Origin of the sequence: Nitrospira sp. (assembly GCA_029194665.1) — a bacterium.
In the GTDB taxonomy this organism is placed as follows: Bacteria; Nitrospirota; Nitrospiria; order Nitrospirales; family Nitrospiraceae; genus Nitrospira_D.
Genome location: JARFXO010000002.1, coordinates 173015 through 288357, shown reverse-complemented (window position 1 = coordinate 288357; position 115343 = coordinate 173015). Strand labels below are relative to the sequence as shown.

The 115343-nt window shown below is 57.0% G+C and carries 104 protein-coding genes and 3 pseudogenes (2 of these 107 running past the window's edge); 72 read left to right on the top strand and 35 right to left on the bottom strand.

Features of this window, described 5'->3' with window-relative positions; genetic code table 11:
• From P0119_07010 to P0119_06990, 5 genes are all read left to right on the top strand, one after another.
• Positions 1–1178, top strand: the 3' portion of a protein-coding gene (locus tag P0119_07010) for an autotransporter outer membrane beta-barrel domain-containing protein (protein ID MDF0665811.1). The gene continues 172 nt to the left of window position 1, outside the view; the window shows 1178 of its 1350 coding nt (coding positions 173–1350); its start codon lies beyond the left edge, outside the window; it ends in the stop codon at positions 1176–1178.
• A gap of 44 nt (positions 1179–1222) precedes the next feature.
• Positions 1223–3406 (top strand): PKD domain-containing protein, encoded by a 2184-nt coding sequence (locus tag P0119_07005; protein MDF0665810.1) that lies wholly within the window; start codon positions 1223–1225, stop codon positions 3404–3406.
• A gap of 76 nt (positions 3407–3482) precedes the next feature.
• Complete coding sequence (locus tag P0119_07000) at positions 3483–5936, top strand: hypothetical protein (GenBank protein MDF0665809.1); 2454 nt, start codon at positions 3483–3485, stop codon at positions 5934–5936.
• Positions 5937–6715: 779 nt separating this feature from the next.
• Complete coding sequence (locus tag P0119_06995) at positions 6716–7420, top strand: toll/interleukin-1 receptor domain-containing protein (GenBank protein MDF0665808.1); 705 nt, start codon at positions 6716–6718, stop codon at positions 7418–7420.
• A gap of 14 nt (positions 7421–7434) precedes the next feature.
• Entirely contained in the window at positions 7435–8457 is a 1023-nt protein-coding gene (locus tag P0119_06990) for a hypothetical protein (GenBank protein MDF0665807.1), read from the top strand.
• An 84-nt stretch (positions 8458–8541) separates the two neighbouring features.
• On the opposite strand, the gene P0119_06985 is transcribed toward P0119_06990, so the two are convergent.
• Together P0119_06985 and P0119_06980 are read right to left on the bottom strand one after the other, a co-directional pair.
• Positions 8542–8850 (bottom strand): hypothetical protein, encoded by a 309-nt coding sequence (locus P0119_06985; GenBank protein ID MDF0665806.1) that lies wholly within the window; start codon positions 8848–8850, stop codon positions 8542–8544.
• Positions 8851–9177: 327 nt separating this feature from the next.
• On the bottom strand, positions 9178–9633 hold the full coding sequence (locus P0119_06980; GenBank protein ID MDF0665805.1) for a DUF1284 domain-containing protein: 456 nt from the start codon (positions 9631–9633) through the stop codon (positions 9178–9180).
• A gap of 627 nt (positions 9634–10260) precedes the next feature.
• Between P0119_06980 and P0119_06975 the strand changes: the two genes are divergently transcribed.
• Together P0119_06975 and P0119_06970 are read left to right on the top strand one after the other, a co-directional pair.
• A complete protein-coding gene (locus tag P0119_06975) occupies positions 10261–11253 on the top strand; it encodes an SIR2 family protein (GenBank protein ID MDF0665804.1) in 993 nt (330 codons plus the stop codon).
• Positions 11250–14093 carry a hypothetical protein gene (locus tag P0119_06970; GenBank protein ID MDF0665803.1) on the top strand — a complete coding sequence of 948 codons (2844 nt, stop codon included), beginning with the start codon at positions 11250–11252 and terminating at the stop codon, positions 14091–14093. Before P0119_06975 ends, P0119_06970 begins: the two co-directional genes overlap by 4 nt.
• Positions 14094–14410: 317 nt before the next feature.
• Here the strand turns inward: P0119_06970 and P0119_06965 are convergent, their stop codons facing one another.
• Positions 14411–14533, bottom strand: coding sequence for a hypothetical protein (locus tag P0119_06965; protein ID MDF0665802.1), 123 nt, complete (start codon positions 14531–14533; stop codon positions 14411–14413).
• 310 nt (positions 14534–14843) lie between these two features.
• Between P0119_06965 and P0119_06960 the strand changes: the two genes are divergently transcribed.
• The gene (locus P0119_06960; protein ID MDF0665801.1) at positions 14844–15080 is read left to right on the top strand and encodes a hypothetical protein; all 237 of its coding nucleotides are present in this window, start codon (positions 14844–14846) and stop codon (positions 15078–15080) included.
• On the top strand, positions 15074–15418 hold the full coding sequence (locus P0119_06955; GenBank protein ID MDF0665800.1) for a type II toxin-antitoxin system PemK/MazF family toxin: 345 nt from the start codon (positions 15074–15076) through the stop codon (positions 15416–15418). The genes P0119_06960 and P0119_06955 overlap by 7 nt, the downstream gene beginning before the upstream one ends.
• Before the next feature lie 412 nt (positions 15419–15830).
• On the opposite strand, the gene P0119_06950 is transcribed toward P0119_06955, so the two are convergent.
• Genes P0119_06950 through P0119_06925 form a run of 6 tightly spaced genes read right to left on the bottom strand, consistent with a single transcriptional unit; the run spans position 15831 to position 25265 of the window.
• Positions 15831–17069 carry a catalase family protein gene (locus P0119_06950; GenBank protein ID MDF0665799.1) on the bottom strand — a complete coding sequence of 413 codons (1239 nt, stop codon included), beginning with the start codon at positions 17067–17069 and terminating at the stop codon, positions 15831–15833.
• Positions 17069–18592 carry a hypothetical protein gene (locus tag P0119_06945; protein ID MDF0665798.1) on the bottom strand — a complete coding sequence of 508 codons (1524 nt, stop codon included), beginning with the start codon at positions 18590–18592 and terminating at the stop codon, positions 17069–17071. The genes P0119_06950 and P0119_06945 overlap by 1 nt, the downstream gene beginning before the upstream one ends.
• Positions 18589–19890 (bottom strand): hypothetical protein, encoded by a 1302-nt coding sequence (locus P0119_06940; protein ID MDF0665797.1) that lies wholly within the window; start codon positions 19888–19890, stop codon positions 18589–18591. Before P0119_06940 ends, P0119_06945 begins: the two co-directional genes overlap by 4 nt.
• 24 nt (positions 19891–19914) lie before the next feature.
• On the bottom strand, positions 19915–21825 hold the full coding sequence (locus P0119_06935; GenBank protein ID MDF0665796.1) for a hypothetical protein: 1911 nt from the start codon (positions 21823–21825) through the stop codon (positions 19915–19917).
• A 56-nt stretch (positions 21826–21881) separates the two neighbouring features.
• On the bottom strand, positions 21882–22802 hold the full coding sequence (locus P0119_06930; protein ID MDF0665795.1) for a hypothetical protein: 921 nt from the start codon (positions 22800–22802) through the stop codon (positions 21882–21884).
• 30 nt (positions 22803–22832) lie between these two features.
• Positions 22833–25265 carry a hypothetical protein gene (locus tag P0119_06925; protein ID MDF0665794.1) on the bottom strand — a complete coding sequence of 811 codons (2433 nt, stop codon included), beginning with the start codon at positions 25263–25265 and terminating at the stop codon, positions 22833–22835.
• A 436-nt stretch (positions 25266–25701) separates the two neighbouring features.
• Here P0119_06925 and P0119_06920 point away from each other — a divergent pair, with 436 nt between their 5' ends.
• The 10 genes from P0119_06920 to P0119_06875 all read left to right on the top strand — a co-directional run bounded on the left by P0119_06920 (position 25702) and on the right by P0119_06875 (position 37834).
• Positions 25702–26595: a glycine--tRNA ligase subunit alpha gene (locus P0119_06920; protein MDF0665793.1), complete on the top strand. Its 894-nt coding sequence runs from the start codon at positions 25702–25704 to the stop codon at positions 26593–26595.
• Positions 26592–28754, top strand: a complete 2163-nt coding sequence (gene glyS, locus P0119_06915; protein MDF0665792.1) for a glycine--tRNA ligase subunit beta — start codon at positions 26592–26594, stop codon at positions 28752–28754. Before P0119_06920 ends, glyS begins: the two co-directional genes overlap by 4 nt.
• A gap of 62 nt (positions 28755–28816) precedes the next feature.
• Positions 28817–29308: a hypothetical protein gene (locus P0119_06910; protein ID MDF0665791.1), complete on the top strand. Its 492-nt coding sequence runs from the start codon at positions 28817–28819 to the stop codon at positions 29306–29308.
• A 29-nt stretch (positions 29309–29337) separates the two neighbouring features.
• Positions 29338–32106, top strand: coding sequence for a pyruvate, phosphate dikinase (gene ppdK, locus P0119_06905; GenBank protein ID MDF0665790.1), 2769 nt, complete (start codon positions 29338–29340; stop codon positions 32104–32106).
• Positions 32103–33221: a bifunctional diaminohydroxyphosphoribosylaminopyrimidine deaminase/5-amino-6-(5-phosphoribosylamino)uracil reductase RibD gene (gene ribD, locus P0119_06900; protein MDF0665789.1), complete on the top strand. Its 1119-nt coding sequence runs from the start codon at positions 32103–32105 to the stop codon at positions 33219–33221. The genes ppdK and ribD overlap by 4 nt, the downstream gene beginning before the upstream one ends.
• Entirely contained in the window at positions 33218–34507 is a 1290-nt protein-coding gene (locus tag P0119_06895; protein MDF0665788.1) for a hypothetical protein, read from the top strand. Before ribD ends, P0119_06895 begins: the two co-directional genes overlap by 4 nt.
• Before the next feature lie 245 nt (positions 34508–34752).
• Positions 34753–35463 (top strand): hypothetical protein, encoded by a 711-nt coding sequence (locus P0119_06890; GenBank protein MDF0665787.1) that lies wholly within the window; start codon positions 34753–34755, stop codon positions 35461–35463.
• Positions 35464–35501: 38 nt separating this feature from the next.
• Positions 35502–36671 carry an MFS transporter gene (locus P0119_06885; protein ID MDF0665786.1) on the top strand — a complete coding sequence of 390 codons (1170 nt, stop codon included), beginning with the start codon at positions 35502–35504 and terminating at the stop codon, positions 36669–36671.
• A gap of 75 nt (positions 36672–36746) precedes the next feature.
• Entirely contained in the window at positions 36747–37400 is a 654-nt protein-coding gene (locus tag P0119_06880; GenBank protein ID MDF0665785.1) for a riboflavin synthase, read from the top strand.
• A gap of 200 nt (positions 37401–37600) precedes the next feature.
• Positions 37601–37834, top strand: coding sequence for an addiction module protein (locus P0119_06875; GenBank protein MDF0665784.1), 234 nt, complete (start codon positions 37601–37603; stop codon positions 37832–37834).
• Positions 37835–38463: 629 nt separating this feature from the next.
• Here the strand turns inward: P0119_06875 and P0119_06870 are convergent.
• A complete protein-coding gene (locus P0119_06870) occupies positions 38464–38604 on the bottom strand; it encodes a hypothetical protein (GenBank protein MDF0665783.1) in 141 nt (46 codons plus the stop codon).
• Between the two features lie 460 nt (positions 38605–39064).
• Between P0119_06870 and P0119_06865 the strand changes: the two genes are divergently transcribed.
• The 9 genes from P0119_06865 to P0119_06825 all read left to right on the top strand — a co-directional run bounded on the left by P0119_06865 (position 39065) and on the right by P0119_06825 (position 45672).
• Positions 39065–40024 carry an integron integrase gene (locus P0119_06865; protein MDF0665782.1) on the top strand — a complete coding sequence of 320 codons (960 nt, stop codon included), beginning with the start codon at positions 39065–39067 and terminating at the stop codon, positions 40022–40024.
• Positions 40025–40244: 220 nt separating this feature from the next.
• Positions 40245–41018, top strand: coding sequence for a toll/interleukin-1 receptor domain-containing protein (locus P0119_06860; protein MDF0665781.1), 774 nt, complete (start codon positions 40245–40247; stop codon positions 41016–41018).
• Between the two features lie 146 nt (positions 41019–41164).
• Entirely contained in the window at positions 41165–42814 is a 1650-nt protein-coding gene (locus tag P0119_06855; GenBank protein ID MDF0665780.1) for a fibronectin type III domain-containing protein, read from the top strand.
• A 298-nt stretch (positions 42815–43112) separates the two neighbouring features.
• Complete coding sequence (locus tag P0119_06850; GenBank protein ID MDF0665779.1) at positions 43113–43487, top strand: hypothetical protein; 375 nt, start codon at positions 43113–43115, stop codon at positions 43485–43487.
• A 288-nt stretch (positions 43488–43775) separates the two neighbouring features.
• Positions 43776–44015 carry a hypothetical protein gene (locus P0119_06845; protein MDF0665778.1) on the top strand — a complete coding sequence of 80 codons (240 nt, stop codon included), beginning with the start codon at positions 43776–43778 and terminating at the stop codon, positions 44013–44015.
• A complete protein-coding gene (locus tag P0119_06840) occupies positions 44008–44364 on the top strand; it encodes a type II toxin-antitoxin system PemK/MazF family toxin (GenBank protein ID MDF0665777.1) in 357 nt (118 codons plus the stop codon). Before P0119_06845 ends, P0119_06840 begins: the two co-directional genes overlap by 8 nt.
• Positions 44365–44433: 69 nt before the next feature.
• On the top strand, positions 44434–44682 hold the full coding sequence (locus tag P0119_06835; GenBank protein ID MDF0665776.1) for a transposase: 249 nt from the start codon (positions 44434–44436) through the stop codon (positions 44680–44682).
• Between the two features lie 93 nt (positions 44683–44775).
• Positions 44776–44952, top strand: a complete 177-nt coding sequence (locus P0119_06830; protein ID MDF0665775.1) for a hypothetical protein — start codon at positions 44776–44778, stop codon at positions 44950–44952.
• Positions 44953–45270: 318 nt separating this feature from the next.
• Entirely contained in the window at positions 45271–45672 is a 402-nt protein-coding gene (locus P0119_06825) for a hypothetical protein (protein MDF0665774.1), read from the top strand.
• Between the two features lie 112 nt (positions 45673–45784).
• Here P0119_06825 and P0119_06820 read toward each other — a convergent pair whose 3' ends face one another.
• From P0119_06820 to acs, 3 genes are all read right to left on the bottom strand, one after another.
• Positions 45785–45958, bottom strand: coding sequence for a hypothetical protein (locus P0119_06820; protein MDF0665773.1), 174 nt, complete (start codon positions 45956–45958; stop codon positions 45785–45787).
• Between the two features lie 73 nt (positions 45959–46031).
• Positions 46032–46574, bottom strand: a complete 543-nt coding sequence (locus P0119_06815) for a hypothetical protein (GenBank protein MDF0665772.1) — start codon at positions 46572–46574, stop codon at positions 46032–46034.
• Positions 46575–46627: 53 nt separating this feature from the next.
• Entirely contained in the window at positions 46628–48517 is a 1890-nt protein-coding gene (gene acs, locus P0119_06810) for an acetate--CoA ligase (protein ID MDF0665771.1), read from the bottom strand.
• Between the two features lie 181 nt (positions 48518–48698).
• Here acs and P0119_06805 point away from each other — a divergent pair, with 181 nt between their 5' ends.
• Positions 48699–49622, top strand: a complete 924-nt coding sequence (locus P0119_06805; GenBank protein MDF0665770.1) for a caspase family protein — start codon at positions 48699–48701, stop codon at positions 49620–49622.
• Positions 49623–49694: 72 nt separating this feature from the next.
• Here P0119_06805 and P0119_06800 read toward each other — a convergent pair whose 3' ends face one another.
• The gene (locus tag P0119_06800) at positions 49695–49865 is read right to left on the bottom strand and encodes a hypothetical protein (protein MDF0665769.1); all 171 of its coding nucleotides are present in this window, start codon (positions 49863–49865) and stop codon (positions 49695–49697) included.
• 146 nt (positions 49866–50011) lie between these two features.
• Here P0119_06800 and P0119_06795 point away from each other — a divergent pair, with 146 nt between their 5' ends.
• From P0119_06795 to P0119_06770, 6 genes are read left to right on the top strand one after another with little or no spacing between them, the layout of a single operon-like run.
• Positions 50012–50578, top strand: a complete 567-nt coding sequence (locus tag P0119_06795) for a hypothetical protein (protein ID MDF0665768.1) — start codon at positions 50012–50014, stop codon at positions 50576–50578.
• Between the two features lie 40 nt (positions 50579–50618).
• Positions 50619–51233, top strand: coding sequence for a penicillin-binding protein activator LpoB (locus tag P0119_06790; GenBank protein MDF0665767.1), 615 nt, complete (start codon positions 50619–50621; stop codon positions 51231–51233).
• 15 nt (positions 51234–51248) lie between these two features.
• Entirely contained in the window at positions 51249–52709 is a 1461-nt protein-coding gene (locus tag P0119_06785) for a hypothetical protein (GenBank protein MDF0665766.1), read from the top strand.
• 59 nt (positions 52710–52768) lie between these two features.
• Positions 52769–53845, top strand: a complete 1077-nt coding sequence (locus tag P0119_06780) for an LPP20 family lipoprotein (GenBank protein MDF0665765.1) — start codon at positions 52769–52771, stop codon at positions 53843–53845.
• Positions 53846–53876: 31 nt separating this feature from the next.
• Positions 53877–54146, top strand: a complete 270-nt coding sequence (locus tag P0119_06775) for a hypothetical protein (protein ID MDF0665764.1) — start codon at positions 53877–53879, stop codon at positions 54144–54146.
• Positions 54147–54150: 4 nt separating this feature from the next.
• The gene (locus tag P0119_06770) at positions 54151–54594 is read left to right on the top strand and encodes a type II toxin-antitoxin system VapC family toxin (GenBank protein MDF0665763.1); all 444 of its coding nucleotides are present in this window, start codon (positions 54151–54153) and stop codon (positions 54592–54594) included.
• 25 nt (positions 54595–54619) lie between these two features.
• Here the strand turns inward: P0119_06770 and P0119_06765 are convergent, their stop codons facing one another.
• From P0119_06765 to P0119_06730, 8 genes are all read right to left on the bottom strand, one after another.
• Positions 54620–55495, bottom strand: a complete 876-nt coding sequence (locus P0119_06765) for an HAD-IIB family hydrolase (protein ID MDF0665762.1) — start codon at positions 55493–55495, stop codon at positions 54620–54622.
• A 4-nt stretch (positions 55496–55499) separates the two neighbouring features.
• Entirely contained in the window at positions 55500–55829 is a 330-nt protein-coding gene (locus P0119_06760) for a hypothetical protein (protein MDF0665761.1), read from the bottom strand.
• On the bottom strand, positions 55826–56209 hold the full coding sequence (locus tag P0119_06755; protein MDF0665760.1) for a hypothetical protein: 384 nt from the start codon (positions 56207–56209) through the stop codon (positions 55826–55828). Before P0119_06755 ends, P0119_06760 begins: the two co-directional genes overlap by 4 nt.
• A complete protein-coding gene (locus P0119_06750; GenBank protein ID MDF0665759.1) occupies positions 56206–57423 on the bottom strand; it encodes a glycosyl transferase family 2 in 1218 nt (405 codons plus the stop codon). The genes P0119_06755 and P0119_06750 overlap by 4 nt, the downstream gene beginning before the upstream one ends.
• Positions 57351–57530, bottom strand: coding sequence for a hypothetical protein (locus tag P0119_06745; protein ID MDF0665758.1), 180 nt, complete (start codon positions 57528–57530; stop codon positions 57351–57353). The genes P0119_06750 and P0119_06745 overlap by 73 nt, the downstream gene beginning before the upstream one ends.
• Positions 57527–58000 carry a hypothetical protein gene (locus P0119_06740; protein MDF0665757.1) on the bottom strand — a complete coding sequence of 158 codons (474 nt, stop codon included), beginning with the start codon at positions 57998–58000 and terminating at the stop codon, positions 57527–57529. Before P0119_06740 ends, P0119_06745 begins: the two co-directional genes overlap by 4 nt.
• Entirely contained in the window at positions 57957–58769 is an 813-nt protein-coding gene (locus P0119_06735) for a hypothetical protein (protein ID MDF0665756.1), read from the bottom strand. Before P0119_06735 ends, P0119_06740 begins: the two co-directional genes overlap by 44 nt.
• A 251-nt stretch (positions 58770–59020) precedes the next feature.
• Positions 59021–60682 (bottom strand): thiamine pyrophosphate-binding protein, encoded by a 1662-nt coding sequence (locus P0119_06730; GenBank protein MDF0665755.1) that lies wholly within the window; start codon positions 60680–60682, stop codon positions 59021–59023.
• Between the two features lie 166 nt (positions 60683–60848).
• Here P0119_06730 and P0119_06725 point away from each other — a divergent pair, with 166 nt between their 5' ends.
• Positions 60849–62024 (top strand): class I SAM-dependent rRNA methyltransferase, encoded by a 1176-nt coding sequence (locus P0119_06725; GenBank protein MDF0665754.1) that lies wholly within the window; start codon positions 60849–60851, stop codon positions 62022–62024.
• Between the two features lie 178 nt (positions 62025–62202).
• Here P0119_06725 and P0119_06720 read toward each other — a convergent pair whose 3' ends face one another.
• On the bottom strand, positions 62203–63354 hold the full coding sequence (locus P0119_06720) for a CsgG/HfaB family protein (GenBank protein ID MDF0665753.1): 1152 nt from the start codon (positions 63352–63354) through the stop codon (positions 62203–62205).
• Between the two features lie 195 nt (positions 63355–63549).
• Here P0119_06720 and P0119_06715 point away from each other — a divergent pair, with 195 nt between their 5' ends.
• Both P0119_06715 and cynS (P0119_06710) read left to right on the top strand, forming a co-directional pair.
• The gene (locus P0119_06715; protein ID MDF0665752.1) at positions 63550–63885 is read left to right on the top strand and encodes a hypothetical protein; all 336 of its coding nucleotides are present in this window, start codon (positions 63550–63552) and stop codon (positions 63883–63885) included.
• A 186-nt stretch (positions 63886–64071) separates the two neighbouring features.
• Positions 64072–64572, top strand: coding sequence for a cyanase (gene cynS, locus P0119_06710; GenBank protein ID MDF0665751.1), 501 nt, complete (start codon positions 64072–64074; stop codon positions 64570–64572).
• Here cynS (P0119_06710) and P0119_06705 read toward each other — a convergent pair.
• From P0119_06705 to P0119_06695, 3 genes are all read right to left on the bottom strand, one after another.
• A protein-coding gene (locus P0119_06705; GenBank protein MDF0665750.1) for an IS5 family transposase occupies positions 64565–65322 on the bottom strand; the annotation gives its coding sequence in 2 pieces (ribosomal slippage) (positions 64565–64987 and positions 64990–65322; 756 coding nt in all). The genes cynS (P0119_06710) and P0119_06705 overlap by 8 nt on opposite strands.
• Before the next feature lie 152 nt (positions 65323–65474).
• Positions 65475–65948 (bottom strand): IS630 family transposase, encoded by a 474-nt coding sequence (locus tag P0119_06700; protein MDF0665749.1) that lies wholly within the window; start codon positions 65946–65948, stop codon positions 65475–65477.
• Entirely contained in the window at positions 65899–66303 is a 405-nt protein-coding gene (locus tag P0119_06695) for an IS630 transposase-related protein (GenBank protein MDF0665748.1), read from the bottom strand. Before P0119_06695 ends, P0119_06700 begins: the two co-directional genes overlap by 50 nt.
• Before the next feature lie 313 nt (positions 66304–66616).
• On the opposite strand from P0119_06695, the gene asnB reads away from it, so the two are divergent.
• The 4 genes and pseudogenes from asnB to cynS (P0119_06675) all read left to right on the top strand — a co-directional run bounded on the left by asnB (position 66617) and on the right by cynS (P0119_06675) (position 71158).
• Positions 66617–68575 carry an asparagine synthase (glutamine-hydrolyzing) gene (gene asnB / locus P0119_06690; GenBank protein ID MDF0665747.1) on the top strand — a complete coding sequence of 653 codons (1959 nt, stop codon included), beginning with the start codon at positions 66617–66619 and terminating at the stop codon, positions 68573–68575.
• A gap of 205 nt (positions 68576–68780) precedes the next feature.
• A pseudogene (locus tag P0119_06685) lies at positions 68781–69321 on the top strand (IS5 family transposase).
• A 98-nt stretch (positions 69322–69419) separates the two neighbouring features.
• A protein-coding gene (locus P0119_06680; GenBank protein ID MDF0665746.1) for an IS630 family transposase occupies positions 69420–70368 on the top strand; the annotation gives its coding sequence in 2 pieces (ribosomal slippage) (positions 69420–69761 and positions 69763–70368; 948 coding nt in all).
• Between the two features lie 349 nt (positions 70369–70717).
• Entirely contained in the window at positions 70718–71158 is a 441-nt protein-coding gene (cynS, locus tag P0119_06675) for a cyanase (protein MDF0665745.1), read from the top strand.
• 47 nt (positions 71159–71205) lie between these two features.
• On the opposite strand, the gene P0119_06670 is transcribed toward cynS (P0119_06675), so the two are convergent.
• Entirely contained in the window at positions 71206–71613 is a 408-nt protein-coding gene (locus tag P0119_06670; GenBank protein ID MDF0665744.1) for a type II toxin-antitoxin system VapC family toxin, read from the bottom strand.
• On the bottom strand, positions 71588–71839 hold the full coding sequence (locus tag P0119_06665) for an AbrB/MazE/SpoVT family DNA-binding domain-containing protein (GenBank protein ID MDF0665743.1): 252 nt from the start codon (positions 71837–71839) through the stop codon (positions 71588–71590). The genes P0119_06670 and P0119_06665 overlap by 26 nt, the downstream gene beginning before the upstream one ends.
• Positions 71840–71922: 83 nt before the next feature.
• Between P0119_06665 and P0119_06660 the strand changes: the two genes are divergently transcribed.
• From P0119_06660 to P0119_06620, 9 genes and pseudogenes are all read left to right on the top strand, one after another.
• A complete protein-coding gene (locus tag P0119_06660) occupies positions 71923–72075 on the top strand; it encodes a hypothetical protein (GenBank protein MDF0665742.1) in 153 nt (50 codons plus the stop codon).
• Positions 72076–72330: 255 nt separating this feature from the next.
• A pseudogene (locus tag P0119_06655) lies at positions 72331–72540 on the top strand (type II toxin-antitoxin system RelE/ParE family toxin).
• A 4-nt stretch (positions 72541–72544) separates the two neighbouring features.
• Positions 72545–72745: a type II toxin-antitoxin system Phd/YefM family antitoxin gene (locus P0119_06650; protein ID MDF0665741.1), complete on the top strand. Its 201-nt coding sequence runs from the start codon at positions 72545–72547 to the stop codon at positions 72743–72745.
• 48 nt (positions 72746–72793) lie between these two features.
• Positions 72794–72955, top strand: a complete 162-nt coding sequence (locus tag P0119_06645) for a hypothetical protein (protein ID MDF0665740.1) — start codon at positions 72794–72796, stop codon at positions 72953–72955.
• A gap of 198 nt (positions 72956–73153) precedes the next feature.
• On the top strand, positions 73154–73777 hold the full coding sequence (locus tag P0119_06640; protein ID MDF0665739.1) for a toll/interleukin-1 receptor domain-containing protein: 624 nt from the start codon (positions 73154–73156) through the stop codon (positions 73775–73777).
• Positions 73720–74349, top strand: coding sequence for an NACHT domain-containing protein (locus P0119_06635; GenBank protein MDF0665738.1), 630 nt, complete (start codon positions 73720–73722; stop codon positions 74347–74349). Before P0119_06640 ends, P0119_06635 begins: the two co-directional genes overlap by 58 nt.
• Positions 74346–75671, top strand: coding sequence for a hypothetical protein (locus P0119_06630; protein MDF0665737.1), 1326 nt, complete (start codon positions 74346–74348; stop codon positions 75669–75671). The genes P0119_06635 and P0119_06630 overlap by 4 nt, the downstream gene beginning before the upstream one ends.
• A gap of 312 nt (positions 75672–75983) precedes the next feature.
• Positions 75984–76316: a hypothetical protein gene (locus tag P0119_06625; protein ID MDF0665736.1), complete on the top strand. Its 333-nt coding sequence runs from the start codon at positions 75984–75986 to the stop codon at positions 76314–76316.
• Positions 76317–76331: 15 nt separating this feature from the next.
• Positions 76332–76541: a DUF4926 domain-containing protein gene (locus P0119_06620; protein ID MDF0665735.1), complete on the top strand. Its 210-nt coding sequence runs from the start codon at positions 76332–76334 to the stop codon at positions 76539–76541.
• Between the two features lie 83 nt (positions 76542–76624).
• On the opposite strand, the gene P0119_06615 is transcribed toward P0119_06620, so the two are convergent.
• A complete protein-coding gene (locus tag P0119_06615; protein ID MDF0665734.1) occupies positions 76625–77293 on the bottom strand; it encodes a hypothetical protein in 669 nt (222 codons plus the stop codon).
• A 348-nt stretch (positions 77294–77641) separates the two neighbouring features.
• Here P0119_06615 and P0119_06610 point away from each other — a divergent pair, with 348 nt between their 5' ends.
• The 7 genes from P0119_06610 to P0119_06580 all read left to right on the top strand — a co-directional run bounded on the left by P0119_06610 (position 77642) and on the right by P0119_06580 (position 94276).
• Positions 77642–80509: a hypothetical protein gene (locus tag P0119_06610; GenBank protein ID MDF0665733.1), complete on the top strand. Its 2868-nt coding sequence runs from the start codon at positions 77642–77644 to the stop codon at positions 80507–80509.
• Positions 80506–84138: a hypothetical protein gene (locus P0119_06605; GenBank protein ID MDF0665732.1), complete on the top strand. Its 3633-nt coding sequence runs from the start codon at positions 80506–80508 to the stop codon at positions 84136–84138. The genes P0119_06610 and P0119_06605 overlap by 4 nt, the downstream gene beginning before the upstream one ends.
• A gap of 63 nt (positions 84139–84201) precedes the next feature.
• Positions 84202–87030, top strand: a complete 2829-nt coding sequence (locus P0119_06600) for a hypothetical protein (protein ID MDF0665731.1) — start codon at positions 84202–84204, stop codon at positions 87028–87030.
• A 9-nt stretch (positions 87031–87039) separates the two neighbouring features.
• A complete protein-coding gene (locus P0119_06595; protein MDF0665730.1) occupies positions 87040–91305 on the top strand; it encodes a hypothetical protein in 4266 nt (1421 codons plus the stop codon).
• 4 nt (positions 91306–91309) lie between these two features.
• The gene (locus tag P0119_06590) at positions 91310–93040 is read left to right on the top strand and encodes a hypothetical protein (protein MDF0665729.1); all 1731 of its coding nucleotides are present in this window, start codon (positions 91310–91312) and stop codon (positions 93038–93040) included.
• A 179-nt stretch (positions 93041–93219) separates the two neighbouring features.
• Positions 93220–93978, top strand: a complete 759-nt coding sequence (locus P0119_06585; protein ID MDF0665728.1) for a UPF0149 family protein — start codon at positions 93220–93222, stop codon at positions 93976–93978.
• Positions 93979–94027: 49 nt separating this feature from the next.
• Complete coding sequence (locus P0119_06580; protein MDF0665727.1) at positions 94028–94276, top strand: hypothetical protein; 249 nt, start codon at positions 94028–94030, stop codon at positions 94274–94276.
• Positions 94277–94306: 30 nt separating this feature from the next.
• On the opposite strand, the gene P0119_06575 is transcribed toward P0119_06580, so the two are convergent.
• The 3 genes from P0119_06575 to sthA all read right to left on the bottom strand — a co-directional run bounded on the left by P0119_06575 (position 94307) and on the right by sthA (position 97716).
• Positions 94307–95323: a TIM44-like domain-containing protein gene (locus P0119_06575; protein MDF0665726.1), complete on the bottom strand. Its 1017-nt coding sequence runs from the start codon at positions 95321–95323 to the stop codon at positions 94307–94309.
• A gap of 219 nt (positions 95324–95542) precedes the next feature.
• A complete protein-coding gene (locus P0119_06570) occupies positions 95543–96025 on the bottom strand; it encodes a YbaK/EbsC family protein (GenBank protein MDF0665725.1) in 483 nt (160 codons plus the stop codon).
• Between the two features lie 287 nt (positions 96026–96312).
• Positions 96313–97716, bottom strand: a complete 1404-nt coding sequence (sthA, locus tag P0119_06565; GenBank protein MDF0665724.1) for a Si-specific NAD(P)(+) transhydrogenase — start codon at positions 97714–97716, stop codon at positions 96313–96315.
• A gap of 237 nt (positions 97717–97953) precedes the next feature.
• Between sthA and P0119_06560 the strand changes: the two genes are divergently transcribed.
• Together P0119_06560 and P0119_06555 are read left to right on the top strand one after the other, a co-directional pair.
• Entirely contained in the window at positions 97954–98376 is a 423-nt protein-coding gene (locus P0119_06560; protein ID MDF0665723.1) for a hypothetical protein, read from the top strand.
• A gap of 91 nt (positions 98377–98467) precedes the next feature.
• On the top strand, positions 98468–98614 hold the full coding sequence (locus P0119_06555; GenBank protein MDF0665722.1) for a hypothetical protein: 147 nt from the start codon (positions 98468–98470) through the stop codon (positions 98612–98614).
• A gap of 66 nt (positions 98615–98680) precedes the next feature.
• Here the strand turns inward: P0119_06555 and P0119_06550 are convergent, their stop codons facing one another.
• On the bottom strand, positions 98681–99097 hold the full coding sequence (locus tag P0119_06550; GenBank protein ID MDF0665721.1) for a hypothetical protein: 417 nt from the start codon (positions 99095–99097) through the stop codon (positions 98681–98683).
• 505 nt (positions 99098–99602) lie between these two features.
• Between P0119_06550 and P0119_06545 the strand changes: the two genes are divergently transcribed.
• From P0119_06545 to P0119_06535, 3 genes are all read left to right on the top strand, one after another.
• Entirely contained in the window at positions 99603–100886 is a 1284-nt protein-coding gene (locus tag P0119_06545) for a class I SAM-dependent DNA methyltransferase (GenBank protein MDF0665720.1), read from the top strand.
• Positions 100883–101986, top strand: coding sequence for a restriction endonuclease subunit S (locus P0119_06540; protein MDF0665719.1), 1104 nt, complete (start codon positions 100883–100885; stop codon positions 101984–101986). Before P0119_06545 ends, P0119_06540 begins: the two co-directional genes overlap by 4 nt.
• A gap of 127 nt (positions 101987–102113) precedes the next feature.
• Entirely contained in the window at positions 102114–102482 is a 369-nt protein-coding gene (locus tag P0119_06535; protein MDF0665718.1) for a Fic/DOC family N-terminal domain-containing protein, read from the top strand.
• On the opposite strand, the gene istB is transcribed toward P0119_06535, so the two are convergent.
• Both istB and istA read right to left on the bottom strand, forming a co-directional pair.
• Positions 102436–103218: an IS21-like element helper ATPase IstB gene (gene istB, locus P0119_06530; protein MDF0665717.1), complete on the bottom strand. Its 783-nt coding sequence runs from the start codon at positions 103216–103218 to the stop codon at positions 102436–102438. The genes P0119_06535 and istB overlap by 47 nt on opposite strands.
• Positions 103215–104483, bottom strand: coding sequence for an IS21 family transposase (gene istA / locus P0119_06525; GenBank protein MDF0665716.1), 1269 nt, complete (start codon positions 104481–104483; stop codon positions 103215–103217). The genes istB and istA overlap by 4 nt, the downstream gene beginning before the upstream one ends.
• 155 nt (positions 104484–104638) lie before the next feature.
• On the opposite strand from istA, the gene P0119_06520 reads away from it, so the two are divergent.
• From P0119_06520 to P0119_06480, 9 genes and pseudogenes are all read left to right on the top strand, one after another.
• Entirely contained in the window at positions 104639–105532 is an 894-nt protein-coding gene (locus tag P0119_06520) for a Fic family protein (protein ID MDF0665715.1), read from the top strand.
• 75 nt (positions 105533–105607) lie between these two features.
• Positions 105608–105838, top strand: a pseudogene (locus P0119_06515) (DUF4145 domain-containing protein).
• 393 nt (positions 105839–106231) lie between these two features.
• Positions 106232–107470 (top strand): DEAD/DEAH box helicase family protein, encoded by a 1239-nt coding sequence (locus P0119_06510; GenBank protein ID MDF0665714.1) that lies wholly within the window; start codon positions 106232–106234, stop codon positions 107468–107470.
• Positions 107467–108255 carry a helicase-related protein gene (locus P0119_06505; protein MDF0665713.1) on the top strand — a complete coding sequence of 263 codons (789 nt, stop codon included), beginning with the start codon at positions 107467–107469 and terminating at the stop codon, positions 108253–108255. The genes P0119_06510 and P0119_06505 overlap by 4 nt, the downstream gene beginning before the upstream one ends.
• Positions 108256–108286: 31 nt before the next feature.
• Positions 108287–109243, top strand: a complete 957-nt coding sequence (locus P0119_06500) for an IS1595 family transposase (protein ID MDF0665712.1) — start codon at positions 108287–108289, stop codon at positions 109241–109243.
• A 21-nt stretch (positions 109244–109264) separates the two neighbouring features.
• Positions 109265–109951 carry a type I restriction-modification enzyme R subunit C-terminal domain-containing protein gene (locus P0119_06495; protein MDF0665711.1) on the top strand — a complete coding sequence of 229 codons (687 nt, stop codon included), beginning with the start codon at positions 109265–109267 and terminating at the stop codon, positions 109949–109951.
• A 220-nt stretch (positions 109952–110171) separates the two neighbouring features.
• Complete coding sequence (locus P0119_06490; protein MDF0665710.1) at positions 110172–110498, top strand: hypothetical protein; 327 nt, start codon at positions 110172–110174, stop codon at positions 110496–110498.
• 51 nt (positions 110499–110549) lie between these two features.
• Positions 110550–111743 carry a hypothetical protein gene (locus P0119_06485; protein MDF0665709.1) on the top strand — a complete coding sequence of 398 codons (1194 nt, stop codon included), beginning with the start codon at positions 110550–110552 and terminating at the stop codon, positions 111741–111743.
• A protein-coding gene (locus P0119_06480) for a calcium-binding protein (protein ID MDF0665708.1) crosses the window boundary here: on the top strand, positions 111740–115343 show its 5' portion. 6839 nt of this gene lie beyond the right edge of the window; only the first 3604 of its 10443 coding nucleotides appear in the window; the start codon lies at positions 111740–111742; its stop codon lies off the right edge, out of view. The genes P0119_06485 and P0119_06480 overlap by 4 nt, the downstream gene beginning before the upstream one ends.

The window sequence follows — 115343 nt, the reverse complement described above, 5'->3', positions numbered from 1 at the left end:
ACCTGGCAGCCCTCTGCGATGTACCGCAGACAACTGGCGTCGTTTCGACGGGTGGTGGTGCGGCATCAGTCCAAGGGGCTCCCGCTTCGATCTTGAACCGGACGTTGTTTGGCCGGTTTGAGGATTTGAAACAGGAAGGGAAGGACGGCACCGGCCGACCAACCGCCATGTTGTTCAATCCATTGGGCCTGATGTCGCTCGGCACCCTGCGCGACGTCAGCATCGCCTCCCCGTTCTATGCGGCCACGAACGCGAATGCAGGGTCGCCGCTAAGCTTCATGACCGGCAGTCCTGGCCGATGGAATGGGCTTGGCCTGTTTGCCTCGGGACTGGCCGAGTCACTGAATCGGGATGTCACCACCTTTCAAGACGGATTCAAATCTCGGATCCTGGGTTTCTCCGCCGGACTGGATTACCGGTTCAGCAAGAAGCTTGTGAGCGGGCTCGTCGGGAGTTTTTCCAATACCGATGGAGACTTCCAAGGGGGCGGGACGTTCAACACGAATTCTTACGGGGTCTTGGGATTCGTCCAACTGATCCCCACCGACCGGACATTCATTCAAGGTACAGCCGGCTACACCCGCAACGATTATTCGATAGATCGACTGGCGACCGCGCAAGTGAGCTCCGTGGCTGTCGGCGCCGATCGCTTCGTCAACTCCATCGCAGCGAGTGATTCCAACAGCAACGTCCTGAACCTCGGTGCGCTGGCGGGATATGACCATCCGATCGGCCGATTTGTCGTTGGCCCGCGAGTCGGCGTCAACTACAGCCAGACCCATATCGGCGCCTATGCCGAAACCGGCGGGGGCGGAATCGGCCTCCAGTACAACGACCAGCTGATCCACTCATTGCAGAGCACCGTGGGCATTCAAGGATCGACAATTTATTCCGTACCGTTCGGCGTTCTCGTTCACCAAGTCAACGCCGACTACTTTCATGAATTCGCCAATTCCCAACGGTTGATCGACGTGCAATTCACGGAAGATCTTCGCGCCACGCCGACCAGATTCGCGTTTCAGAACGACGTGCCCGTTCGCAACTACGGCTATGTGGGAACCGGACTGGTCGCCGTGCTGCGCAATGGCTGGCAGCCGTTTGTCAATTTCCGGGCCATGGTGGGTAACGGCCAGTTCGACAACTACATCGGCACGTTTGGGGTGCGGATCGAACTGTAACGACGAAGGCGTGTAACACGCATTCCACAGAAAGGGGTGCCGCCATGAGCGTTACCCATTCGACCCTCCCTACCTGTCTCTTCATCTGTTTCATGATCCTGTCTGCCTGCGGCGTCGGCGAAAATCAGCCGCCGGTCACGACATCGTCAAGCACCACACCTATCGTCGTCGCACACGCGGAGCCGCATCAGAGTGTCTACATTGGCACCTTTGTCAGACTCGACGGCAGCAAGAGCACCAATGCCAATCAGACAGGCCTGACCTACTCCTGGACACTGGAAAAACCGGCAAACAGCAAAGCGACCTTGAGCGACCCAAACATCGTCAATCCGACCTTGACCGTCGATGTCGAGGGGACATACGAAGCCACGCTCATCGTCAGTGATGCGCAAAACGCGAGCTTGGTAAGCGCACCGGCTGCCGTGCTTGTCATCGCGTCCGGAACGAACCCTCCTCCCGTCGCAAACGCGGGGGCGGAACGATCTGCATTTGTTGGACTACCCGTGGTGTTGAATGGAAGCGGAAGCCGCGATCCCGACAATAACTCATTAACCTTCAATTGGAGCTTCTCTGGTGTGCCGGGCGGTAGCAAGGCAGCGCTTTTGGACCATACGACTGTCGCGCCTTCATTTACCCCTGACGTGGACGGAACCTACGAGATCAGATTAGTAGTCAACGATGGCACCAACGACAGCACGCCTGCTGCTATGATAGTCACCGCCTCAAACAAGCCCTCCCCGACTGCAGTGGCAAGCACGACATCTTCTGTGTTGTATTTTCCGCTCAATACGGAAACTATCTTTCTCGATGGCAGTCATAGCCATACGAACCCATCAGGTGGCGAATTAGCTTATGCATGGACGTTCAATTCCCCAAATACTGGCACTCCAGCCTTGCGCAATCCGGATAAGCCTAAAAGTTCTTTTTCGCCATCAATGAACGTTGCAGCAACTTATGTGGCTCAACTCACGGTAACAGAAACCAACCACCCTGGGCCTCAGCCAAATTTTCATAGCGATACAGTCTCAATAATTCTTGGTCCATTGGCAGCGATCAAAGCCTCACTTTTGACTAACCCTCCCACCTCCTTATTCACCTGCACATTGGACCCTTGCGACACAGCAACAATTCCAGTGAACACGCCTATTCAATTGGATGGGGGTGGCAGCGGCGTTAAACCTCTGGACTATCGCTGGAGGATTACCAATCCTTCAACTGGAGCCGTGCTCAACAACCCTACGGATGAGATGGCTACATTCAAGGCTGATACCGCAGAACCCGGTGGCACAACCTACAGTCTTGAACTTGAAGTAACTGATCAATCGCCGGCAAAGAATAAGAGCGTCCGACCCTTTAACATCACTGTAAAAGAAGGCCGCACGATCGCAATCGACCCAGATCCATCAAAACCTGGAGTGCCTACTACAGTGAAAGTATCGTTGTCGCCCAGCAGCACCGACGCAGCGCTTCGATATACCTGGGAACTCACTAGTAAGCCCAGTGGAAGCCATTCGGTTCTTAAAGATCCGTCGCCTGACAGCACTAACCAAAGTAACGAATTCACGACGGATAAGTCGGGGAACTATATCGTCAAGCTGACCGTGAGAGACACCTCCACCACGCCAAACACGATCAGTTCTGCTACTACAACAATCACGGCCAATAATAAACCGACTGCAAGGATTAAGGTATCACCCGATCCACCGAATGTTTGCAGCACTGTCGAGCTGAGGGGAACATCAAGCGAAGACTCTGACGGCACTGTGGCTTCTTACTCATGGACACTCACACGACCGGATGGGAGCAATTCTGTCTTAGCCAGAACTGATTCTTCTACGACCTCATTCAAGGCTGATAAACCGCACGAGTATAAAGTGACGTTGGTCGTCACGGATAACTTCGGGTCAACCGACACGAAAAAAATACAGTTTACGCCCGAGCCCAATCGCACTGGCGAAACAATTTTTAATGAGTCTGGGTTGGAAGGCATGCCCGCAAAAACATTTCTAGGTAACACAGGGCCCAAGTGCACGGCTTGTCACGGCCCGGGCAATAATGCATCGGGCCATGACCTTAGCAAGACGGACTATGATGAACGAAGGATCAAGAACCGAGTAATTGATCTTAACCATACAGGTGGGAAGACAACCTTAACTGATCCCGGCTTAACAAGCCAAATCAGCGCGCTGCGACAATTTCTGAATTCAAAGCTCCCAAATTGTCCTTAATCTATCTCCGCTGGGAGTGAGCATCGGTCTTTCGGCCTAACTGTGGTTTACAAAGTTTGTTGGAGGGGAGAAATCAATGAAGAACGGGAGCGCAAGTATCAAATCTGTTACGCGACTTTTTCTTACCGCTTTCGTTATGACTTCTTGTGGCTCCGGTAATTCCGAAAACTCACCCACCTCTTCTGGCAATCCTCCCACACCAATCGGCACAACCGTGCAGGTCTCCGTTGAAGCGACTGATCCAGATCGCGATCAACTCCATTACCGCTGGGCGGCGACGGAAGGCACGATCAATAACGTCGATGCCCCCAATACCACGTGGGTGGTGCCGCGAGGATCGGGGCTGCAGTTTGCCTATGTCTTAGTCTCGGACGATAAGGGTGGCTATACTGAGAGTCGCGCTGCAGCCTTAACCTTTGCGGATGTGGCATCAGAAACACCTTTCAACTTTACGCCTCCCACGAACATCCCCCCCACCACTGGATTCGCATGGGGCACCTTGTACTATCATCGCACCGCAACCTCACGCAATGTATACCTACCAGGAGTGTCAATTTCAGTTGCAGGGAATAGCACGAGCGTTACAGCCACCACGGATCTGAAGGGGGAGTTTTTCATTCCAAATCTTCCCTTTGGTTCATACAGTGCCACCTATTCACTCCCTGGAGGAATACAGGGGACATTCCCATTTTCAGTGACACGGAACTCTTTGCCGACTAGTCCCAGTGCCGAATCCTACGTCAGAGTTGTTGTCCCTGGTGGTGCGCTTCGTATTGCTGGTCACGTCTCGCTTGCCGATGGGTCGCTATGTGGTATTAGAAACGAGTTCTTTACCAACTCAACTCAGCCAAACTCGCTAACGGGACCACGGTCTGCAACAGTGGAACTGTTAAACACATCCAACCAATCCTTGAGTGAAGTTGTCCCTGTGAACCATTATGGAGACTTTTTCATCACTCGAAGTCAGGGTCAGTTTGAAGGGTTCCCCAATGCCCGACTACTCGTGCGCTGCGAACAGGCGCCTGACAAGATCGTGAATCTGACCGTCCCTGTTTCTGGAGATATAATTACGCTCCCAATTATCATCGATGCCTCATCCGATCCGGCCACACCCAATAACAGACCCATTATTTCGAAAATGACTGTCGCGCTAGGCGGCGCAGATAAGAGTCGCCCCGATCTTCCCAAACCTACAACCCTACTCCCAGAAATGGACCTCGCACCAGGCGATGATGTGTTTCTAACCTACAAGGGCATTGATACCCGCAAAGGGGCCTGTGCCTACTATCACAAGATTGGAGCTGTACAAGGTTGCGACGAGGATGGCTTTCCCACCAGTGAACAACTCACGTTGGATCAATGGAAGAAGACGGTTAATCTCTCTCCCTTTCACAACGGAAATCCGGCAGAGCCAGAATTCAAAGCTATCTACGTTAATAAGCAGGATCTCAATCTGACGAGAGACATGCAAGGCATTAAACTTCAGGATGGTACATTGGCCTACAATGTCTGCAATTATCCAGGCCCCCAGAATGTGAACGATCCACTCGGAGCTCCTACGCGCATCGGTGATGAAACTCAACCGGATATCAACCTTGCGATCGATAATGCTCGCCGCGGAATCGGCAAGGTTGTCTGTGTAGCCATGGACTATTCAGAAGCAAGAGGGGTGCGGTTTTATACATTTGGGCCCTCAGGGAAGCTGCTGCTGTCGGTCAGTCTTGACGGTCGGCGAGAGAAATTTATGCCAGGCACTTGCGTCGCCTGCCACGGCGGTGACAATTATGGCGGGAAATTTCCTGATGATTACAGCCCAACGAATCCGACTGGGTCAGGCCATGCCAACCTCGGCTCCTACTTCCTCCCATTCGACGTGGCAAATTTCTATTTTTCTACTAGCGATTCTTCTCTGTCGCGCAAGGCGCTACTCAGCCCCCTTCGGCGGATGAATGAGCTGCTTGCTTCAGTGCCTGACAATGCAGCAACGAAGCCAATCGTTGCCGATCTCAAGTCTCTCATAACAACACGGTGGTATCCGTCAACAAACACGAATAACGAGCAAACGAATCCTGCTCCCTCTGTTTATTCGACTCAACCGACTAGCCTTAATGGTGTAACTTGTGCTAGTTGCCATAGTTCTGGTACGCCTGGAACTTCCGTCCCTGGACCTTATCAGGCAGAAGAAAAACACGCTGCCGCGATTGCACCAAGCTGTCAAGTTTGCCACACATCCAACTACCAAGTAGCGGATCCAATAGGAACTGGATCACCACGCATTTCGTTCTTAGAGCGACCTCCAGCTCACTATCTGAGGGGGAGCAATTCTGCACCTCGCGGACCACACTCTGTTTGCGGAGGAAGTTCGGATTTAAAAATGAACCACGCGATGCCCAATGCTCTCAGTGCTTTTGAGCGATTCTGGCTGAAGAAGGGCACCGATCAACCAACGGCATTGTTCTCAATCCCCTCCCCGGGGACCGGCCAACAACTTGGGTTCTGCTCAACTCCTTCTCGACACCCAGAGCTGTAATGACTCATATCTTGGGTGAGCGAATTATTGCTCACACAGGTTTTTCAGATAGGACGTTGGTCAAGTGCCCGATGGGCGATGGACTAATCCCGAATTCCGCAGTTGATCTGAATTGAGGTAGAATCGGCGGCCACATTGTCTTGTTCGCCAGGAGGGTTGGCATGCGCACTCTTCCGGTTCCGGCCTCACGTGACCTCGGTCGTCAATAGTGGACGCCATGAATCGCAGCCTCGCGCCGCCACGCATGCCCCCGTGCCAACCGTCAGGTCGGCGCTCCCGAGAACCGGGGCTTCACCCTAACTCATCTCTACTGTAGAATCCGGGATCAATGGAGGATCACCCGTGAAGGCGCTTGCACGTGCAGCTCGATCGAGAGTCTCGCAATGTGCGGCTAGGGCTGCTGGAAGGGGCTCGGTTTTTTTGCCACCGGTCGAGTCGAGTCTCTGAATCGTGACATCACCACATTCCAAGATGGCTACAAATCGACCATTCTGGGACTTTGGGCCGGCATGGACTATCGATTCAGTAAGAACGTGGTCGCCGGAATGTTGGGGAACTATGCGAACGCAGACGGTGATTTTAGCAACCGTTTGTGAATTTTCGGGCCATAGCTGGCAACGATCAGCTTAACAATTACGCCGGTACCTTGGGGGTACGGGTGCAATTGTAAGACCGCGTCTGCTGCATGACAGCTGTATCCGTTCTAGGACGCATCCGACCATGAGTGCGCAGGGAGAAACTCAGCTGCGTTGCAGTTCAGACCGGGAAGTGTACAGGGTATGGCGGGAATCTTCATCAGTTATCGGCAGGATGATACTGAAGCCTGGGCGATTTTGTTATGCGAGAGTCTTGCGAAGGTATTCGGCGAAAAACAGGTTTTCCTCGATAAGGATACATTGCGTGCAGGGAACTGGCGAGACCAGATCAATCAGGCGCTTGATCGCTGCGCTGTCGTGTTGATCGTGATCGGTCCTCGATGGCTTACCGTTGTGGACGAGCAGAACCGGCCACGCATCAGTCTTCCAGACGATGTCCATCACCAGGAGGTTGCTCTGGCGTTGAGCCGGCCTGATGTCACCGTGATTCCCGTGCTGGTCGATGAGGCGCCCATGCCTCGAACTGATCAGTTGCCCACGGATCTGCGCCGGTTGTGTGATCAACAAGCGTATAAAATTGGGGACACTCAAGCCCGGCGCAAGGTGGATATGGAGGTCTTGATTCAGAACATCCAGAGGGTCAGTGGCTTTGATGTCCGTGCAGAGGAGGGCACTAAGAGCGTCGGCGACCCGTCACTCAAATCGTTCTCGTGGTTCAGGCCGGATCCTGTGGCACTTGGCAGTGCGGCCGCCTTGACGGTCGTTTCCGCCGTCCTGGCCTTTCTCTCCAACACACCGTTTACCAACGGGGAACCGGTTGTTTTGCTCCCGCTGTTCTACGGGCTGGTACTTGGCGCTAAATACTTGTGGCACCGACGTGCCAAGTGAGGAAATGAGACGATATGAGGCGAGTCGGATATTGGTGTGCTGTTGTCGCGCTGTGGTTGATGGCACTCCTGTCTGATTTCCAAAGTGCCTACGCTGCGGCAGATGCCGGTTTCAATGAAACCAACGGTCTGGAGGTGATTTGTCTTACTGAGCGATCTGTCATCGTCCAGGGAGAAAACGTTCGATTGCATGTATGGGTGAGTACATCAGATGGTCAATCAATAGCGCAGCCGCTCACCGTTCAGTGGCAGGTCACTGAAGGTCATATCCAGGGCACGGGGAACGAAGTGCGCTGGGACCTGAGCGCAGTGACTATCGAGCCGAGTGAACCCTATAAGAACGTTGTCGCCACTGTCACGGCCGATGCGCCGAGTGTGGGCAAGGGACGGTGTTTGGTGCGGGTCACTATCACGGAACCTGTTCAAACGCGTGGGCCTCTGATTTCGGCTCGCGGATTTCTCAAGCCCAGGATAAGGGAAAAACAGGGTTATGGGCTCTACAGCTACCTCCTCTTTAGTGCACCGCCGCAACATGAAGGAGAGAAGGCACGCTATCTCAAAGTCCTTGAGGCCTGTTTGAGCATCATGCGTGAGAGCGATGAGTTCCTTGATCGACAGCTGGATTCCGAGCTGAACGCCACGTACATTCCAGTGAAGAAGACCCCTATGCCTGGTAGGTCGGATTCAGAGTGGGCGGAGAAGGTGCTGGCCGTCTATGATTATGCGGCGGCACAAATTCTGTTGAGCAAGCTCGATTCGATGTATCAACAGGGGCCATATCTGATTTCTACCCTGAAGCCATTGTTCATGTCTGACAGCCATCAGCCCTTGCACCTGTTTCAAGACTTGACAGGCCTTGTTCCGGATCAGGCATCGAACTGGGTGAAGCACTTCACCTATCTCGCGGCGCAACAACGGACTTGGCAAGATCAATCTCTGCGGCAATTCCACCTCAAAATGCGCAATCTTCTGGCCGTGGCAGGCATCGTCACTCCTGAGGTGGTGAAGGCGGTCAAAACTTTGGTTCAGATGAGGTAGAGAAAGGGGGAGATGCCGTACAGATAGGAACCGGCTTTGGCAAACTAAGATGAGCCACCTTCCGAATCCGCAGAGGAGTGTTTCTCAAGACAAGTGGTACTTCGTCATGCGGTATCGCATGGGTGTTTCAAGTGCATCCTTCTCCGGAAATTCGATCCCATGCGCATAGTCCTGATTGCCGCTGGCCCGCTCACTCACGTCGAACCTGGTTTCGATTCGTTCCACATCTTCGCGTAATTTTTCCCGTTCGTGGTTGTCCGTAAGGCCGATCGTATTGGCCTCTCGCTTGGTTGTTCCGAAGCCAACTTTGATCGGGTTATAGACGTCGTAGCCGCGGCAAAATATTTTGGACCGTTTGTCAACTGGCTCCAAAAGATCGCACAACGTCGGCACGGTGACAACGTCGGAATGAACGCGTCATCTCTCGCCGCTCTCGGTGAAACGAAGATCTATCAGGCTGCGGAAAAACCGTTCGGTCCTCCTTCGAGAGCATCAGGACGAACGGTGTGACCATTGAACTTAGTGAGATTTTCCGTTCGTGCTGAGCCCTTCGGTTGACTCAGGGCGGGCTTGTCCAAGCACACAAATCGGGTTTTTCGCAGCCTGCTAAAGATGCGGGCTGGGTAGATCTGAAGGAGCTTTCTGACAAGACAGGATTCGGTCGGATGTGAGTCACACCGCCACGGCTCACCTGGGCTCTATGGGGTGGGGTTTTCGTGTTCAGATGGAACTGCGCAGCTGATCGATCCCCTCATGGCAATAGCCGAGCGGCAACCACCGGCAACGGCCGCAGATGGAAGGCAGGTCGTCGCCGCTCATCGATGTGCTGATCCGCGCGAGAATCTCTTGCCAAGCAAGCTGCTCCCCCGCTTTTAGACCAAGCCTCTCAAGGACGACCCGATCCTGGTCAATCATGGCCGCCTCCGACGGCTCGCCGTTGAGCGTACAACCGGAGGACTCTTGTTGATGCGGGCAGGCGGCACACACTGCATCGGGAGATGCCACGACTTGGACAGTGGTCTCGGGCTGATCACACAAAGTCTGATGAATCGCCGCCATGTTGGCAACAAAACTAGGGCTGTAGCCTTCCCCACGAAACCCTTGCAGACAGAGGAGGGTATGGCCCCGGAGACGGATTGGAGTGGAGGACCAGGCGTATAGTTTCAGATCGGCCATCGCGGGAGTTCCGTCACCATTGTGTCACCGCCTAGCCAGACGATGCAAATACAGGCCGCCAGCAGGAACAGCAAAAAGGAACGGGAATTCGTATCAAGTCTTGTTCTGTGCATATGTTCCTCGCCAGCTGATGGCTTATAGCCCCTGCGGATGCTGGCGCAGAGGGAGAAACTGGAGGGCGTAGCGGCTGCTGGCAAATGTCGGACGAAAAAGCTGAATCAGTACTCCTGTGCCAATGCACGATTCAAGATCCGACCCCAGATGCATTTTTTATTCGATTCCGCTCGTTCGTCGGCTCGAGCTGTAGCTTTGATTTTCCTCAGCCGTTATCTTTCAGCGGTCAGTCATCAGCCCTTCCGATCACCATCAGCTTTTAAGGGCACCCGGTACTCTTTTCTTCACAGTCTCTTCGCGGAGCTGATTTATAGATGGGAACGAGGTAAGCTTGTTCGCTAATTGACCTGCAATCCTGAGTGACTTGAGTCTTTGCTGAAACGTCAGGAGTGCGTTGGAGTACCACGCCTGAACAAGCGGCTTTAGTCGCCGGTACATCTGTAAGATTTGCCAAATCACGTGCAAACGTTATGAGCTATGCATCCGTAGAAATCTTTTGGATGAGGTATATAAGTGATCGAGAAGATTGAGCCGATTCCAAAGATTCCCGAGGCGCTCCGCCTTGCGGCTCTCCAGAGAAAGCTTATTCCATTCATTGGTGCAGGTGTTTCGCAACTGGGAGGCTGCCCCGGTTGGGATCAGTTTGCAAATGCGGCTCTCCAATTCTTCGTTAGTAAAGGCAAGCTCAGTCATGCGCAATTGGACCAGATTCGTTCCCTCTCATCTCGAGTCAAGCTCTCTGTGGCTTTGGAATTGGAAGCGCAGCACAGCTTTCCCATCGAATTCAAGGAATTGCTGACTCCCTCTGACAAGCAAAAAGAAGATATGGGGGACGGGGTATACCGTGATCTCTCAAGGCTTGCGACTACGTTTGTCACGACGAACTACGACGACTGGCTGGATCGAATACCCCCTCCCGTCGTCCTGCCGTCAGAGCAGTCCCCATCTGCGCAGCAGCTACCAACAACCACTCGCCGTCGCTTCTACAAGCATAGCGAGATAACGGTAGAGAACTTAGACATTCCTCATGCTGTGTTTCACATCCACGGTTCGGTCCATGAGCGAGACAGCATGGTGCTTACAACTGTTGACTATTTGGTACGCTATTCAAGCCATCGCATCGACGGGACGGCAGACCGGGAGAACCCATTACTCACGTTTCTTCAAACACTCTTTCAGCTCAAGAATGTTCTCTTCATCGGCTATAGCCTTGGCGAATTGGAGGTCCTCGAATACATAGTTCAAAAGGGTATTGAGAAAGCGGCAGTTACCGCTGAAGCGCCCCGGCACTATGTTCTCCAAGGCTTTTTCTCTCATGAGATCGAATTGGCACGTAGCCTGGAGAGCTATTTTCGCCAATTCGGGATCGGTCTATTGGCATTCTCACGAGATGAGCGCGATTGGACTCAACTCGCTGAGGTCATTAAACACTTTGCAACGGAGATTCCTCCTGGGCCAGCCCTGGCGTTGCCTGCACGGTTAGAAATGGAGGGACTCCTCCCATGACTTTGGAGCTTACGACAAAACTCAAGTTGTTTATTCAACGCATGAAAGAAGGCGAGGAGCAGGCTCAGTGGGGCTATGAATTATTGCTGAAGCGCTCAGACTTCGACGAGTTCTTTGATCACCTGAAGAATGCCGGTCTGTTCGGGGCGGAACATAACCGTGGACCTCTTCCGGCTGATCAGCCCGGATACGTCCACATTCCTTACTGGCATGGGCTGGACTATCTGGAGGCTGTCGCCAAGCGGGCTGGTGAGACGAATAATTTTCAACTCGCAGAGAAGGTAATGGGTGTTGTTCGCGCCGTCAGCCAGGCTCGCGAACCGGACGGGATGATCCCCGACAACTACCATACATATCGGAAATTCGCCGAGATTCTGGGTTTGGTTCCGACTGCCGCTGTGGTTCTAGCCGACCTTGATCTTATTCCAGGCTGGATTCAGGGGAAATTTAATCGAGGAGGAGTGTGCCACGCACTCGATAAGGGTGCGATGCGTCGGCTGTTGGCAAGTGAGTCTCTCGACGACTGGGATAAAGCCATTTCCATTCTGCGCCACTGTACGGCCATTATTTGGGTTGAGGAACAGTCGCTCGGTGAGTCTCGTAGGAAGCCAGTAACCATCGTAGAGGATCACTGGCTCGCAAAACTTATCAAGAATCACGCGCCAGGCTTGGGCAAAAGGGCTGGCCAAAAGGCTGCAGAAGTCCTTGTTGTGCGCCTCCGTGAGACATATGACCGAGCCAGGCGAGATCTTCCGAGCTGGTTACACCGCCCCGCCATAGAAGATCATGCACAAAACCATGAGTGGCTTGGGCCAGAGAATCGATTTGTGGAGGGGCTCCGTGATGTGCTTGTGAGTTGGGTTGACCATAATAGAGCCACAGCAAAACCGTTTGTCGAAACACTAATCGGCGACGACGCCGAAATACTTCGACGGATCGGTATTCATGTGCTGGACAGACGCTGGGAGAAGTTGAAGGAAGTCTTCTCCTCAATTATTGGGTTGCGGTTACTCGACGATGAGTCACTCCATGAAGTCTATGGTCTACTCCAGCATCACTTTGAGACTTTTGATGATGCTGAGAAAGCTGCACTGGTGGAGGCAATTAGGCAATTAGGTGAGCCGTCAGATGATGAAGAGGAGAAGCGCAGGCTTCAGCGTAAGCAGCGAAAGTGGCTTTCTACTATTGCTGGTAAAGGTTATGCGCCAGCTGATACCTGGTTTAATTCACTAGATGCAGATCAGTTGCTAGGTGACCTATCAGATCACCCGGACTTCCATTCCTACATGGAGTCGTGGAGCGGGCATGGACCAGCTGCATACCAACCTCAAGAGATCATCGTATTTGCTGAAACTGGAAGTCTTATACAAAGATTGAATGACTTTCAGGAACAAGATTCATGGCGCGGTCCTACGACACGAGCACTTGTAGACTCGTTGGAAGCAGCTGTTGCACTTGCCCCGACTACATTCCTTGGACTCCTCCAGGATTTCATAAATGCGAAACGGCCGTTCCAGTATGGAGTGATCAGCGGATTTGAGCAGGTCTGGAGCAAGCCACCGCAAGATGGGCAGGAACTTGACTGGGGCAAAGCATGGCCGCAATTAGTCTTGTTTTTGGAACGGCTGATTGGGCCCATAGAATTCTGGACCGAACAAACTTTGCAAGATCAGAATCATACGCCCAATAGAGACTGGATTCCGCCGATCATCGCCCAGTTGTTCAGATCCGGCACACAGGACGACGAAAAGGCTTATTCACCAGACCTTCTGCCCAGAACATGGAGGCTGCTGGTGATATTGCTCAAGAATCTGGATTGGCGAGATGAACCTCCAAAGTCCGATTCCATGACACAGGCTATTAATTCATCTCGCGGCAAGGCAATTGAAGCCATATTTTCTCATGCGCTGAGAGCTTGTCGACTTGCCGATAGAGAGCGACAGCAACATGCCGATGTATGGGCCTCAATGAAAGGCGTATTCGAGGATGAACTTGCCAAGTGTCAGAATGGCAATTTCGACTTTTCAACGCTGGCCGGAGCGTACATTACCCAGCTTGATTACATTGATAGGGACTGGCTGAAGACGAAGATCGGGGAAATATTTCCAAATGATTTTCAGGCTAATTTTAACTGTGCGCTCGGTGGGTTAGCCTATGCAAACATAACGCGCGAAGTTTATGGTCTTTTAGTTGAGAACGGGATAATCGACCGTGCCTTCCGCTTACAGATGAATGACCTGATGGTCATTCAAAGACTTGTGGAACATGTGTCGCTTGCCTACTTGTGGAATGATGAAACGCTGGACTCCTCTAGATTCGCCTACATATTTGAGTCCGGCCAAATAGAAGCGATCGACGATGCCGTCGGTTGGTTTTGGAGTATTAGAAAAGAGCAACTATCCACTGAGCAAGTTGAGCGGATAATTAAGTTTTGGGAGCGATGTATATTGTGGAGTCGTACTCTTGCAGAAACACCCGCAAAGCTCCTATCCAGCTTGAGCCGATTAGCTTGCTACATTCGGTCAATCAGCGACCGGGAGCTCGATTTACTACTTGCTGTGGCGCCTCATGTTCATGTGGCCCACCACGATGATTTCTTTTATGAGGAACTGGATCGGTTGGCAGACACCAATGCCGAGGCAGTAGCAGTTATCCTGAAGGCGTCTCTTGATACACATGTGCCCTCTATCGACTTTGAGGATAGGCTTGAATCAATTCTTGGCAAGCTTGCCGCAAGCGGGAAGCGAGACGAAGCCCTAGTCTTAGCAGACCGACTCAAACAGATTCCTGGAATGGCTCAGATCTTTAGAGATTTACAGGGTAGGCATGACCATGCTTGAACTATAATTTGGCTGGTCAAGGGAACAGAGAATTACTTATAGGTAAACAGATGGCGGATGTTAAGCGGTTGGATACCTTTGTCTTCATCACCGTCAATTCCGAAGATAGCTAGATAGGGTCAGGTTGTGTTTCTTACATCAAGGCCTATTTGCTATTCGGCTCACTGTCGCGTAGGGCAGTCCTAGCCCACATCATTCATGAACACTTCTCCTGCAATTGTGGATTCGCCGCTGCGACAACCTTGGCTGCGAAATTCTCGCTCCCAAGTGTTCGTTCGGAAGGGGACAGACACCACGCGGAGACGCGGAGAAGGGTGTCAGTCCCCAAGCTTCGCTTGCCCGTCCCGCTTGGCGTCTTCGGGAACCCGTTGCTCCTCCGATACAACGGGTGGAACGTCACGAACCGTCATGAACAATGTGGGCTCATCAAAACGTTTCATCCCCAGTCGGCTCGTAGTGCGGCTCAGCGTTCATGTCGTGTCGCAACTTCGATAACTGGAAATACATGCGGCGCCCACCCGGAAGACGGGGTCAGTTCTTGATCTTGCACCCATGGCTTATCAGCCTCTTCCCTCCATAAGACATGCGAGTTCCTCCTGGCTGAAGAGGTAACGCCGGCCGCCGAACTCACACCTCCCATCGGCCCTGGCCTGCTTCTCCATGGTCCTGCCAGTTCCTCCCGGCCAAGGACGATATGACGCTCGGTCAAGCAGCGTTGCGGGGTTGTCATGATTGGGTTATACTTCGGGTATGAAAACAGCCATCTCCATCCCGGACGATGTGTTCGCTGATGCCGAACGATTGGCCCGAGTGCTCAAGAAGTCTCGCAGCCAGCTCTATAGCCGCGCGCTGAGGGAGTACGTGGCCCGACATGCCGCAGATCAGATCACGGAGACGCTCGACCGGGTCTGCGGAGACGGCCCGCCGGCGGATAACGACTTCGCTCAAGCGGCGGCGCGGCGAACGCTTCGGCGTTTGCAATGGTGATCTCGCAGGGGGAGGTCTGGTGGGCGGACTTGCCTGAGCCCTCGGGCTCGGAACCTGGGTTCCGGCGCCCAGTCGTCGTTGTGCAAGGTGAGGCCTTCAATCGAAGTCAAATCTCCACGGTCGTTTGCGTACCGCTGCCCAGCGATCTTCGCTGGGCAGAAGCCCCGGGCAATGTGCTCCTCGCCTCAAAGGTGACGGGATTGTCCCAAGACTCTGTTGCCAACGTCTCGCAGCTCGTCACGTTGGACAAATCTTCCCTCACCGACCGGATCGGCAAGTTGTCGAAGGCGAAGCTGGATCTGGTGCTCTTCGGAATCGATGTCGTGCTCGGTCGTTGAGTTTGCCGTCGAACAAGCCGCTGCAGCGGCCTGGGTTATCGCGTTGCTCGCATGCTAACCTAGCTTCTGCAGTTTGGTCACCGCGGAGTCTTTCTTCGCCCGCCGCGAGAAGCAAGGTCCTGTCTCTTGCATCAAGGCCTATTCGGCTCACTGTCGCGTAGGGCAGTCCCAGCCCACATCATTCATGAACACTTTTGCTGCAATTGTGGATTCGCCGCTGCGACAACCTTGGCTGCGAAATTCTCGCTCCCAAGTGTTCGTTCGGAAGGGGACAGACACCACGCGGAGACGCGGGGAAGGGTGTCAGTCCCCAAGCTTCGCTTGCCCGTCCCGCTTGGCGTCTTCGGGAACCCGTTGCTCCTCCGATACAACGGGTGGAACGTCAGGAACTGTCATGAACAATGTGGGCTCATCAAAACGTTTCATCCCCAGTCGGCTCGTAGTGCGGCACAGCGTTCATGTCGTGTCGCAACTTCGATAACTCGAAATACATGCGGCGCCGCGCCCGGCTTTGATTGCCGAGCGGGCGGTGCTCGGCGATGCAGTGCCACGGATTGTAGGATAGGCGTCGCGCGAAGGCGATCTGCGCCGGTGAGTCGAACTTCTGCTGTGGGATGCGCAAGGTGGCCACCGAGACGCGGGGCGACAGTCGCTCCGGCCAGAGCACCGCATTGTTTTCGAGCGGCATCAGATGAGGATCGGTCTGCAACTGCAGGCGAATGTCCAGCTCGACATCGTGCTGATTGAGCGCGGCGACCATGGCTTGACGCAGGTAGTCATCCGGCGGCCGCAGCGGAAGGCGTGGGATCGGGGTTTTCTGGTTTGATTTCGGCCACACCGAATATTGCATCGCCTGCCCTTCACCCAACAGATAGGGCACACAACTGAAGTACGGCGCCTCGAACGGACTGCTCTGCGTCTTGATCCACAGGCCCTGCATGATGAAGTCCAATAGGTGGGGACGGCGAAGATTGAAAAAGTAGTACATCTGCGCATTCTTCAGGCTCTCAAGCTGCAACTGAGCGTTCGCGCGCGTGTCCGGCGTGACAAAGGTCGGCGTGGATACGCCGAACATGTCCTGCGTGAATTTCTCTTCGTCCATCAATTTGGGACCGGGAACTCCCATCAGCTTGATGCTGATGCTCATGAACCCCACATCGTCGATGTCCGGCGTCACGTAGGGGCCAGGTCCGGAAAAGCGGACCCATGCGCGATAGGTTTTTGGGTTCGCGTAGATACCATGTCGGAACTGCGGCGGCAGGCCTTCGTGGACGATGAACTCCGCGCGCACGATGCCGTGGGTCTTGGTATTTCCGCCTCGTTCGAATCCGCCCGGCTTCCACAGCCCGCGCATCTGCTTCTGGAAGCTATCGATGATCGATTGGAGCGAGGCCTCTTCGTCCGGTTGCACCCGTTCCTCGGCGATCTTCAGTCTTTCGTTCGGCCGGAGCAAGTTGATCAGCGTGGTGGTCAGGCGCGCGACCGGGTCGCGCAGCACCGCGTCGAAGGGCGGACGCATCCAGGGGTCGATGCGTCGCTGCAGTTGCACCAGCCGCAGTGATGTATCACTGATCCAATTCAGGACTGCCGAACCGGTATCGGCAGGCGGCACCGGGCGGCTCGTCATGGAGCCCAACACGTTCCGTTGCATCACGACCCCTCTGAGTGTGGCGTTGCGAGGTAACGCAAGGCGCAAATACCGGGCAGAAAAAAATAGGCGCCGCCCACAACGGTGACGAACTGCGGCAGGCCGGTCAGCCGTCGATCCGGACCATCGGCTTGCGGAATCGAGAATCCGTCCGTGGAAAACTCTCCGGGGTCCGGCAATCGGTTGCCGAGCAACGGATCGCTTTCGCCGTGGAGACCGGCAAATTTACTCCCCATCACCCACGCGCTTTGCACAAACTCGAACTGCCGCTTGATATTGGCCACAAGGCAGATGAAATGGAGCCCGGTCTCCGTGCCGGGCGAGGATTGCGTCGCGGACAACGCAGGCGCCACACCTGCACCGAATGTTCGTCCACGGCGAAGCAGGCGATGAAAGCGTGTCGATGCGACCAGATCTTGATGTCGTGCCGCTGTGTTGAATCCTAACATGCGCCACAGACGCGAGAGGATTCCCGGAGGACCGGGTGGCAAATCCGCATTGCGCGGATTCATGCGTCGGATGTGCGCGCCCAACGGGCAGCGCAGCCCTCGTGGATCGGCTTCGTACGTGAAGTCGTTCAGTCTTGATTGCTGGGCGGGAGAGTTGCCGGCGACTGAGTCCTCGTGCGGCGCTACCAAAGGTTCGCCATTTTTCTTTCGGCCAACCATCGCCTCGGCAAGTCGCTCGCGCAGGTCCGTATTGCCTGCTGCTTGCCGGTCCAGTTCGCTCCAGAAGGCTTGCACGTCCTGGTGAAGTTGGCGCAACACGAGATAGCAGCCGTTGCGTCCGAGGTCGGCTTGGTCCGGCGCGTCTTCGGCTCTCGGCAGCAGAGCATCGGGGTCACGCTGTGGGGTAAGCAGCGGACGCGGCGTGTAGAGCCCGTATTCGTTGGGATAGCCGAGCAGGAACTCGCCGAGACAATTCACGTTGCTGTACTCGAGCTGGTCCTGGTCGCGCACCGGCCGCGTTCGCTCCCAATCGATTTGCGGTTGCGAAATGCCGTCGACGAATCCAAACGGCTCCATGCCATGTAAATCGGATGTCGACAGGCGTTCGATGCGCACGAATCCGGCTCCGCATTGCGCTTCGATCTCCTGTTCCCATGCCGCCAGTCGCCCGGAACGGGCATACAGAAGCACGGCGACGTGCGGCACCCGCTCGCCGGTGCCCCATTTCCAACCGCTTGGCTCATTGGCGCCGATATCTCCTAGACGGCGCGCGCGCGCGGCGTCACTCGCCATGCCGGCGACAAATTCGGCTGAAAACTGCGCGAGCAGGTCGGGGGCGACCTCCAATGCACACAGGCCCTCGCTCGTGAATGCGATGTGGAGCGCAGTCTCGGGCAGTGGATCGGCCTTGACGGCGCTCGTGACCGGCGCCTGCGACAGCCACGCGCGCGCAGCGGCCGGATCCTTGACGCGCAGTAGGAGAAAACAAGCTTCCGTCAAGTGCTTGTACCCGAACCGCACCAGGCCCTGCACGTCGTCCAGTTCCACCGACCGGTCCTGACTCAGGTTTGTGCTCATAGCAGCTGTAACCAGGCCTGAGCCTGCGCGTCACTCACGCTCGCGAGCTCCAGCCCTTCCCTGATGCGTTGATTTCGCTTGAGGTCGACCAAGGCCAGGCCTGGGTAGGCCCTGTACCAGACCTCTGTCGGCAACTGATGACGCCGCTGGTAGTTCTTGAACTTGTTTTCAATGCGTGCGCCGCGCGCGACCAGCCAACGAGTGCGTGGCCAGCCCACGCCGTGGCTAAAAGCGAGATTCAGGCCCCACGCCACCTTGTTGATGAAGTCGTCCATGTAGGCCTCGTGGCCGCCGTCATAGTTGCTGGTGAAGACGAGCCGGCGCTTGTCATCGAGAAAGGCCCAGAACGCAAAGTGAATCGTCTGCACGCGTGCGAGAAAACCGCGCGTGAAGACATGGCGACAGGTATAGTCGATCAGCACCAACACCACCGTCACGAGCCAGCGGCGAAACAGTCCCGGCTTGACCGAGCCGAATGCCGTGTACTGGTTGGTCACGTCGTAGTCTTCCAGCTGTTGCAATTCCAGCAGCGCCGCGCCGTCCGGGGGCGGGAAGATTTCGGCATCGGTGCTCTCTTTCGTGCGCAAGATGACGATCAAGAGCGGCGACAGGACAATCAGAAACGGTAATAGGATTAGGCCCGCCAGGGGAATCGCAACGAGATGGAGGAGCTTTGCGAGTTGCCAGCGCAGTGGGGTCGGCTCCCGCGGCGTCATGCCAAGCCTTCCGGCGCTGACTTCAGCATCGACGAAGTCGATCAACTCGCGCCGGAGTTGCTGCGCTTGCCTGGCCGATGCGAGCGGCGCGCGCGGCACTCTCGCGGCGAGAGCACGTTGTAGCGCGCTTTCCTCCTTGACTTGCCGTACCGTGCGACCGACCCAGTTGATGTAGTTGGCAGCGAGTCGATGTTGATGCGCTTGCATCCAGGGTAGTAGATCATCATCCGCGTTGAAGCCGTCGCAATGCATAAAGATTCGGCGCAGGCCCGTAGCTGCGCGCCGTGCCAGATCCGCGATGCACTCGCCTGCGGATCCGTCACAGCTGCCGATAAACGCAAGGTAGACAGGCAGGCTTGGGCGTGGGATACCGATGTCGCCGAGCGTGGGATCGTCCAGCACCACCAGCCGCGCAAAATGCAGACGTTCGAACTGCCCGAATGGCAAGACCGCGTTCGTCGGGTCGGCCATACCCGGCTTGGAATTCATCGTCTTCAGCAGTTCCCGCAGACCGTGTTCCCGGCCTGGCGTGACCTGTGCCACCAGCATGAATTGGGATTGAGGAGTCAGGGCAGCACCCATCTCGTGGCACTTTTGGCCATCGAGCTATCCATGATGCGCTCCCATGGCTTCAGTCGGCTCAGGACTCGATGGTAAGCAAGCGGGTAGGGTGTCATAGTCCTGCCGAAGCAAGTTTTCCAGGAGGAATGTTACGCCACGTTTTTGCTGAATCGCAACCACTGCTGCCTTACGAAGCGCCTGCAAATCAGGATGACGTTTCCACTCGTCCAGACTGATTCGGTGATGCAACACATGCATGGCCGGCGGCATCGGCGCTTCCAGCTGTTCGGGGGCGGCAATGTCCCACATGCTTAACCGCACGAAGATCCGATCGGCACATTGCGTTAAATTGGCCTCGACCTTGGTAGGAGACCCATGCAGAAAGTTCGGGGGGAAGCCGTCCGTTCCATGATGACAAGCACCACAGTACCTGTGTAACAGGTTGTGTTCGCCGGTCAGCGAGGCCTCCTGCGCTGCACCTGTTGAGTGATGGGAGGCCACCTCGTCATCCACCGGCGGCGGCATACCGCGGTCATCCAGACAGCAACGAGGGGTTACGGTGGCCCCCAATTGCCGATCAAGCGCAGCCAAAAATGTCACACGGCGGAACGGCTGCTTAGCGAATGCATCGGTTCGGCCCATCAAGGTCTCTTGTGCCACGGTACGTACCATCTGTCCGAGCCGTTCAGGCTGTCGATGCACCATGCGGTTCAGTCGATGGAGATCAGCTTTGCTGAAGAACTGCGCACAGGCGGCCAGTACTCGCTCGAGTGTCTGTGGAGTATCAGGGACGGTCCATACCTCAAGCGGTTCGCGAGGCAACGTCGGTTCGTGCGGTCCCCGAAACAGGGACCGTGGTTCTCTTCCCTCAAGAGCAGTCGCTTCCACCTCACTGAGACCGGGGAACTCACTCACCGCGACATAGCGAAAGGGATTGCGATTGGGAATATCAGGATTGGGAATGGCCAATCCATGCGGCCAGCGTGCACGCCATGCGGCAAGAAAGGAGGGTGGCTCGACAGGGGCCTCGCCTGTCCGCCAATCCTGGGGCAAGCTTTTCGACAGCGCATATCGGAGCACCCACTCGATCAGTTCGGCTCGACAGCTGATCGACTGCTCCGGTTGACCGGCCTGTTCACATCCCTCACGCCAGAGCAGCTGGACCAGCGAAATCTCATTGGCTCGATCAGTGGCATCATCGAAGGCTTGAAGCACTCCCACTCCTTGTCGAATGGGAAAGCCGTGGTACGGGCGACGTTGATGGACAAGCAGGGCGGCGATTTTTGGATTCACGTTGGTTTCGTCCCACATGGGGCGGGAAAAGATGGGGCTCTGATTTTGATGACAGGCGGTGCAGAGCACACGATTGGCGTACCGCACGGTCGGCGTTCCACCGGCACGATAGTCATCGACAATCTGGAACTCGAACCGTGCCGCTGCCTCGTTATAACTGATGATCTCCAATACGGCGGTCTTTTCGTGATACCCGATGAAGAGCCGATCTTTGAGATGCATGCCGGATGGACCCAAAGCCGAATCCGCTTCTGTATCGACGGCGAGCACGGCTCGCGGATAGGTAAAGTACGCTCCGTCGCCGGCTCGTCGTTGCAGCGAGCGATTGACGGGAATCAGCAATCGCTTAAGGGCCGTCGTTGTACGTTCGGAGTGGAGTTGCGATTCGATTCGATCTGCCAGGGCGGGAAATGGAAAGGGGATATCGTAGACCTTTTTCCCGCTCACGTTCTTTGTAATAAGGAAATCAAACAGGGATCGTCCAATCGGCGGGAGGTTCGTCCCTGATTCGGTCGGATCAACAACCCATGGAGGTCCTCCCGAATCACGAGATACCAGGGGGGCGGGTTGCGCATAGGGAGCAGCCGCATCGCTGTAGGACCCCTCCGTATCCTGGCGGCCACATCCTGAAACACATACAGTCGTCAGGAGCAGGCATCCCATGGCAGTTACCCACCGTCTCGCCATTCGTGGCATGTAGTGACCGATCAGATCTTCATTCAACGAGTTTCCGTTAACCGGGCATGTTGGTTGCCCGCCTTGTTGGCCATCGCCGTCATGCGCTGATTGCCGATCCAACAGTCCTCGTTGACTGTCCCGGAACCGACAAACGACGCAGATTCCTTCTCCGCCACCGCCTTGCTGTAGAGGGTGAAGTTCAAGGCAAAGACTTTCTTGATGTAGGCCCGCCCAAGATAAAATCCAGGACGAATCATCCGAATTTCGTCTCGTATCTCCAATCCTTCCCGACCGGCCAGCACATCCGGCATCTCGCGGTAGCCAGGTAGGTCGTCCGTAAAGGCATAGTCGATGATGACAGATTCTCGGCGTCCATCCAGCAGGCTCTGGCCGCAATAGAGCTTCGCGGGGAACAGCAACCAGGCATCCTTGCCGTCCACATCGAGCTTTTTGATTTTCTCAACGTCAGGACCGACGATCGGCTTCAGAGCAAGCAGATCCTCAATACGATTTCGGAGCACCCCTTCGTTGCGATAGAAGACCTTTCCTTTCCAGATGAACTCACCGATGTGCTCGAGCTTGGCGGCCTTGAGATCGACGAAGAACCCTTTGATGCCTCCTCCGACGATTTCGGCGACGCGGGCTCGTTCGCTCGACCCCTTCGGGAAAAACATTTGCCCATCGTAGACTCCGTCCGGAATCGGGCCGGCGGTCAAGCGGGCGTAGATCTGATCGACCTGTTCCTGCGTGGCGCCCTTGAGATTATCCGGCGTGATCTTCATGAGATCGGTCGGCGCGAGGGGTGACTCGTGCTCCAGGCGAGCCAAGTCGACCTTGTCTGAATAGCGCTCCCCGCTTTGTGCATAGGGAACGGGTGGCGGAGGCTCATCTTTGAGGTATTCCCAAAGGGCATATGCGCACACCGCCAACCCCAGCACTATTAACCATCGTAAGTGTCTCATGGTGAATACCTCTTTTCAGGATTCATGTCGTCACAGCGTCGCTAGGAACGCGGTCAGCGCATCCTTCTCTTTATCCGAGAGATCCTCGCCGAATCGGTGCCCGTCGTTTTCGATGACGGCGAGACTGTTGCTGTAGACCTCGCGCAATTCCGCTCCAGCCTCAAGTATCGATCCCGGTTTCGCGAGCAGCTCCGTTCCCTTTTCTTGGATCGTTTTGGCGATCTGTTCACCCTTTCCCGATCCGTAGCGACCGACATACTTGGCCTTCAACTTGTCAAAGTCCACCCGCGCCGTGACGAGATCTTCCACCAGCTCCTTGTGACGAAAGTTTCCGATGCGCGCGGCCGGCGTGCCGAGCGGGAAGCGAATGGCCGTGTCGACGTAACGCTCCAGTTTGCCGTCACCCAGCTTGGGGAACAGCCGAATGGTCACCTCGTGATTGAATCCTGTCACCTTTGGAATTCGTTGAGAAGGGTTGAGTAACTCTTTCATCGACGCTTTGTAGAGCTTGAATCGTCCTTCCACGCTGGGGTCGAATATCCAACAGGGTGGAGGGGAGGCCACCGGTTTTCCATCTTTATCGACATAGGATGAGTAGTAGTGCTCGTCCAATGGACCACCGCAGACTTCGGGGCCCACGGCGTTGTTGTGCATGAAGGGAGCGTAGGCCCAGAGGCTGAGCAGCGAGATATTTCGGTAGTAGCCCCGTCCTCCGTCTGAGGGTTCCTTGAGCTGCGGATCGCCTGGCTTCGCCCGCAAGGTTTCAGAGCCGTACTCTTCCCAGACGCGGCCCTGCATGTGATTGGAATGGAGGGATCGCGAGCGGTTCGTCCCGACTTCACTCACGGGGATGAGCTTGTCGTTGCCGAGCCAATCGATGCGAATACCATTATTTTTGGGATCTGTGGAGACCGTTCGAAAATCTCGATTCTCGAACGGTGGGCTCTGGCTGGAATGGCACGTGGCGCATTTGCTCGCGAAAATCACGCGACCCTGCTCAACTGCGCCCTTCCCGAATTCCTTATTGAGCTGTTCGACGAGCGCATCGTTGTTCTTCAACCCACGGGCTTGGTACAGGTCGGCCGGGGCTCCGGTCAGCAAGAACTGAAGAATTTCCCCTAAACGGTCTTCGATCGCACGGAATTGCGGACAGTCCCGGCGCACCTGTCCGATGTCGAACGGCGTCTGGCCGAATCCACGTATCGTGGGATCGAGCTGCCGCATATCGGTGAGATGATTGACCCACCCTTCCTCCGAGCAACTGCCGATGTTGAAGTACACCCGCTGAATCGCTTCGAGCGCGCCGATGCTGTCTTCTCCCCCTTTCAGGATGTGATGGACCAATTCTTTCTTGCGGCCCCGCTCCCAACACTTGCCGTCCTTGCCCGGCTCGCACCAACAGGTCCGCTCGTCGCCGCCGGCCGGACACTGATTGGTCTTGCGCCACTTGATGATGTCTTCTTCGAACGTCGGTCGCTTGACCAGGTTGATGATGGCGTTCATGGTACCGGCGTTGTTGACCTGATCGTTGGGAATCGCGGAGGTATCGACGGCACCAGGGCGCGAATGCCCGTAGATTTGGTACTCAATGGTGTTCGGCGCCATTCCCGATCCCAAGATCTGCGCGAATCGCCCGTACTGATTGCCGACTGTGCCGGAGAGATTCTCCCATTTCGGATGGACCGGATCTTTGGGAGGGCGAATCGGATCGAAGGCAATATGACAGGCACCACAGGACATGCCGATACGATAGGGCGGCTCGATCGAGCCGTCGACCAGGTGACTCTTGGCGGGCGCTTCACGGTCCTTGCGCGGCACCACTTTGGCCGTATAGCCGTCCCACGAGTCCAGATGTCCGCCGTTAATTTTGAGCCATTTCACCTTGTCGAACTTCGGATTTGGAAATTTGCGTAACCCAAGTGCTCCGGTCGACGTCCCGAATTCAAGGTCGCAGGCCGACTGCCGCAGATCTTTTTGACCGTGCGGGTCACCCTTGGCGACCGGCACGTCCTCCAGGTCGCAGGCAGGATCGCGGTAACCGGTCTTCCCGACATGCTTGAGCAGTTCATCGTCACCCGGACAAAAGTCGAAACCATAGGTCTCGTCATAGCTCTTGGCCGGACAGTGAGGATCGCCCGGCTTACAACAATCCGGATCGTTGATCAGACCCCACCGATGGAAACGCGCGTCTCGTGCGTCACTTCGCAACACCCGATACCAATCGATCATGACGCCGAGCCGTTGTTGATAGACGTAGGTAAAGAAGCGAGCGTTGCCGGCTGTGGCATTGAACCAAATCTCCGCTCCGACCAACTCGGCATCCGTCAGCTGTTTGCCATAGTGAAATGCTGAAGCGGTGGGCTTGCCGCCGCTGGCGATAGCCTGCGCATCCCTCAGGACCGAATACCCCAAGAATAAGGCAAGGGCAAGAACGAGCGTGATGACAGTCTGTATCGATCGCATAACCATATCCTCCTGCGTCCTTATGAGCATCGTTCAAGCGCTGACGCTGCTCAACTAACGAAGCCTTCAGCCCCAGGCGAGTTCTTGAGTGCGAGAGTACCGACGCATGTACGTAGAGTCAACGAGCAAGTAGCTTGCCTAGGAGCGTATCGTAGACAGTCCTCAAATCTGTGAAGATTATGAGTGAATGCCCGCAGCAAACGCCGAAGTAGTATCTGATTGGATACCGAGGTGGATCAGAAAGGATACAGTTGATAGGTCTTTGGCTCGTGAGATGATGCCTATCACAGTGGTTAGCCCACAAGAGAAACGATTTTCAGACTCCAAGCCATTGATCTAGAGGGCTTGTTTCTTGACAGGGGAAAAGTATTCTTGCTAGCTTGGCGCTTGTTTTCAGAGCAGACATCCGTTCTTTGCCCAACCAGGTTGTATCTCCGTGAATTTTCAAGACCTTATTCTCGCCCTCCATCGTTTCTGGGCCGATCAAGGCTGTGTCGTTCATCAACCCTATGACGTGGAAATGGGTGCAGGCACGTTTCATCCGGCCACGTTCCTGCGATCACTCGGACCGGAACCATGGCGGGCGGCCTATGCGCAGCCCTGCCGCCGTCCGACTGATGGCCGCTATGGCGAAAACCCCAACCGTCTCCAGCACTATTATCAGTACCAAGTCGTGCTGAAGCCTGCACCGGACAATATCCAAGAGCTGTATCTAGAGAGTCTGTCCCGGCTGGGAATCAATCCAAAGGAGCACGACATTCGCTTCATCCAAGACGATTGGGAGTCGCCGACGCTGGGAGCCTGGGGACTTGGCTGGGAGGTGCGTCTGGATGGAATGGAAATTACCCAGTTTACCTACTTTCAGGAGATCGGCGGGATTGAACTGGCTCCGATCACGGGCGAAATCACGTACGGCACGGAGCGCATCGCCATGTATCTGCAAGCGGTGGACAACGTGTTCGACCTGGTCTGGACGGACTCGATCAAGTATGGCGATATTCACCATGAAACTGAGGTGCAGGGGTCGCGGTACAACTTCGAGGAAGCGGACGTCAGCATGCTCATGCAAGCGTTCCAGGCAAACGAAGCCGAGTGCAAACGATTGCTCGCGCAGGCCGACAAGCGCTTGACCTTGCCCGCTTACGACTATTGCATCAAATCATCCCATGCGTTCAATCTCTTGGATGCGCGCGGCGCCATCAGTGTCGCGGAACGGACCGGTTACATTGCGCGGGTGCGGGCGCTGGCGAGGCAATGTGCCGAGCGCTATATCGAGGAGCGGGCTTCGATGGGGCATCCGCTCATGAGGATGCAGGTGACGCATCGATGAAACGCACGCTCGTGAAGAAACCTCGGCAAAAACCCCGCAGTCTCAAATCGACCGCCGAGTTCTTGTTCGAGATCGGCATGGAGGAGCTGCCGTTTGAATTTGTCGCGCCGGCCCTCACGGCCCTTCGAGAATCAGCCGACCGTATGTTTCAGGATGCGCGATTGTCGTTCAAGTCCGTCAACACCTATGGGACACCACGACGGCTCGTCTTGGTCGTGGACGATTTGCTTGCCCATCAAACTGCGGTTGTCAAGGAAACGATGGGGCCATCGAGAATGGTGGCATTCGACCAGACCGGTCAACCCACTAGAGCAGCGATGGGGTTCGCAACGGGCCAGGGCGTTGCAGTGGAAAGTTTGGAGCTTCGCGAAACCCCGAAGGGCGAGTATCTTTTCGCGGTCAAGCACGATGCGGGGCGGGAGACCGCAACCCTTCTTACGGAACTACTGCCTCACCTTGTCGCAAAGATTTCTTTTCCCAAGGCCATGAAGTGGAACGAAACGGGCCTACGTTTTGCCAGGCCCGTACGGTGGATCGTTGCGCTCTTCGGGGGAAGTGTCGTGCCGGTGGAGATAGCCGGCATCCGGGCAGGCAATCGCACGTTCGGTCACCGCGTGATGGGCGGCGGAAAACCTATCATCGTGAGGGATTTCAAGACCTATAGCCGTGAACTCGAACGGCGAGGGGTGATGGTTGATCCTGAGCGACGCCGAGCCAAGATTCAGACACACATCGACGGTCTTTGTGCCGAAGCGGGCGTTGCTTTGAATGCAGATGATGCCCTGCTCGATCAAGCGGTGTACACCACGGAGTGGCCTTGTGCCCTCCTAGGCAACTTCAAACCGGAGTATTTGGCGGTTCCACCGGAAGTCCTGATGACGTCGATGAAGCACCATCAAGGATTCTTTTCGGTCAGGGACAAGCAGTCCGGCAAGCTGGCGCCTCATTTCATCACAATCGCCGACAATGAACCTCAAAATATGTCGCTGATTCGGACGGGGAACGAACGGGTGCTGGCAGCGAGATTGGCCGACGCGAAGTTCTTTTTTGACGAGGACCGTAAGGTGAAGTTGGAGGAACGGGGGAAGAAACTCGCCGGCGTCACGTTCCATCAGAAGCTCGGCACGATGGCTCACAAGGCGGAACGAGTCTGCAAGCTTGCTCGTCTCATTGCCGGCTCGCTGGCGCTTCCACAGGATTCTATCGAGGCCTGTGCGAGAGCAGCCCAACTCTGTAAAGCGGATCTGCTGTCCGGCATTGTGGGGGAATTTCCGGAGCTTCAAGGCATCATGGGAGGATATTACGCGGAGCACGATGGAGAGAAGCGCGAGGTTTGCGACGCCATCCGGGATCAGTATGTTCCGCGGGGGATGGACGGGGCCTTGCCGGAAACGACCGAAGGGCTCGTGCTGGGACTAGCCGACAGGCTCGATACGATCGTGGCTTTTTTTCAGGCCGGCATCATCCCAAAGGGGTCAGAGGATCCGTTTGCCTTGAGGCGGCATGCTTTGTCGGTCGTGCGAATCGTGATTGAAGGCACCATCAAATTAGACCTGCGTCGGATGCTCACGAGCGTCAGGCAGGGCCTGGAGACTGATGTCAAACCGGCAGCGTCGAGCGTAGAGGATCCGTTTGGATTCATCATTGAGCGGTTTCGGTTCTACATGAAAACGACGAAGAACCTGCGGGATGATGTGATGCACGCTGTCACGGGGTCCGTCACGAACGAATGCGATTTGATCGATCTTGCTCGCCGAATGGAGGTCCTACAGACCACCGCTTCCCTTCCGGAATTTGACCCCTTGATCGTCGGGTTCAATCGAGCGAACAATATCTTAAGGAAAGAGGGAGTGAGGAGGTCGGAGCCGACCGCGGTGGACTCATCGTTGTTCAAAGATGACGCGGAGCGCGAACTCCATACGCGATTGCAATCAATGGAAGAAAGGTACGACAGGCTGATCGAGCAGCGTCAGTATAAGGACGCGCTTGATTGTTTAGTTCAGTTGAAGCCGTCCATCGATCGGTTTTTTGAGTCGGTGATGGTCAATGTCGAGGATTCTGCCTTGCGTCATAATCGGCTTTCGTTGCTGAGACATGTGGCGGATGGTTTCTTCGGGAGGTTCGCAGATTTTTCACAGATTGTGGTACAAGTACGGTAGATCAAATCGGACTGAGTGACAGGCATCCTGTCGTCGAGACGTGAAACAAGACTGGAGCGGCCATGGATCAGCCGAGGACGGACGTAGGCCGTCGGGCGGACAAGATCCGACGATTTTCTCTTGGCGTCTCGCTGACCTTGATGGTGCTCTGCAATGCCATCCTCCTCCTCGGGCTTAGACTCAGCGGCATCAATTTGGATGACTTGGTGAAGACACCTGAGCTGTTCAACGCAAAACAGGACGTGTGTCTTCGACTGACGTGGCAGTCATTCCCTGGCATGAACGAACCGGTTCGGCTCTGCTCGGAATGGCTTATTCTCTCCGACCCGAGCGGGAAACCTCATTATCTGCAGCCGGACACGAAGCTCAAGAAGGGACTTGACGGCCAGTATTACGTCGATCAGGGTATTCAAGCTGATTACCGATTGTTGATGCTGATCTTGTTCGTCACCGTCATTATCGTCGGTGGCGTAAGGGCGAAGTGGTTCTTGGTGAACCGCTATCGGCTTCGTCTGGAATCAACCGAGGGTCGTCGCGCGTCGCCCGCTCATTGATCCGTACTCTTCCTGGAAGGAGACATCACGTGGCAAAGAAATATGTCTACTATTTCGGCGACGGCAAAGCCGAGGGCACGTCGAACATGAAGGAACTGCTCGGCGGAAAGGGCGCGGGATTGGCCGAGATGACCAATTTGGGTATCTCAGTCCCGCCGGGCTTCACGATCACCACCGAAGCCTGCATCGAATACTACAAACAGGGCAAGAAATATCCATCCGGGATGTGGGAGGCGACGTTAGCTGCGCTGAAGCGCGTGGAGCGGTCGATGGGGATGGGGTTCGGCGATCCTGAGAAGCCGTTGCTGGTGTCCGTGCGATCCGGCGCCCGCGCATCGATGCCCGGCATGATGGACACGGTACTGAATGTGGGCCTCACGCTGAAGACGGTCGAGGGGCTTGCCGCCAAGACGAAGAATGAGCGGTTCGCCCAGGATAGCTATCGCCGTTTCGTCACGATGTTCGGCAGCATCGTCATGGGGGTGCCTCGCGAACACTTTGAAGCCATTCTGAACCACAAGAAAGAAGAAATGGGGGTGGCCCACGAGACACAATTGGATGGGCGGGCCTTGCGAGACCTTGTCGGACGATTCAAGTCGTTAGTGAAGGAGGAAACGGGGAAGGATTTTCCGGACGATCCAAATGAGCAGCTGCGGATGGCGATCAACGCGGTGTTCTCGTCGTGGAACGGCGCGCGCGCCATTACCTATCGGCGGCTGAACGGCATTCCGGACCATTGGGGCACCGCCGTCAACGTGGTGGCGATGGTGTTCGGCAACATGGGCGACACCAGCGGGACCGGCGTGGCGTTCACCCGCGATCCGAATACCGGCGAGCATAAATTCTTCGGCGAATGTCTGATGAATGCGCAGGGTGAAGACGTCGTGGCCGGCATCAGAACGCCTCTGCCGGTCAGCGCACTCGCCAAGAACGTTCCGGCTGCCTACAAGGATCTTGAACACACGTATAAGAAGCTTGAAAAACATTACCGAGACATGCTCGACCTGGAATTTACGATTCAGGAGGGCAAGCTCTACATGCTGCAAACCCGCGTCGGGAAACGGACCGGCATATCGGCGGTCCGTATCGCCGTCGAAATGGTGAAAGCAGGACTGATCACGAAGCGCGAAGCGGTGCAGCGCGTCAGCCCCGATCAGCTGGCACAGTATCTCTATCCCATCTTCGACTCAACGGTGGAATCCAGCCAGACTCCGCTGGGCAAAGGGTTGCCGGCCGGTCCCGGTGCGGCAGCAGGCAAAATCGCGTTGACGCCGGACCGCGCGGTCGAGATGAAAGCAGCAGGTCAACGTGTCGTGCTGGTCCGCGAGGAAACCAGCCCGGATGATATTCACGGCATGAACGCGGCGACCGGATTTTTGACCGCACGCGGCGGGATGACGTCGCATGCGGCGGTGGTCGCCCGGCAGATGGGCAAAGTCTGCGTGGCCGGCTGCGACGCGGTGCAAGTGATCGACGCTCAATCGGTGCGGATCGGCTCGAAGGTGTTTCGCGAAGGGGACTATATCTCCGTCAACGGGTCGACGGGGAACGTCTACGACGGCGATGTGCCGGTGGTGGAGTCGGAAATCATTCAAGTGGTGCAAGGGAAGCTGGATGCCAAGCAGTCGCCGAAGTATCAGCTGTTCGCGACGTTACTCTCGTGGGCGGACAGCGTACGCCGGTTGCGTGTCCGGGCCAACGCCGACGTGCCGGACCAGGCTAGAATTGCGAGAGGATTCGGAGCGGAAGGTATCGGTCTCTGTCGGACCGAACACATGTTCTTCGCCGAAGATCGTATTCCGATCATGCAGAAGATGATTCTGGCGCGGACGAAGGAAGAACGCGAGAAGTACTTGGAGCAACTTCTGCCGCTGCAGAAACAAGATTTTGTCGGGCTCTATCGGGAGATGCAGGGATATCCGGTCACGATTCGTCTGCTTGATCCGCCGCTCCACGAGTTTTTGCCCAAGCGCGAAGAATTGATGGTGGAGATTGCGCAGCTGGAATTGACCGAGAATGACGAGGCCAATCTCGAGGAGAAGCGCCGTTTGCTGGCCCGAGTGGAAGAACTTCATGAATTCAACCCCATGCTGGGTCTTCGTGGCTGTCGGTTGGGCATCACGATGCCGGAAATCACCCGAATGCAGGCGAGGGCGATCATGGAGGCGGCCTGCGAATTGGCGAAGGAAGGCAAGAAGATCGTGCCGGAGATTATGATCCCGCTCGTCGGCATGGTCTCCGAAATGAAGTCGCAGAAAGATCTCGTGAAAGAAGTCGCCCAGGAGACGATGAAGCGGTATGGCGTCAAGTTGAGTTACCTGGTCGGCACGATGATCGAGTTGCCGCGCGCGGCGGTGACGGCCGATCGGGTTGCGCAGGAGGCGGAGTTCTTCTCGTTCGGGACCAACGACCTGACTCAGACGACGTTCGGCTTTTCACGCGACGATGCGGCCAAGTTCATCGATTTCTATAAGACCGAGAAGATCATGGACTCGGATCCCTTTGCCGTGCTCGACCGCGAAGGCGTCGGTTTACTGATGAAACAGGCGATCGAAGGCGGGCGCAAGACAAGGTCTGAGCTCAAGCTCGGCATTTGCGGCGAACATGGCGGCGATCCCAGCTCCGTCGAGTTCTGTCATCAATTGGGATTGGATTACGTCAGCTGTTCCCCCTTCCGCGTGGCGATCGCGAGGTTGGCGGCGGCGCAGGCAGCCATCGCGGAATCGAGTGCGAAACCGGCGGGGAAAAAGGCTCGGACGGAACGCAAGCCGTCGACCTCACGCCGCAAGAGACGGTGACCAGCAGTCAACGAGATCTCTACTTCATGACCCTGGCCCTTCGCCTGGCGGCGAAGGGCCAGGGAACGACAAGCCCGAATCCGATGGTCGGAGCCTTGGTGGTTCGTCAAGGCAGAATCATCGGGGAGGGTTTTCATCTCCGACCAGGGACTCCTCACGCAGAAATTCTGGCGCTGCAAAAGACAGACAAGGGTGCTCGAGGCGCGACCCTCTATGTGACGCTTGAGCCCTGTTGTCATCTGAAGAAACGGACTCCTCCCTGTGTCCCCGAGATCATTCGTTCAGGTGTTCGTCGTGTCGTGGTCGCGATGCCCGATCCGAATCCATCAGTAAAGGGAAGAGGAGCCGCAGCACTTCGGCAGGCCGGACTCGCAATCACGATCGGCGTGGCTCGGTCTGAGGCGGAAGCACTGAACAAGTTCTATTGCCATTGGATGAAAACAAGCCGTCCCTATGTGATACTCAAGGCTGGCATGACGCTTGATGGAAAGGTCGCTACGGCAACGGGGGAGTCGCGATGGATTACGGGTACGTCCTCTCGTCGGGAGGTGCATCAACTTCGTCGTGCTGTCGATGCAATCTTGATCGGAGTAGGCACCGTTCTGGTTGATGATCCCTCACTAACAGCGAGAACGGGACCGCGACTGGATAAATTAGCTCTACGGCAGCCCCTTCGCATCGTGGTCGATAGCCGGCTGCGCACCCCGTTCAATGCACAGATCCTGGCGCAACAGGATAAGGCTAAAACGATTGTCGCGACAACTGCTGCAGCTCCAACAACTCGACGATCGGTCCTGCAAAAACAGGGTATAGAGATCCTTACGTTGCCCGCTCTGCAAGGTCGTGTTTCGCTGCCCGCTCTGCTCAAGCAGCTCGGTCGGCGCGGCATCCTGTCCCTGCTCGTGGAGGGAGGAAGCGAGATCAATGCGGCGATGATGAAGGCAAAGTTGATCGATCACATTCGGCTCTACATGGCGCCACTACTTCTTGGTGGCCAGAATGCCAAGGGTGTGATCGGGGGAGCAAGTCCGGCTCGGCTCGCTGGAGCGATCAAGTTACGCCGTATCGTGACACGATCCGTCGGCAATGATTTTGTGGTGGAAGGCGATCTGTGACTGTCTGGATAAGAGTCATCACCTTGTCAGTGGTTCTTGGCGGCGGAATAAACTCCAGCGTTGCAGAGGAGCCGGTATCGGTCGTCGAGAGTCTGACTTCGCTCGTCGTCCGGTACCTAGCAGCCCATGACAGTGATGAGACCGATCGGTTGTTGCAGCGCATTCTCCTCGACCAACATGCGTCCGTCGCAACAGTCTCTCATATTATAAGAAATGAACGGGTCTATCAGAACCAACCAGTCGGGAGTTTTCCGGAAGAACCGATCGTGATCCGTGGACAGCAGTACCCACTGTCCCTGTTCATCCCGCCGACGTACCAAGCTTCGAAGGCCTATGCATTAGTCGTGTGTCTGCATGGATTTGGTTTTACCGGCGAGGAATATTTGGAGCGATGGCGCCCACGACTGGGCGAGGACTATCTATTGGCCTGCCCCTCCTATCCCTCCGCTGCCTGGTTTACAAGGCGTGCTGAAGAGCTGGTGCTGGAGACGATCCAGCAAGTCGTGCACCGGTATCATGTGGATCCCGATCGCGTGTTTCTCACAGGCATGTCGAACGGCGGGATCGGTACGTGGTTGATTGGGATGCATCATGCGCCGTTGTTTGCCGGCCTGGCACCCATGGCGAGTGGATTGGATGATGTATTGATGCCGTTTCTAGCGAATCTTCGAAACACGCCGGTCTATATCATTCATGGGGCCAAAGATCAGGTGATGCCGGTGGAGCTGAGCCGCTCGATCGCCCGAGAGCTGGACAGGCTCGGCTATCTCTATGTGTATCGCGAGCATCAACGTGAGCATTCCATGGCAGGTGGGCACTATTTCCCCAGAGAGGAGTTACCGGACCTTGTTGACTGGTTCAATCGTCAGCGCCGTGACCCCTTGCCGACCAACCTGACCGTCGTCCGTGACGGGAGCCACTTTCAGTCGTTCAACTGGATCCGCCTCGATGCGACCGATCCGATCGCGGCATTTTCAGATGATTTGGTTGACAAACGTGACGAACGAATCAAGCGTCGAGTGTATGCCAGGCTTGACGCCTGGATTGCCGCACGCAATCGCATTGAGGTGAAGGCCGAGCATGTTCGACGGTATAGCCTATTCCTGAACGAGCAATTGATCGATGTCTCCAAACCGCTCACGGTGGTGACGAACGGCCGTCTCTCGTTCGAAGGAACTGTGACTCCATCAGTCGAAACCCTGTTGAGACAAGCCAGACTGCGACAGGACCCTGAGCGACTCTTCCCCGTTCATCTCACGATTGACACAGCGAAGCCGGCTTCATGATCTCTGCGTGGCGGTTCCAGCGTAGGAGCCTGTCCGACATTGACCTTTCTACTGCGGCAAACGATGTATCGGCATCTGCTTCGTTCTCGGCCCCGAAAAATCCTCAACGTATTCCAGTGAATACGCTTCCGGTTTTTCGTGACCTGTGGCCTTGCATCTGCCGGCACCTCCTTCACCTCGTAACGAACGGCAATGTCGGACAGACTCCTTGTCCTGTGACTCACATGCTTGTGGTGTGGATCGTTATGGGGATTCTTGTGTCTGCCGGGTATGGCCGGGCGGAAGCCTGCACATTGCCCCCCGATCATGCCGGGCTCCTATTTCCCGTCGAACGAGTGAATCCCGACTGGGCCTGTAGACTGCAAGCCATCATTCAGAATCATACGACCGAGAGCAGGCTCGGCCCGATCCGAACCGCTCTATCCGAACCGCTGTATCGGCATCTGTTGGATCATCCTCCCTTTACAGCAGATATGATCAGGCGCCTGCACCTCGGTCGTTACCGATCGGAAGCGCGAGGCCCGGGCCGCTTCTGGGGCGATGACGGCGAGGGGACAAAGGGCATCGTTGAGCTGGTGTACGAGGATCCTACGAGCCGCATCTACTTTCTTGAGGGAATTCATGAAGGCCGGTTGCTTCCTCACGTGACGGGGAAAGCAGTCGTCTTTCTCAGGACCGGTGCCATGCGAGACGCGAACAACAATGAAACGACGAACAGCACATTGGTGGCGTACACCAAGTTGGATAATCGTTTTCTTTCAGGATTGGTTTCCCTGCTGCATCCGCTGGTTTCTAAGGTCGTGACAAGCCGGTTGCAAAAGGGAGTGGAGACTGTCGATCGGTTGGGAGTAGTGATGAGGCTGGATCCTGAACGGGTGATGTCTGAACTGGCGAACCCGCCGGCTTTACCGGAGCATCACGTGGCGTTCCTGAAACAGACGCTGATGGGTCCATAGAGCACAAGCGAAGGTAGCTTGGACGGTAGGTCGATCCCATGACGACATCGCGCAGTTTCGTGCTGATCTGTACGGTCGGTATCTTTTGCTTCATCAGCTACAACATGGTGCGGATGCCCGCGCTTTCCTTGTTCGCCGAATCGCTCGGCGCGAGCCCGGAGCGGATCGGTCTGATCGTGTCCGTTTCGACCTTGACGGGTGTCTTGCTGAAACTGCCGTCCGGCGCCCTCTCCGATATCTATGGAAGGCGATTTTTGCTGCGGATCGGCGTGGTAGCGTTCGGGCTACCGCCGTTTCTCTATCCCTTCATTACGAACTTGGATGCGCTGACGGCACTACGGTTTCTTCACGGGTTTGCAACGGCCATCTTCGCTCCGAGCGCTCTAGCCACCGTGGCGGAGCTCTATCGGGAACGACGTGGTGCGGCCCTCGGGACCTATACGGCATGCACCCAGTCCGGTTCTCTCTTGGGCCCCTTTCTCGGAGGGTACCTCGTCCATGCGGCGGGCTTCCCCACAGCGTTTGTCACGGCCGGCGTCTTCGGCTGCATCGCCATGCTGTTGTTCTATAGCCTTCATCTCGACGTCTCGGTGCCGGATAGGAGGGAACAGGGGCTGACTGTGGTGCTGTCCGAAATGTGGAAGGGGTTTGCCGTCGTCGCCAAAAACAGCAAGGTGCTGATCACCAGCATGACCGACGCCGCCAAGATGATCGCGAATGGAGCATTGATGGCGTTTCTGCCGTTGTACGGAGTTGCCGTAGGTTTGAATCCCGGCGAAGTCGGGCTCTTGTTTACCGTCCAAGCCTTTACGTCGTTCTTCTCCAAGCCGATTATGGGGCGGATATCAGACCGAGTCGGTCGTCAGCCGCTGATTGTCCTTGGTCTAACGATATGCGCCGGATCCTTCGTCTGTATCCCATATGTAGCGATGTTTCCCGTCCTGCTCCTGCTGTCGGCCGGATTTGGTTTCGGCGAGGCGGTGGTGTCTTCATCTTCCTCGGCTCTTGTCGCAGATAGTTCAGAGTTTAAGACGCTCGGAGCCGGTATGGGGATGCAGGGGACGATCATGGATATCGGGCATGCCAGCGGACCTCTGTTGGCAGGCCTGCTGATCGCGCGCATGAGTTATGGAGGCGCCTTCATGGTCATTGCAGGCCTGCAGATCACAGCAGCTGTCGTTTTCTGGCTGGCTATGAGGAAGAAATAACAAAAAGTCGTTATACTATGCGGCGGCATTGAATCATCAACTGCTACTTGAGATTTGAAAACCGAGAATTAGAACATGTTCACCGGTATCGTCGAAGAAATAGGCGCCATTACCGTCCTGAGAAGAACGCTTGCGGGAACCAGGCTCACGATTCTGGCCTCGACGGTGATGAGCGACCTGAAGATCGGTGACAGCGTGAGTGTGGATGGAATCTGTCTCACGGTCGTATCGAGAAGCGAGCGTGACTTTTCCGTAGAAGTTTCTCCCGAAACACTTGCGGTGACGACGCTCGGCAGCTTCGCCGTGGGACTGCCGGTCAATCTAGAGAGGGCCATGAGGCTCAACGAACGCATCGGCGGGCATCTTGTCGCGGGTCATGTGGATGGGATCGGTATCATTCGCAGCCGGCATCAGGACAGCAATGCCATCCGGTTCACCATCGGAGCGCCTCCGGAGATTCTGCGCTATTGTGTCGCAAAGGGCTCAATTACCGTCGATGGGATCAGCTTGACCATTAATGATCTGAGCGATAAGAGCTTTTCCGTCGCCATCATTCCACACACGGCGAAGGCGACGACGCTTGGCCTGAAGGGGGAGAATGATCCCGTCAATCTCGAATCGGACCTCATCGGCAAGTACGTCGAGCGGCTGCTCCAGGAGCGTGGTCAACTCCCTAAAGCCACCATCAGCATCGACAAGGATTATCTCCAGAAGCGTGGGCTGATCTGAAGAAGTATTAGGGAAGAATAGCGGGGCGGTCGCAGGCTTCAGATTGCTGCCTTGATCTTTGCGGTTTCCCAGTCGCCTGTCGTGCGATTAACACTGCTGGATGCCGCGCTTAGGTCGATCGGCTTAAACATAGTTCTGTTCGCAAATGAGTTGCCGTCGGTGACCAACTTACGTATGCTGGGTGCAACAGAGAGGTGGCTATGGGTACTGCGGCAGACAAGATACTTGAAGAGGCCCTTTCGCTGCCGGCTGACGAGCGGGCGGGCTTGGTGGAAAGGCTCATCCAGAGTCTAAACTTGCCAACTCAGGCTGAGATCAATCGACTGTGGGTAGAGGAAGCAGAGCGGCGCGTTTCCCAGATTCAGGCAGGTATGGTTGAACTCGTCCCAGGTGAACAGGTTTTCGCAAAGATCCGAGCGAAGTACCAGCGGTGAGATTCACCTTTCATCCTGAGGCGGAAACCGAATTCGATCAAGCGGTTGCTTACTATGAGCACAGACAAACTGGACTCGGTCTCGAGCTTGCTGATGAAGTCTTAGCGACCATTGCCAGAATTCTTGACTATCCGCAGGTAGGATCACTTTTCTCCAAAAACACGCGGCGCTGCCTGACAAATCGCTTTCCTTACGGGGTTATATACCAGGTGCACATGGACATGGTGCGGATTATCGCTGTGGCACATCTGAGTCGCCGTCCTGGGTACTGGGAAGAGAGGGTATAGCAGAACAAGCGGCTGCACACGGACGTCGTTTTGTGGCGCCGGTGAGCCGCCTCAGTAAGCGGTGAAATGGAAGTGAGTCATGACGAAATTACGGTGAGAGTAAGTCCCGAAGACCATGCGACGGCGAGGGATCTCGTCGAAAAGTATACCGCGGCCCTGGGTGTCGATCTCTACTTCCAAAATTTCGCCGAAGAGATTGCGAACCTCTCCAGCATCTTACAGGCTGCCGTAAGAACAAATAGGATCCGCCATGAGTAGTGACTTAGCGTCGCCATCATTCCACACACGGCGAAGGTCACGACGCTTGGCCTGAAGGGGGAGAATGATCCCGTCAACCTTGAATCAGACCTCATCGGCAAGTACGTCGAGCGGCTGCTTCAAGAGCGTGACCAGCTTCCTAAGTCGTCTATTGTGATAGACAAAGACTACCTCCAAAAACGTGGGTTGATCTGATTTGTAGCGATCGGCCTTCAGCTTCGGCACTCAGCCCAGTTGAGGGAGCGCTGCTTCGCCCACACCTGAGTTAAAACCTCTCCGGTTCCTGCGTCATCAACCCTGCCGAAAAATGGAATCAATTCTCAGGAGTCCGGCTAGCTGAGACTTGACAGAGCCACTGGCTCGGCGCAAGAATTTGCCGCCCCTGTTCCGGCTCCTCATGGATATGGGAAGGGATAAAGCATTGATCATGCCGTCAGCTCCGATTCGGATCAGACCGGGTGAGGATGGACAGCTGATCGTGCAGCTCCCGTATTCCCCCGATCATGTGGCAAAGATCAAGACGCTGGCAGGCCGCCGCTGGCATGCTCGAGAACGGCATTGGACAGTTCCCCAGGAGCAAGAGACGCTCGGCACACTGCTGAGTCTCTTTCCTGGGAAACCCGTCGACGTCGATCCGGTGCTTGGGGCCGTGAGAACCCACGATAATGGGGAGCCCTCTCCGGCCATGCTCGTTCCCGTGCATACGGGTCTGCGCACAGCGTTGAAGGCCCGTCACTATTCCCGTAAGACCGAACAGGCCTATGGTCATTGGGTCGCCCGGTTTCTGCACTTTCATCAGGGACGCCCTCCTGCCGAGATGGCCGAGCCGGAGATCAACGCGTTCCTGACTCACTTGGCCGTCAAGGCGAAGGTTAGTGCTTCGACGCAGAATCAGGCCCTTTCGGCGATCCTGTTTCTTTACCGGCACGTCCTTGGGCGCGAGATGGGTGACCTTGGCGACGTCATTCGCGCCCGCAGGCCCAAGCGATTGCCAGTGGTCCTGACGCGCGATGAAGTGAAATCCGTCCTCTCCAACCTTTCGGGTGACAAATGGCTGATGGCCTCGTTGATGTACGGCGCGGGAGTGCGTCTGATGGAATGCCTTCGGTTGCGGGTGCAGGACATCGACTTTTCCCGCATGGAGATATTCGTCCGAGACGGAAAAGGAGCCAAGGACCGGGTCACGATGCTTCCAGAGTCGCTCAAGGCTCCGCTGCGGGAGCACCTCACACGGGTTAAGGCCGTTCACGAACAGGATGTGGCTGACGGGTGGGGCCGCGTCCTGCTGCCGGAGGCCCTCGACCGCAAGTATCCCAACGCGCCACGAGACTGGCGGTGGCAGTGGGTGTTTCCCCAAGAGAACCGCTGGGAAAATGCCAAGACCGGCGAGGAGGGACGCCATCATGTCCATGAGTCCATCATGCAGAAAGCGGTGACAGCCGCGGTCAGGCAAGCGGGTTTGGCCAAGCGAGCCACCTGTCACACGTTTCGCCATTCCTTTGCGACACATCTGCTGGAAGGGGGCTACGATATACGAACGGTCCAGGAACTCCTTGGGCATGAGGACGTCAAAACGACCATGCTCTACACCCACATCTTGAACCGCGGAGGCCGGGGTGTCAAGAGTCCTGTCGACGAACTGTAAGAGGATGCCGGCGTGTTAGACAGAAACCATCTATTTCTCCTCCTGTCAGGGGAAGATGCTATAAGTCACTCCCATGGCAAGACTTTCGGCAGTTTATCATTGGGGTGCTATACCGCAAACCGTCTTGGCGTCGGATCTTATCAAGAAACCATATACTCATAGTTAGACCTCGCAGAGAATCCGCTTCCGGCCTCTTGCGGATTTTGTAAGGAGCCTCACCATGGCAGATGTCTTCATCTCCTACAAGCGTGCCGAACGAGCCCGCGTCGATCGCATTGCGCAGCTACTACGCGGCGAAGAGTTAGATGTCTGGTTCGACGCGAGGCTTGATGTGGGAAGCGGGGAAGGCTTCGACGCCGAGATAGAACGTGAGGTCACGTCAGCCGCCTGTGTTCTTGTGTGTTGGACGCAGGAGGCACTCAAGTCCGTCTACGTCCGGGCTGAAGCAATGAAGGGACTGGAACGCGACGTGCTACACCCCGTATTCCTTGAGCGGTGTAACTTGCCGGTTCCTTTTAACGCCATCGACACGGCCGACCTCTGCAGCTGGAACGGCAAATCTGACGCGCCTGACTGGCAGCGCCTAGTGGCGAGCGTCAGAGCTCGAGTAGACAAGTCCAAAGCTGATGACAAACAGAGAAGAGCACATTCTCAGGCCGCCTACGACCGCATTCCGGATCACATTTTCCCCGGGACTCTCACGATTCTTGCGCGGCGTATCGCAGCAATCCGCGAACGCGATGCTGAAGACTACCATGGCGACATCATGGCCTTGCTCTCCTGGCTAGAGTCGATCGCTGAGAAGGAAGCTCGGCACACGGCGTATGGGTACGATCTCGCCGACCGCCAATGCGGTGGCGACGCGTGGAGGTGGTGGGATAGAGGCGGCGCTGCAGCAAGGAGTAGCGAGATATCTTGTGTCCGCGACGCACTCCTTAGAGTTGAAGCCGCGCTCGCCCGCTCCCAAGAACTGCTGGACTTGCCCGCCCCATGACACACGACGTTTGCTTAATTTCGGCGACCGTAAGGTCTAACCTTTCGCTCAAGCCGACCCGCGACGGCCTGCGGCCTGCGCGGGCGGCTTAGCTAAAACGTTAGGCAGCAATGCCAATTGTCATTTTTTCGAAAAGGAGGTTTTCTATGGCGAATCGATTGAATTGGGACAGATGGTCTACTGTTTCTGAAGGCGTTAGCGAGCCGGGCGGAAATTTGACGGTGGTGAGCAGCGCACGTCGGCCGGGCCGCTTCACCCTGTTTCTCGCAGACCCTGGAGGCGGCGTTTACACGACATCGGGAAATCCGAGCGGGGGGTGGAACGCCTGGTCTACTGTTTCTGAGGGCAGCACGCTGCCAGGCGCACGAGTTGGTGCCGTCGAGCTGATGCGAAACCCAGGAAGTTTTGTTGTCGCGCTCGCCGACCCCGGCGGAGGCGTCTATGCGACATTCGGAAACGCCCGTGATGGATGGGCGCCGTGGTCGACCGCATCCGAAGGTTCGACGACTCCGGGCGCGTCGATCACGGCGGTTGAGAATGTCACGCCGGAAGGCCGCGTCTCGCTTTTTCTCGCAGACCCTGTCGGCGGCGTCTACACCGCTTCGGGCGTTCGCAACGAGTGGAGTCAGTGGTCCAGCGTTTCGGAGGGAAGAACGATTCCCGGCAAACCTGTTACTGCCGTCCGGATTGGGACCGCAAGCGGATCAGCGCGTACGAAATTTGCCGTGTTCCTGACTGATCCGGGCGGGGGCGTTTACACGACGTCCGGGAACGCGGTCGACGGTTGGGTGCCCTGGTCGGAAGTCGCGGGCATTCGCATTGCTCCGGGCGCGCCTGTCACGGCCGTTCCCTTCGGAACGCGGATGGACCGGTTTCTTCTCGCGGTGTCGCATCCGGACGGCTCGGTCCGCACGACCAGCGGCAACGCCGAAACGGGCTGGCTCCCCTGGTCGAACGCGCCGGAAAACCGGGCCGTCTCCGGGTCGCACGTGAGCATGGTCAGGCTCCCCGGCACCGGCGGTCTCTATGCGCTGGCGATCGTCGATTCGAGCGGTGAAGTTTTTATCTCGCTCGGCACGCCGGAGGGCGACTGGGCTCAGTGGTCGAGCGCTTCACAAGGAAGCTCCCTGCCCGGTGCGCCTGTCGCCGCCGATGAGGAGGACACGATCACCGGACGCGTCTCCCTGTTCATCGCTGATCGTGCTGGCGGCGTTTACGCGACCGCCGGCGGCCTTGCCCGACCAGTGGCGCCGACGAATCTGCGCGTTACCAGCGTCACCGATCGGCGAATTTCGGTGTCATGGGACGACAGATCAGACAATGAGGATGGTTTCAGCATCAGCTTCAAAGGCGCACGCGCGGGCATGGATGACCACGATGATTCGAAGCAGGTCGAACGCGACGCGACCAGCGCCGATCTCACCGGGCTACGCAGCGGCTATGATTACGCGATCAGCGTTATCGCCACGAACGCCGCAGGTGGCTCGTCGAGATCGAACGAAGTCCGTGCGACCACGCCGTCTCGACAGATCCGCGTGTCCAGCGAAGGCGCGGGGCAGAACTCGCTCTTCACCATTGCGGGCGAGGGATTCACGCCGAACAGCCTCGTGGTCCTGCGCATAACCGACGCGCAATTGCAGCAGCTGCAATTCCCGGAGACTGCGGGCTCGGATGGAAAATTCTCGTCACGACACGCCGTGCGATGCGTCTCGGGAGGGCAATTGACGTTTACCGCCTTTGAAGACGAGGACCCACTGGGAACGTTTGCGAATTCTATTGTTACAAGCTGTCCCTGAATCCGTAAGGTAGAACGTGCCAGCGGTTCCGCCGAATGAGTAGTAATGGGGACTGACGAGCTTTGCCTAACAAAACGCTCAAGCCGACCCGCTTCCGCTACGCTCCAGCGGTCGGCTTAGCTCTATGTTCGGGCGACGCTTCGCGTCACCCGAACGGCCCCGCGGCTGGCGCGCGTGGTTCGGGACGCGAAGCGCGTCCCGAACCAGCGGCTGCACCGGACAGCCGCTGCACAACCTCCGGTTGCTCCGCGCCTGCCGGTGAGCCGCGGGGCCGTTGGGCAGCGAGGGAGAGATCCCCATGACACAACCGGTCGATCCGCTAAGCATCCTTGGCATACCCCTCAAGGCTGAGGTGGACATCGGCCATCTTCTCACCGGCCTCACCTTGGTTGCAGGCTTCGCTTGGTGGGTCTACACAACCTTGCGTGCGACGCGCCGTACGAGGCTAAGAGAGGCTGAAGATGGCGCACTTCGACTGCTCCGCTTGTTGCTCCGTGAGCGCCGGGGAGAACCCATCTCTCTCGAAGAACTCCAGAAGGAGTACAACTTGCCTGAACAGCGCGACCGTCGTCGTGCTTACTGCAAGAGAGATTACCGATTCAAGACTTCGGAGAAGTTTGAAGCTGCAATCTACGCACTAGACTGGGAGGGTAAGGTCGATTTCGGAAGATGAAGCTGGGGTCGGATCTTGAATCGTGCATACCTATTCTCTTCATTGCGTCGGCACCTTGGGGCGATTCTCGATGTGGCGCTTTGTCCCCTGCGCATGGGGTGATACATCGGCACTCCCTCTCGACGGCTCGGTCAAACACAACAGCATCTGCTGGAGGAATAGAAAATGTACCGAGAGTTTTGTTTAGAATACGAACCAGGAGTGTTACGACTCTCGCGTTTGTATTTACATGTTACGCTGTGCTGAGATAGCATATACGCATATCACAATAGGATACTCAGTGAGGGCATGGTGGGAGCTATCTCGCTGAAATTACCGGAAGACGTTTTGGAAGCCAGCCGTCGTTGCGCGGAGACTCTCCATCTATCCAGAGCCGCCTATATCCGCCGAGCGATCGAGCGCATGAATCGACAGACGCAAGCAATACTCCGGGCGCGACGTTTAGCCGAAGCTTCGAAGAAAGTGCGCAAGGAAAGCCTGCGCGTCAATCGTGAGTTTGCCGCGGTCGAACAGACTCCCGATGCCTAATCGCGGAGAAGTGTGGCTGGCTGATCTCGATCCGAAACGGGGCACCGAGCCGGGCAAAACACGACCGGTTCTGATCATTCAGGCCCAAGCATTGCTTGACGCACAACATCCTTCCACACTCATCATTCCGTTGACTACCGTGCTGGTTGAGGGTGCTGAACCTTTACGTATTCGTGTCCCTGCAGCCGGGCGTCTTCGTCGCACCTCCGATCTCCTCATCGATCAACTACGCGCGATCGACAATCGCCGTTTGGTCGAAGGCCCTTTGACCAAACTCTCAGCCACAATCATGAAGCGGATTCACGAGGCCGTTATCGAAATCCTCGACCTCGATCAGGATCGCAACTGAATTGTGAATGGAGCAGCAATACGGCGTCAGATCTTGTTTTATGCATGAAGTTTGGCTGGTCTATGCCCCATGACCAGCCCACTGCGCATCGCATTTCGTGGTGCACTCTACCATGTCACTGCCCTAGGCAACGCCCGACAAGACATCTTCTTGGGCGATGAAGACCGACAGCGATGCCTTGGGGGCCGCGATCGCGTCGTCGCCCTGTTTCAGCTCCTGCTGCACGCCTATTACCTGATGGAGAACCACTTTCACCTGGTGGTCGGGACACCTGACGCCAATCTGTCCAACGCGGAGGCAGCAGGTCTGCGTCGTTGAAGGCATCATCCTGAGCGCGGTATGCTGCATCCATGAGCAAGCTGCGCGTGTACGTCGAGACGACAATTCCCAGCTTCTGCTTGGAGGTAAACCATGAAGAGCGATCAACCAATCGACGAGATTCGCGAGGTGCGCCATCGCATCTCGGCTCGATTTGACCACGATCCGGTGCGCTTGGTCGCCTATTACGCCAAGTTGCAGGAGCAATACCGCGACCGACTGACTGATCCAGCCAAGGCGACCGATCAGAAAGACCAAAGCGCCGCATAACGAACGGATTACAATGTGGAGCCTTCTGACCTCTATTTGTGTGATTTGTTTTTCATCGTGGGCCAGCAGGTGCCCGCCGTCCGTTGGACAGCATGTGAATCCGTTCACGGGATGGATGATATGCCGATCCGCGTAAGAATCAGTGATGAATGGTCAGACGGTTGTCCCTTGTTGGAACAACGACACAAATTGCGTATGAAGTGCAAACGTTTGTCGCGTGTTGTGCAGGTTAACCGTGCCGGTGCCGCGCTGATGCGGATCGGCCTAAACATAGTTAAGTGTCTTTAGGTCGGTGGTTGAACTGAAACGGAGGTCAACATGTTACCTCGGTATTGGATGTGGTCCCCTCAAGTCCATTATCCCTTAAGCGGAAGTGTCCTTCAGGATATTTCGCCCGATCTAGGTTGGTTCTTTGGGGCGATCAAGCCGGAGGCCGGTGTAGGTAGTATTGAAAAGGAAGTATTTGAGAAGGCTTCGTATGGAAGGCAGCTGGGTCTGATATTGGATGTATTGCTTCCTCTGGTTGGTGAAGGTTCCCTGGATTCAGAGAAAGCGAAGAAGGCTTTAGTTGAGTTGAAGAATGTTTATGAAGCGATTGAGAAGGTGAAGTTAGACAGGAAGGCCGAAATGGAACAGGCCGCCGTTTCTCTTCTTAGGAAAATAGAAAAGGCTGATAAAGAAATGCTGAGTCGTGTCATACGTCAGTTTGGGTCGGCTTGAGCGCGCCCACCTCACTAATCGTCGGAGCGCACTCGCTTCGCGAGGCGCTCAACATGAGGTTAGCCATCGGTCAGGCTGTTCACCGTGACAGGACCCGCCGATTGAGAAGCTGTTACTGTTGATTCTGAGCGGACGATCGGTAGGTGTAGTAGAGGATGATTCCGGTCAGGATTGAAACGAGAATCCCAAATCCCATCTGTGCCTCGAAGCTCACTGGGCCTACGTAGATCTTGTACAGTTGCAACAGAACAACCGGCAGGCCCACCGCCAGGGTGAGCGCGATCATGTGCCGCCTCTGATAAATTGGCTCACCCGGTTTTCTCGTCCATTTCATACTGAGAAACCGAAGACCCGTTCGCCTATTTGACCAAGAATGGCTTGGAATCTTCTCCGGACGCCGTTGTGACAGTCACCATGACGAGGCCCTTACGGCCATCGGTTGGGACTGTTGCTGAGATGGTGGATTCGTTTTCCATTGTAAAGGTGGAAGCCTGGCCCGGTCCGAAGGACACGCCTCGCAAGCAGTCTGGTGAGCCGAACTCGGCCCCTGTGATCGTGACTTTCACACCGGGTTGGCCTTCATCGGGAACAAGTCTTTCGATCTGTGGAGCAACGCCGAAACAGGCGTTGCCCTCCGCCGCAGTTTCAGCTGTTTGAAACTTCGGTTCGATCTTGGGTGTGGCGATCTTGGGTTGGACCGTCTCGGGTGCGGCGATCTCGGGTTTGACGGTCTTTGGTTTGACAGCCTTGGGCTTGACGGTTTTTGGTTTGACGGTCTTGGAGTGTGGTTTGGCCTTTGGCTGCTGTTCCGCTGCAGGGGTGAGTCCTGGATCGATTATCTGTAAGGACAGGGTCATGATCCCAATCGAAATTGCCGTAACGAAAGCCGTTGGTTTCTCCATATGTCTTTCCCTTTGCTCAATTAGACCCATATCGAGCCGAACTGCTCGGTACGCTACTCTTCGATCGTCGAGATATCCCCTGGGTCTTGCCCTAGCTCTTTTGCTTTGAGGACGCGCCGCATGATTTTTCCAGACCGAGTTTTGGGGAGAGAGGAGACGATATCAATCTCAGCCGGGACACCGATCTTGCCCAATTCTTTAAGGACCTGATCCTTGATCGACTGAATCAGCGCAGGACTTTCCTGCTCTCCCTGTTTCAGGATGATGAAGGCCTTGATGGATTCGCCGACCGTCTTATGGGGTTTGCCGATCACGGCAGCCTCCGCGACGGCTGGATGGCTGACCAAGGCGCTTTCGACTTCAGCGGTGCCGAGCCGGTTGCCGGCGACTTTGATCACGTCATCTGCTCGCCCCATGAACCAGAAATAGCCGTCTGAGTCTTTATGGCAGACGTCCCCGGCTGTGTAGCAATTGGGGATGGTGGACCAGTAGGCCTTATACCGCTCGGGATCCTTGTAAATGGTGCGCATCATAGCCGGCCATGGTGTTTTGATGACGGCAAAACCACCGGCGTTTGCTGGGAGACTGTTCCCCTCGCGATCAACAACGTCGGCTTCAATTCCGAGAAACGGGCGCGTGGCCGAGCCTGGTTTGAGCGGCACGGTAGGAAGTGGGGTGACCAAGATCGATCCTGTTTCCGTCTGCCACCAGGTGTCCATAATAGGTTTGTCTTCACCTGTCACCCGATGAAACCATTGCCAGGCTTCCGGGTTGATGGGCTCTCCGACGCTCCCGAGAATACGGAGCGCCGAGAGATCGAATTTCTTCGGCCAGTCTTCGCCGTAGCGCATGAGCAGCCGGATAGCGGTCGGGGTCGTATAGAAAATTGAGACCCCATACCGTTCGATGAGATTCCACCATCGTCCAGGATCCGGATAATCGGGTTTTCCTTCTGCAGTCAGAATCGTTGCACCATTGAGGAGAGGACCGTAGACGATATAGCTGTGGCCTGTGACCCACCCCGGATCAGCGACGCAGAAGTACACGTCATCATCCTTCAGATCGAACACATACTTCGTCGTCGTATAGGTGCCGACCATGTACCCTCCGTGGACATGGACGACGCCCTTCGGCCGACCGGTCGTTCCGGACGTATAGAGAATATAGAGCGGTGCTTCAGCATCCAACTGTTCTGCTTCGCAAACCGGTCGTTCACCCTCGATCCATTCCGTCCAGTCGATTTCCTTTGGAGCGGAAAGGGGAGGACCTGTGATCTGGCGGCGTACGACGACTACATGATCGATCGTCGGGCAGCTTTTGAGGGCCTCGTCCACAACTGGTTTCAATGGGATAGATTTACTGCGGTCGAACCCGACGTCAGCTGTGATCACAACTTTGGCTTCTGCATCGTTGATACGGCTGGAGAGGGCAGGAGCGCTGAACCCTGAATAGATGACGCTGTGGATCACGCCGATCCTGGCGCAAGCCAACATGGCGATGACTTGTTCGGGTATTTTCGGCAAATAGATGGTGACGCGATCGCCTTTTTGGACGCCCAGCTTTTTGAGAGCGTTGGCGCAGCGGTTTACTTGTCGGTACAGTTCAGCATAGGTGAAGATGCGTTCCTGATCCTGTTCGCCGACCCAGATCAAGGCGACTTTGTTCTTGCGCCAGGTCTTGACGTGGCGGTCCAGGCAGTTGTAGGCGATGTTGCAGCGTGCGCCGACAAACCATTTCGCCCATGGATAATTCCACTCCAGGACTTTCTCCCAAGGAGAGAACCACTCCAACTCTTTGGCGGCATTGCTCCAAAATGTTTCAGGGTCTGCGATGGATTGTTTGTATTCGGTCTCGTAGTCTTTGATATAGGCAGCGGCTATCGTCTTCGCGGTCGGCTGGTATGTCCGACTTTCCTTCAACAGGGTCTCAATCTTTTCGCTCATAGCGGCTGCCTCTCCTTCTTCAAAGCAGTCCCTCGTGGACCTGTCATTATGGAGAAAGTCGAGGATGCCTGCAACCGTACAGTTGCTGCGAGATCGTCTTCGAGACCATCTTTATTGTGACGCCGCCGTTCAGCTCGATTCCGTTGTTGACACCTGTCTAGGCCGAAGATAGGGTGACCCGATGAACAGCGCAAGACAGTTTGGGAAACACCTGTCGCTCGTGCTTTTAATCCTACTCTTACTGGACCCTCGTATGATCGGCATGTTTTCGGTTGTCGCTCCGTCGACTGCTGAGGCTCAAGTGGGAAAGCCGGAGGGCCTGTACTACAAATCCTGGGCGATCATTATCGGGATCGAAAACTATGTCTTGGCTCCTCCCATCCCCGGAGCGATCAGCGATGCCAAGAAGGTGGCCGAAGCGTTTCGACGGTTGAGGTTCGATGAGGTGATTGAGCTCTACGACAAGGACGCTAGCTCGCGACGCCTCCATCAGCTTTTGGACGACATGTTGCCTAGAAAAGTCGGCCGCATGGACCGGCTCGTCATCTTCTACGTGGGGCACGCCGGGTTTATGCAGGACTCCGATGGGCAAGAGCGAGGGTACCTTGTGCCATTTGACGCACAGCCCAACCACGCAACGAAGTCGATCACGGTGGAGCATCTAAAGGAATTTACGAGGCGGACGGCTTCCAAACATACGCTCCTGATTTTCGATGCGCCGGTATTCGGATGGGAAATCACTGTGCCACCGGAGCTGTCATTGGAAGGACGGATGGCCCCGGAATCGGAGACCGATCGGCGTGCGGTGCAAGTCATTAGCGCGGCAAGTAAGGGAGAGGCTGTCGTTCGTGTCGAGAAGAGCAGTCGCTTTGTTGAAACACTATTGATCGGGCTGTCCGGTGATGCCGATCTGGACGGAAACGGTTGGCTCATGGCTTCCGAGTTGGGGGGCTATCTCGTGCGACAGGTCGAGGGGGCTTCCAATGGTACACAACGCCCATCGAGTCTACGGATCGATGGTGATGGAGACACGGCGTTGGTTGAAGGACGGAGGCCGGCATTTACGCCTGGCGCCGATCTTCAAACCCCTTCTGAACGGCAATAATAAGCTACAAACAAGCCGTTGCGCTGCTCGCGCCCGAGCGATCATCAGCCAAACCGATTGCACTCCAATACCTTAACTAGTCTCGCCACCTTTTAAGTATCCAAGGCCGATCTTGACCGCTCGGCGGGTGATTTCCGCCCAACGTGCCTGGGGGTATGCACTGAGTATCGCTGCAGCCTTGGGATCCTGGATCTCCAAGTTCAGAATTCTGATCATTCCGTCTTCAATCTGGATGTCCGCCACAGAGCTTCCTCCTTGTCTATGACGATACCCGCTCGAAACGAGCGTTGCGTTGACTGAAAAAATGACGCATGTTAGCATAATTTCAAGGTTTTTAGCCTGATATTATGCGTGCGGCAAATATGCGTAGTTACCCCAAGGAGGATTGTATGATTTGGTCACAAACGATGCATTCAAGGCTGGTCGGCTCCGGTCTTGTCGTCCTTCTCGTGATGGGACTTGCGGCTTGTGGCGGTCCTCCTAAATGGGTTGAAAAGGGGTCCGGAGCCTTTAATGAAAAGGACAGTAAAGCTTTCTATGGCGTGGGGGCGGTCGTGGGTGTCCGGAATGCGCCGCTCGCTTGGGATACGGCCGAGAATCGCGGACGGGCCGAGATCGCCAAGACGTTCGATACCTACACCGGGTATCTGATGAGAGACTATGCGGCCTCGACGACCGCTGGAGATTTTACCCGGAATACGGAAGAGCAGAATGTCGAGCGAGCCATCAAGACCCTCACGATGACGACACTGAGCGGAGTTCGGAGAATTGATCAGTACAAGGATCCCAAGACCGACACCTATTACGTGTTGACCAAGTTGAGTCTGGAGGACATGAAGAATAACTTGGAACAGGCCAAAGAGCTGAATAAAGAGGTCCGGGACTTCGTACGGAAGAATGCGGACCGTCTGTTCGAACGGTTGGAGAAGGAAGAGGAAAAGCGAGGCGTCCGCTAACCCTCACGGTGAATGAGAGTTCACCCCTGCTCGGAGGTTCATGGTGATTCGGAAACATCCTCCTTCGCTTGTCGCCACGGTGAGTGTCGTCCTTGCTTTGTCGGGATGTGGACACGAAACGAAGGTGACCCGTGTCGATACCGGGGTCGTGACTGATTTGAGCGGCCGGTGGAACGACACGGATTCTCGGATGGTCGCCGAAGCGATGGTCAGAGATGCGCTACAATATCCGTGGCTAGGGAATTTCGAAAGGGCGAACCAACGTCAGCCTGTCGTCGTCGTGGGAACCGTCCTGAACAGCAGTCACGAACATATCAACGTGCAGACATTTATTACAGATTTAGAGCGAGAACTCACCAATTCTCAGAAAGTCACGTTCGTGGCCGGCAAAGGCGAGCGCGATGAGGTTCGTGCCGAACGAAAAGAACAAGCCATCTACGCGCGCGAAGAAACCCAGAAAGCCCCAGGAAAAGAGACCGGCGCCGATTTCATGATGAAGGGTACGATCGCCACCATTCTTGACGAAGCCGATGGGACCAAAGCGGTCTTTTACCAAGTGGATCTCCAGATGATCGATCTGGAGAACAATGCGAAAATCTGGTACGGGCAGAAGAAAATCAAGAAGGTGGTTGAAAGGAAACGCACCGTCTTTTAGGTTCCGCGGATACTGTTGAACCAAATCCTTCCACGCTTTGCCCACGGGCCGATCTCCTTGCTGCCGTTTCTTGCCGTGCTCCTGCTCCTGACTGGGTGTAGTCCTTCCGCTAATCGCTACCTCCTCATTGAGCAAAGCCTCGTTGCCGGTGATCCGCAACGGGCCGCGGCGATCGTCGAGCAGACCGAGAACGAATATGGAGCAAAGGGACGGTTACTGTATGAAATGGATCGAGGAATGATGCTGCAGCTGGCAGGCCAATACCAGCAAAGCAGTGCGGCATTGGAACGAGCGGAGGAGGAGGTTGAGCGGCTCTACACCAGGACCATCCGTTCGGAGACCGCCGCTTTTGTCACCAACGACAATGTCTTGCCGTATGAGGGCGATGCCTACGAGCACGTCATGATCAACGTGATCAAGGCCTTGAACTATGCGGCTCAGGGACAACTTCAAGAAGCACTGGTGGAGGCGCGGCGTATCGACCATCGTTTGAATGTGCTCAGCGACAGAGTAAAGGGGGCCGATAGGTACCGGAATGACGGATTTGCGCGGTATGTGAGCGGTATCCTGTACGAGGCAGCCGGTGATCTTAATAACGCCTTTATTGCCTATCGCAACGCCTATGAAGCGTATGGCTCGATGAGCGGGTGGTCGAAGGTGTCCGTTCCTCTCTCCTTGCGCTCCGATCTCTTGCGCACAGCGGAGGCGCTCGGCTTAACAACCGAATTTGCCGAGTATCGACAGGCTTTCCCCGATGTTGAGTGGCAGTCTCGATCATCCCAAGAGCAGCTCGCTCACGTCGTGATGATCAGCTATAATGGGCGGGCTCCGCGCAAAGAGGATCTGTTCTTGGACTTACCTATTAGTCTTGATGCCGCACAGTTAGTCTTGTTGAATCGAGCAGTCTTCCAGTCGTCCTATCGACGAGATCGCGTAGCGGACAGCATACTGTATGGACTCAATGGAGAAGTGGCTCGCGTTGCGCTTCCGCGGCTAGTTGCGCAAAAGACGCGGGTAGGGTCTGAAAGTATGACGCTGACCGATTCGTTCGGCCATGCTGTCACCGTACGATCGGAGCCGGTGCAGAATGTAACCGCCCTCGCAGAGAAGAGTCTTTCGGAACGTTTACCGGCGATCACTGCGAAAGCTCTCGCTCGCGCGGCGACGAAATTCGCGCTGGCGGAGGGGATCACCAGGGGAGCTCGGCATGCTGCCGGCAGAGATGCCGGTCCGTGGGTGGGACTGCTTGTCGAAGTGCTGGCGAAGGGGATTGCTGTGGCGTCGGAAGAAGCCGACAAACGAAGTTGGCAGACCTTGCCTGACGAGATTCACATGGCTCGGGCGTGGGTACGACCAGGTCTGTGTCAGGTGTCCATTCAACCGTCTGGACAAGGGGTGACGGCGGTGAAAGATGGACAAACGATCGCGCTGACTGCGGGCCAGACGCTGTTCATCATCCAGCGTGTGATGCAATGATGCGCGCGGGCGAGTCTTCTTTCGGACAAGGAGTTGCGGTTTTCCTGTCTCTGTGGTTGATGGCGTCCGTATCGACCGCCTGTAGCTGGTTCGTGGGAAAAGGGAAGCCTGGGTGGGTCGATGGTCGGGGTTCGGAGTATCCGCCGAATCAATACCTGACCGGAGTCGGCCAAGCAGACCTGCGAAGCAATGCGGAAGATCAGGCCTATGCAGCCGTGGCCCGCATCTTCAAGGCGGAAGTTGCGGCGCAGGCGAAGGATCGGGAATCGTATTTGGTCGTTGAGAATCGGGGCATCTCCAACGCCGAGCGGCGACTCATGATCGACAGCGTGACGATAGTCTCGACCGACAAAGTGCTTGAAAACGTCAGGATTGCGGATGTTTGGTACGACTCGGACAGCCGGTCGTACTACGCTTTGGGCGTGATGAATCGTGGTCAAGCCGAGGCTGCGTTGCTGGAGAAGGTGTCGGCGCTGGATCGTGCGATCGATGCGGATGTCGCCGAGTCACGGCAACCGACGGACAAACTTGCCAAGGTTCGCGCGCTTCGGCGGGCCTCCAGAAATCTCGTTCTGCGCGAGGCATACAACAGGGATTTGCGGGTGATCCGTCCCAGCGGGCAAGGCGCCCCATCCAGCTATCAGGTAAACGAATTATCCGATGAATTGGAGCAATTTCTTGCCACGAATCTGGTGATTGCGGTACAAGTGTCCGGAGATCATGAGGAACCGGTTGGACGTGCGCTGGCGGAAGGGCTGATTCGGGAAGGACTTTCCGTGACCACGAAGCCAGAAGGTGAAGAGGTTGGTGCTCCGGAATTGATCGTCCGAGGCACTGTCCGTCTGTTGCCTATTGAGGTGCGCGACCCAAATTTCAAGTACGTTCGGTGGTGCAGCGATTTCGAGGTGGTGGAGCCGGGGACGGGGCGCGTCGTTGGGACGGTGGCGCAGGGTGGAAAGGAAGGACATCTGACAGAACGCGAGGCAACGGCGAAGACGCTGCGTGTGATGCAGCAAGAGTTGTCGTCGGATGTCGCGAAGGCGATCGCCGCGTATGTGTTCGGCGAGGGCGTGTTGCCCGAGACGGCGACGAGGGCGGCGAGTTGTCCGCGAGAAGTATCAGGGGTGAGACGGTAACTGAACGTGCTTTCAGAAGGAGGCGTCCATCGTGGAAAAGACAGATGAACTATCCGTCAGTCGAGCGCCACGCAGCAGGGGACGGGGGCTGACCAAACCAGGACAAAAGATTTCAAGCCGTCTGGCAAAGCGGCGATTGAATGACCGACTAAAGGAAGACACCGCGTCCTTCAATAGAGGTAATCTTGCCGACACCTTGCGAAAAGAAGGGTACGAAGAGGCGCCGCTCGATGAACTACAAGATAGGCTCTCCAAGCTCCAAGGGCCGCTCGCGGAAATCATTCTGAAGGGGAGGGCGTAAGGGGATGCCATATTATTATTTCGACTCAACCGCACTCATTAAGCGCTACAGCATGGAGCGAGGCACCAGGATCGTGAATAAACTGATGGTGAAGCGTGGGAAGGTTGCGATCGTCCCGACATGGACCGTGACGGACTTCTATTCGGTTCTGTGCGCACGCGCTCACGAGGGACAGATTACGCGGGATGATTGCTACTCGGTGCTCTATAAGTTCGAAATCGAGTCCAAGCAGGGACTCTATCGGTTTATCGCACCGAGGATGGAAACCTACTTGGCCACGAAAGAATTGGTCTTGGAGTATCCGTCTCTTCGATCACCTCAGGTGATGCATCTGGCGTTGGCATTGGAGCTGAAGCCGCTGCGATTGACCGTCGTGAGCGCGGATTCCCAGCTCTTGGCGGCATCAAAGACAGCGGGGTTGCATATCATTAATCCGGCAGAAGACTGACGCAACAGGGTTCGAACTGAGGGCATCATGTGGCTCGGATGTTGACTGGTCGGCCATGAGATGTTTCTTCCGAGGTCTGTCGCAGCAGTTCCAAGACGGCACGATTCCAACCGGCAGGGCCGATGCCGGGTGCGTGAATGAGGTTCGGCAGGTTGATGTCGGGGTCGTACGAGCCGTCTGGTTTTTGCACCAACACCGGATGGTCGACCGTCAGTAGGAGAGGGAGATCGTTGAGGCTATCGCCGATCCCGATGGTTTCTATGTCGTCCGGCAGGTTAGCCAGTCGACCCTGCCGTTTGTAGCAGCGGAGCAGAATTTCTGCGGCCCGACCTTTGTCGTTGTTTCCCGTCAGGTGAAAGAACCGCCCGCCTCTTGTCCAATTCAGATCGCGCCTCACGATCTGGCGGCAGACCTCCTCGATCAACTTGGGAGGGCCGTTCACGAGAAACGGCTCATCGAATTCCCTCAGCATAGCCCGCAGCGCATCTTCTCGGGAGAGCCCTGTGTTTTCCATGACTTCGTCAACCGATAGGTCGCCGAACCCTCGAAGCCGTGTGCCCACTGTTTCTTCGATTTGCCGGAGCACATCCCGGAGGAGCGCATAGGGAGTACCGAGTTCGATGATCTGATAACTGGAGCGGCGCCGCGACCGCTCCAGGGGGAAGTCGAAGGTATGGAGGGGCACAAACACCGCCGCGCCGTTTTCAACGATGAAGGGATTGTGGTGATCAAGACGCTCTCGAAGCGGCTCGATTTCCGCGCGAGTCTTTCCGGAGACGAGAATGACCGGAATGTTCTCTGAACGAAGGGCCTCGAGGGCCGGTCTTGCCTCGCCGAAGGAATACGTGTCGTTATCCAACAGAGAGCCGTCCAGATCCGTGAAGAGGATATAGCGTGCCATGGGTTTAGAGATGCCGTAGGTCTTCGTTGATCTGTGACCGAGAATGTCCGGCCAGACGTCGCTCCAGGAAGTCCTTCGCGAGGTCTTTACCGCCCAATCCCAGCGCCAGTGCAGCGGCGAGGACGAGGCCTCCCCAGGTGATGCCGAATCCAACGACGACGATGTGCTGGGCAATCCCCAACTGTTCGAGCGCCATGGCCACCGTCAAGAGTTGAATGCCCCATCGGGTCCCGGCTGCGATCCAGCGGGCCGGAGGCAATCCCGCGTTCACGGCAGCGATCAGGACGGCCTGTGACACAAAATTCGAGACGAGATAGCCGATGATCCCGATCACGGCCGCTGTGTGACTATATGAGGAATGTATGACAAGAGCGACTGAGCCGCCTGATTGATCGGAGCAACGTCGAGCGCGCCCAGAGATGCCGTGGTGGCAAAGATCACGATCAGCCAGTAGGTAATGCGACCGATGATGTAGGACGGATCGGCTTTGAGGCCTCCTCTCAGCAGGGCTGCCGCGATACCGATCCGATCGCAGAGTCGATCCAAACCGATGATGCGAAGCAATCGTTCCATCAAATGCCCCATGCCCCAGGCGGCGCCCAGACCGACCAGCAAGAGAATCATCATGGCCAACACATTGGGAAGAATGGCGAGGACGCGTTCACCGAGAGCCGCAACCGGTCCGAGTAATGTCTGTTCCCAGCTTGAAGTCATGGCTGGCTCCTTTCAGGCCTCACGTGGGCAGCGCCGATGACTTCGCGCGCGTCTTGAGACTGAGGCCAACGTGCGACAAGGTATTCTTTCTGTTTCTCGAACGTTCGGCAGAGCGCTTCAATCAGGTGTTCGGCCTCTGCCGTTGTCAACCCCTGACTATCCATCACGAATGACGCAGTCTTCCCTAAATAGAGAGGGGTCAGAGCCTTCAAGAGATGTTCTTGTGGGAGCACGCTCCGATGATGCGCGAGGGCCGCATCATAAATAACCTGGGCCCAGAGCGAATCAGGAATGCGGAAGTCACGTATGGGGACATCCCGAAGACGGGACAGGTGGTCCAGTGCGTCTTCGGAGAGAATGCGTGCCCAAATATCGTATAGGTCCGTAAGCCCGAGATGAAACAAATCCACCATCCGTTCGACATTGACGTTCACCGGCTCAACTCCCACCTCATACTGGAAGCCGAAGAGAGGTATCTTTCGCGAACCTGTGACGGGAAGCCAGCTGGGAGCATGGGCTTCCATCAAGGCGAACAAGGCGCCCACCACCTGTCGCAACATGGAGGAGAGATCGGCGGCAGGATCCTTGGGATCATGAATCTTGGCCCCGAGAAAACTCTGACACACCTTGGCCCCGCTCGTAATGGCTTCGGTCGTCATCCAGATGTCGATCCCGAAGCGCGCGACATCGGACTCCCAGACATGTTTCTCGAGATAGTGTTGGGCCAGTGCTCCGGTGAATCCGAAGTCTCCGCCGATCGGCTGACGGACTTCCTGTCCATAGAGGGCTCTGGTAAGGGGATAGGCGATGCTGTTGGTGATGGTGCCGTCATATTTGTGGCGTCGGTAATACGGAGCCACATAGTCGTATCCTTCTTTGATGATCGGATGAAGGAGCAGTTCCATCCACTCGGGTGTGATGCTGCGGACGTCCGAGTCGACGACGGCACAGGCCGTGACTTTGAGCCGTCGAGCGACCTCGAAAATCGTGCGAAACGCGCTGCCCTTGCCGGGGATTCCGTAATAGGGCGTGATGATTCGGTGCAGCGTGCTCTGTCGATCGCTGATGAAGAGGGGTTCCAGATCGACCATGGTATGGGCGACGATAGCCGCGGTATCGTCAGTGGAGCCGCCGTCGGCATTCACCAGGACGGCACGATGGCCGTGAAAGTATTTTGCCAGACCGGCTCCGACGGCCCGAACGACATGTCCCACGGTGCCCGCATTATTAAGCTGGGAATGCCGACCAGAATATCGGCAGTGCGCACCGCTTCCAGCACCGCTTCGGTTTCAGGAGTGAGTGGGATCAGGCCGGTGTTCATGAGACGGGCTGCCTTGTTTCCGCTGTGGGGTCCCAGGCATGGTCTTGTTCTACGGCGTCCATGAGGCGATGAAAAATATCGGGTACGGCGTGGGCGACGCGGCTCCAGTTCGAGATCATCGGGACTCCCAACGGATCTCCGAGGAAACTGTCCGTCGCCAAGGTCATGCCGCGTAGAAAGACTTCGACGGCGCGCCGTTCCTCGTGGCGATCAAACTGCAAGCTGTTGATCGCCGCGTCATTTTCATACCGGCTGATCGCTTCTTGCGCGGCTTGGAGATAGGTGGCTCGCAATGTTTTGAGTATGCTTTCCGAGAGGACCAGACCTTCGCTTGCCAGGTTTCGGAACAAGGACTTCGTGATATCGATGCACATCTTGAGCAAGCCTGCATCCGGATTGTGGGTCGACAGCGTTTGATGCTTATGCTCATAGGCATCGGCGATGTCCGCGGCAGATCCGCCGGAGCGCACAATTGCGGTATACCTCCGCCAGCATGCCGACCTCCAATCCCCAGTCGCCTGGAATACGGTTGATCCAGGCCAGATCCCGCACCATCGCGAATTCACCGGCCAGCGGGTACCGAAAACTATCCAGAAACGAGAGCAGGGGATGCGGTCCGACCAACAGTTGTAGGCTGCGGATCAGCGGAGTGATGAAGAGACGCGTCACCCGTCCATGCATCCGGTCCGTCACGCGGCTGTAATATCCTTTGCAAAATTCGTAGGCGAGGTTCGGATTGGCGACGGGATAACAGAGGCGAGCGAGGTACTGACGATCGTAACTCACGATATCGCAGTCATGAATGGCGATCACCTGGCTCTGGCCTCGGGCCAGCACATAGCCGTAGGCCGTCCAACATCCTCGTCCTTTGCCCTGGAGCCCGATGTCGATTTCATGCGAGACGAGTGTGTTCAATAGTGCCTGGATTCGGGCGCCGTCGTTCCAGATTACACGGACTCGTTGGGGTAGCTGAGAAAAAAATTGCTTGGCCAGTCTGAATTCCAACGCGGAGGCCTGATCCAAGGAGATGACGATTTCGTTGACATATCGAACTTCGCCGAGGATTTCGACGATTCGCTTGAGAGCCGGCCGTTCCAGCTCCGAATAGAGGGAGGGGAGAACCAAGGCGATCGGAGTCGTCCTCGCATATCGTTCGAGCTCTTGCTCAAGTTGCTCAATGTTGGACTGGCCGAGCCGGTGGAGAACCGTCACGACTCCATTTTGATAAAAGTCAGACACGGTATCCTCTTTTACGGATCCCTAATTATTACTGAAAGCCGGTCTCGCGTAAAGTCAGATAGACGAGGAGGGGTAGATTATACCCCGGCTAAGTGAAATACAAATATGGGGAAAAGGTGCAGGGAGTATACCATTCTGACCTCGTGGAAAAAACCCTAGATTCTCATCGCTTCACGCATCAGTTGCGGGGAAGCTAATGGAAATATCTGATGGAGCTGTAGGGGAAAGCAGGCAGGAGTGGAGGGTTGTCCCTATGGTTTATCAGTAGAAAGCTTCTTGCCCAAGCGTCTTGCCAAGCGCACCATGCCGGGCGATCGATCGCTGGGGCTCAAGAGAACATTGAGGAGATGCAGCTGATGTTGGTCCGCAAAGGCGGCGGCGAGGCTCTGTTCGAACTCTCTCTGGGTGCTTACCCGCGAGCCCCGTCCACCCCCAATCAGATCGCACACCTTGTCATATTGCCATTCATATACATCGTTAAAGGGACCGTCCAAGATCTCCCGTTCGGTTGAATAGCCGTGATTGTTAAGAAGGATCACAATCGGAGCCTGCCCGTAGCGGACGCAGCTCGCTAACTCAGTGCCGGTCATCTGAAAAGCGCCGTCTCCTACCAGGACGATAGATCGTAGGCTGGGGTCGGCGAAGGAGGCTCCTAAGGCAGCGGGAACGGCGAATCCCATCGAGGTGTAGTAGGCCGGCGACAGAAACTCGAATCGATGGCGCACGTGCAGGTCAGCCGCTGCAAAGAGTGACTCGCCGACGTCCGCGATGACGACCGTCTTTTCGGTCAGCATCGTATCCAAATGCCGGAAGAGTCCCTCCAGCGTCACCGGGGCGTCCAAGTTCGGGGGTGAGGATGCTACGCCGGTTTGGGATGGGAGCGATCGTTGGAAATGGGAAAAGGAAGGAAGCGGAGATTTTACCAGGCCCTGGACGAAGTCCTGGAACTTGATGGATTCATACCGATGATGCTTGATGGCGACACGGTCGGCGGTGGCGTGGATGGTTCGTCCCTCGGAGAGTAAGGGCGACGTGACATCAAGATCCTCAACATCAGACAGAATGGACCCCAGAATCAACAGACAGTCGGAATCGTTGATGAACCGTTGCACGTCGTCTCGGCCGATCAGCCCTCCGTAGACCCCGACATAGAGCGGATGATCCTCGCGGATAATCGATTTGCCGAGCAACGTCGAGGCGACGGGAATGTTGAGCCGTTCTACCAAACGAGCCAAATCGTCCTGGAGCCCGAACCGTCCGACTTCCGCACCGACGAGCATGGCGGGCTTCTTGGCCGACGCCAGCATAAGTCGTACTTCACCGATCGCTTCTTCCAGGGCAGCCGGGTCACTCGGCGTATCCTCAATGCGGAACGGCTTCATGCCTCCTGTCAGCGGGCAGTGAACCATGTCTCTGGGAATTTCGATGTAAATGGGACGACGGTAGCGAAGCAGGGCGGCAAAGGCCTGATCCATCTCTCGCTCGGCGGTCAACGGATCGTCCAACGTCACCGCGGCGACCGTCATCCGTTCAAAGACTTCTCGTTGCGTGGAGAAATCGCGAACCATATGATGCAAATACGGTGTGCGGGTTCGTTCCGAGAGCCCGGGAGAACCGGTGAGCAAGACCACCGGCGATCGTTCCGCATAGGCGCAGGCAATCGCGTTGACGGTATTCAATCCGCCCACACAATAGGTCACGCACAGGGCCCCGATACCGTTAATCCTGGCATAGGCGTCAGCTGCAAAGCCGGCGGAATCCTCCCTGGTCGTCCCGATCTGCTTGATCGGCGAGGCTTCGATCAGCTGGTAGAGAGACAAGACATAGTCACCTGGAATACCGAAGATATGACGGACGCCAAGGCGATGCAGACGATCCAATACAGCCGATCCGATCGTAGCGTGGGTGCTCATGTGCGTGCTCTCAATAGCGTCCATTCGATCGTGACTCAATGTTCTGGCTTCAGGAAAACATACTGACGACACTTCGTCAAGAACAACCAGGCAGTGTCTGATTTCTTTCATCCACCACTTGACCGATCACTCGTCTCGTCGGGTACAACAGGGCATGGGAAAAGGTATGAGGCAGACTGCACAGATTCGTCTCACCGCATCACGTGGGTCAGAGAGTCGGCATCTCTGGATCTATGCCGGCCAGCTGGGACCAGTGGTCGGTGAACCAATAGCCGGCGGCCTGATCGATGTCCTCACCCCAGACGGCCGATTCTATGGTCGCGGCCTCTATAGCCCTGCTTCGAAAATCAGAGTCCGCCTGCTGACGTTCCAGGATGAACCGATCGACGAGACGTTCTGGCTGGAGAGAATTCAACAGGCGATCCACTTACGGCAACGCGTCGTCGCTCAGTCCAATGCGTACCGTTTGATTTATGGAGAAGGGGATCGACTGCCCGGGCTGATCGTTGATCGGTATGATCAGTTGCTGGTCATGCAGACTCTGTCCGTTGGCATGGACTCCAGAAAAGAGCTGTTGGCCGATGTCCTGATGAAGGAATTGAACGGCGCAGGCATCTATCTTCGGAATGATGCCAAGAGTCGGTCACTCGAAGGCTTGCCGCTGGAGCGAGGCTTTCTTCGCGGCAGCGGTCCGACGCAAGTCGAGATTCAGGAAGGGGATGCTAAGTTTCTCGTCGATGTGGAACGGGGGCAAAAGACCGGTTGGTTTTGCGACCAACGGGAGAATCGGCTGGTTGCAGCGAAGTTGGCAGCAGGAGCCGAGGTGTTGGAAGTATTTTGCCATACCGGCGCGTTCGGCATTCATGCCGCCCTTGCTGGAGCGGCCTCTGTGGAGAGTCTCGATATCAGCCAAGACACGCTGGCGACTGCTCGACAACATGCGGTGATGAATAGGGCAGAGACTCGTTGCACTTATCGCCAAGCCGATGCATTCGAGGAAATGCGCCACCTGGTGAAAGCCGGCCGACGCTATGATCTCGTCATCCTCGATCCCCCGGCCTTTGCACGGAGCAAACAGGCCTTGCCGGGCGCCCTAGCTGGATACAAGGACATCAATCTATTGGGGTTAAAATTATTGAATCCGGACGGGTTTCTGGTTACATGTAGTTGTTCTCACCCAGTATCCGAAGCGGATCTCTGGACCGGCATTCGCCTCGCCGCCCGTGATGCAAGGCGAGACATCCGCTTGATCGAACAACGAGGCCAAAGCGCCGACCATCCCATCTTAGCCAGTATGCCGGAGACTCGGTATCTGAAGTGTTTCATCGTGCAGGCGTTTTAACAGATTTTTGGTGCGAACACCTCCTTTCAGGTACGTCCAAGGCTGCATGAGAGGTGGCATTGTATAGGACCCCTCGATATGGATGACGATCGCCTTCCTCTCTGAAGCTGAACGATTGAAACCTCACGAATCTATCCCCCTCTCCTGCTCGACACCTGACACCACTCGGGTTCACCGGTCATCTGACAGACATCTCGATGGGGACCCCGTTATGCCTGACGGTCAACTGCGCCGGGAGTGTGACCGGATCCGACCAGCTCCCGACCGGTCGATCGTCGGACTCCACGATTTGATCACCCGACTTGATTCCGGCACGGAAGCCCGGTCCCCCTTGAAGGACGTCCAGTACTTTTATGCCCTGCCCCGACCAAGTGTAGTCCGGCACCAGTCCTAATGGATTATCGCCGAAGGCAGCCGTGAGCGCAGCCAATCCATAGGTGGCGGTTTCTTGGAGCAAGAGACGATTGATGAGAGAGTCAGGCTTGGCGGAACGCTGGGTCCTGGCTGCGACCGGTACGGGCGGCGTTTGGCTTCCCGAAACCATTTGGCGGAACAGAGTGGTTCCGCTTTCAACCTGGAAGAGGCGGAGTTCGACCGCTGCCGACAATGGCATACCCTTCGGTAGGATCATTCGATAGATCAGCAAACTGTCCGCGCCGAGAAGCCTCCCGATATGGATCGACGTTTCGTCATCGACATGGCCGCCGTATTGGATGCCCATCTCCTCCAGCACCGCCTGCAGATCCTCTCGTTCCACCAGCACCAAGTCTCGATGGCGTGTGCGCAGGAAATTCAAGGTCAGATCGAGCCATGAGCTGATTTCGACATCAGACGACCCGTCGACAGGCATGATGGCTAAACGCTGCGGCAGGGGCACGATGGGAGGAGGCATGAATACCGGAATCACCGAAATGCGAAGGTCTCCACGGACATGCTCTTGTCCATCGAGCGGAACAGTAGGCCCACAGACCAGCCCCAGCAGGGGCCGGACGACCTCAGGCGTTCCCCAGAGGCACAATTGATTGTCCTGCAACACGACATAATACGGATGCCCCGCTTCGCCCGGAAAGTAGCAGTTTGGGAAAAACGGACAATGGATCACATAGGCAGTCCAATCGCCCTCTGGATAGAACCGATATTCCCAAATGGTCTGCTGCCCCTCATTCTGGACGACACGATTCGGTTTGCCCAACTGCTTCAGGACTTGTTCCTTCGACATCGATACGACCAACCGATCCCGTAGTGTTTGGGCATCATAGATATATGGAACGAGGACGCCGCACCCTCCCACCAGCAGAACCGACAGCAGGGCGGCCACAGTCCGTTTCATGGTGGTTCCTCCGGTCCAGCAGGGTCCTCCCGCTCGTCTGAGATTTATTGTACGCTGGACTGCGGCATCTGAGCTAGAGGGCCTACGGAACCTGGAAATATACGTCGGAAAAGTGGTGGGATGGGATGAACGGCACCCTTGTTGATCGGACTAGCGCACAGTAGCATAATATCAGTAAAGGAAGATCTCCATCGCATGAAGATCGCCACGTTCCTCTTATTCGCAAGCCTCCTGTTCACAACCGGATGCGGACGAGGCCTGTCGGCGCAGCTTGATGCCGACTCGCCCAACTCAAATCAGGACCATTTAAGAATCGCTTCCTATTACTCTCGACAGGCTGTGATTTCCCGCAAAAAGGCAGCAGAACAAGCCAATCGCGCCTTGACCTACGAACAGCTCTTCGGACATGATTCGGACTGGGTGGCCGGTGCGCAAATGCTCACGCAGTTTTACGAGGACGCGGCGCGCGAACAGGACCGACAGGCCGGCCTACATCTGGAAATGGCCGGCAGACGACCCTCGAATCGTTAGGTCCACCAACCGGTATGGATTCTGGGATGGCGGGGGTGAAACTCCGCCATGCGAGGTAACTCGCCTTTGGTGCGAACAGTTCCTTCCTGTTATGTCCGAGGCCGCATGAGAGGTTCGCGTCCATCTCTTTTCCATAGGGTCCCGGTTGATTGTTGATAGAGCCCCCCCTATCTATTGGAGGCCAGCATGGAAAAAGAAGCGATACGCAGCAAGGTCAAGGCCGCTCGGCTCGGGAAGAAACTCATGATCGCGGACGTCGCGAAAGCCCTCGGCAAGAACCCAACGTTCGTGGCGGCGGCCTTGAATGGTAATCACCGATTTACCCCGGACGAAGCGGCGAAGGTCGGCAAGCTTTTGGATTTGGACAACGAGGTCATTCAGTCCTTGAGCGGCTTTCCGGTACGTACGGATCTGCCCAACATGACGGACCCGTTCAAGTACCGGTTACTCGAAATTGTCGGCGTATACGGCGATTCTTTGCGTGAGGTGGCCAACGAGATGTTCGGCGACGGCATCATGAGCGCGATCGATTTCACGGTGGACATGGAAAAGGTCACCGGCAGCCAGGGTGAAACCCGCTGCAAAATCACGCTGAACGGCAATGGCTTGGGTATAAGTCGTTCTGAGGGAGACGCGGCATCTGAAGTGTTTCATCGTGCAGCTGTTCTAGGGCGTGTCATCAATTAAGCCATGTCATTGAAGCAGCGAGATAGATGGCACCGAGGAAATTGGCGGCGCGTTTGTCGTAGCGGGTGGCGATGGCGCGGAATTGCTTGAGTCTGGCGAAGAAGTTCTCAATCAGATGCCGGGCTCGGTAGAGGTCTTGATCGTATTCGCGGGGGGTGGTTCTGTTGGCTTTGGGGGGAATGACCACGACCTTGCCCGCTCGTTGCAGCGGCTGGATCACCCGTTCATCGGCATCAAAGGCCTTATCGGCAATGATGGTATCCGCGTCAATGCCGGGTAGCAAGACATCGGCGCCCTCCAGGTCATGCGCCTGCCCTGGGGTGAGATGAAACCCCGTTGGGTTACCCAACGCATCACAGGTGGCGTGGATTTTGGTGGTCAGGCCACCCTTGCTGCGTCCGATGGCTTCCTGCGCGTGGTGCCCCCTTTTGCACCAGCGCTGTGCTGGTGGGCACGAACGATGGTGGAATCGATCATCGCGTATTCGTTGTCAGGATCGTCAGCAAGACGTTCAAACACCCGCTTCCAGACGCCGCGTCGACTCCAGCGCGTATGGCGTGTGTGGATCACTCGGAAATCTCCGAACCGCTCCGGCAGATCCCGCCACGGGATCCCCGCGCGATACCGGTACAACACCGCTTCCACAAACAGCCGGTTGTCCTTCGCCGTCACGCCCACCGTCTCTTCACGACCAGGCAGCAGATGCTCGATCTTCTCCCATTGGTCATCACGCAATCCATACCGTCTCACCATCCGCAGACCCCTCCTTTGGTCTGGGACGGAGTAAATCACAACACGATGGCTCTGTGAATCGAGAAAATTAATTGATGACACGCCCTAGTCAAATTTTATTTCGCGCCCTCCCGCGGGGGCCGGCGGCCTAATTATAGCTAAGCCCATAGTTATGAATAGGCCTTCACGATCTGATCGAGGGTAGCGGTTTCATGGTATTCCCTGCGTTTCTTGAGGGCAGCGAAGTCCTGTTCGATCGGGTTAAAGTCGGGAGAGTACGGCGGCAGGAACAGCAGCGTGGCGCCGGTGGCCTCGATGAGCGCCGCCGTCTCCGACGATGTGTGAAAGGCCGCGTTGTCCATGATCACGAGGTGCTGGGCATTGAGACGCGGGCACAGCCTCGTCTTGAGCCAGGTGTTGAAGACCACCGTATCGCACGTCCCCTCAAACAGCAGTGGTTCTTCGAATCGCCCATCCATACGGGCCGCAATCAGCGAGGTCCGTGGCCGGCGCTGCCCGGAGACCAGGCCGTCCACGCGGTGACCCTTCGGTGCGTACCCATACCGCCGCGCCGTCGACGACGCAAACCCGCATTCATCGATATGGACGGGTCGTTTGCCACGGCGAAAGAACCGCTCGCGCAGGCGCAGGAATTGTTTCCGTTGCTGCGGATCGCGCTCCTGGTACCCGATCCTTTTTTTTATGGGTCAACGCCAGTTTGTGGAGTGCGTTCCAGATGCAATGCCGGGACACCTGGAAATGCCGTGCTCGCTCCGCTTGTGTCCGATCGGGATGGACTTCCACATGACGACGCAAGGCGTCCCAATCCAGTTTGTGGGGTCGTTGTGGGCCGGGACGCTTGTATGCTAGGCCGCCGGGCTTGAGCCAGCGGTAGACGCTGGCCTCGCCCACCTTGAATCGCCGAGCCGCCTCGGCCTTGCTGCCACCACTCCGGACAAAATCCACGACCCGTTGGCGCAAATCTGATGAGCATCTCATGCCCCATGATCGCAAAGTCCACCGTCAATGTCCATCAGTAATTGAGGGCTTGGCTATAACCGGTCCGCGCACCTCGGGACCGCTCTTCAGCGGACCGCTTGGTACAAAGTGGGTCTTTCGCCAAGCAGAAGAATTTGACGTCTTTGCCGGTCCCGTGATACTGCTCTAGCCATATAAGAAGGTCGTTTGAATTATGCATAAAGATTATTTAAATCACCTATGCATATGACCCTGGGGCTGGCGATGCGCCGGTTCACGGCCGGCAGCACAGCGGGACACTAGCTCGACCGCGATCCGCTTTCGTGGGTCGTCCATGGGCGCGTTGCCGACTGGAAGCCGCGAGCAGCGTACTGTACGGGAGAATATCTCGATGTGCGGAATCCTTGGAGTGCTGTACCACGGGTCGCTTGAAACGCCGGACCAAGAACGCCTGGAGGCCTCCGCGCGCTTGCTCCACCATCGCGGCCCCGATCATCAGGCGATCTTCGCTGGCGAAGGGATTGGACTCGTTCACACCCGCCTCGCCCTCCTGGATCTCAACCCACGCAGCAATCAGCCCTTTTGGGATAGTACAGCTCGGTACGTGCTCGCATATAATGGCGAGATCTACAACTATCTTGAACTGCGCGCTGAGTTGGAGGCTCGAGGTGTCCAGTTCAGGACGACAAGCGACACCGAGGTCCTTCTCGAGTGCCTCATCCACCAGGGCGTGGATGCAACCCTACCGAGGCTCGAGGGGATGTTTGCCTTTGCTCTCTATGACAAGGAGGAGCGCTCGCTCGTCCTCGCTCGCGACCGCTTCGGAATCAAACCCCTGCACGTCTGCGCGACGGAGGACCAATTCGTCTTCGCATCGGAGATCGGTGCGATGCGCCCGTGGGTGCCGTTTCGGGCGGATGCGCTCACCATCTCGTCCTATATCCAAGGCTTCGGTGGGCCCACACAGGGGCATACGTTCTACCAGAACATCCGGATCGTGCCGCCGGGAACGACAGTGAGTGTCTCAAGCGACGGCCACGCCCATTGGCGCCGCTTCTGGCACATGAGCGACTTCTGGGATCAGGCCGAGGTGGAACGACTCAGGCACCTCAGGCCGAAGCAGGTCGTCGACGCGGTGGAGGAGGTCCTCCTCGAGAGTGTGCGAGGTCAGCTGGTCGCGGATGCGCCGGTGGGCGCTCTCTGCAGCGGTGGCGTCGACTCCTCGCTCACCATGGCCATGGCCGCACGGTTTCATAACCACCTGGCCATCTTTCACGCGAACGTGATCGGCCCACACAGTGAGTACGAAGCGGCGGCAAAGCTTGCGAAGCATCTGAGGCTGGATCTGAAGACGGTTGCAGTCGTCGACCAGGACAGCATCGACAGCATACCGGAAGTCATCCGGCACTACGGTCATCCCTTCACCTATCATCTCAACTCGGTACCTTTTCTCATGGTATCAAAGCTGGTGCGCGACCACCGGGTCAAAGCGATCCTGTCTGGAGAAGGGGCGGACGAGTGCTATGTCGGGTATCCATGGCTGATCTTCAACCTACGCGCGGCCGTAGTGCGATCCCTGTTGGAGCTACCGCGTGTATCGTGGCATCTGGCGAGAGGCTTGGCGAGACGGCTGATCGGACGAGCGATGCCAGCAGTAGTTTCCGAGGACGATTCCACGGTCGTACAGGGACTGCACAATCGATTCGAGAGGGACATGGAGAAAGCCGAACTCAGGAGCGCGGTGCGGGACAAGACCGGACGGGAGCCGACGGACCAAGACCTTGTGACGGTTAATTACTTAAGCTACCACCTGCGGACGCTCTTGCATCGGAACGATTGCCTGGGAATGGCGGCGAGTATCGAATCGCGATTCCCCTTCTTGGACAGCCGCTTGGTGAGACTCGCCGTCAACATGCCCTACAACCTCAAAGTCAGGTTCTCTCCTTCAGCAGTGGCGCGAGGGCATTACTTCCTGCGCGACAAATGGGTGCTGCGGGAAGTTGCGGCGCGCTATCTGCCCCCAGAACTGGCGTATCGCAAGAAAATGGGTTTCCCGACCAACGCGCAGTATCGGATGAAGATACGCCCGGAGCTGTTCGCAGGGTCTTTCGTAGCGGACCTCTTCGAATTGACCGACCGTGAGGTTCGGCACCTCCTGGAGCGGGGCAGCCAGCAGCTGCGGCTAAGACTTTTGCACCTTGAGATGTGGGCACGTGTGTGCCTTGAAGGTCCGCCGATCGATCGGATGAGCTCCCGGCTCAAGGATCACGTGAGCATGCAAACACGCCCGTGAGGACTTCACCGCCCGACGCGCGGACTGAGGCCCACCGCGACGGGAATTGCTCGACATAGCGGAGTGGGAAACAGGCAGTTTACCTGGAGTCTCTTTAGATACAGTGGTAGGGATGCACTAGAGTGTGTCCTCAATTTAGTTTTGAGGATTCACAAGGGGTTGAGTTTGTGCTTCACTGTTCAGAGGCCGATGGGGAGGCTTCTGAATGGTCCGACGATATGGATTGCGGGACGATCAGTGGAAGCGGATTGAAGGATTGCTGCCGGGGCGTGAAGACACTGTTGGCGTGACGGCGAAGGATAATCGGTTGTTCGTGGAGGCCGTGCTCGATCGGTACCGGACGGGCATTCCCTGGCGAGATTTACCGGAACGGTTTGGTCCATGGAAGGCGGTGCATACGCGTTTTACACGCTGGTGCGAGCGTGGCGTGTGGGAAGTGGTGTTGACCCAGCTGGCTGCCGATGCCGACAACGAATACGCCATGATCGACTCCGCCATCGTGCGTGCGCATCAGCATGCGGCAGGGGCGCGGAAAAAGGGGGCACGCAACCCAAGACGTCCGCGACCGGGAAGCCATCGGGCGTAGCAAGGGCGGACTGACCACCAAAATCCAGGCCACGGTAGATGGGCTTGGCAATCCGCTCCGCTTCATCTTGACGCTGGTTCAGGCGTCAGACTGCACGCAAACCGCACCGTTATTGGCAGGGCTTCCCGCGCAATACGTCATTGTCGACAAGGGATATGACAGAGGCTAGAGCATTCCTCGAATAGCCTGGATCAGAAAATGATTCCCTATCACGCGCCGTTGTGATTCCCTGTCGAGACCGGGAAGGAGGCCGGATGGATGGGGAAAGGCTATTCGCAGGACTTGCGGGAACGGGTGATTGACGCGGTGGTTGAGGGGAAGCTGTCGCGGCGGGAAGCAGCAGCACGCTTTGGCGTGAGTGACTCGTCAGCGATCCGGTGGGTTGCCCGCTACCTGCAAACGGGGGCACGGGGGATCATTGGCACCGGCGGCCACCGCCCATCGAAACTGAAGCCGCACCGGGAGTGGCTGTTACACGTGCTGGAGGTTGAACCGGACATCACCCTGATGGCGTTGTCGACGCGGTTCTTCAACGAGCGTGGTGTGAAGGCGACAACGGGGATGCTGTCGTATTTTTATATCGGCGAAGGGATCCGCTTTAAAAAAAACCGTCCACGCCAGCGAACAGGATCGGCCGGATGTCGCTCAGCGCCGCACGCGCTGGAAGAACCAGCAGGCGAAGCTCGATCCCCGGCGCCTGGTGTTCATCGATGAGACCTGGATCAAAACGAACATGGTGCGCACACATGGCCGCTGTCGTAACGGCGAGCGCCTGCGAGCCAAGGTGCCGCATGGGCACTGGAAAACCCTGACGTTCGTGGGGGCGCTGCGCCTAGACGGCCTGACCGCGCCGTGTGTTCTCGACGGCCCTCTCGATGGTGATAGCTTCCTGGCTTATGTCGAGCATTGTCTGGTCCCGATCCTGAAGCCTGGTGACATGGTCGTCCTCGACAACCTCACCAGCCACAAGAACAAGGCTGTCCACACCGCCATCCGCAAGGCTGGGGCAACCCGCCTCCTGCTCCCTCAATACTCCCCCGACCTCAACCCGATCGAACAGGTCTTCGCCAAGATCAAGACGCTTCTGCGGAAGGCCGCTGAACGAACGGTCGAACCCCTGTGGAGGAAACTCGGCCAGCTTCTCAAAACCTTCCAGCCCAACGAGTGCGCCAACTACTTCAGGAATGCGGGCTATGCATCAACCTAAAAAGGGAACGCTCTAGAACTCTCACGACGGTGATGACGATCATGGCCATGATCGTTAAGTGACTCAACAGAGGGCAGCTTGCCGTAACGGAGCAGGGGCAGACACTGTAGTAGCGGTATCTGCCCGTACTGGGCAACCGACAGGTTTACCTCGCTCGCGCACCCCAGACGGCGTCATCTGAACGGTTCTTCTGAAAGAAGTGGAATAGAAGAGGTACTGGGACTTTCTGTGCCACAAACGCATCTCCTTCCAGTTACGTCGGAGGCTGCATGAGAGGTCAGCGGTCCATTTACTTCCACAGGGTCTCCGGTTGATTGTTGACTGAAACCCCTATTCATGGGAGGCCGACATGGAGAAAGAAGCGATACGCAGCAAGGTCAAGGCCGCTCGACTCGAGAAGAAACTCACGATTGCCGACGTCGCGAAAGCCCTCGGCAAGAACCCCGCGTTTGTGGCGGTGGCCTTGAATGGTAATCACCGATTTACCCCGGACGAAGCGGTGAAGGTCGGCAAGCTTTTGGATTTGGACAATGAGATTGTCCAGGCCTTGAGCCGCTTTCCGGTACGCACGGATCTGCCCAACATGACGGACCCGTTCAAGTACCGGTTGCTCGAAATTGTCGGTGTGTACGGCGATTCCTTGCGCGAGATGGCGAACGAGATGTTCGGTGACGGCATCATGAGCGCGATCGATTTCACGGTGGACATGGAAAAGGTCACCGGCAGCCAGGGTGAAACCCGCTGCAAAATCACGCTGAACGGCAAATGGCTTGAATATAAGTCGTTCTGACGAGCGGTTTGTCCGCAGCCGGGCAGCGCTATGATCGTGCTACCCAGTTAGGTGGTCAGCCATCGGACGGTGATCAGATGCTCGACCGCGTGGAATTCAGGATCGCTTGTTAAGACGGTTCCTGACAGGCGATGGGCGGTTGCGATGCAAAAGGCATCGGCATAAGAGACCGCATAGGCACTTTTGATTTCCGCTGCCTCTCGCACCAAAGGAAGGTCCACCGGCACCAGTTCGATGGGTAACTGTTCCAATAGATGGAGGGCTTCCACGGCTTGACCGGCCCCAACCTTGCGTTTGACGATGTAAAAGAACTCGCCCCAATTGATCCAGTTCAACAAAGCCTTAGTTCCTGCTCGTTGCTGATCATACAACGCAGCTCGGACTTTCTCCCACCCCGGCTCCTTATGAAACAGACTGACCAGCGCGAAGCTATCGAGAACGAGTTTTTTGCTCACGACGCTTCTCCTCTTGATGCTCGCGACGGAGGTCGTCCGTTAAGGAGAACTTGCCCGTGAGAAAGCCTGTAGCTGCCGCGATAGGGTCGTCAGCCGCCGGTGTGATGACTAAGCGGCCGCCTTCTTCGATCAACTGGACCTTTCCGCCCGCCCTGAAGCCGAGTTTATGTCGAAGTTGCCGAGGAATCAAAATTTGCCCTTTCGATGAAATTTGTGAGACAGCCATAGAAACCTCCACCATTTTTGAATAAGCATACCAAATATAGAAAACGCGGACAATCTATAATTATTTCGCCAAACTAGAAAAGCATGAAACTTCGTCACCTACTCTCACAGCCGTTTACGTCGATCTCCGGAGGCGTTCGGCTCATCGAGCAGCGCGGCCAAAGCGCCGACCATCCCATTCTCGCCAGCATGCCGGAGACACGGTATTTGAAGTGTTTTATTGTGCAGGAGTTGTAATCGACGGTCATCTCTGATGCAGCCCGCGCATCAACGGTCATAAGTCAATACGCGTGCCGGGCCACATAAGTGTCGAAGCACGTGCAATACATGGAAAGACGTGTGAGACTTTGTTATCCTCGGAAGGGTCGGTTCCGGTGATAGGACGGTTGCTCATATCCCTGAAACAGAGCGATGCACGCGCTCGCGCGGCATGGCCTGAATGCAAATACCTACGATGCGATACGAAATTGAAATACGCAAGCGAGCCGAGAAGATTTGGCGTCGCTCCCAAAAGCCGACGCCCAACGTATTGTCGACGCGTTATTTCTCTTGGAGGAAGGACTGACGGGCGATATCAAAAAACTGGCCAGTGCGATGCGCGAGTATCGTCTGCGGATCGGCGTGTGGCGGGTCTTGTTTGAAATCGTGGAGCACAAAATCATTATTTATCGAATTCTCCATCGGAAGGAGGCCTACCGGTAGACGTATGAAAGCGCAAATTATCGAAAAACACGGCAAGAAAGAATTTGCCGTCATACCGTACAAGGATTTTCTTCGGCTGCAAGAGGAGGTCGAAGACTATCATGATCTTCGTGATCTTCGCAGAGCCAAGGCAGATCCCAAAAATCGACAGGGGCGACCACTGGATCTCGTTGCCGCAACGCTAGGATTAAAAAGGAAGTCTTAACCTTCCACTCCGACGGACGCCACCCCATCATGACCTGTCGAGCGGCGCGTGGCAGGAATCTACCAGCTTGATGAGCAAGGTGCAGCGGCCCCCGACGCCAAGCGTGATATCCGACTCATCGACCAACGAGGCCAGAGTGCCGACCATCCGATCCTCGCCAGTATGTCGAAGACACGCTACGTGAAGTGTTTCATCGTGCAGGTGTTGTAGCAAACAACTGCCTAAAGGTAGAGCATTCGCACCAACGGCAATCGGGTAATCTGCCTGCTACCTTTTTCTCATTCCCAAGCAGATCTAGATACCATGATTACGTAGAATGTCCTGGCTTTCTTCGCAGAAGGACCAGAGTCTTGATCGTTAGGTCGAGCCATAGGATCCTGTTGTTTCGTTGCGTAGAGCCGTTTATCTATGAATGAATCTCACTCCAACGCCGAACACGTCGACGTCTTCCTCTGCCACAACAGCGAGGACAAGCCAGAGATCCGCCAGATTGCGGATGAGTTGTCCCGCAGAGGCCTTAAGCCGTGGTTGGACGAACGGGAAATCCTGCCTGGGACAGTATGGATAGAAGTCCTGGATAGGCAGATCGGTACGATCAAGGCTGCTGCGGTTTTTGTCGGGAAGAGTGGGATTGGCCCTTGGCAACAAAATGAAATGTGGGCATTCATTCAACAATTCGTCGCCCGAGCCTGTCCCGTCATTCCAGTGATCTTGTCGTCGGCCACGGAAACACCCGACCTCCCTAACTTGCTCCAAATCTTCGACTGGGTGGATTTCCGAAAGACCGACCCAGACCCATATGAGAAGCTGATACGCGGAATCACAGGAGAGAAATCTGACTATCGAAAGAAATTGTTCCCGACCAGTGTTTTACTGACACCAAGTCAAGACGATGCGAAAGTGGAGCTGTATTCTCCCATCGCTGCCCCCCGGACAAGAAGCAGCGCGAGCAACTCGGGATTCTCCGAGATCGTGTGCAGGAATACTGGGTCGATGGAGTACTCAGGCAGTCGCTCTACCATGAAGTGCTGATCTTGCTGGGCAAACGCCAGATGGATGAGATGGTGGAACAGCCGCCCTGGAAATATGTCGGTGACCTACCGGATCGCTGCCGCGAGTTGCTCCAGCAAGATCACAATATCCACACCGTCTTTGATGAAACGGGTCTTCTTCTCATCTTAGGAGAACCAGGATCTGGGAAGACGACGAGTCTGCTGGAACTTGCGGCTGTCCTGATCAGCAGAACGAAGAACGATCCAAAAGAACGAGTGCCCATCGTATTGAATCTGTCGAGTTGGCAAAAGAATCAGTCGCTTGAGGAGTGGATCGCAGCTGAGCTCTCGGCCAAGTACCGCATTCCGGTGAAGATCGCGAGGGCGTGGCTGGCGAATGGCTATCTTGTGCCGTTGTTGGATGGATTGGATGAAGTTCAACTTGCCAACCAACTAGATTGCGTGGCGGCCATCAATACATTCATTGAGACTCGCAATCCATCTGGACTGATCGTCTGTAGCCGATTGATGGAGTATGGGCGGCTCACCAAGAGGCTCAAACTGAATGGTGCCATCTGCATCCAGCCGTTGGGTCAGGAAGAGAAGATATGAGTAATTTTCTCACATCTGGCGGTCCACAATTGGCGGGGCTCCAACAGGCCATGAGTAGCGATCCTGTGTTACAGGACCTAGCACAGACTCCACTGATGCTCAGCATCATGAGCCTAGCCTGTGAGGGAGTAGATGGAAAAGCTCTAGCGAGCCACAAGGGCGAATCACCACAAGTGCGTCGAGAGCAAATCTTCCAACTCTATGTAGAACGGATGTTTCAACGGAAGAAATCAATCACAAGTCCGTTTCCTCAGGACCAAACCATTCGCTGGCTCTCATGGTTGGCTCGGAAAATGAAAGAACAGTCACAGTCCGTATTTATGGTTGAGGAACTCCAGCCTCATTGGTTGGACTCTACGGGCCAAAGGTTAGCGTACGAAGCTGTAGCGGCGCTACTTGCAGGACTGACTGTTGGTTTAATCATTTCGCTGGTCGTTGTGACTGGAAGTGGGCTAAGTGAAGGGCTTTGGCTTGGGCTGTTCAGTGGGATAAGTTTTTTTGTGGGTTGTCGGACAAAGTTGCCTGTAATAAATGGGGTAGTATGTTGTCTGTTAGTTATCATGTTGATGGTTATGCTTGGAGGGCTCGTGAACTTTGATAAAGGTTTAATACCTGTTGGGTCCTTTATTGGACCGATCGGGGGATTGGGAATTGGTTCTCTAAAGGAAATTCATCTTGTTGAAGCTATGTCATGGAGTTGGAGAGCGTTTTTGAGAAATACTGGCTTATTAGTAACAATGGTGCTCATCACGTTTTTGTTGGCTCAGATATGGGGATCTGAATCTGGGAAGGTCACGAAATCCAACGCATTGCTTTACGTGCTGGTGGGGTTTGGGCTGTTCACAGGATTGGTGGTTGGGATAAGCCGCGGGCTGATCGATCAAATTAGGGCGGATAAAGACTCTCCGAATCAAGGCGTTACGCTGTCCCTGAGAAACGGGTTGGTTGTATTACTACTCTGTGTGTTGCTCGGTGTAATGATAATTGGGCTATTTAGAATGATGGACCACGGGTTGGACTATGTGCTAAGGGGATCATTGGTCCTTGAGTTAGGGCCCAGCATGCTACTTGGTCTGACGGTCGGGCTCAATCGTGGCGGTTCAACTGTGGTGAAACACTATTCACTTCGACTAGTTCTCTGGCTGACAAGCTCCACACCCTTCCGATTCATTCCGTTCCTCGACCACTGCGCCAAGCTGATCCTCCTCAAGAAGGTAGGTGGTGGCTACATATTTATTCACCGATCTCTCCTCGAATATTTCGCGGGACTTCCCTCGCAGGATGCGAGTGCGAGGAAAACCTCACCGGGCTCCTCTTCATAATTCCAGCGAATGAAACAAAACGGAGGAGCAGAAGATAATCGGGAGGTTCTTGTTGAAGTCGACGCGCAAGCTGTCGGTGCGCCACCGTGGTTCAGTCTTCCACGCCCACGCTGATCACGATGAGCACCGCATAGTCTTGCTTCGTGCAGCCCTCGACCGGAGGCATCGTTCCCCCTGGCGCAACTGGAAATGCCGTCTACTTCGCCTTAGCCGGCGAGCACGAAATACCCACCTAGAACTCTGGACAGGTTTTGATCAGTTGATGTATGTGCTGTTCCTTAAGCTAGCGATAGTGCAAAAGGGATGGTTGGCATGAAACTACCAAACGCTGATCGGGCAGTCGTGGATGTACGCAAGCTCCGCGACTACTGCCTGAATGCCGACCATCCTCGCGGTCAACACAAGGCTCGTGTCTTTAAGCGCGCGTTGAGGTGGACAGTTGACGAGGCAGAAGATGTGCGACGCAGGCTCTTGCAGGCCGCGCTCCAAACAGATGCTAGTTTTCTCGGCGCAGATGACTACGGACAGCGGTATGCGTTAGACTTTGCTGCACAGGGAATGAGTGGGCCAGCGACCGTGCGGAGTTTATGGATCATTCGTCATGGCGAAGATTATCCCCGATTCGCTTCGTGTTATGTTCTTTAGCCGGGAGCATCCATCATGAACCATGAAATTCGCGTGCTTGATGTGGTAGCGCTGACCGAAGATATCTCTGATCGCCGCTTACTGCGTGGGCAAGTGGGGACTGTGGTGGAATCACTTGATCCGGGTGTGTTTGAGGTGGAGTTTGTGGATAACGATGGCAAGACCTACGCCATGCTCCCTCTGAAATCCAGCCAATTGCTAGTGTTGCACTATCAGCCCGCGTGATCTTTCGCAATCTTGAGGAATATGAAAAGAGGTGGGGAATCGTTTATTGACTGCCGCGCAAGTCGTCGGTGCGTCACCGCGGTTCAGTTTTCCACGCCCACGCCGATCACGATGAGTACCGCATAGTCCTGCTTCGTGCAGCCCTCGACCGGAGGCATCGTTCCTCCTGGCGCAACTGGAAACGCCGTCTGCTTCGCGTGAGCAGGCGAGCACGAACCACCCACTGTCGCCGCGGTATAGCGCGCGGAACGGCAGGCCAGGTGGGTCACATCGTAGAGCGTCGCGCCTTGATCGAGCTCCCAGCGCCTGTCGCCATGGCTGTCGGCGGGATGAATAGTCAGCACGGCTGTCACCTTGCGGGCGCCCGTGACCAGATATTTTCCGGGAGGGAGTGGAACGGTCGGTTGCTCCATGATCAAGCCATGTTCCTCCAGCCACCAGTCCGTCTCGTCGAATTTCCAGCGCGCCGGGGCGACACCATCGGAAGTTTTTAGTGATTGATAGCGGTTCAGCTTCACGCCTCGAGGACCTGGGTCCAGTGGCCACAGACCCCACAATTGCGCGCCGTGTCCGGAGGTCGCACCTGGATCGCCCAACGCCGCAATGTACTGAGTCGAGATGCGCGTGAACTTCGTCTTGCTTCCGTCTGCAGCCTGTACCGGTAGAGCCACGATGCCGATCGTCACCAGCAATGCCGTCGCAAGGCAGGCGCGGCGACTGAGCTGCTGTGTGCCCCTGAGTGTTGAGATCATCAGGCAACATTCCTTTCACGATAGGTCAGCAACCACCGGATCACCACCATCTTTCTTTTACCAGCCCGGCCGTACGGATATCCAGCATGACATCAACCTCGCTTCGGCGACACATCAGCCGCCGCGGGCTCTGGCCTACAAGGCAGCCGTTGGCACAACCAGCAACGCGGGCGGGTGGGTTGCGAGGGAGGCGCGGCACCGGAAGGGACAAAGATCGCCTGGTGGAACAGGCCGTCTAATTGTTCTAGACCCTCCATGATTCCGCGAGACGTATCTTTTGCCTTGATGGCGGGCAGTGATTGGTGTATACGCTCGCACACTGGCGCACGAGAGTAAGGTGCCTAGGGGGTGGCGCTGATCGGACTTCACGCGAGGTTCGCCGTGGAACTGCCGTTGATTCTGTCCGGTCCGATTCTTCGCAGGGTTGAGCCTGGGTTAGTTTCTGTTTGGGTTGCACTGAGCAAAGCGTGCTCGGTGCAGCTGTCATTGTTTGATGGTCTTGCGAAGGCTGGCGACACGCCGAAGTTCAGCCGGGACGCTGATAGGGCAGACACCATCGCCATCGGCGATAAGCTGCACATCGCCGTCGTGATGATGAAACTCACCGGCCCCGATGTGCTCAAGCCCGGGCAGATCTATTCCTACAACATTTCGCTCACCGAAAAGACGGGCGGTCCGCTGAAGGACCTGAAGTCGCTCAACTTGCTCAAGGACGATGTGCTCAGCACGACACCCGTCGAGAGGCGCAGGCTCGCCTTGGGCTATGCGCTAGATCAGCTGCCCAGCTTCGCCCTTCCGCCGGACAAGCTTAGCGACTTGAAGATCGTTCACGGTTCCTGCCGCATACAGGTGGCGGGATTATCGGACGCGCTTCCCTGGCTCGATGATCTGATCAAGGAGCAATTCCAGAACCCGAACCAACGCATCCATCAACTCCTCCTTGCCGGCGATCAAATTTATGCGGACGATGTGGAACGGCGGGTGCTCCCTCAGATGATCGCCCTTGGCCAAGAGCTACTGGCCAAACGGGAGTTCTTGCCGACCAACGAGCCTAACGGACTAGCGGCCAAGTTCAGCGCAGCGGACGAGAAGAACTTTCCCGTGGGGATGCGCAAGAATCTCGTGCTGTCGGAAGCGCGAATGACGACGGTCGACAATCATTCCCATCTGTTGTCCTTCGGTGAACTGGCGGCGATGTATCTCTTTGCCTGGAATAACGAGCTGTGGCGGCCCGCCGCGATCAAAGACTTCGACGACAGCATCGCGGAGTTTCGCACCAGCTACAACGTCAAGGTTCCCGATACCGTGCTGCCGATCTTCCGCCGTCGTGACGACAAAAATAAGCCCAAGATCGCTGATGCGTTGCTTCGCCGATTCATCGACTTCGCATTCAAGACACTTACTGTCGAGGAGCTGAAATCGGCCATCAAGAAGAAGGACGAGTTCGATCCTGTCGTGCGAGATCCGATCGATACGGATACGCTGCAGGCCGGCAAACTGCCGGCGCAAGGATCGCCGGTGCGCGGCACATTTCCCAAGGTCTATATGTTTGCGGATGGGCTCACAGCAGAGGAGCTCGCCAAGTTCAAAGACTTCATGCAGCAGCTCAAGGACGATCTCGGGGGTTTGTACAAAGTCGCTCTTGATCGAGGCCGAGACAATTGCCTAGAGGCCCTCAAGAATCAACACAAGATCCGGCGTGCCATGTCCAACGTTCCCACCTACATGATGTGGGACGACCACGAAGTCACCGACGATTGGAACTTAAATCCAATGTGGCGTGATCGTGTGATGACCAATCCTTTAGGCCGTGCCTGTGTCCGCAACGGCATGTTGGCGTTCGCGCTGTTTCAAGGCTGGGGCAACGATCCCGAGAAGTACCTGCAAGGAAAGCCGAAGAGACTCTTGGAACTGGCGTCGCAGCTGTACTCCACCACCTCAACTGCGACGATGCAGCAAACTGCGAATGACGAAATCGAGCAGCTCTTTGGTTTGAACCGGCGTACGGTTGATGTGACGAAGTTCGAGGATCAATTGTCCTGGCACTTTTCGGTGCCGGGCACGAGGCATCTCGTGCTGGCTCTCGATAACCGCACACAGCGGAACTGGGTCACTCGCGGAGGGCCGCCCACGAACATCATTCTCGACGCGATCGAGAAACAGATTCCAGCCGGTCCGTTGCCGGAAGGGAAAGAAGTGCTGATTGTCGTTGCGCCGCTGCCGGTGCTCGGTCCGCCGATGTTCGATGAGCTGATTGCGCCATTGGCCTATCGCGCCTTCGATGTCAAGGAGATCATCGCCAACGGCAACGAAAATCTGCGTGGCATGCCCGGCACGAATCCCGATGCGATTGAAGCGTGGGCATTCGATCCGAAAGCGACCGAGGCGTTGCTCAAGCGGCTGGAACCCTACCGCAAAGTCGTCCTGCTTTCCGGTGACGTGCACTACGGCTCGGCGCAAGCGATGAGCTACTGGAAGAACACCGATCCCGATGGCAATCCCTGCCGCTTCGTGCAATTCACGTCCAGCGGCTTCAAGAAGGTCTTGCCGGAGTATTTGCGCGATATCGATCTGCGTCTCTCTCGTGCGCAGCAGCTCATACGCGCCCACATCAACGCCGAGCGTCTAGGCTGGAACGCGAAGGCCGACGTGCTCAATGACAAGGCGAAGCAGGCGGTTCCTGCATTGCGGGCGCGGCTGGAAGAAGCCCCTATGTTGCTTCCTGCCTACGGGTGGCCGGAGGGAACAGCCGTGAAGCCGACCACGCCGCCTGATTGGTCGTGGCGGATCAACGTGTTGCTCGACGAACGGCCGGAATTCAACGGTCAGCCCTATGAGCCGGACAAAGAGCGCCCAGAGGCAGCGAAGCCTCCATCAGCGGGGATCGATATCGTGGCCACGCCGATTCCGAATCCCAACTTCCGCAGCAATTTCGCCGATGCCTATCGCCGTCTAGTCGCGCGCCATCATCGAAGCTTCGACGTCATGCGTAATGGCAGGCAGCTCTGTATCGGCAGCAATCTGGGGCTGATCCATTTCAAGATCCTCAAGGACGCTCAGAATCAAGACGTCCTGCACGCGATTCAGGAACTGCACACGGTTTTTCCGTACGAATTGCCGAATGCGTCAGAAGATCACCAACCGTTCACGACGCACAAGGCAAGACTCACGGGTAATCCGTTGGAGAAGCGGCCCCTGCTGCGAGGACAACCATGAGCGCCGAGAATTTCCTGCAGACTGTCGTCGGCAAGGTTGGCGAATTCTACGAGTGGCTGGCCGACCGTTTGAACGACGATGCGGCCCGCGCCGAGGTGCTCATCGATCTGGGGCTGCCGCCCAATATACCCGTGGGGCAGCCGTTCCCGCAGCACCAGATCAAGGGGATCAATGAGTATCGCAAGACGATCAGCGTCGAAACGGAGGTCTCCACGGCGCACGCACAGGATCTCGGCAAGGTCCTGGGCCTGTCTTCGAGTAAGGCGGCGAAGCTGGTGCTGCCGGAGAAGAATCTCGCCAATATCCGCGCCTATCGCGATGCCAAGGACCCGAGCTTCGACGATTTCAAGAAGGCGCTCGGCGATATCAAGGAAGTCTTCACCACGCTGACGAACTTCGTGAAAGCGCTGGATGTCGAGGGCGTTCATAGCATTCCGGAGCTGGTTCACCGTTTGATCGACATCTTGATGGTGGACTATCTGCGGCTGCACTACCCCATCATTTATTGGTCCGCGCAACCGCTTGGCTTTCTGGAAGAGCCGCTCACCGCCACGATTCCGCATGTGGTGTGGAACCGCTTTGTCACGATCTTTAGCGAGCACGGTTGGCTGCTCGACGATGAAGAGCAAGCACGCACATTTTCCGACAATGTGTTCATTCCCCTTTCGGCGGCGCTCGTCATTCTGGAGTTCATGGGGTTGACGTCCTCCACGTCGCGCGAGGACGACGGCGATCTTTCGACGTTGGCCATTGAGCCGCTCTACGGTTGGGAACCAGCGCCCGGTTCCGCCACGCCGCTCCTCGACAAGATGTCCGAGCGCACGCTCTCGCTCCGCTTCAATTGGAAGGAGCGCGACCCAGCCGACCCCAAGAAAGCCGTCGACAAGAACGGCACGCTCACGTTGCTGTTCGTACCCAAGATTCACGGCGGTCCCGGATTGATGGTCTCCTTCGAGTTCGGCGCGAGCATCAACGTCCCAATCAACAAAGATTGGCGCTTCAAGGTCACGCCGTCGGTGACGGCCGGGGCCTTATTCTTTCATCTCGAGGAGTTTACCAAGTCCAGCGTCGGGGGACCGGGACAGCTGAGCATCAAGTTCGGCTTCGAGGGCGGGGGTGCCGAAACACCGCTTTACCGGCTTGGCAAGGAAGACGGCTCGCATCTGCAATTCGGTAAGTTTGAAGCAGAATTCGAATTGTCTCCTGCCGTTGCAGGCGTGCGGGCGCTCTCGCGCGAGAGCGAGGTGGTGCTGAATCTCGATAAATCCGGGAATGGATTTCTATCGCAGATTCTATCGGGGGAGAAGAAAATTCCGCTGAACCTGGGGGTGGGATGGTCGACGGAGCGGGGATTTTTTCTGGAGGGCGGCAAGGGCAACGTCATCACCCAAACCAATCCGCCGCCTCCGTCCGCGTTGCCGCGTCTCGTTGCACCGTCAAGAGCCCGCCGGGCTCGCGAAGTCGTCGCCGCCAACGACACTGATCTCAATCGCATCACGCCCGTCGGCAAGACGTTCGGGCCTGCGCGGATACAGTTTCTGTCGCTTGGCCTCAAGCCACAATCGGAGGACGGGAACGCCAAACTCACTCTGGCCGCCACTCTTGCCGCGGACGTGCAATTGGGCCCGGTCACGGCCAGCTTCGACAAGATGGGCTTCGCGCTGACCGTCGATTTCGTCAAGCCCGACGCCAGCCTCGGCCTGTTCGATTTGGATTTCGGATTTCAGCCGCCCAAGGCCATCGGCCTGGACATAGACGGCAAGGTCATTCACGGCGGAGGATTCTTGGATCTCGATCGCGAACACTCGCAATATGCCGGCGCTCTGCACTTGGAGATTGAAGGCTTCGCGGCGCTCTCGGCTCTGGGTCTGCTGAACACGAACATACCAGGAGGCGGCTTCTCGCTCCTCGTGATCATCACGGCGGACGGCTTCAAACCCATTCCCATCGGCTTCGGCTTCATGCTCACAGGCATCGGGGGCCTGTTGGGCATTCATCGTACGGTCAATGAAGATGCGGTGCAGGCGGGCGTGCGCGCCGACACGCTCAATGCCGTGCTCGCGCCGAAGGACCTGGTCCGCAATGCGCCGCAGTACCTCAGCGTGATTCGCAACTTCTTCCCGGTGGCGCGCGATCACTACTTGTTCGGCCTCGTGGCACAGATCACCTGGGGCACACCGCCGCTGATCACCATCAATCTAGCGCTGATCCTCGAGTTGGGCGTACGGACGCGATTCCTCATCATGGGGCAGGTATCGGCCGTCCTGCCGAAGAAAGATCTGGATCTGGTTCGTCTGCGGATGAACATCTTCGGCGGCGTAGATTTCGACCAAAAGCGCGCGTTTCTGGACGCGGTGCTGTTCGATTCCCGCCTTGTCGATCGCTTCGTCATCACGGGCGAAATGCGCATGCGTCTGAGCTGGGGCAACCAGCCGTTCTTTGCGCTCTCGGTCGGTGGATTGCATCCGGCTTTCGTCCCACCGCCGGGCTTGGAGCGCATGCAACGCGCGGCGATCGTCTTCGCAGACTCGGACAATTTGAAGATCCGTTGCGAGTCCTACTTCGCGATCACGTCGAACACGGTGCAGTTCGGTGCGCGCGCCGAGCTGTTCGCCAAGAAATCGAAGTTCAGCATCTCGGGTCAAGCCGGGTACGATGTGCTGATTCAGTTCGATCCGTTCCATTTCATCGCCTCGTTGCACGCATCATTGCAGTTGAAAGCCGGCTCGACGAATCTGTTCAAGGTCAGCTTTGCGGGTGAGCTCTCCGGCCCGCGTCCGCTGAACGTCAAGGGTAAGGCGACATTCGAAATCTGGTGGATCGATTTCACCGTGTCGTTCAACGCCACGCTGGTGTCCGGCGAAAAGCCGCCGCTTCCTGCACCTGTCGACGTGGGGGCCTTACTGCGCACCGCGTTGGCCGACGCCGCAGCCTGGAACGCGGAGATGCCGGGGACCAGCGAGCGTCTCGTGAGCTTGCGAGAGGGCCCGGCCGGTGCGGTCCGCATTCATCCGCTGAGCACGTTGACGGTGAAGCAAAGTGTGGTGCCGCTCAACACGTCGATTTCTCGCTTTGGTAATACGCGTCCAGTGGGCGGCACGCAAGAATTCCGTATCCAGCAGATCGTGGTGGGCGCCGCCACACGAACGCCGCTGGCCGGCGATCTAGTCCGCGATCATTTCGCACCCGCGCAGTTTCGTGACTTGTCCGAAGACCAGAAACTGTCGAGCCCGTCATTTGAGCTTTTGCCCGCCGGTGTCAGCGTCGGCAGCAATGCAGCGGATTGCGGAACGCCGGTGCAGGCTGCTGTGGATTTTGAGGATATCGTCATCCCGAGCCCGCCCGAAGAGCCACGGACAACCACGACCGTTCAGTTCGATGTGGCGAAGCGATTTTCGGAATGGAGCGCGGTCGGGATGAGCGACACCGCTCGTCTAGGTGCGATCCGCTATCGCGCGGCGGCGATTTCGTCGCTCGTGGAACCGAGGACGTTTACGGTGAAATCCAAGATCGATCTGTCAAACCTCGAAGGGACGACGACGTTCGCGACAAGGCTCGAAGCTCAAGATGCTCTGAAGACGTTGAATAAAGAAGACGCAGCGAATTTCCAAGTCGTCGCGAGGCGGTAGCGGAGTGACATCCGCGCCAGAGGCATGCAACGCGGCTGGGCGGGGCAGGAAGGAGCGGTTTCTATGGCCGACAATGCAGTACGACACTTCTTACCGTGGGTCCGGCAAGGTGCTGCCTCCGGCATCACGACGCCGGATTCCCTCGGCTCCGCCCAACGCGCCGACGTCTCGCTCCCGGTGAGCGTGCAGCTGAACAACTTCAATGTGCCTGCTCGTGATGTTCGTCTTTACGGTCCTGCCGATGTCACCGCGATCGATCCGCGTCAGATCGTTCGGGTGCAGCCGCGCCATCAGACCACGAACTTTGAGTCCAATTTCTTCCCGCTGGTTGAATTCGATCGGCCCGATTTCCCATGGCTCTTCACTCCTGCAAAAGCCGGTGCAGGGGAGCGGCTGCGGCCCTGGATCTGTCTGGTCGTGGTGCGCAAGAAGCCAAGCGTCACATTCGGCCGTACCGACACATCGCCGCTGTCGGTACTCGAGTTCACAAGCCCTGTGGCGGAGGATCTGCCCGATCTCGAAGAATCGTGGGCCTGGGCACATGCGCAGGTTGTGGGTTCCTCAACCGATACGGTGCCCATTCTCAAAAATGCCATCGAAGCCGCTCCGGCGCGCACCGTGTCACGGTTCATCTGTCCACGGCGTCTCGATCCGGATGTGGCCTATATTGCCTGTGTGGTGCCGGCGTTTGAAGTCGGACGGAAGGCCGGTCTCGGACTTCCTGTCGCAGGGCAAGAGCTCGAAAAGCTTGAGCCGGCGTGGCGTCTCGATCAGCCGACGGCGCCGTTCCAGTTGCCCGTATTTTATTCGTGGGAATTCACGACCGGGCCGGAAGGCGATTTCGAATCCTTGGTGCGCGACCTCAAGCCACAGCCGCTCCCTGAAAACGTAGGTACGCGATCGCTCGATCTTACCTCGCCGGAATTCGGGCTTCCTTCCGGCGGCGTGATTGTGATGAAGGGCATCCTCAAGCCGCCGGAGCCGATCACGGCCCAGCCGCAACCGGTATCACAAACGCTACAAGGAAAACTGGCGGACATTTTGAACGCTCCTGCCGACGCACTGAGCCAGCCGGTGGCTCAGGACCCCATCGTCGCGCCACCCATCTACGGCTCGACCTATCCGCCGAGGGAACGTGTTGAAGTGGGCGTTACGCCGCAGCATTGGATCAACGACCTTAACCTGGATCCTCGGGATCGCATCGCCGCGAGCTTCGGCACGCGTATCGTGCACGAGGATCAGGAACATCTCATGGCTTCGGCCTGGCAGCAGGTGGATGCGATCGAGAAGAAAAACGAAGAGCGGCGGCGAAAGCAGTTGGCCACTGTTACGCGTCAGGCGACCTGGGTACGCCACGTCAGGCCGATTGAAGATGACGGCTTGCTGCAGGTCACAGGATCGAGCTTGGCGAAAGTCGCGGTGTCGGTGAAGGTGGGAGACACCAACGTTCAGCGTACGGTGGCATGGCAGTTGAGCGGATCGGAGGCACCGGGATTCCAATCTGCCGCGTTGAGGCGAGTGGCGCGTCCCCGCGGACCGATCAATCGGCGCGCGCTGACACCGGCGATTGTCCAGAATCAAACATTCGCGCGTCCGATGGTGAAACTTCTACAAGCGCTGCCGCCGGTGAACCGTGTCGTGATTACTGTTCCACCACGAATTTTCGTCGGCCGTATGGCGACAATCAAGAGCGTCTCGGATGCTGCGAATACCCCGCAAATCGATCAGGCGAGACTTGTGCCTGCCAACTTCAATTCCACCGTGCGGCCTCCGGTGCTGACGATCCGTGGGCCGCAGGGCGATCTTTTTCGAGCCGTCGACGACGGAGGGCTGCGTGAGCCCACCCTGATGGCGGAATTCCGTCAAGCTGCCGTCGTGCATTTGTCGAAGCTTGTGCGAATCGGAGGCATCGGCAAAATCGATTTCCGCCTTCCCGACGTGGGATCGCTGAAAGGACGGCTTCGGCCGTTGCAGCTGTCGGCCGGATCGACCAGGAGAGGGCTAAGAGATGCAGCCGTTCCGGACGAAGAGCAAATTCTGGCGCATCCGCAATTTCCGGCGCCGATGTCCGAGCGTCTCGTGGAGCTCGCCCCGGAGTTCCTCCTGCCGGGGCTCGAACATGTCCCACCCAACAGTGTCACGTTGGTGCAGCCGAATTCGCGCTTCATCGAAGCATTTATGATCGGCTTGAATCACGAGATGGGTCGCGAGCTGCTCTGGCGCGAGTACCCTACGGACCGGCGCGGCAGTTACTTCCGCTTCTTCTGGAATCGTCGTGGCTCGGCGCAGCAAGAATTCATGCAGCCCATTCACACCTGGAACAGTCCGCTGGGCCGCAATCCTTCTGCCTCGGGAAACCCCGATCAGTTGGTGTTGTTAGTGCGTGGCGAGCTCTTTCGACGCTATCCCAACGCCGTGATCTACGCCGCAAAGGCCACGGGTACGGCCGCCAATCCCAAACTCACGACGCAGGAGAATTACCCCTTGTTCCGTGGCTCGGCGCCGCCCGATGTGGTGTTCTTCGGCTTTGATCTGAAGGCCAGTGTGGCCCGAGGTACCGATCCAGATCCCGGGTGGTTCTTCGTGATCCAGCAACAGCCCGGCGAGCCGGACTTCGGACTCGACATGCCGAAGGATATCGCTCCACAGCCGCCACGCGTCACGGACTGGAATCAACTGACCTGGCGCCATCTGGTACAGTCGGCGGCCGAACTGCGGGAGCTGGTTCATGTGAAGGTCGGCGTGAAGCCCGATCAGCCGCCACCGCCGCTTCCCGACACCTCGGCCGATCCGTCCGGAGCTCAGTGGGGAGCGAATGGCGCGCACATGGCGCGCATCACGCTGCAGAAACCGGTGCGCATCGCAATCCTTGCCCGACAGATGTTGCCCTGAAGGATACCCATGCCGGACCCGTTGTTGATACATGGTGACCGCCCGCTCGTACTGTTTCCGGTTCGATTGGAGACCCGCTTCTTCGGGCAAGAGCTGCGTATTCGTGTGTTTCCAGACAAGATTCATGTCGACACGCACGAGCCGGAGCTCACCGCAGACGAAGTCGAATGGGGCAAGCATTTCCATAGATTGTTGTGGAACGCGGCCACGGACGAGGCGCGAAAGGATGCGTGGCGACAACTTGCGGAGCGTTACGGCGCGGAACGTGCGGCATGGGTGGTTCGTCAACTGACGCCGACCAATCCTACGGAGCGGCCGACGAAGCCGCCCAACTTCCCGTCGCCGCCGGTACGTCCCGACAAGCAGCAGAATGAAACCTGGACTCGCGCCCCACGCACCACGGTGCTTCCCGATCAGTGGATCGCGACCGCATTCGTGCAGGGCACAGCTGCAGTGACCGTCGCCGGGCAACTGATTCCGGATATTCTGCCTGTGGGGCCGAACCCTCAAGCCACCGTCCTTCAAAACGACGACACACTGGCCATCGATGATGGCATGAAGTGGATGGTCGACTTCGACGAAGCCGAACGCCTGGGCATGGGGTTGCGCATGCAGCTGCCGACGGCGGCTCCGAAAATCGATCTGCTCCTGGTTTTTGGTGTGAAGACATCGCTCGATAGCGCAGCGTCAGCGGCTCGGCTGAAGGAGTTGATCGAAGCACATCAATACACCGACGGCTTGAGCCTCGTCACGCAAGGCACGCCGACGAACAACACGGAAGACGTTGCATCCGGCTTCAGTACCGACGATCCGGGAGAGGACAAGAGCTTTCATCTGATTCTCGGCGCCCCTCGGTTCCAGGCAGGAGACGGATCGGATGGAGAGGAGCTCTCGAAGGCCCTCGGGCTTCCCATAGCGCTGCTGGCGCGCACAGACAACGCGGATGCGCGCGAGCAACGCGAAGCCCTCGACATGAATCGCGTACTCTGGCCGTCGACCTGGGGCTACTACTTGGAACAAATGATAGGGCTCGGCTTCTTCAACGGCGATCCGTCCGGCCTGTTTTCTGAAGACCTGATCGATGTGAACGTGGAATGGGCGCGACAACACTTTGTCGATCATGTGCGAGCCGGTGGACCGCTTCCCACCATCCGCGTCGGCAAGCAACCCTACGGCGTCCTGCCCGTCACGGCACTCGAGTTCTGGGGGCCCACGCCCGAGGATGGGAAAACGGCCTCAAAGGACGCTGCTGTGGTGGAATTGATGCGCCGTCTCCAAAACTACTGGAGCGATGAAAGCCGGACGGCGGCGCGCATGGGCAATCACAGTGATCCCGACATCGACTTCAGCGAAGTCTTTGCGATGGATGGGTTGTCCACGGATTACTCCATTCGGAACATCTTCGGACTCTTTTACACCCAAGAACTATTCGAGTTCTTGCGGACCCCGACATCCGACGTCTGGAATCGAACGCAAAGCTCGCAGGCGATCTCGGCGCTGAGGCTGATCGCCGGACTTCGCGGCGTCACGCCGCGCGCGGCGCTGACGGTATGCGATCCTGCACGTTCCTCCCTGAACCTGCCGTTGATCCAGGCGTCGTCGGCTGCGGACTTCACCTTCAACTACATCGATCAGTTATTGAAGGCGCCGGATCTCGATGCCGTACTCCAACATGTGTCTATTCCGGTTCCATTCAGCCTACTGTATCTGCTGCTGCGGCATTCGATGATGGTCGAATACGCGAATGCCGCAGCGCGCCTGCTCGGTCGTGAACCGCATCTACGGGCCGAGCCGGAGCATGTCCGCTTCTCGCAACTCCCGATGGAAACGCCGCTCGACCGCATTATTGCCGCAGCACTGCACACTGGACAGCCGTTCACTCAGCCTGCCGACAGAAACGTGCAGGATTTCCGCAAGAGTCTCGAAGCCTTGAAGGGGTTGAAGACCCACAAGTTGTCGATGTTGATGCGCGGCACACTCGATCTCACGTCGCATCGCCTGGACGCCTGGGTGACGTCGTTCGCGACGAAACGCCTCAAGAATATGCGGCAGAGGGATCCGGCGGGTGTGTATCTGGGAGGCTATGGCTGGGTCGAGAACCTGCAGCCAGGACCGCCACGGACCGAGGTGACGGCGCCACCCAACGAACCCGGACCAATCTTTGGATTCCGTCACGATCCCGGTTTCGTTCACGCGCCGTCGCTCGATCATGCAGCCACCGTGGCGGTGCTGCGCAGCGGCCATCTTACGCGGTTCGGCCGGACTCCCGATCCGGAAGCCGATCCACTCGCCATTGATCTTTCTTCCGAGCGCGCTCGTAGGGCACAACACCTGCTCGATGGCGTGCGGTCCGGACAGCCGCTCGGCGCGCTCTTGGGCTATCGCTTCGAGCGCGGCCTGCATGAGCGTGGGCTCGATCCCTTCATCGCGGCGTTTCGCGAACAAGCGCCGCTGAACGCCACGCGCGTCGACGAGAACGGGCAGGCGGTGGAGAGCGTCCCGGCCAACCATGTGGTGGACGGACTGAACCTCCTGCGCCAGATCAACGAGCCGAATGCACGGCCACGTGTTCTCCAGGTCGTGGGTAATCGGGCGGGGTTCCCCGTGCCGCCCATTGTGAACGTGGAGCTCGATGCGTTAGCCGACAGCGTCGATGCGTTGAGCGATGCGTTACTGGCCGAGAGCGCCTATCACGTCGTGCGCGGAAATCCCAGCCGCGCCGCCGCCACGCTCGACGCCTTGGAGCGCGGCGAAGCCCCGCCGCCGGAACTGGAGGTGATCCGCACGCCGCGGACCGGTTCCGCCTTCACGCATCGTGTGGTGGCGTTGTTTCCGGGCACTCCGGCGGCCATCGCAGACTGGACGCCGACCCCGCGATCATTGGCCGAGCCGTTCCTCAACGCGTGGGCGGCAAAGCTGTTGGGCAATCCCATGAAGGTCCGTTGCGTGGTTGAACGCGTGAATAGCACGACGGGCGTGGTGGTCGATACACAAGAGTTTCGACTGAAGGACTTGAAGCTCGCGCCGATCGACGTGATTCACGCACAGGAAGCGAGCGAAGACTCGCCGCTTTCGGAGCTTGAGCAGCGGTTTCTTTTTGCAGCGCGGCGAAAGGTGTCCCTCGCTGCGACACAAACGCTGCGGCTCAATCCTGTGCGGGATCCCTCATGGCCCATGACGGATCTCAGTTGGTCGGAATTCACCGAAGTGGTGCGGACGGCGCGCAATCTGTTGAGCGGGGGGCGCGCACTTCGTGCGGGCGACATCAATGCCGCCGCAGTCGTTGACTCACCGACCATTCTCGATTCGGCAAACTTGAAGGCACGGGCAGACCGTGCGGTGGCATCGCTCCGTCAGCTGGAGACCAAGTTGAAAACGGCGCTGGCCGGTGTTACGCCGACCACGCTGGCGCCGCTGCGATCTGCGATGCACACGATTGCCCTATTCGGTATCCCGGGAGCCATCCCCCTGTCGGCGGTCGGCCAAACTGAAGCGGATTTGAAGACGCTCGTTTTCCAAGCGCGATCCATCGACCGCGAAGCCACGGAGCGCCTGGCGAAAGCCGATGCCGCGACGGATCCGGCGGAGCGGCTGAAACATCTCTTCGGTAATAACTTCGTGGTATTGTCGCGATTCCGCCCGCCGAATTTGCTCGAAATCCAACGGGCGTTGGGCGCGAGCACCGCGCTTCAAGACGGCGACCCGTTCACGGTCGTGACGTTCCATCAGCGCATAGCACGAGTCCGTGAGGGCGTCGCACGACTCGACGACGCGCTGCAATATGCTGAAGCCCTCAACAACGGCGACGCACTCACACTGCAGGTGGCGCAGCTTCCACAACGCGATGGCGATCGCTGGGTCGGCCTGCCTGCAGCGTCCGACACGCCGATTCCGCCGGGACGGCTCTCGTTGGTCGTGCACATGCCCGAAGCCATCGATTTCACGCAGCCTACCATCGCCGGCCTGCTGATCGACGAATGGGTCGAGGTGGTGCCCAACTCCAATGAAACCACCGGCGTCGTGTTCCAGTACAACCAGCCTGATTCTGTTGCGCCACAGGCGATTTTGGTGGCCGCTCATCCCAATCCGATGGAGCAAGCGTTCTGGACGATCCCGTGGCTTGAAAAAGTGCTGCGCGAGACCGTCAATTTGGTCCACATGCGTGCGGTGACTCCTGACCTACTCGACGAGACCAGTCACTATCTCCCCGCCGCGTATTTCGCCTTCAATGCGGAAGGCCATACCGTCTCGACGGACTTTTTTGAGAGGGACTAGCATCATGCCATCCATCACCACATGGTCTCGGTTAGAACCCAACGTCCGCGGTGCTTCGCAGAGCGAAACGTTGAAGGCTCGGATTCATGATCCGCTTTGGCTGTTGGCTCGTCAGTGGCAACTCGGAGAGTTGCAGGGAGACGACAATGGCACACCTGTCTCCGCGCGGTTGCGTGCCGAGTGCGCCGAGCTCACGCGTTACGTGCCGCAGGGCAGCGCGGCGAGCCCGGCAAAGTTCAATCCGAAACAGGTCGCGTTGGAGACCCTGGTCGAGCAGGAGACCGTGCATCCGAAGCCCGGCACGCTCGCGCGGCTGCGGGTTTGTGCCGAAGCTGGGCAACAGTTCCTGCGCCTGCTGGCGCGCGCGCCATTCGGCACGAAATATCATCAAGGTTTCCTGACGACATTCGCCTTGCCGACTCGCAGCGCGGCAGCCGCGGCGGATGCTGATGCCGAGGCGCTGCGATTTCTGGAGGTGATGTCGGACCGTGTTCCGGACGGCGTCAAGCTGTATGCCGAGCTCAAAAAGGCTCCACTCCCGACCGCCCCGACGATCGATCCCGTGGATGCTCAAGCGTTCGCCGCGCCGAAAAATGCGTTCCTGCGCTGGTACGAGGCCTTGTTCAGCGAGCCATCGGGTCAAGCCGAAGCCTGGTCGTCGCAACGCATGGAATACGCCTTTTCCGTGGAAGCTCCAACCAGTTCGCAGCGAGTCTTGACATCGAAATACTACGAAGGCGATCTCGACTGGTACGATTTCGACGTGAAGATGGGCGAAACGCTCGGGGCGGAAGCAGACCGCAAACCGGGCGTGAATCCGTTGCCCATCATCCGAACCACGATTCCGGCGCCGGTGACGTATCGCGGAATGCCCGCCTCACGCTGGTGGGAGTTCGAAGATGCATCGGTCGATTTTGGCGCCGTGGAGGCCGAGCCCGACGACTTAGCGCGCATGCTGCTGGTCGACTTCGCCATCACCTACGGCAACGACTGGTTCGTGATTCCGGTGGATGTTCCCGTCGGCTCAATCTGCGAGATCAACTCACTGGTCATCACGGACACATTCGGTGTGCGCACGCTCGTGCCGTCGATCAATCAATCCGCCCATCCCGCTTCGAGGCACTGGCGCATGTTCAACAACAGCGGCAACGTGGACACCTCCACGAATCTCTTCTTGGCGCCGACACTCAAACGCACCATGGAAAGCAAACCGCTTGACGAAGTGCTGCTCCTGCGCGATGAAATGGCGAATCTGGCCTGGGGCGTGGAGCGCATCGCGGAAGGCGTCTCCGGCCGCCCGCTGAATCGTCGTGAGGATGACCTCGCTCGACAACGCCGCGATCAACCAGCAACGCCCGCTCCGTCCAACGACGGCGCTTTGAAGTGGCGCTTGTCGACAGCAGTCCCCGGCTACTGGATTCCCCTCATCCCTGTTCAGATTCAACTCCCCGCTCAGATTCAACCGGACCAAAAGTCCATCCGCTTCCGCCGTGGCGCCACGCTGCGCCAGGACGGCACGCTCAAACCTCAACCGGCGCTGAGCCAAATCCTGAAACCCAGCGCGGGCCCGCTCGACATCTTCGAAGAAGAAATCCCGCGCGAAGGCGCACGCGTCACCCGCTCTTTCCAATACGCACGCTGGTTTGACGGCAGCCCTCTGTTATGGATCGGCAGACGCAAGACGGTCGGTCGCGGCGAAGGTTCGAGTGGCTTACGCTTCGACGTGGCAGAGTAGAACTGCATCCGGGAGGCCTTCCGACCTCCCGTGCAGGGTCGCTTGACGAAATGACCAGAAACGCTCCATCTGCAGCTTCGATGGGGAGAGATCGGCCCTCGTGGGCAAGTCGTGGTTGCTGTCGTTCACTCTCAAAGAGATTGAAATGCACTACCAACAGCTGACAGACTGACTCCGTCATGACGAGTACGGTTCCACCATTCACAGAGGTCGAGGCGAGACTCTTAATGCGCTTCCTCTCTTCACCACCGCGTCCCAAAGACACCTTGACCTATCCTCAGCTGGCCGGCTTCTTGTTCGGCTTGGCGAATGGGCCGGAGTTGATTCCACCCTCAGAATGGATTCCGCTCGTCTTCAACGATCAGGATGCCGGTTATGAGACGCAATATGAAGCGGAGCAGGTGCTCCAGGCGATGATGGCGCTCTACAACGATTGTATTCGTGAACGAACCGTTGGGGGTGTCTCGCTCCCGGCTGGGTGCGAAATAAGACCGTGGGCGATGGACAACTTGAGTGCCGATGCGCCGTTGAGTCAGTGGGCACAAGGGTTTTCAATCGGCTACGACTACCTTGAGGAGGTGTGGAACGAGTACACGTCGGATGAACTCGATGAGGAACTTGGAGCGTTGCTGATGACGCTCACGTTCTTTTCCTCCCCGAAACTTGCCGAGGTGTACCATCAGGAAACGAATGGGAACGGAACTCTGGAGCAGTTGGCCCAATTGGTGATGGAGATCTTTCCTGATGCGATGCGGGAGTATGCTCATCTGGGACGATCGATCTATCAAGCGCGGCTCGAAGTTGGTGACCTCCACCGAGAGCCCTCGGCTCACACAAAGATCGGGCGGAATGATCCCTGTCCCTGCGGCAGCGGGAGGAAGTTTAAGAAGTGCTGTGCACTAATGAAAGGAACGAATTCGGGCCCGGTCTTCCACTGACACACTGTCCTGCTGGCAGTGTTCATTCCCCGAGATTGCTGAGACGGAGATGGTAGGTTTCGTCTATACTCGCGGCATGTCTGATCGTTTTAGCTCCTCCAGTTCATTTTCAGCCGAAGCCCGTCGGGCGTTTTATGAACGCCGCCCGTCGCTGGCCCTGTTCATGCTCTTGATCGTATTTATGGCGCCATTCGCGGGACTCTATGTGGCAGGGCTATTGGGCGTGGTGGTGGGCGTGCTGGTCTCAGCTGCCGCCTATGTACTCACGCCCTGTCTCTGGAAGCGGCTCGGCGGCTGACTCACAGAGTCAGCCGCCTTTCCTCGGAGATTATTGCTGAATAGCCGACAGGAGCCAGCGTCCATTCCGTACGCGCATGAAAGTCCAAACTTCGTAAGATTCTGTCGGCGTGTCTTCACTGCCTTCGATCAGATAGCCCGGCTCTCCGCGTGGAATTGTCGTGGAGACCGTGTAGTCTCTGGCGTTCCAGCGTAAGTCCACGGTTGCATAGTCCTGGTTGCCTTCGGACCAGGCTTCGCGCACATCTCCCTTGAGCAACTCCACTCCTTCCACGTGATTCTGAACGCCTCGACTGCTGTCCTCGGCCAAGGCGGTGCTGAAATAGCTCAGCATTTCCGGCGTCAAAAATGGTCTCAAGGCCGCCACGTCTTGGGTGCTCCAAGCGGATTGAATGTCGGTCAGCAGTTGCTGAAAGGCTGCCTTATCTTCGGTAGTCACAGTATAGGCATGATCGGCTGTTGGCCCGTCGGTGGCGCTGTTGGGCGAGATGTCGAGCAGGCTTCCCCTCGCGGCGGTACTACGCGAGAGTCCCGTGAACACCGGAGCATGTGTCTGCTTGGATTTTCTGAAGAAATACACTGCGCCCATTCCTACAGCCAGCAGGAGGAGGATGAGGCCGAAAGAGTTGTTGGAAGCTGGTGCTGCGCCCGACTCCGTGTCCGTGGTCTTGGCACTGCTCTCCGTCGCGCCAAAGAGCATATGACCGATCCAGGTTCCGGCGAGACCACCGGCGATTCCGGCAAGCAGCGGATTGCGTTGCCACCAGGATGACGGGGTGGCTGGAGTCGGTTGCATTGGTGGAGCGCCTGATGCATTCGGTGGTGGCGTCGTCGACGGTTTCGGGGTGGTGGACTGTTCAATCGGCTTGGCGCCGTTGTCTTGGTAGGTACGGGATCCACGGCTACCGATACCCATTGATGAATTTCCGCCACGGGCCCCGCTCGAAAATCCTCCACCCGATCCTCGCGCCTTAGCAAACGAGAGGGTCGGCAGGCCGATGAGCGATGCGACGATACAGACGGCGATGAGCTGTGAACTTTTCAACATGGATTTCCTTTCACAACAGGGTGGCACTTTCCCACAGGCACAGGAACATCCTAGCAGGTTTGGGTGAAGAAAACCTGACATTCGCTCGATGACGGACAGGACGGACATTGCGCGTGAGAGCGACGGGTCGCACCGATCCTCTACGCTGGATGTGACAAGAGGCGGCGCTGAGAGTGGATGAAGCGGTTGTATGAAGAACCGAATAACGAGTTGTCGAGGTCAACAGGTCGCTACGGGCTGACGGTGGAATTCGGCCACGACGGGAAACACCAGTGCGGCAAAATCCCAGTACCGCATACGGATCGCCTCCGAGTGAGTACCTCCTTCAAAAACGATTTCCTCGTCATGGGTGAGCGCGCGATCGACATACACGGGAAGCCCATAGAGTGTGCCGAGCGGCGGCATGGCGCCCAATTCGCAGTCTGGGAAGAGCTGCGCGATCTCTTCCTCGGTCGCAAGCCGGACGCGGTGGGTTCCGAAGAGCTTTCGTAGGCGCTGAACATCCACTTTTTCCGTTGCAGGCAGCACCGTCGTGACAAATCGCTCCTTCACTTTCACGATCACCACCTTCGCGATCTCTTGTTCTCGTAGATGGAGTGTCTGGGCGACGGCAAGAGCCTGGAACGTCTGTGAGTGGGGCAAGACCTCGTAGTGAACATGTTCACGATCGAGACGACTCTTAAGCGTCCGTGGAATGGGCATGGTCGCACCTCCTGTGGTGGACAACCTCCAGACGGAGATCGTTGGTGGGTGATACAGATCGGAGACTGCAGAGAGACGAGAGGACGACAGTCGGGATGATGTTCATGACTACGACCCCCCATAGATCATGACGACTGGCCGTGCAGGGTGCATTATATTCCGTTAGAAAGTTTATGCAACAAGTATTTAGGAACACGACTTTAATTTATTTAGGAACCAGACATGCCTTCATTTCCACAAGGCTGGCTTGTAAAGGGATATGTCGTGTGAGGTGGTCGTGTGCGGAGTCATCGTGATTGGGAATGGTGGGACAGTCGATTCAGTCCGTCGAGCGCCGCGGTGCGGTAGCATTCAGCCATCGTGGGATAATTAAAGACGTTGTGGATGAAGTACTCCACCGTTCCTCCGTAGGTCAGGACCGATTGGCCGATATGGATCAATTCGGTCGCGCCTGGCCCGATGATATGGACGCCCAGGAGCGCGTGCGTCGCACGGTGAAAGATCACCTTTAAGAGACCGTGGACGTCGCCGCTGATGTGGCCACGCGCCATTTCTCGGAAAAAGGCCCTCCCGGTGGCGTGCGGAATGTCGGCGGCGGCGAGTTCCGCTTCGGTTTTTCCCACCATCGAGACCTCGGGAATGCTGTAGATGCCGTACGGAATCACCTTGATGTCGTGCGTCTCGGAGACGTGAAATGCGTGACAGGCGGCGAGACGGCCTTGTTCCATTGCTGTCGCCGCAAGCGCGGGAAACCCGATGACATCGCCTGTCGCGTAGATGTGGGGAATGGCGGTTTGGTACTGGGCGTTGACCGCGATCTGCCCCTGCTGATCGACGGCAATGCCGATAGCGGGGAGATTCAATGCCTCTATGTTGCCGATCCGTCCCATCGTGTGAAGCACCATGTCGGCTGTAACTGTTTTGCCGTCTAGGAGGTGGACTGCTGGACGTCCTGTTCCATTGACTGTAATGCTCAGATGTTCCTGCCCGAGCCGCATGGTGACACCGTTGTGCTGCATCTGAGCGTCAAGCGACTGGGCGATTTCCTGGTCCAAGAACCGCAACATCTGAGCCCGCCGGTCGATGAGGGTAACTCTGATACCGAAGGCGGCCAACATCGAGGCATATTCCGTACCGATGACACCCCCTCCGAGGACGATGATGCTGGCCGGGTTCTTGGTCGTGCGGAGAAACGAGTCGGAGTCGCACACGATCAGGTCGTCGAAGGGGATCTCCGCAGGGCGGCGTGGGCGTGACCCTGTGGCTAGGACGATGGTCGAGGCATGGACATGATCAACCTGCCCATCCGGTCTCAGGACGCTCAAGGTATGGGGATCGACAAAGCCGGCCGTGCCCTGGATGATCTCAATGCCGTTACGCCGCAGCTGATCGGTGATGACGGCCACTTCGGTCTCGATGACCTGATCCTTGCGTGTCATCAGGTCCGGGAGCGTCAGCTGCTTGGTGAGTTCGGCGCCCAAGTGGTGCAACCCTCGCCGTCCCAATCCATGAATGTACTCGATCGTGTCCTTCAAGGTTTTGCTGGGCAGAGTCCCGGTATTGAGGGACGTTCCGCCCAGCTGTGGTGCTTTCTCGATGATGGCCACGCGCTTGGACAGTTTCGCTGCTTGGACCGCCGCTTTCTGGCCGGCCGGTCCACTGCCGACCACCACCATGTCGTAGGATCGCATAGAGGATCTCGATGATCTGTCTCGCCGGTGTGTCGCGCCTACCATATCGCGGCGAGCTCCACCCACCAAGAAAATAGATGAAGTCTGTAGCCGAATCTTCTGATGTAGAGCCCCCGAGTCACCTCTCGGTCGACTCATTAAACAGATGCCGTGGCTCCGTGGCAGTCGCTTGAAGAGCGGCCGGATAGATGGTATCGTGAAAGCCTTATGCCTCAGAATCGTATCATCAGATGGTCCATGGGAATCTGTCTCGCGATGAGCGTGAGTCTGTGCGGGCCGCTCTCCCATGCCGGTACGATCAGAGACGGAGGTTCTGTGATTGGGCCGGCAACACCCAGCAGGATGATCTCGGCGGCTCCTACCCAATCGAAGGCAGCAGCGAGGCCGATGCCGCCCGCCATCGTACCGGAGCAGAACGAATTCGTGCTCCGGAATATTCCGACTCTGTCGAAACCGATTTCAGTCGGGGGGCGGACGCTTTTGCCTTACATCGGGGCAGGGTTTGGTGGTGGCTATGCGACGGAGTTTGATCGTACGCTCCATCCTGCGGCATCTGCTTCCTCCTCTTCTTCCGGTTCCTCGAATGCCGAAGTGCGAAACTTGCTCGGACAACACCTCGTCCCAAACGAAGTCCAGCTGGGCATTCGGTTTCCGTTCTAACCTGAGTTCATTTTGACCAGCTTGCGCGGCTTCTCAATCGAATGAGACCGAGAGGCTCTCGTGTCGCTGCCGGCCGGAACGGAGGAATCTTGTGAAAGCGGGCTATCGTCTCCTGTTGGTCGATAAAGACGGCGTGCTCGTCAGTGAATTTCAGTTGACGGAAAACGCTCTGGCTCAGCCGGAGGCCTTTGTGGCGGCGCTACGAGATGCGATTGAGTCTATCGAAGAAGAGCCTTGAGGATGACGCGAGCCGGGGCAACGACCAGGGCAAGGGAGTCCCCTGCCCGGATCGTCTCGCTCACAGTCAGTTGCCCACTTTCAACAGCCAACCATCGGTCTTGTCACAGTCGTTGGGTCCTTTGGCGAAAATGTCGAGTCGGATGTAGCTGCCTTTGATGCTGGGGGGCAGTTTCCCTTTGACCAGGAAGCCGTTGTTGATCGTAGTCACCGTGACCGGGACTTTTTCCTCCTTGATCTTCACCGTGATGCTTGGAAAAAGAGCGGTCTTGGATGCAAGGAATGAGAACTCCGATTTCGGGGCCACCGTAACATTATTCTTATCCATGGAGAAGGGAGGAGGCGTGAAGGCAGAAAAGATGACGTCGACACAAGAGTCCACACCGCTACTGGGATTAGGACCAGCGTCGTACGCCCAGACTTGACCGACGGTGCCGTACACACCCATTGCCACAACAAGCCGGAAAAGATTTCGCAGACTCACGGTTATGCCTCTTTGGTGAGGGTGGATGATTAGACCAGCATGAGCAACGCGGCGGTATTTTGTACGTCTCACAGAGAAAAAACAACCCCAAAAATCTGAGGCGGCCTCGTACAGGCCGGTCGATTGTTACCTTCAGAATCATTGCCTTTCTCATGAAAAGACGGTATGCCTCTCCGCTGATTTTTTATTCCAGAGAGGAGAGCGTACGAGTGATCCAGTTAAAAGGAAATCCGCATGATCACCGGTGACATCAGGAATCAGATCGATCGCATTTGGGACTCATTCTGGTCCGGCGGGATCTCGAATCCGTTGGAGGTGATCGAGCAGATCACCTATCTGCTTTTTATTCGCCGCCTCGACGATCTGCATCAGCTTGAGGAAAACAAGGCCAATCGCCTCAAGCAACCGATGGAACGTCGGATCTTCCCCGAAGGGCAAGGACGCGAAGCACCGACCATACGAAGACTACCGCTGGTCGCGCTTCAAACACTTCGCCCCAGCCGAGATGTTTACCGTCGTCGGCGAGCATCTGTTCCCGTTCCTCCGCGCCGACCTTGCGCGTCAGCTCGGCAATGGCGACTCGACTTACGCGTACCACATGAAGGACGCGCGGTTCACCATCCCGACTCCCGCGCTATTGGCGAAGGTGGTGGACATGCTCGACCATGTGCCGATGGAGGAGCGCGACACCAAGGGCGATGTCTATGAGTACATGCTGGCCAAGATCGCCACCGCCGGGCAGAACGGGCAGTTCCGCACCCCGCGTCACATCATTCGGCTGATGGTCGAGCTGACTGCACCGACGCCGGCCGACGTGATCTGCGATCCGGCCTGCGGCACGGCGGGCTTTCTAGTAGCAGCGGGCGAATACTTGCGCGAGCGGCATCCGAATCTACTACACGACGCGAAGCAGCGAGAGCACTTCCACCACCGAATGTTCCACGGCTTCGACTTCGACAACACGATGTTGCGCATCGGCAGCATGAATATGCTGCTGCACGGCGTGGAGAGCCCGGACATCCGCTACCGCGACTCGCTCGCGCAGGACCATGTGGGCGAGGAGGAGAAGTACACATTGGTGCTCGCCAATCCGCCCTTCGCGGGAAGCCTCGATTACGAGAACACCGCCAAAGATCTTCTCCAGATCGTCAAGACCAAGAAGACCGAGCTGCTCTTTCTCGCGCTCTTCCTGCGGCTGCTGAAACCATGCGGCCGCGCGGCGGTGATCGTGCCGGATGGCGTGCTCTTCGGCTCAAGCAAGGCACACAAGGAACTGCGACGCATCCTGGTGGAAGAGCAGAAGCTCGATGCAGTGATCAAGCTGCCAGGCGGGGTATTCAAGCCCTATGCAGGCGTCTCGACCGCGATTCTTGTGTTCACCAAGACAAACTCAGGTGGTACCGACTTTGTCTGGTTCTACGATGTCGAGGCCGATGGCTGGAGCCTCGACGACAAGCGCACGCCGCTCCTGCCCGAAGACAAGCTCGGCCCAGTGCCCCGCGCGCCGTTCACTGAAGACGAACATGCGAAGAACAACCTCCCGGACGTACTCGCGCGCTGGACCCAACGCGCTGGGTCTGAACGAGAACGCCCACGTACCGCGCAGAGTTTCTGCGTGCCGAGGGCCGACATTGCAGCCCAGGGCTACGACCTCTCATTGAACCGCTACAAGGAAGTCGTGCATGAGGCGGTCGAACACCGTCCGCCGAAGGAGATCCTCGCCGAGCTGGCGAAGCTGGAAGAGGAGATCCAGCGAGGGATGAAGGAGTTGGAAGGGATGTTGGGATGATCTCCCGCAGTTCAGTGGCAGGGACTTTTCCGACCAAGCGACTCGGGGACGTTGTGGAGTTCCTGGACAGCATGCGCCGGCCCATCACTGAGTCAGACCGGCGTCCTGGTCCATATCCCTACTACGGAGCCAACGGTCAGCAGGGGACGATCGATGAATTCATTTTCGATGAACCGCTCGTTCTTCTTGCTGAAGATGGCGGGCATTTTGAAGATCCTGAGCGAGGAATTGCTTATGGGATATCCGGCAAAACGTGGGTTAACAACCACGCCCACGTTTTGCGGCCACATGCGGAACTGGATTTACGATTCCTTTGCCGGGTTCTTGAGAACTATGACGTAACTCCGTGGGTCACGGGAACAACACGAGGGAAGCTCACTCAAGCGGGGGCGGCTCAAATTGTAGTTCCATTTCCGTCCCTCCCCGAGCAGCGGCGGATTGCGGCGATCCTGGACAAGGCGGACGAATTGCGGGCCAAGCGCCGCGCTGCCCTCGCGAAGCTCGATACCCTCACCCAATCCATCTTCCTCGACATGTTCGGCGATCCGATCACGAATCCGAAGGGATGGCCAACCGTGTCTTTCGGCCAGCTCGGTGAGAATCAGGATTCACTTCGCGTCCCTGTAAAAGCATCTGATCGTGATGGTAGGCAGGGTATGTTCGCCTACTACGGCGCATCGGGAATTATTGACTGGGTGGACGACTTCATCTTTGAAGGTGAAAGGCTCCTTATCGGTGAGGATGGCGCAAACCTCGTCGCACGCGTGACACCCGTCGCCTTCATGGCGCGCGGGAAGTATTGGGTGAACAACCATGCCCACGTGATCGCGGAAAATGATCGTGCGGACTTGCGGTTCTTGGAACATGTAATCGAACGGACCGATCTGAAGCCGTTCCTGTCCGGCACGGCACAACCGAAACTCAATCGGGGTAACCTGGACCGTATTCCAGTGCCCGCTCCACCACTGCTTCTGCAACGTGAGTTCGCACGACGTATTGCTGCTATAGAGCAATTGAAGGCAGATCATTACCGGTCGGTAGCTGGGATCGACCGGCTTTTCGGCGCGCTGCAATTCCGCGCCTTCCGGGGAGAACTCTAGCCATGTCCTTCGTCCCGCGCTTCACCATTACCATGCTCCGGCGAGCCTCAATCAAGCCCGCTCATTGATTTACCTTCTCAGCACATCCTAAAATAACGCCCATCCTTATTTTAGGTTGTGTGTCGCCATGCACAGACGCCCACCTGGAACATACGTCGAGGTCGCTACGACCGACGAGCGGTTCAAGGCGTTTGTGCCGGCGCCGTTGCCGCCCGAGCCGGCCATCGCCTGGTCGCCTGCGCTGCGTCGGCGTTTCGACGATGCGTTGGTGGCATTGGGTCGCCTGGATGCGCTCTCGGCGCATCTGCCCAACGCCGCGCTGTTGCTCTACAGCTTCATCCGCAAGGAGGCGGTCCTGTCCTCGCAGATCGAGGGCACGCAATCTTCACTTGCGTGTCAAGGGTCATCCAAATTGCCCCAGTTATGGTCATCGAAAATTCCCCACCCCGTTAGGTTGTCGTTGACGCTTCTTCGACCCGCACAAGTCCGGCTTTGAGTTTCTCCTTCAGCCGGTAGGAATGGCCCCGGATGTTGATGGTGATCGCGTGGTGGAGCACCCGATCCAGGATCGCAGTCGCCAGCACCCGGTCGCCAAACACCTCGCCCCAAGCCCCGAAACTCTGGTTACTGGTCAAAATCATCGGCCCCTTCTCATAGCGGCGTGAGATGAGCTGAAAGAACAAGTTGGCCCCGGTGCGGTCAATGGGCAGATAGCCGATCTCATCAATGATCAGCAACCGGGGAATGGTATAGAGCTTCAGCTTGTCCTCCAGCCGATTCTCCGTGAGCGCCCGAGTCAGCGTAGCGATCATGGCGGCGGCTGTCGTGAACAACACCCGATAGCCCTGGGCAATGGCTTGCAGCCCTAGCCCGATGGCCAGGTGGCTTTTGCCCACACCGGGCGGCCCCAAGATCACGACATTCTCGCCGTGCTCGATGAAGTGGCAGGTCGCCACCTGCTGAATCTGCTTCTTATCCAACGAAGGCTGGTAGCTGAAGTCGAAGACCTCCAGACTCTTGACGAATGGAAATCGCGCCAAACTCGTCCGCATCGCAATGTTCTTCGCGGTCTTGGACGCGACTTCTTCGCCGAGCACCTGGTCGAGGAAGTCGGCATAGGGCAGCTCCTTGACGGCCGCTTCTTGTAAGAGGGCCTCCAGCCGCTCCCGACTCTTCAAGAGCCGTAGGCGCGTGAGTTGGTCACGGAGCCGTTCCAGTTGCGCCGCGTTCATGGCCGCCCCTCCTGCGACGCCGTGCGCTCACACACCGCCTCGTACCAGGCCAGATCCCGCACTTCGACCTCCGGCAAGGCATCGGGGCGAGGGGACCGATCGCTCACCGTGGACCGACGGTGGCGGGCGAGACGCGCACTGGCTCCAGGGCCGTGCTCGGGCTGGATTCGGAATTGGTGCTGGCCCGGGAGCACCGGGTGCGTCGCGATCTCTTGGTCACGGTGAAAGATGTGGACCGTGTCCCCCCGTCGTTGCACTTCAACCCGCTGACCAATGAGCCGGAAGGGCACGGAGTAGCGGTTCGTCGCCAGGCTGACCAAATAGTCCTCGGCCACGATCCGTGAGACGCGCGCCTCCTGCTGGAAGGCGCGCTGGTCCGCCAGCGGGACCAGGTGGTTGCGTTCTCGCGCAAACCGGACGAGTGGCTCCTCATGCGTCGTGCCATGGATGCGGCGGTCGGCAATTGTCGCGGTCCATTCGTCAAGTTGGGTTTGAAAGTCCACCAGATCGACAAACGTTCGTCCCGGCAGAAAGTTCCGTTTCAGATATTTCACGCCGGATTCGACCTTACCCTTGGTCTGGGCCCGATAGGGCCGACACACGCGCGGCTCAAAGCCCCAATAGTCGGCGAAGGCTTTGAAGGTGGGATTCCAGAGCCGCCGCCCCGTCTCATCCGCATAACAGACGGTTCGCGGTCGGTCATACAGATGCTCTCGCGTGTGGCCACCGAAATGCGCAAAAGCCCGTTCATGGGCCTCGAGAAACTGCGCCAGCCGCTCATCGGCACAGGCGTAATAGAACCCACGTCGGCTGAACCCCAACGTCAACACGAACACGTGCACCACCGTCGGGCCGGCGCGGAAGGGCACGGTGGCTTGGCCCCAATCAATCTGACTCTGCTGGCCCGGCGGTGTCTCAAAGCGGAGGAGGGCCCGCTCCGCCTGCAGCTGACCCTCACGCAGCGGCGCCACCCCTCGCTTCACCGTCTCATAACTGCCGATGTACTCGTGGCTCGCTCGCAGTTCCTGATAGAGAATCCGCGCCGAATAATTAACCTGCGACGCACGGGTCCGCACAAAGTCGGCATGGGCGGTCAGCAGCGTCTCCGTCATCGCCGCTCGGCGATAGGGTTGCCACGTCGTCTGCTGCAGACTGCGCCGCACGGTCTTCCGATCCAGGTCCAACCGCCGCGCAATCCCTGAAATGGATCCCCGCTCTTCATGACGCAACCGTCGAATCTCCGCCCACCGCTCTTGATCCACCATACATACCTCCCGAGTGTGGTCTACCTGGGACGGTATGATCGTTGTCTCCTTGCTATCGTCAAGTTCCATCACATCCCTCCTTCGGTGAGAGGGTGGGGAGAATTCATTGACCACATCTGGGGATTATTGCATGACCGCTGACACTTGCGGATCTCTTGCTCTACGAGATCGACGAGCAGCCCGGCGTGCCGGTGGAGGATGCGCGTGAAGTGAGCCGCTGTGTCGCGGCACTCGAACAGGGACTGAAATCGTTGCGCGGCGGGCTGCCGCCCTCCATGCGGCTGCTGTGCGGCATGCACAAGGTCTTGATGTCGCATCCCCGCGGCCGCGGGAAGACGCCGGGTGAGGTGCGACGCTCGCAGGTCTGGATCGGCGGCACGCGGCCCGGTAAGGCAGCGTTCGTGCCGCCCCCGGTCGACGCCCTGGCGGACTGTCTCACGCGATTCGAGCAATTCTTGAACGACGTGCCAGAGCCGACGCCGCCGCTCATCAAGGCGGCGCTCGCGCATGTGCAGTTCGAGACCATCCATCCCTTTCTGGATGGAAATGGTCGCATGGGACGGTTGCTGATCGTGCTGCAGCTGGTCGCCGACGGCGTGCTGCGCGCGCCGATGCTCTACCCCAGTCTGTACTTCAAGACGCACCGCGCGTTGTATTACGACCTGCTCAACGGCGTGCGTTTTCACGGCGACTGGGAGCGCTGGTTGGACTTCTTCGCCGAGGGCGTACAGGTCAGTGCCTCGCAGGCGACGGGTACGGCGAATGCGCTGCTGTCACTGGTCAACGCCGACCGCGACCGCATCGCGGTGCTTGGTCGGGCGGCGCCGTCCGCCCTCGCCGTGCATCAGGCCATGCAGAAGCAGCCGCTGGCGACGTCCGCAGCACTTGTCAAGGCTACGCGGTTGACCGCCGCGACGGTCAACAAATCGCTCGCCCATTTGGAGCGTCTCGGTATTGTTGCTGAGTTGACCAACCGGCAGCGTGACCGAGTGTTCAGCTATCGACGCTATGTGGACGAACTGACAGCGGAACTGGAGAGCACACCGTGAGCCAGTTCGCCTTCCTCCGGCGCGAATGGGCCGCCGTCTTCGAGGCGGCATCGAAGGGGGCGTGCCGATCCGCGAACTGCCTGCTTCTACGCCCGTCGCACGCTGGAGCTGGCGGTGAGTTGGGCCTACAAGCACGATGCGGCGCTGAAGCTCCCCTATCAAGACAACCTGTCGGCGCTGATCCATGAGCCGAGCTTCAAGCTGGTGGCAGGTGAAGCCGTCTTCAGCAAAGCACGGGTGATCAATCAGCTCGGTAACCGCGCGGTGCATAGTCATCGTCCTGTACCGGAGTCGGATGCGCTCGCTGCTATCCGGGAACTGTTCCATGTGGCCTACTGGTTCGCTCGCACCTATGCTCGCTCCGAGCGACCGGATGCCGGACTCACCTTCGATCTGTCGGCGATTCCCCGGCCTGTGCCGGCTGCGAGGCACACCTCCGAGCAGTTGCAGACGCTGGAAGCCCGTCTGCGCGAACAGGACGAGAGCCTCGCAGCGCTGCTTGCCGACAAGACAGCGCTGGATGATGAACTGAAGCGCCTGCGCGCCGAAGTCGCCCAAGCAAAGAAGGCAGCGGTTGCACAACCCGACACCCACGATTACTCAGAGGCCGAGACCCGTGATTACTTCATCGACCTCTTACTCAAAGAAGCGGGATGGTTGCTCGATCAGCCACGCGATCGGGAGTTCGAGGTCAGCGGCATGCCGAACGATCAGGGTAAGGGTTTCGTGGATTATGTGCTGTGGGGTGACGATGGCAAGCCGCTAGGACTGGGGGAGGCCAAGCGCACGAGACGCGATGCGCGAGTCGGGCAGCAGCAGGCGAAACTCTATGCTGATTGCCTGGAACAGCAGTCAGGCCGGCGACCAGTCATCTTCTATTCCAACGGTTACGAACATTGGATCTGGGACGACGCTCGCTACCCGCCACGTCGGGTGCAAGGCTTCTACAAGAAGGCAGAGCTTGAGTTAGTTATCCAGCGCCGCGAGACGCGGCGATTGCTAGGGGAGGCCCCGATAAACTCGACAATCGTCGAGCGCCATTACCAGACGCGGGCCATCCGGCGCATCGCCGAAGCGTTCGAGCGCGACCACGACCGCAAGGCTCTGCTCGTCATGGCAACCGGCGCCGGCAAGACGCGCACGGTGATCGCCCTCTGCGACCTGTTGCTGTGCTGCAACTGGGTCAAGCGCGTGCTCTTCCTCGCCGACCGCGTGGCATTGGTCCGCCAAGCAGTCAATGCGTTTAAAACTTATCTACCTGATGCTTCGCCGGTAAATTTGGTCACCGAGAAAGAAGCCGAAGGGCGCGTCTACGTCTCGACCTATCCGACGATGATGGGGTTGATCGACGAGACTGCAGATAGCCAGCGGCGCTTCGGCGTCGGACATTTTGATCTTGTGATCATTGACGAGGCGCACCGCTCGGTATTCCAGAAGTACCGCGCGATCTTCGATTACTTCGATTCTTTGCTCGTCGGGTTGACGGCCACGCCGAAGGACGAGGTCGATCGCAATACCTACAGCCTCTTCGATCTCGAAAACGGCGTACCGACCGATGCCTACTCATTGGAAGAGGCAGTCCGCGATGGATTTCTCGTACCGGCTCAGGCCGTTTCAGTACCTCTGAGGTTCCAGCGGGAGGGCATCACGTACGCCGACCTGTCGGAGGAAGAAAAGGACCAGTGGGACGCGCTGGAGTGGGACGACGATGGCGCCGTGCCTAGCCGCGTGGAGTCCGAGGCGGTGAACAAGTGGCTCTTCAACAAAGACACGGTAGACAAGGTGTTGGAACACCTGATGACGCGCGGGCTCACGATTGCCGGAGGCGACCGGTTGGGCAAGACGATCATCTTTGCCAAGATCAGCAACATGCGGACTTCATCGCCGAACGATTTAATGCCAACTATCCGCACTACAGGGGTGAATTTGCGAGGGTGATCACCTTCAAGACCGAGTATGCACAGAGCCTGATCGATAATTTCTCGAACAAAGACAAGGCGCCGCATATCGCGATCTCGGTAGACATGCTCGACACGGGCATCGATGTGCCGGAGGTTCTGAACCTCGTCTTCTTCAAACTGGTGCGGTCGAAGACGAAGTTCTGGCAGATGGTGGGGCGTGGTACGCGGCTCTGTCTCGACTTGCTCGGGCCAGGGCAACACAAGGAGTCCTTCTATCTTTTCGATTACTGCCAAAATCTCGAGTACTTCAGTCAGGACATTCCTGCGACTGATGGCATGGTGGGAGCTTCTCTGGGAAAGCGGCTCTTCAATGCACGATTGGAACTCCTTGCAGCACTGGATTGTGCTTCGCACGAGAAGCTGGTGACGGCGGTGAAGGAAGCATTCGCAACCTATGGTGGACCGGCGACGAAGGAGGACCTGAGACGATCCGTCGCGGATCTGCTGCAACGGGAAGTCGCTGCCATGAACCTTGATAACTTCGTCGTGCGGCCCCATCGGCGTCTGGTCGAAAAATACGCGAAGCCCGAAGCCTGGGTCGTGCTGGCGAACGAAGCGCTGGCCGAACTTTCTCATGAGGTCGCGGGGCTGCCCTCTGAACTCGATCCCGAGAACGAGGAAGCAAAACGCTTCGATCTGCTCGCTCTGAGTCTACAGCTCGCCTTGCTGCGTGCCGAGCCAGGGTTCGCGCGTCTGCGCGACCGGGTCAGGGAGATCGCCGCGTTGCTGGAGGAGAAAAGCGCCATATGCTTATTACTTTGACTCCGGTTAGCTCTTTTGGCACTCTCCAGCAATGGGGCGACTGGGTTATCCTAAGGACGTGCGGGAGTTTCGTCAGCGATTCTCGACCTCCGAAGCCTGCCGGGACTACCTGGTTCAATGCCGGTGGCCCGATGGCTTCGTTTGCCCGACATGCTCGGGTAAAAAGGCGTGGCTGAATCAGACGCGCTACGTCTTCGAATGCCCGCAGTGCGGGCGTCAAACTTCACCGACCACGGGTACGATCATGCATCGTTCGCACGTACCGATCCAAGAGTGGTTCTGGGCAGCCTACTTGGTTTCGACGCACACTCCTGGAATCAGCGCATTGCAACTACAGCGACAGCTTGGGATTGGCGGGTATCAACACGCCTGGCACCTGCTCCATCGGCTGCGCAAGGGGATGGTCAATGACAACCGCACACAACTCTCGGGGCTTGTGGAGGTGGATGAAACACACATCGGAGGACCGGTAAAAGGCAAGAAGGGCCGCGGAGTTGCCGCAGGAGCGCATAAAAGCCTTGTGGCCGGTGCGGTGGAAGTGCTGGTCTACACCGATGTCCAGGGCAAGCGCCGAGAACGCGCAGGCCGGCTCCGGCTCGCGCCGATTGCCGATGCCAGCGGGATGGCGCTGGGTGCGTTTCTGACGCAACACGTGGAAGGCGGCAGCAAAGTAAGAACCGACGGTTGGCGTGGGTACTCGGAGTCAGCCCTGGGAGAGTACCAACATCACATCCGCGTCGTCGGTGATCCTCGCCAAGCCGCGCGACGGTTTCCCCACATCCACCGCGTATTCAGCAATCTCAAGGCGTGGCTGAACGGCACGCATCACGGTGTTGACCCCAAGCATCTTCCGAGCTATTTGGACGAGTTTGTCTTTCGTTTCAACCGGCGTAAGACCCCGATGGCCGCTTTTCAAACTTTGCTGGGAATCTCGGCACAGAAAAGCCCCATTTCTCTCATCGAATTACTGTCACCGGAGTCAAAGTAATAAGCATAAAGCGCCATTCCGATGGTCCGCGAACAGATGGTCCTGATTCAGGACGTGCAGAGCGATGAGTGGTGGCAGGATGTGACGGTGTCTATGCTGGAAGTGATGCGTCGTCGCTTGCGCGGGTTGGTGCAGTTCATCGACAAGCGCCAGCGCAAGCCCGTCTATACGGACTTCGAGGATTTGATGGGAGGCGAGATTGGTATTGCCTTGCCCGGCTTCGCTGTGGGTACGGATCAAGCCAAGTTTGTCGCCAAAGCGCGAGCGTTCCTACGTCGGCATCTTGACCACGTCGTGGTTGCCAAGCTGCGGATGAATAGGCCGCTGACCGCCTCGGACCTTGCCGAGCTGGAGCTGTTGTTGAGCAAGAGCGGCACAGGTGAGCCGGATGACATCTGCCGAGCGACAGCTGCATCCAAAGGGCTTGGGCTATTCGTGCGGTCTCTGGTTGGGATGGATCGGGCTGCTGCCAAAGAGGCGCTGGCCGGATTTATCGCAAACAAGACGTTCACTGGCAACCAGCTGGAATTCGTCAATCTGATCGTGGATCACCTCACTGAGCACGGCGTGATGGAACCGGCTCGACTCTACGAATCGCCCTTTACGGACCTCACGCCACGTGGACCGGAAGGCTTGTTCAAGACAGCGGAGATGGATGAGCTGATCCGCGTGCTTGAGGCCGTCCGGGCAACGGCTTCGGCGGCGTGACCCTCTCCCCCTCTTTCGGCTAGTTACAACCCCTCGGCGTTTTCGTGCAGATTCCACCCGGCCAGTTTTGAGGCCGGTGTGACGAGTACTTTCTTGACAGCCAACTGACAGCCTCTTAGACTCACGCACCTTTTAGATTAGGAACACAAATGTATTCAACCGTTCCTATATTGCCGGTATCCTCTTGATCCTTCACGCGTTACAAAAGGAGTGTGAATCTATGGGTGAATCCAAAGACACCATTGCGCTGAATGTGCGATTGAAACCCTCCGAGTCCTCCGCCCACCCACGTGCAGCGAATTACACCAACGTTGGAGTCGCGCAGGGCATCGCCTATCTGGATTTCGGCTTCATCGAGCTTTCACTACTGGCTGCCATTGCGAAAGCCGCGAAGAATGGCCAAGCAGCCACAAAAGGCTTGGACGGGCATCTTGTCAGCCGTGTGGCGATGGATATCGGTGCGCTCGCTCGGTTGCAGCAGCAGATCCAGCAGGTGTTGGGAGGGTTGCGAGCAACGAAGGCTTGGAAGCCGAAGGGGGAAGTTTAAGAAAGGACAGAGATGATGGATAGTCGAGTGTGTGATCTACCAAGGATTGCCATGCGTCCACAGCGACACGTCGTTGTTTTCCTGCTGGCCCTCGCAGGAAGCCTACTCTGGTTCGGACTCACCGCCGAAGCCAAGAGCGACTATGACATCATCAACACTGGGATTAAAGGCGGAGGGTGTTGGTATGACGATTCGCACTTTGTTGTGATCCAGGGGCATCAGCCAGCTCCGGGACAAGGGTTTGTGGTGGAAGGGCTCTACTACCTCGATCCCAACCAGCCGAAGGACTTGCGGCGCATTGATCTGTCGCCCATCGAGCCGACTCTTCAGAAACAGATTCGCGATGTGACGTGTCAGGAGCAAACGATCCTCTTTGACATAATGGCACCCGATCGAAAAACCAGCCGCCTTTACAGGGTCAAAATCGGGACACAGCCTAAATTAGTTGCGGACATGCGCTGGGCGAAGCCAGCGGTAATCAGTCTCAAGGGGCAGTATGTGCTTGGCAATAAGTTGACTGTCGATAAGGGGGTCTGGGTGGAGCAAGCTGATTGTGATGTCAAGTTCTTAGAGCCGGGGCTGAAAGCGCTGTGCTGGCCAAGAGACACTATCCCTCAGTGGTTAACTCCACAGCTTGTAGTTAATCAGTATCTCTGGAGAGAAACCATCTTGGTTAGAGAACAGGATGGGAACGTAAAGAGAATCCCCAACCCAAAACCCCCGTTAAGGCTGGCTGATGGGACCGAACTCAAACAGGGGTATCTCTTGCGAGACCTGGAGAATCGGATTGTGCACGAAATCTCGATGAAGCAGGACCCATATCAAGTTGTCGATTTCCACCTGGATCCACGTGGAATTTATCTCTACGGTGTCTGTTACAAGGCTGGGGATCATGGCGATAAGCACTACACCGTTGGCGGGCGGATCTGCCGGTTTCGCCTGGATGGTCAGAACCAACGTTGGGAAGAAGTGGTGAGCGTGCAACAGAGCCCACGTGATCCATTTAGTCTTCATGCTCTCGATGTGAATGCACAAGGCGATGTCCTGATGATTGAGAGAGGCCATCGATCTGCTATCGGGCTTTGGATGTACGACGCTCAATCAAAAATGGTTAGCAAACTGTTGCAGGTTGTATCCCCAGAGGAGCTTCAAGGATTTCGTATCTCACCGAATGGTCGTTGGATAAGCGTGACCAAAGAATCGTCACAACTCATCCTGATCAAACGTAAAGGAGTGACGCCATGACAGCGGTTGTCAGTCTTGTAGAGGCTCGTGAAGCAGCAGATAGAGTCTACAATGAGCTCGGTTCCTTACCTACAGGATGGACCATCGATGCGACATTCGGACTAAATGGGAGCGGACAAGTCACTGGCTCTGCCGGCGGCTATGTCTATGCGCTGAAACCGGCTGGCACCGACGATGGCCAGCGGATGCTGGTGTTTCGCGGCACTGAACTCACACTCACGAATCTGAAAGATCTTTTTGCCGATATGACTGATATCGGAAGGATTCAGTTCGAGGAGTTGCGCGGTGGTGCGAATGGAGTGAACCAGTGGCTCGCGCAACAATTGGTCACGGGGAATCGCGTGGAACTCGTGGGCCACAGTTTGGGTGGGGCCTTAGTTCAGTGGGCTATTAACGACACCAACATGCGAGAAGAGAATGCAGACAATGATGGAACGTTGATCTCTGTCCTTGAGATAGCCAAGCAGCTCGATGGGGATTTCGTACTGGATCCGTCGCAGCTCCACTTCACCACCTTCAATGCGCCGGGGATCACGCATGTCTTAGGGGGCTCGACTCCAGCTACGGATCGCACCTCTGCGGTGGTCGGGGAGCATCACGTCGTGATCGGGCAACCGCCCATCATTCAAGGCGATCCGATCCATTTATTGGGTGGGCTACATGTGGGAGCACCGGGCACTCAATTGGTCGGTCATCAGGTGGAGTTTTCGGAGTTAAGCACAAGCTTTCAACAATCGGGACTGTTTGCGCACACCATTCAGGTCCCTGAGTACTGGACCTCGCCCGTTGTACCATACACGCCATTGCAACTCGATCTGGCCTTCGCCCAATCATTCGCCAATCACTATTCCCAACTCGGTAACACCGATGGCACGGTCGAGGGTAATACGGAAGCGGTAGTTCGATTGACGCTGTATGTGTCGTCTTTAGGTGTCGCGCTCTCGGTTGGTCAGTTGGCAGAACAAGCTGAGGCAGCCACGCAACTCGCGGGATTGCAGTTTGATCGTGACATGTTTGCGAACACGTTAGCGATTCCAGGGGTTGGAATCAATCAAGCCTTGAACATACTCACTCAAGCAGCGGATGCGGCTGGACAGAGTGTGGTGCAACTTCAGAAGCTAGTGAGCTCGGCATTGGTCAGTGTGGGAGAGCGCATCCAGGGTACTGTTGGAGTAGTGGGAACAATCATTGAGGACAGACTGGTTTCCTGGTTGACGGACGTGGCGCATGGCATCGGCAACGCGATGTCAGAGTTTTTCCACAATGTTCCCGATACCCTCTTCGATCTCGGTCGCACGCTCAGCTTTGCAGATCTCAATCCCTTCACCAACACCTACGCGCAGGCACTGGACGACCCGAAACTGGACCCCACCCTTCGGACAGCCCTTGAAGAGGCCCAAGCCATTGTCCAACAGGCCGGCCAAACGGTGGTGATCCAGACAGGAGTGGGGCCGAATCCGTTTCATACACCTGGCTATGCGCCAGGTGGGGCATCCAGTGCCACAGTGGAGGAACGCCTCGGAGAGTTATTCCGGCTTTCGGTACCCTTTGCGGCTGGGGCGGGCGGACAGCGCGTCTCTCTGCGATTGCAAGGTCCGCAGGCCGACCAACTTACTGTTGCGACGGATGACGGTGCACAGGTCATCGGTGCTGATGGGACATTCCAAGTGACCGTACCGGAGGGCGCCGATCAAGTGCTGTTTACTCTGGTCGCGAGCGACGAGGTGTCAGCCGACGCCACCGTCACACTCTCCGCCACGCTGGTGGATGTGAATGGTGACGCGACGCATACGACACAGATTGAAAGCGTAGTGAGCGTGAAGCCCTTCGTCGGTACCACCGATGACCGGTATGGGACGTATACCGAGGATTGGTCGTCGATCACCGATCCGACGGTTGGTGTGGCGATGGGAACCGCTGGAGGCTTTTATCATCAAACCCTCATCGGGGGAGCAGGGCCGGACGCGAATGCTCCAGGAACTGTGTACGGCGATGACAAGTTCTACGGTAACGGAGGGAATGATTCCTTCTTCGGTGGACGGGGCCATGATCTGCTGGATGGAGGGGCGGGCAATGACACGTTATTCGGAGACAACATTGATGACCGTGTTGACCAGCCGTGGCATGAAGTCCCTGATCCTCGGAGTACGCAAGATGGTAAGGACTACCTGGATGGCGGAGCTGGGAACGATCGGCTCGGTGGAGGTGGGAATGACGATCGGTTGATTGGAGGCGTTGGTGATGATGTGCTCTGGGGTGACGTTTACACGGCCGGCCGTATCATCGAGCAAAACTTTAATGAATATGTGATCCAATATCTTACCGGAGTGCTTTACCCCGGTAACGATGTCTTGGAAGGGGGCGAGGGCAACGATGCGCTCAGTGGCGATGGTGGAGACGACGTGCTCGATGGTGGTGAGGGGAACGATATTCTTGTCGGGGACACGGAGCAAGGTCTGAATTTGATTTATCCTACAACGCCCGGCAATGACTTTCTGACCGGCGGTGCCGGGAATGATCAATTGGATGGGAATGCCGGGGATGATGTGTTGCTCGGTGGATCGGGCAATGATCAGTTGTCCGGTGACGATGATGGGGTGGATTCGTCCCAGGAAGGGGCCGACTGGTTGGAAGGGGGCGACGGGGATGATGTCCTGCTTGGCCGTGGTGGTGATGATACTTTGCTCGGCGATGCCGGCGTAGATGCCCTGTATGGTGGGGTAGGGAACGATAGTTTGATCGGTGGTGAGGGGAATGATGTAGGGTTCGGCGGAACAGGAGATGATGAGATTATTGCGGGAGAGGGGATCGATCAGTTCGATGGGGAAAGCGGCAACGATGTCGTATTTGGCGATGAGGGAAACGATCTCCTGCTCGGCGGCGATGGATTGGATGAACTGGACGGAGGTGCGGGCGATGACCTCTTTGGTGGCGGGGCAGATGCGGACACAATCTTCGGCGGAGAAGGGAACGACGAACTCCAAGGCGGATTGGGCAATGATGTCCTCGCTGGTGATGCCGGCGACGATAGAATCTTCGGTGAAGAGGACAACGATCAGATATTCGGTGGCGATGGCAATGATGGGTTGAGGGGCGACGACGGTAATGACGAGCTTGATGGAGGAGCGGGCGACGATATTCTTGTCGGCGACGTGGATGGACAGATTGGGGGAAGCGGAGGCAACGATATTCTCGTCGGTGGTGCCGGAAACGATACGCTTGTCGGCGGCGGTGGACAAGATACCTATCTCTATGAGTTAGGCGACGGGTTTGATGTTATCGAAGAAGCCGCTGGGGAGGGGAACCGGCTGGTGTTCGGTGCAGGAATCAGTTCGACCGCAATGATCGCAGCGATGGGACCTGACGACTCTCTCGTATTGCGCACAGGGATAGGAGAAGAGGCGGTTCAGATCCAGAACTTTGGAGTCGGTAACCTGAATGGGCCGCATCCTATCGAGTCATTCGAATTCTCCGATGGCACTATCCTCACGTACGCACAACTTGCCGCAACAGGTTTGGCCATCTCGGGTTGGTTGGGAGACGACCAACTCGCCGGTACCGCTCAGGGAGAACGGATTTTTGGAGGGGCCGGTAATGATG

Excerpts from the sequence above, each read along its gene's own strand:
- P0119_06865 (MDF0665782.1), top strand. The coding sequence starts at position 39,065 with ATGCTCGTTCCCGTGCATACGGGTCTGCGCACAGCGTTGAAGGCCCGT.
- P0119_06930 (MDF0665795.1), bottom strand. The coding sequence starts at position 22,802 with ATGAGACACTTACGATGGTTAATAGTGCTGGGGTTGGCGGTGTGCGCA.
- P0119_06660 (MDF0665742.1), top strand. The coding sequence starts at position 71,923 with ATGAAACTTCGTCACCTACTCTCACAGCCGTTTACGTCGATCTCCGGA.
- P0119_06875 (MDF0665784.1), top strand. The coding sequence starts at position 37,601 with ATGGGTACTGCGGCAGACAAGATACTTGAAGAGGCCCTTTCGCTGCCG.
- P0119_06570 (MDF0665725.1), bottom strand. The coding sequence starts at position 96,025 with ATGCCCATTCCACGGACGCTTAAGAGTCGTCTCGATCGTGAACATGTT.
- P0119_06575 (MDF0665726.1), bottom strand. The coding sequence starts at position 95,323 with ATGTTGAAAAGTTCACAGCTCATCGCCGTCTGTATCGTCGCATCGCTC.
- P0119_06965 (MDF0665802.1), bottom strand. The coding sequence starts at position 14,533 with ATGAAACGTTTTGATGAGCCCACATTGTTCATGACGGTTCGTGACGTT.
- cynS (MDF0665751.1), top strand. The coding sequence starts at position 64,072 with ATGGAAAAAGAAGCGATACGCAGCAAGGTCAAGGCCGCTCGGCTCGGG.
- P0119_06625 (MDF0665736.1), top strand. The coding sequence starts at position 75,984 with ATGAAACTACCAAACGCTGATCGGGCAGTCGTGGATGTACGCAAGCTC.
- P0119_06500 (MDF0665712.1), top strand. The coding sequence starts at position 108,287 with ATGGGGCGACTGGGTTATCCTAAGGACGTGCGGGAGTTTCGTCAGCGA.
- P0119_06720 (MDF0665753.1), bottom strand. The coding sequence starts at position 63,354 with ATGAAACGGACTGTGGCCGCCCTGCTGTCGGTTCTGCTGGTGGGAGGG.
- P0119_06620 (MDF0665735.1), top strand. The coding sequence starts at position 76,332 with ATGAACCATGAAATTCGCGTGCTTGATGTGGTAGCGCTGACCGAAGAT.
- P0119_06970 (MDF0665803.1), top strand. The coding sequence starts at position 11,250 with ATGACTTTGGAGCTTACGACAAAACTCAAGTTGTTTATTCAACGCATG.
- P0119_06980 (MDF0665805.1), bottom strand. The coding sequence starts at position 9,633 with ATGGCCGATCTGAAACTATACGCCTGGTCCTCCACTCCAATCCGTCTC.
- P0119_06540 (MDF0665719.1), top strand. The coding sequence starts at position 100,883 with ATGATCTCCCGCAGTTCAGTGGCAGGGACTTTTCCGACCAAGCGACTC.
- P0119_06825 (MDF0665774.1), top strand. The coding sequence starts at position 45,271 with ATGTTACCTCGGTATTGGATGTGGTCCCCTCAAGTCCATTATCCCTTA.
- P0119_06990 (MDF0665807.1), top strand. The coding sequence starts at position 7,435 with ATGAGGCGAGTCGGATATTGGTGTGCTGTTGTCGCGCTGTGGTTGATG.
- P0119_06510 (MDF0665714.1), top strand. The coding sequence starts at position 106,232 with ATGCCGAACGATCAGGGTAAGGGTTTCGTGGATTATGTGCTGTGGGGT.
- P0119_06585 (MDF0665728.1), top strand. The coding sequence starts at position 93,220 with ATGACGAGTACGGTTCCACCATTCACAGAGGTCGAGGCGAGACTCTTA.
- P0119_06490 (MDF0665710.1), top strand. The coding sequence starts at position 110,172 with ATGGGTGAATCCAAAGACACCATTGCGCTGAATGTGCGATTGAAACCC.
- P0119_06830 (MDF0665775.1), top strand. The coding sequence starts at position 44,776 with ATGAAGAGCGATCAACCAATCGACGAGATTCGCGAGGTGCGCCATCGC.
- P0119_06590 (MDF0665729.1), top strand. The coding sequence starts at position 91,310 with ATGCCATCCATCACCACATGGTCTCGGTTAGAACCCAACGTCCGCGGT.
- istA (MDF0665716.1), bottom strand. The coding sequence starts at position 104,483 with ATGGTGGATCAAGAGCGGTGGGCGGAGATTCGACGGTTGCGTCATGAA.
- P0119_06845 (MDF0665778.1), top strand. The coding sequence starts at position 43,776 with ATGGTGGGAGCTATCTCGCTGAAATTACCGGAAGACGTTTTGGAAGCC.
- P0119_06595 (MDF0665730.1), top strand. The coding sequence starts at position 87,040 with ATGCCGGACCCGTTGTTGATACATGGTGACCGCCCGCTCGTACTGTTT.
- P0119_06650 (MDF0665741.1), top strand. The coding sequence starts at position 72,545 with ATGAAAGCGCAAATTATCGAAAAACACGGCAAGAAAGAATTTGCCGTC.
- cynS (MDF0665745.1), top strand. The coding sequence starts at position 70,718 with ATGGAGAAAGAAGCGATACGCAGCAAGGTCAAGGCCGCTCGACTCGAG.
- P0119_06805 (MDF0665770.1), top strand. The coding sequence starts at position 48,699 with ATGAACAGCGCAAGACAGTTTGGGAAACACCTGTCGCTCGTGCTTTTA.
- P0119_06940 (MDF0665797.1), bottom strand. The coding sequence starts at position 19,890 with ATGGGTGCTGCCCTGACTCCTCAATCCCAATTCATGCTGGTGGCACAG.
- P0119_06605 (MDF0665732.1), top strand. The coding sequence starts at position 80,506 with ATGAGCGCCGAGAATTTCCTGCAGACTGTCGTCGGCAAGGTTGGCGAA.
- acs (MDF0665771.1), bottom strand. The coding sequence starts at position 48,517 with ATGAGCGAAAAGATTGAGACCCTGTTGAAGGAAAGTCGGACATACCAG.
- P0119_07000 (MDF0665809.1), top strand. The coding sequence starts at position 3,483 with ATGAAGAACGGGAGCGCAAGTATCAAATCTGTTACGCGACTTTTTCTT.
- P0119_06485 (MDF0665709.1), top strand. The coding sequence starts at position 110,550 with ATGCGTCCACAGCGACACGTCGTTGTTTTCCTGCTGGCCCTCGCAGGA.
- P0119_06835 (MDF0665776.1), top strand. The coding sequence starts at position 44,434 with ATGACCAGCCCACTGCGCATCGCATTTCGTGGTGCACTCTACCATGTC.
- P0119_06640 (MDF0665739.1), top strand. The coding sequence starts at position 73,154 with ATGAATGAATCTCACTCCAACGCCGAACACGTCGACGTCTTCCTCTGC.
- P0119_06790 (MDF0665767.1), top strand. The coding sequence starts at position 50,619 with ATGGTGATTCGGAAACATCCTCCTTCGCTTGTCGCCACGGTGAGTGTC.
- P0119_06560 (MDF0665723.1), top strand. The coding sequence starts at position 97,954 with ATGGGAATCTGTCTCGCGATGAGCGTGAGTCTGTGCGGGCCGCTCTCC.
- P0119_06910 (MDF0665791.1), top strand. The coding sequence starts at position 28,817 with ATGGATCAGCCGAGGACGGACGTAGGCCGTCGGGCGGACAAGATCCGA.
- P0119_06815 (MDF0665772.1), bottom strand. The coding sequence starts at position 46,574 with ATGGAGAAACCAACGGCTTTCGTTACGGCAATTTCGATTGGGATCATG.
- P0119_06695 (MDF0665748.1), bottom strand. The coding sequence starts at position 66,303 with ATGAGATGCTCATCAGATTTGCGCCAACGGGTCGTGGATTTTGTCCGG.
- P0119_06770 (MDF0665763.1), top strand. The coding sequence starts at position 54,151 with ATGCCATATTATTATTTCGACTCAACCGCACTCATTAAGCGCTACAGC.
- istB (MDF0665717.1), bottom strand. The coding sequence starts at position 103,218 with ATGAACGCGGCGCAACTGGAACGGCTCCGTGACCAACTCACGCGCCTA.
- P0119_06880 (MDF0665785.1), top strand. The coding sequence starts at position 36,747 with ATGTTCACCGGTATCGTCGAAGAAATAGGCGCCATTACCGTCCTGAGA.
- glyS (MDF0665792.1), top strand. The coding sequence starts at position 26,592 with ATGAAACGCACGCTCGTGAAGAAACCTCGGCAAAAACCCCGCAGTCTC.
- P0119_06715 (MDF0665752.1), top strand. The coding sequence starts at position 63,550 with ATGAAGATCGCCACGTTCCTCTTATTCGCAAGCCTCCTGTTCACAACC.
- P0119_06795 (MDF0665768.1), top strand. The coding sequence starts at position 50,012 with ATGATTTGGTCACAAACGATGCATTCAAGGCTGGTCGGCTCCGGTCTT.
- P0119_06995 (MDF0665808.1), top strand. The coding sequence starts at position 6,716 with ATGGCGGGAATCTTCATCAGTTATCGGCAGGATGATACTGAAGCCTGG.
- P0119_06580 (MDF0665727.1), top strand. The coding sequence starts at position 94,028 with ATGGTAGGTTTCGTCTATACTCGCGGCATGTCTGATCGTTTTAGCTCC.
- P0119_06535 (MDF0665718.1), top strand. The coding sequence starts at position 102,114 with ATGCACAGACGCCCACCTGGAACATACGTCGAGGTCGCTACGACCGAC.
- P0119_06745 (MDF0665758.1), bottom strand. The coding sequence starts at position 57,530 with ATGAACACCGGCCTGATCCCACTCACTCCTGAAACCGAAGCGGTGCTG.
- P0119_06820 (MDF0665773.1), bottom strand. The coding sequence starts at position 45,958 with ATGATCGCGCTCACCCTGGCGGTGGGCCTGCCGGTTGTTCTGTTGCAA.
- P0119_06945 (MDF0665798.1), bottom strand. The coding sequence starts at position 18,592 with ATGAGCACAAACCTGAGTCAGGACCGGTCGGTGGAACTGGACGACGTG.
- P0119_06630 (MDF0665737.1), top strand. The coding sequence starts at position 74,346 with ATGAGTAATTTTCTCACATCTGGCGGTCCACAATTGGCGGGGCTCCAA.
- P0119_06850 (MDF0665779.1), top strand. The coding sequence starts at position 43,113 with ATGACACAACCGGTCGATCCGCTAAGCATCCTTGGCATACCCCTCAAG.
- P0119_06860 (MDF0665781.1), top strand. The coding sequence starts at position 40,245 with ATGGCAGATGTCTTCATCTCCTACAAGCGTGCCGAACGAGCCCGCGTC.
- P0119_06780 (MDF0665765.1), top strand. The coding sequence starts at position 52,769 with ATGGCGTCCGTATCGACCGCCTGTAGCTGGTTCGTGGGAAAAGGGAAG.
- P0119_06840 (MDF0665777.1), top strand. The coding sequence starts at position 44,008 with ATGCCTAATCGCGGAGAAGTGTGGCTGGCTGATCTCGATCCGAAACGG.
- P0119_06935 (MDF0665796.1), bottom strand. The coding sequence starts at position 21,825 with ATGGGATGCCTGCTCCTGACGACTGTATGTGTTTCAGGATGTGGCCGC.
- P0119_06890 (MDF0665787.1), top strand. The coding sequence starts at position 34,753 with ATGGGGATTCTTGTGTCTGCCGGGTATGGCCGGGCGGAAGCCTGCACA.
- P0119_06615 (MDF0665734.1), bottom strand. The coding sequence starts at position 77,293 with ATGATCTCAACACTCAGGGGCACACAGCAGCTCAGTCGCCGCGCCTGC.
- P0119_06885 (MDF0665786.1), top strand. The coding sequence starts at position 35,502 with ATGACGACATCGCGCAGTTTCGTGCTGATCTGTACGGTCGGTATCTTT.
- P0119_06955 (MDF0665800.1), top strand. The coding sequence starts at position 15,074 with ATGGTGATCTCGCAGGGGGAGGTCTGGTGGGCGGACTTGCCTGAGCCC.
- P0119_06600 (MDF0665731.1), top strand. The coding sequence starts at position 84,202 with ATGGCCGACAATGCAGTACGACACTTCTTACCGTGGGTCCGGCAAGGT.
- P0119_06765 (MDF0665762.1), bottom strand. The coding sequence starts at position 55,495 with ATGGCACGCTATATCCTCTTCACGGATCTGGACGGCTCTCTGTTGGAT.
- sthA (MDF0665724.1), bottom strand. The coding sequence starts at position 97,716 with ATGCGATCCTACGACATGGTGGTGGTCGGCAGTGGACCGGCCGGCCAG.
- P0119_06665 (MDF0665743.1), bottom strand. The coding sequence starts at position 71,839 with ATGGCTGTCTCACAAATTTCATCGAAAGGGCAAATTTTGATTCCTCGG.
- P0119_06950 (MDF0665799.1), bottom strand. The coding sequence starts at position 17,069 with ATGCAACGGAACGTGTTGGGCTCCATGACGAGCCGCCCGGTGCCGCCT.
- asnB (MDF0665747.1), top strand. The coding sequence starts at position 66,617 with ATGGGCGCGTTGCCGACTGGAAGCCGCGAGCAGCGTACTGTACGGGAG.
- P0119_06755 (MDF0665760.1), bottom strand. The coding sequence starts at position 56,209 with ATGACTTCAAGCTGGGAACAGACATTACTCGGACCGGTTGCGGCTCTC.
- P0119_06730 (MDF0665755.1), bottom strand. The coding sequence starts at position 60,682 with ATGAGCACCCACGCTACGATCGGATCGGCTGTATTGGATCGTCTGCAT.
- P0119_06925 (MDF0665794.1), bottom strand. The coding sequence starts at position 25,265 with ATGCGATCGATACAGACTGTCATCACGCTCGTTCTTGCCCTTGCCTTA.
- P0119_06545 (MDF0665720.1), top strand. The coding sequence starts at position 99,603 with ATGTTTACCGTCGTCGGCGAGCATCTGTTCCCGTTCCTCCGCGCCGAC.
- P0119_06855 (MDF0665780.1), top strand. The coding sequence starts at position 41,165 with ATGGCGAATCGATTGAATTGGGACAGATGGTCTACTGTTTCTGAAGGC.
- P0119_06960 (MDF0665801.1), top strand. The coding sequence starts at position 14,844 with ATGAAAACAGCCATCTCCATCCCGGACGATGTGTTCGCTGATGCCGAA.
- P0119_07005 (MDF0665810.1), top strand. The coding sequence starts at position 1,223 with ATGAGCGTTACCCATTCGACCCTCCCTACCTGTCTCTTCATCTGTTTC.
- P0119_06725 (MDF0665754.1), top strand. The coding sequence starts at position 60,849 with ATGAGGCAGACTGCACAGATTCGTCTCACCGCATCACGTGGGTCAGAG.
- P0119_06495 (MDF0665711.1), top strand. The coding sequence starts at position 109,265 with ATGGTCCGCGAACAGATGGTCCTGATTCAGGACGTGCAGAGCGATGAG.